Here is a 109,224-nt window from a genome sequence, read left to right as displayed (position 1 = left end):
GTCCCGAAGTGCTGCCCCAGGTCACCGAGTCCGGCGGCCGAGAACAGGGCGTTGCAGGCGGCGTGCGCCACCACGTCGGCGTCGGAGTGGCCGGCGAGGCCGGGTCCCTCGCCCTCCCACAGCAGGCCCGCGCACCAGAGTTCGCGGCCCTCCTCGAAGGCGTGGATGTCGGTCCCGATACCGACGCGCGGGATCAGGGGAGCCGGCTGCGTCGTTGCCTCAGAATCCATCGTTCGCCCTCCGGCGTGCGAGAACGGCCTCCGCCAGGACCAGGTCCAGGGGGCGGGTCACCTTGAACGCCTCCTCGTGCCCGGGTACGACGACGACCGGCGAGCCCAGCCGCTCGACCATGCCCGCGTCGTCGGTCGCACCCTCGCCGTCGACGGCCACGCTCCTGTGCGCCTCGACGAGCGTGGACCGGTCGAAGCCCTGGGGCGTCTGCACGGCCCGCAACCGCGCCCGTACGGGGGTCGAGAGGACCGGCTCCGGCACACCCGGCACCCCCGGCTCGACCTCCTTGACGGTGTCGGCGAGGGGAAGCGCGGGAACGACGGCCGGAGCCCCGTCCCGTACGGCCTCGATGACGGCGTCCACGGTGTCGACCGGCACGAGAGGCCTCGCCGCGTCATGGACGAGGACGACGGTGACGTCGTCCGGCAGGGCGTCGAGGCCGAGTTTCACCGATTCCTGGCGTGTCGCGCCGCCGGGAACGACGACGTAGTCGGTGCGCTCGGGCAGCGCGTGCCCGTCGATGAGGTTCTTGACCTCGGGCGCCCCGTCCGGGGGCGCGACCACGACGACGAGGCTGACGGCCCGGGAGGCGGCCATGGCCCGTACGGCGTGGATCAGCATGGGGGTGCCGCCGAGCGCGCGCAGCGCCTTCGGGGCGCCGGGGCCGAGCCGGACTCCGCGGCCCGCCGCGGGGATCACGGCCGCGGTGCGGGAAGGGCTCGGTTCAGCGGGCATCGGTGACATCGGTGACATCGGTTGCACTCCGAAGCTTCGGCAGGTTTGTTTCCACGGCCGACATGGGTATGGCCTGGGCGTGCCCCGACCGTAGGCCGGGGGACGAGCCGGGCGCGACGCCTTGACTTGACCGGGACCCCTTCCGTGACCCCCGGTCGGACGAGCCGCAGCAGGGCCCGGTGGAGGTTGCCGAGGGGACGGCGGCACCGGGTGCGTCGGCAGCTTTCCGGATGGATCTTCTTCATCGGGTCCGAACATGCCGCTGGGGACATGCCACTCGGGTCCGAACATGCCGCAGCGCCCGACGACTGCCGTGAAAACGGCTGGTCAGCGGGCACCGCTGCATATTCCTCGACACCGGATCCGGCTGGTCGGCGTCATCCGGACACCGGCGAGGTCCGGTTACCGGTCTCCGGTCGCCTTGGTCACCGGTGTCGTCCGGTTCAGGACGCGAGGACCTCGTCGAGCAGGGCCTCGGCCTTGTCCTCGTTCGTGTTCTCCGCGAGAGCAAGCTCGCTCACCAGAATCTGGCGGGCCTTGGCGAGCATGCGCTTCTCACCTGCGGAGAGTCCGCGCTCGCGCTCACGACGCCACAGGTCACGCACCACTTCTGCGACCTTGATGACATCGCCTGAGGCGAGCTTCTCGAGATTTGCCTTGTAGCGTCGGGACCAGTTCGTCGGCTCTTCGGCGTACGGCGCGCGCAGCACCTCGAAGACCCGGTCCAGCCCCTCCTGCCCGACTACGTCACGCACACCGACGAACTCCGCATTGTCCGCCGGTACACGAACCGTCAAGTCGCCCTGGGCGACCTTGAGCACCAAGTAGGTCTTGTCCACGCCTTTGATCTGGCGAGTTTCGATAGCCTCGATCAGCGCGGCCCCGTGATGGGGATAGACCACGGTGTCGCCAACCTTGAACGTCATGTGACAGGTACCCCTTCCGTGGCTATCCAGAGTAACACGAGAACGGCTTCTCCTGAATGGCGTTTTCGCAGGTCAGGGCATATCTCGGGGCTTGACAACTGAGACACGAACGTGCTGCGACAGCCTTCCGGAAGGCGATATTCGCAGGTCGGAGCGGGCGTACGACCGAGGCGAAACACGCGCGTCACAGGTGTCGGAAGCCTTCAAGAAGGGGCCGAAAGTCCCGTTTTGCCGGATTCCGGATGGTGAACTTTCTGTACTCCGTTCGGCCCTCGATCACCCGTACGGCTCTTAGCGTCCATGGTCATTGAAATTGATCAACGACCTGGGGCCGGGTGGATTATGCGCGGGAAATGCGCCACCGCCGGAAATGGATCATCGGCGCGTCAACGCGCCGCTCCCCCGGGTTTTGTGAACACCGTGCGAATCGTCGTGCCCGGGGGGACGGCCGGGGGATGTCTGAACCACGGCCGCCGGCGCCGGTCCACAGCTCGGGCGCCCCGAGGGGCGGGTCGGGTGCGGGCCCAGGACGGCGGCTCGGTAACCTGAGCCCGCTGACACACACTTAGGGCGGCTTTACGGCCGCTCGGGCCTTCCTGTCCGCAGAGTCCGAAGTCCGCAGTCCGAACGTTCAAGGAGTTGCCGCCGCCGTGAGCCGCAGCCTTCGACACGGCGCCTTCGCCGCCACTGCCCTCGTGTTCTCGATCGCCGCGCTGTCCGCGTGCAGTGCAGGCAACGACGCGCAGACGCTTCAGGTCAGGCCGGACAACGCAGCCACCGCTGTCGACTCCATCAAGATCCAGAACCTGAACATCGTCACCCAGCCCGAGCCGGACGCCGAGGGCCCCGCGGTCATCGCCGCCACCCTCTTCAACGACGGCCCGAAGCGTGAGGTCGTGGAGACGATCGCCCTGCCGGGCACCAACGCGACGGTGGCGCTGAAGCCCGCCAAGGGCAAGGGGCCGCTCGTGGTCCCGGCCGGCGGACGGCTCATCATCGGCGGGAAGGACAACGCCTCCGCCGTGATCGAGAACGGCCGCCAGGCAGGGGCGAACGGCAACGTGCAGAACGTCGCCTTCACGTTCAGCGAGACCGGCGAGGTCTCGCTCGGCGCCGCCATCGTCCCGGCGACCAGCTTCTTCAAGGACTTCGGCCCGAGCGCACTGCCGTCGGCGAAGCCCACCCCCTCGGACTCCGCCTCCGGGACGCCTGGTGCGTCCGAGACGCCGGGCGAGCAGTCCGGAAGCCCCTCGGGCGAGGCGACCGACACGGCCCCGCCGGCCGACGGCGCAGCCGCCGAGCACTGATCGCGCGCGTGGGGGGTGTCTCCGCCGGAGACACCCCCCACATAGCTCGCAGCCCTCGGTTTACGGCTCGAACTTGTAACCCAGGCCCCGCACCGTCACCAGGTAGCGCGGAGCCCCCGGGTCGGGCTCGATCTTGGCGCGCAGCCGCTTGACGTGGACGTCCAGGGTCTTGGTGTCACCCACGTAGTCCGCGCCCCAGACCCGGTCGATCAGCTGCATGCGCGTCAGCACGCGCCCGGCGTTGCGCAGGAGCATCTCGAGGAGGTCGAACTCCTTCAGCGGGAGGTCGACCTTGCCGCCGGAGACCGTGACGACGTGGCGGTCCACGTCCATCCGGACCGGGCCGGCCTCCAGGGCCGCCGGGGTGACCTCCTCCGGCTCTCCACGGCGGCGCAGGACCGCGCGGATGCGGGCCACGAGCTCCCGCGAGGAGAAGGGCTTGGTCACATAGTCGTCGGCTCCTATTTCGAGGCCCACGACCTTGTCGATCTCGCTGTCCTTTGCGGTGACCATGATCACCGGGACGTTGGACCGGACGCGCAGCTGACGGCAGACCTCCGTGCCGGGCAGACCCGGCAGCATCAGGTCGAGCAGCACGAGATCGGCGCCGTTGCGCTCGAACTCGTCGAGGCCGTCCGGGCCGGTGGCCGCGATGGCCACCTCGAAGCCTTCCTTGCGGAGCATGTAGGACAGGGCGTCGCTGAAGGATTCCTCATCCTCGACGACAAGCACTCGGGTCACGGAAGGGCCTCCGGGGCAGGAAATGGTTCAAAAGAATCGGTCCCGTACGGCCCGTCGTCGTCAACAGCACCGTTGACGACCAGGGATCCGCCGGTGGTACGACCCCGTACGACGCCCGACTCGGGCAGTCGCAGGGTGAACGTGGAGCCCTGTCCCTCCGAGCTCCATACGGTGACCTCCCCGCCGTGCGAGGCGGCCACGTGCTTGACGATGGCGAGGCCGAGACCGGTGCCACCGGTGGCCCGTGAGCGGGCCGGGTCGACGCGGTAGAACCGCTCGAAGACGCGTTCACGGTCCTTCTCGGAGATGCCGATGCCCTGGTCGGTCACGGCTATCTCGATCAGATCCCCGCCGGGCGCGGCCAGCTTCCGGGCGGCGATTCCGACGCGTGTGCGGGCGGGGCTGTAGTTGACGGCATTCTCCACGAGATTGCCGAGGGCGGCCGCGAGCTGGCTCCGGTTGCCCCAGACGAAGAGGTCCGCGGTGCCGCCCGAGGCCATGGTGATCTGCTTCGAACCGGCCTGCTGACGGCACCGGTCGATCGCCTCGGCGACCAGATCCTCCACCCGTACGGGTTCGGCGTCCTCCAGCGGGTCGTCGTTCTGCACCCGGGAGAGGTCGATCAGCTCCTGCACCAGGTTGGTCAGCCGGGTCGCCTCGATCTGCATGCGGCCGGCGAACCGCTCCACCGCCTCCGGGTCGTCGGAGGCGTCCATGACCGCCTCGGAGAGCAGGGAGAGCGCTCCGACCGGCGTCTTGAGCTCATGGCTGACATTGGCGACGAAGTCACGCCGCACCGCTTCTATGCGCCGGGCCTCCGTGAGGTCCTCGACCAGCAGGAGGACCAGGCGTGAGCCCAGCGGGGCGACCCGGGCCGACACGGCGAGCGCCTCGCCCCTGCCCGTACCGCGACGCGGCAGGTCCAGCTCGCCCTGCCGTATCTCACCGTCGCGCCGGGTGTCCCTGGCCATGTGGAGCATCGGCTCGACCGCCAGTCGTCCGCCCCTGACCAGGCCCAGCGCATAAGCGGCGGAGCTGGCCTTGACGACGCTGTCGCTCTCGTCGAGCACGACGGCCGACGAGCTGAGCACGGAGAGGACCGTGTCCACCCCCGGGGGCAGCGCGGCGTTGCCGTCGGGCCGCAGGGACGTACGCGTGGGCCGCTTCTGCTCGCGCTCGCTCCAGCGGAACGCCAGCATCGCGATCACACCGGTACAGAGCCCGGCGATCGCGGCAGCTGCGGCGACCGCCGCGTTCACGTCCATGCCTCAAGGTTATGCGGGCGCGCCGACACTCTCCCAGCCATCCGGGTGCCATCTCGAACACTCGTCGCCCAGAGTTCACCAAGGGGATAGTGCCGGTTCACTTCGGGGGCCGGATCCCGACGCGTTGGCCCCGCACCGTGGCAACGTGGGGGTCGGCCCCAAGACCCCGGCCTCAGGATCTGGAGAGGGACTTCCATGCGCGACGCTTATCACGAGGAACTCGATTCGATCGGCGAGGACCTGGTCGAGATGGCCAGGCTCGTCGGCTCGGCGATCGGCCGGGCCACGACGTCCATGCTCGACGCCGATCTCAAGCTCGCCGAGAGCGTGATCGCCGCGGACCAGAAGGTCGACGACCTCCAGCACGACCTGGAGGCCCGTGCCATCGCGCTGCTGGCCCGCCAGCAGCCGGTCGCCACCGATCTGCGGATAGTGGTCACCTCGCTGCGGATGAGCGCCGACCTGGAGCGCTCGGGCGACCTCGCCCAGCACGTCGCCAAGCTGGCGCGGCTGCGCTTCCCCGCGTCGGCGGTGCCGCACGACCTGCACGCCACCATCCTGGAGATGGGGCAGCTCGCCCAGCGGCTGATGGCGAAGGCCGCCGAGGTGATCATCACGAAGGACGTCGACCTGGCGCTCCAGCTGGAGCAGGACGACGACGAGATGGACCTGCTGCACCGCACGCTGTTCCAGCACCTGATGGACGACCGCTGGAAGCACGGCATCGAGACCGCTGTCGACGTCACCCTGCTCGGCCGCTACTACGAGCGCTTCGCCGACCACGCCGTGTCGGTCGCCAAGCGGGTCGTCTACCTGGTCACGGGTGAGCACGCCGACGAGATCCAGGCGGCGACGTCGGTCGAGGGGGCGTAGGGGGCGCGGCCGTCACGGCAGCCGCACGTCTGTTCCCGCGCTTGTGCGCCGTTGATGCGCCCTCCGGGCTGGGCATGCAATGGGTGCGGGGGCGGCGCGGCATGCCTGCGGCCCCCGCCGTCGGCATGTGTGCCCCATACATGTGCCGTACGCCGTCGAGTCGTACGCCCTGAGGAGGGACCATGGCCGATTCCCCCATGACCGAACCCCAGCAGCAGGAGACCCCGACCGAAGTGGTGCATCTGCCGTTGCTGGGAGCCTGCGGCTGCGGCTCGGGCTGCGGGTGCGGCTGCCAGGCCGGCGCGCCGTGCCAGTGCGGCGGCTGAGTCCGGCCGGATCCAGCGGCGGTGCCCCGCGACGGACACACGTCCGTCGCGGGGCAGCGGCGCCGGGCCCGCCTGCTCCTCAGACCGCGGGCTCCTGCTTCTCAGACCGCCGCTCCTGCTCCTCGGACCGCGGGCTCGGAGCGACCGCCCGGTCCTCGGGGGCCGGCGAGGCGGCGACCACGGGCTCCGGCAGGTCCAGGTTCCGCATCAGCAGCCAGTAGCCGAACGCCGCCACCGTGCCCAGGACCGCGCAGGTCCCCCACAGCCAGGCGGCGCCGTAGTGGTCGATCACGAAGCCGGACATCAGCGGGGCGACGAGCGCCGCCACCGACCAGGACATCGTGTACATGCCCTGGTAGCGGCCCCGGCCGTGGGCCGGTGACAACTGCACGACGATGCCCGTCTGCGTCGGCGCGTTGACGATCTCGGCCAGGGTCCAGACGCACACCGTCAGGGCGTACACCCCGACCGATCCCGCGAAGGCGGTCAGCCCGAAGCCGTAGCCCGCGATCAGGGACGAGAGGATCAGCAGCCGGCGCGGGTCGCGGTGCTGGATGAACCGGGTGACGGGGATCTGCAGGGCCACGATCAGCACGCCGTTGACGGCGATGGCCGTGCCGAAGTCGGAGCTGGACAGCCCGTCCGTGCCCATGGCCACCGGCAGGCCCACGTACCCCTGCTGGAAGATCAGCGCGACCAGGAACGACAGCCCGACGACACCCATGTAGCGCCCGTCACGCAGGACCGTCATCAGCCTCACGTCGTCCGGCGCGGGGACCCCCGCGGCCCGGGGCGCCGGCTCGGGCCGGGATTCCGGCACCTTGAGGAAGACGAGGACGGCACACAGCAGCGTCAGGGCGGCCTCGCCCATGAAGCCGGCCAGATAGCTGTACTCGGCGATGAACCCCGCCCCGGCCGACGAGACGGCGAAACCCAGGTTGATGGCCCAGTAGTTGAGCGAGAAGGCCCGCACCCGGTCCTCGGGCCGGACGATGTCGGCCATCATCGCCTGCACGGCCGGCCGGGACGCGTTGCTGGCCATACCCACGACGAAGGCCACCCCGGCGATCGCCACCGGATGAACCATGAAGCCGAGCACGGCCACGGACACGGCGGTCGAGAGCTGCGCGATCAGCATGGTCGGGCGGCGCCCCAGCCGGTCCGTCATCACCCCGGCCCCCAGGGACGACACGACCCCGCCGAGCCCGTGGAGGGAGGCGACGAGGCCGGCGTACGAGGCCGAGTAGCCCCGGTCCAGGGTCAGGTAGAGCGCCATGAACGTGGCGACGAACGCCCCGAGGCGGTTGACCAGCGTGCTGGTCCACAGCCACCAGAACTCCCTGGGGAGGCCGGCGACCGTCTCGTGTGCCGCCTTTCTGAGACCAGCGACAGACATAGGGCTACTCCCCCGGGACGTGCGCGAACGGATGAACCGCCGGCCTGTGTAAGCGGCCCGGCGGCTATCCGAACATTACGAAAGCGGAGTCCCCGGCTGCCACTCGATTGACGCCACCCGTCAACAGTCGCGCCCCGGCACCGCTCCCCGTTCCGCCCCCGGCCCTCCCCCCGGTCCGCCCTTTGACCGCGCGCGCGTAGGGCGCGCGGGTTCGATTACGCTCGGACCCATGGCCGACGCACCGTACAAGCTGATCCTCCTCCGCCACGGCGAGAGCGAATGGAACGCGAAGAACCTGTTCACCGGTTGGGTGGACGTAGACCTCACCGACAAGGGCGAGAAGGAGGCGGTCCGCGGCGGTGAGCTGCTCAAGGACGCCGGCCTGCTCCCCGACGTCGTGCACACCTCCCTCCAGAAGCGCGCGATCCGCACCGCCCAGCTCGGGCTGGAGGCCGCGGACCGCCACTGGATCCCCGTGCACCGCTCCTGGCGCCTGAACGAGCGCCACTACGGCGCCCTCCAGGGCAAGGACAAGGCCCAGACGCTCGCCGAGTTCGGCGAGGAGCAGTTCATGCTCTGGCGCCGTTCGTACGACACCCCGCCGCCCGCCCTGGAGGACGGCACCGAGTTCTCGCAGAGCGACGACGCCCGCTACGCGACGATCCCGCCGGAGCTGCGCCCCCGCACGGAGTGCCTCAAGGACGTCGTCACCCGCATGCTGCCGTACTGGTACGACGGCATCGTCCCGGACCTCCTCGACGGCAAGACCGTCCTGGTCGCCGCCCACGGCAACAGCCTCCGCGGCCTGGTCAAGCACCTGGACGGCATCTCCGACGACGCCATCTCGGGCCTCAACATCCCGACCGGCATCCCGCTCGCCTACGAGCTGGACGCCGACTTCCGCCCCCTGAAGCCGGGCGGCACCTACCTCGACCCGGACGCGGCGAAGGCCGCGATCGAGGCCGTGAAGAACCAGGGCAAGAAGAAGTAAGCAGAGCCGAGAAGGCCCTCAACCCGCAGGTTGGCGCCTTCCAGGGATCGTTGCGACACGTGGTCGGCTGGTCGGACCGCGAGCAGTTCATGCAGGCGCCCGGTCGGGGTTCACCGGCCGGGCGCTTTTGCGTGGGTGGCCGTCATTCCTTGCTGCGCAGGAGCGTGATCTGCTGCCGGGAGAGTTCGACAGTGCGCTGCATGTGGCGGTACAGCAGCGCGCGCTCTTCCTCGGTGTAGTCGGCGAACATCGCGCGCCAGCCCTCGCCCAGCTCGGACCACAGTTCCGTGAGCTCCCGCATCGCCTCCGGGACAGGTTCCACCCGGACCCGGCGGCGGTCGGTCTCGTCGCGGTGCCGGACCACGTAACCGGCCCTCTCCAGGCGGTCGACCAGCCGGGTCGCCGAGCCGCTGGTCAGGCCCGTGAGTTCGGCGATCCGGCCGGTGGTGAACGGGCCTGGCTCGGTGGTCAGCAGGTTGAGGCACTGGACGTCGGTGGGGTGCAGCTTGAGGTGGTCCGCGACTGCCTGGTTGAACATGACGTACGAGGCCAGGTAGCGGCGGGACTCCTGCTGGAGATCGTCGGTCTGCATGCACACCACTCCTAAATACCTGCGCGACGCAGCAACTGCGTCGTACAGTGACCGCATGACAGAGGAACCTTACCGGCCCGTGGTGGCCGTCGCCGGAGCGACCGGCGCCCAAGGCGGCGCGGCCGCCCGCTCCCTGCTCGATCAGGGCTTCCGGGTCCGGGCCCTGACCCGCAATCCCGAGTCGGCCGCCATCCACACGCTGAGGGTTCTCGGCGCCGAGGTGCGCGCGGCCGACTTCGACGACGGCACGTCGCTGGAGGCCGCCCTGAAGGGCGCCGACGGATTGTTTGCGATGTCCACGCCATTCGGATCCGACCCGGACACCGAAGTCCGGCAAGGCATCCGCCTGCTGGAGGCCGCCCGTGGTGTGGGGCACATCGTGTTCACCTCCGCCGCGCACGCCGACCGCGACACGGGCATCCCGCACTTCGACAGCAAGTACCGCATCGAGCGGCACCTGCGAGGGCTGGGTGTGCCGTGGACGATCCTCGGGCCGGCCGCCTTCATGGACAACTACACGGTCGAGTGGTCGCTCGAGGGGCTGCGCGAAGGCCGGTTCGTGCTACCGATGCCGGCAGACCAGCCGCTTACGCTGATTCCCGCGCAGGACATCGGGACCTTCGCGGCCCATGTCCTCGCGCACCCGGAGGAATTCGCCGGCCGGCGCATCGACATCGCCTCCGACAAGCTGACCTGCCCGGAGATCGCGAAAGCGTTGACCGGCGCGTGCGGCCGGCAGATCGTCTTCGAGCGGCTGCCGATCGCCCACGTCGAGGCGTTCTCGGCCGATCTCGCCGCGATGTTCCGTTATTTCACCGAGGTCGGCCTCGAAGTGGACACGGACGCACTGCGGCGCGAGTTTCCGGAGATCGGCTGGCAGCGCTTCGGCGCCTGGGCGGCCAGGCGCACATGGCCTCTCAGCTGAGTGGCCCTCACCCCGGAACCTCACTGCGGCCTGGCGGACCGTGGCCGTCGAACTCGGCGGACAGTCGGGCACCCCCGCGGCGTGGCAACCGCTAACGTGACCCCTACACCTGCCCGTTATCCAGGCGCACGCCCTCGGCGGCAGAGGCAGGCGGGGCGCGGAGAGCAAGGAGATCGGGGAGAGCGATCATGGGCGAGTCTCTGAAGACCTTCGTCGGCGGCACCGAGGTAGAGGTGCCCAACAGCATTCCGGCGATCCGTGCCGCGCTGCCCGAGGAGAGACGCGAGGAGTTCGACCACGCGATCAACGAGGCCGGGGTGCACGAGATCCAGGCCGTCATGCGGCACTGGATGCTCGAGTCCGTACCCGATCCCGAGGCCGAACAGATCCTGGACCGGCTGGCGCAGGACGAGGCCGAGAGGCGGAACGTCGCTTGAGCTTCCGCATCTCCTACGCACCGCCCGCCGACGACACCCTGGCCAAGATGCGCGACGGCGACTCGTTCCGGGACGAGATGGCGCGCACCCTGGCCCTGGATCCGTACGGACACGCCTCGTCCGCCGTGAAGCGAGAACGCGACCGCCGCGAGGCGACGGTGTACGGCGCCATCGTCCTCTACTACGTCTCCGGGTCCGTGCTGACGGTCACCGTGGTCAGGCTCGTGCCGCTGCCGTGACCCGGAGAGACGGCCGAAGGCTCAGCCGAGCTTCTTGACCTGTGCGTCGATGACCGCGGTCGGCTGTTCGAAGTCGGCGTCCGCGCCCGTCTTGCCGAGGTTGAAGGAGAAGAAGGTGGCGACCGTACCTTCCTGACGCAGGGTCACGAGCTTGAAGGGCGCCACCTCGTCGCCCTCTCCCATCTGCACCCGCCAGGCGAGGGCCTCCTCGCCGCCCGTCACCTTCTCCTCGGTCAGCTTGGTGACCTTCTGCTTCGAGCCCTTCATGGAGAGGGTGAAGCCGCCGGTGCACTTGGCGGCGGAGTCGCGGAGCTCGGCGAGGCTCTTCGCCGCGCCGTCGCCGTCGTACGAGGCCAGGGTGACCAGCGACGACGTCATGTCGAGCAGCCCGGCGAGCGCGTCCTCGGGGTCGGCGGACTCGTCCTTCTTGGGCTCCTGGACGACCTTGCGCCCCGCGTTCCCGACGGGGGTCCCCCGCTTCACGCCGTAGAAGGCGAAGCCGATCGGCTCGCACTCCTTCTTGTCGACGGTGACCTCTCCGGGCTGCGCGATGTCCTCGGGGCCCGTCTTCGAGACCTTGTGGCCCGCGACGTCACCCTGCTCCAGCGACACCTTCTCCAGCTCGGCCGACGTCAGCGCCTTGACCGCAGCGGGCTTGGAGGAGGCGTCGTCCTTGCCCCACGAGGTACCGCCGTCGCCCTTGGCGTCGGAGTCCGAGCCGCTGCAGGCGGTCGCGAGCAGGGTCAGGGACGCCGCGGCGGCGACGAGGGCGGTACGGCGTACGGCGGTGGCGCGCATGGTTCGTTCATCTCTCCGTCTGAAGGAGCAACAGCCCGTCCCCGGGCAGTAATTCATGGCCGGTACGGGGGGCTGTGGCAGTGCAGGACACTCTACGATCGGACACCTGTCCGATGATCGCCCCGAACGGTCACGGGATGTGATCGTGACTACGCTGTGATCACTCTGTGAAGCTCCTATGGGGTGGCCGATTCCGCAGGTGAGCCACAGAGAGGACCCGCCCGTGTCCGTCGACGCGACAGCAGCCGTACTGGAAGCCGTGGGAGCCCCCGATCCCGCGTCCGTCGAGCCGCTCGCCGGGGGCACGTACAACACCGTCACCCGCGTGACCTTCGGCGACGGCAGGGACTGGGTGGTGAAGGTCCCTCCGGCGCACGCCACCGGGCTGAGCTACGAACAGCGCCTGCTCGTCAACGAGGTCACCTTCTACGGCGCCGCCGCCGGGACCGGTGGCACGATCCCGCAGGTCGTGCACAGCGAGCTCGACCCCGGGGCGCCGGCTGGAGCGTACGTCGTCATGACCGCACGCCCCGGACTGCCCTGGAGCGCCGTCGCCGGTGACCTGACGGCCGACGAGACTCGTGACCTGCGTACCGAGTTCGGGAGCATCGTCGGCCGGCTGCACGGCATCACGGGCCCCGGCGGCTTCGGGTATCCCGCCGAGCCCATGGGGCCGCTCTCCCCCACCTGGCGCGAGGCGTTCACGGCGATGACGGACGCCGTGCTCGCCGACGCCGAGAGGTACGGCGCGAGGCTGCCGTACCCCGTGCGACTGATCCGCGAGGTGCTCGCCGGGGCGTCGGACGTGCTGGACGAGGTCACCCGGCCCGCCCTGGTCCACTTCGACCTCTGGCAGGGGAACGTCCTGGTGACCGGGGATCCCGGCGCCCGGCGCATCGGCGGGATCATCGACGGTGAGCGGATGTTCTGGGGTGATCCGGTCGCCGATCTCGTCTCCACGTCGCTCTTCGGAGACCCGGAGACGGACCTGGACTTCCTCGGTGGATACGCGGCCGCGACGGGCGCGCCGCTCGAGTTCACCCCGTCCGTACGCCGCCGGATCGACCTCTGCCGCAGCTACCTCTACCTGATCATGCTCGCCGAGACGGTGCCCCGGAGCGCGGGACCCGACGCGGTGGAGATGACGTGGAACGAGGTGGCGCCGAGGCTCGTCACGGCGCTCGAGAAGCTCATGTAGCGCCGAGACCCGCCTCAGGAGGGCCGCTGCGTCAGATGCGTGAAGGCGTCCAGGTTGCGCGTCGGTTCGCCGCGCTCCACCCGCCAGGCGTACTCCTTGCGGATCGCGCTCGCGAAGCCCAGCTCCAGCAGCGGGTTGAACGCGCCGTCCGCCGCCTCCAGCACCGCGCCGAGCAGCCGGTCGAGCTCGTCGCGCGTGACGACCGAGAGCGGGAGCTTGCCGACGAGATAGATGTCGCCGAGCTGGTCGATGGCGTAACTCACCCCGAAGAGGCGGAGATTGTGCTCCAGGAGCCAGCGGTGCACGGCCGCGTCGTTCTCGTCGGGGTGACGGATGACGAACGCGTTGAGGGAGAGGGAGTGCTGCCCGACGATCAGGGAACAGGTCGTGGACAGCTTGCGCGTGCCGGGCAGCTTCACCACGTAGTTCCCGGGCCCGGGACTCTCCCATTCGAGCTCCGCGTCGTTCAGCGTCGCCTCGATGACCTGCGCCGCTGCTGCCTCGTCGGATACGTCAGCCATGGTGCGAGCGTACGACAACGCGTCCGCGCGCTCAGCCGGACGCCTCCGCTCAGCCGTGGTGCGCGCGGGCGCGGCGCCGGTGGTCGTGCATCGCCGCAGTGTACACGTCGGCGGTGGCCGAGGCCGCCGTGTCCCAGCCGAACGACTGGGCGTGCGCGGCCGCGGCCTCGCCCATCCGGCCGGCCAGCTCCGCGCTGTCCGCGAAGCGGCCCAGCGCCTGTGCGTACGCCTCCGGGTCGTGGCCGGGGATCAGGAAGCCGCTGACCCCGTCCCGCACGGCGACCGGGAGACCGCCCACCGCCGCCGCGACGACGGGCGTGCCGGCTGCCTGGGCCTCTATGGCGACCAGCCCGAAGGACTCGTTGTACGAGGGCATGACCAGGACGGATGCCGCCCGGAACCAGTCGGCGAGCTGGTCCTGGCCGACCGGCGGGTGGAACCGTACGACGTCGGCGATGCCGAGGCGCGCGGCGAGCTTCTGGAGGCCCTCCGGCTTGGCGAGCCCGCTGCCGCTGGGCCCTCCGACGACGGGTACGAGGATGCGCGAACGCAGCGAGGGGTCCCGGTCCAGGAGCACGGCGACGGCACGCAGCAGCACGTCCGGGGCCTTCAGCGGCTGGATGCGCCCCGCGAACAGCGGGATCAGCGCGTCCTGCGGCAGCCCGAGGCGGGCGCGCGCGGCGGCGCGGCCGTCGCCGGGGCGGAAGCGCTCCAGGTTCACCCCGGGGTGCACGACGGCGACGGACGCCGGGTCCGCGTCGTAGAAGCGGACGAGTTCGTCGGCCTCGCCCGCGGTGTTCGCGATGAGCCGGTCGGATGCGTGCACGATCTGGGTCTCGCCGATGACGCGGGCGGGCGGCTCGGGGGTGTCGCCCTCGGCGAGCGCGGCGTTCTTGACCTTCGCCATGGTGTGCATGGCGTGGACGAGCGGCACGCCCCAGCGCTGCGCGGCGAGCCAGCCGACCTGGCCGGAGAGCCAGTAGTGGGAGTGGACCAGATCGTAGTAACCGGGGCGCTGGCCCGCCCACGCCTGCATCACGCCGTGGGTGAAGGCGCAGAGCTGTGCGGGCAGCTCTTCCTTGGCGAGGCCCTCGTAGGGCCCCGCGTCGACGTGCCGGACCAGGACTCCGGGAGCCAGTTCGACCGTCGGGGGCAGCCCACCGGTGGTGGCCCGGGTGAAGATCTCGACCTCGATGCCGATCGCGGCGAGGCGCCTGGCCAGCTCCACGATGTAGACGTTCATACCGCCGGCGTCGCCCGTACCGGGCTGGTGCAGCGGAGAGGTGTGCACGGAGAGCATCGCGACACGGCGCGGCTTACGGTGTCCGGCGAACGTGCCCGGGAAGCGGATACGGGGTGCCGCACGGCTGCTGCCGAGCCGGGAGACGTACTGACTCACGGGTCCGCTCCTCCTCGCTCAGGGCATGACACGTACAGGGCACACAGCCCCTTCGAAGTGCCAGAACAGCGGAACCCCGTCTTTCATTTCCACTTTGCCGAAACATTGCGATCCCTACGGCGCGCCGGACGGCGGTTCCCGCGCCCCGCCGCTCCCGCGTCTGCCCGCCGGGCCTTCGCATACGCTCCTCTCCATGCACCAGCGCCCCATCGGCACCGCGACCCGCGGGACCACCAACCCCAACCGGCTGCGCCGCATGGACCGCTGGATCGCCGCCACCCACGGCCCCGCACTGCGCCGCGGCGACGCGCCCGTCGCGGTCGACCTCGGCTACGGCGCCGCCCCCTGGACCGCCGTCGAGCTGCTGGAGCGGCTGCGCACCGCCGAGCCGCGCACGGCCGTCGTGGGCGTCGAGATCGATCCCGCCCGGGTCGCGGCGGCGCAGCCGTACGAACGCGAGGGCCTCACCTTCGTGCACGGCGGCTTCGAGATCCCCACCGCCGGCCGGCCGCTCCTCATCCGGGCCGCGAACGTGCTGCGTCAGTACGACGAGGGTGAGGTCGCCGCGGTCTGGCAGCGGCTGTGCGCCCGGCTCGCCCCGGACGGGCTGCTGGTCGAGGGCACCTGCGACGAGATCGGCCGCCGGCACGTGTGGGTCGCGCTCGGCCCGGAAGGCCCGCGCACGATCACCTTCGCGACCCGGCTCGGCTCGCTGGACCGCCCCTCCGACCTGGCCGAACGCCTCCCGAAGGCCCTGATCCACCGCAATGTGCCGGGCGAACCCGTCCACGCCTTCCTGCGGGACCTCGACCGCGCCTGGGCCACGGCCTCCCCTTACGCGTCCCTGGGCGCGCGGCAGCGCTGGATCGCGGCGGTCCGCGCGGTCTCCGCCGACTGGCCTCTGACGGACGACGTACGGCGGTGGCGGCAGGGCGAGATCACGGTGCGCTGGTCCGCACTGCGGCCGGCCACGGGGTGAACAGCACCGGACCGGAACAGGTCGACACGGGACGGCACCCGATCCGGGAACACCGGCGGATCACCGTTCGTCCCCCTGTGTGACGGGGAGGGTGACGCGGACCTCTGTTGCTTTACGGGACTACATGGCACGATCGCGTCGTCACGGAATTGTTACTGACGGTAAGTCAGATGTACGCGATACGGCTTTCGTTGCCTTTCGCCCGGAGGGGGAGCTTGTGAACCGACGCCACTGTGCCGCTGCCGCGATCACCCTGGTCTGCGCACTGGCCCTGCTGACCGCGCCGGTCCAGGCCATGGCTGCCCCGGTACCCGAGCCCAGCCCGACAGCCGCCTCCTCCGCGTCCCCGAAGAAGAGCCTCGCTGAGGTCCGCGAGGAGATCGACACCCTCTACCGCAAGGCCGGGGCGGCGACGGACGCGTACAACCTCGCCGAGGAGCAGTCGAAGAAGCAGTCAGGCGAGATCGTCCGGCTGACCAAGTCGATCGCCGACGGCCAGGCGAAGATCGCCGAACTGAAGAACAGGGCAGGCGCGCAGGCCCGCGAGCAGTACCGCAACGGCGGACTGCCCCCGGGTGCGCAGCTGATGCTGAGCGGCGACCCGGACCTCTTCATGGACGGCATCAACAAGGCCAGGCAGGGCCAGCAGGCGACCAAGGGCATGCTGACCGAACTGGAGCAGGCTCAGGAGGACTTGGAGACCTACACCAAGGACGCCGGCCTCAACCTGGAGAAGATCGAGGCCGGCCGCGTCAAGCAGGCCAAGGCCAAGAAGAGCATCGACGCGCAGATCGCGGCTGCGGAGAAGCTCGAGTCGCAGCTGGCGAAGGAGGAGCGGGCCAGGCTCCTCCAGCTGGAGAAGGACACCGCTTCCACGGCGCAGGCCGCCTGGCTCTCCTCCGGCGCCCTCAAGGACATCAACCGCGAGGCGAGCGCCGCCGGCAAGCAGGCGGTGGCCTTCGCGACCGCCCAGATCGGCAAGCCGTACGTATGGGGGGCCGAGGGCCCCGGTTCGTACGACTGCTCGGGGCTGACCTCACAGGCCTGGGCTGCGGCGAAGCAGCCGATCCCCCGGACGTCGCAGGAGCAGTGGCGGCAACTGCCCCACATCGACATCGAGGACATGCGCCCCGGCGACCTGATCATCTACCACGGCGACGCCAGCCACGTCGGGATGTACGTCGGCGACGGCTCGATCGTGCACGCCCCCCGGCCCGGCCGGGATGTCACGCTGACGGGCGCGGGCTCCATGCAGATCCTGGGCGTTGTCCGGCCGGACAAGTAGGTCTTCCGGGGGCGGCCCGGAGAATTGTGCGCAGCGCGTGTCGAGCGCGTGATGTTTGTCATGGCCACATGTCCGTTTCGTGCGCGCCCATCACGTCGGATCCGTGGCGGGAAGCGGCTTATGGCCGCGCATATGACAAAGGATGATCGGCTGACGCCATTCCGTTCCCCTGCCGCGGACCGCTATCGTCCCCGTCGGCGGGTCGTCGATCGTCGTCCCGCCGCGCCCTCGGGGGGAGGGAAGGAAACCCGAACCGATGCCCGTACCCGTACCGCAGCAACGTGCCGTTCCCGCTGCGGAGACCACTCATGGCGCCGACCTCACACTCCTGGTGATCGAGGACGACCCTGCGGGCACCTTCGCCGTCCCCGAGCTGTCGTCCACGACCGGGGCGCGGGTCCGCGTCCGTACCGCCCGTAACCTCACCGAGGCCGGACGGCTGCTCACCGACGATGTCGACTGCATCCTGCTCGACCTCGACCTGGAGGCGGCCGCGCTGCCCGCCGGCGCACGCGCCGACGGCCGGGACGACGAGCCCGGCCGGCCGGACGAGCTCGCCGCCCTCAAGCACGTCCTGCGCATCGCGCCGCGCCACGCCGTCCTCGCCCTCACCGCGGAGGGCGACGCCGAGCGGGCCGCCGAGGCCGTACGCGTCGGGGCACAGGACTATCTCTTCCGCGACGAGCTCGACGGGCGCCTCCTCAGCCGCGCCATCCGTTACGCCGTGGAGCGCAAGCGCGCGGACACCGCCCAGCACCAGCTGACCGAGTCCCGGCTGCGCGCCCAGGAGAACGCCCGGCTGGAACGCGGGCTGCTGCCCACCCCGCTCCTCGACGGCTCCGATCTCGCCTTCGCCGCCCACTACCGGCCCGGCCGCAGCCGTGCCCTGCTCGGCGGGGACTTCTACGACACGGTCCGCACCCCGGACGGCACGGTCCACGCGATGATCGGCGACGTCTGCGGACACGGCCCGGACGAGGCGGCGCTCGGCGTCGAGCTGCGTATCGCCTGGCGGGCGCTCACGCTGGCCGGGCTCTGCGGCGACGCCCTGCTCTCCACGCTGCAGCAGGTCCTGGAGCACGAGCGGCAGAGCGAGGAGATCTTCGCGACGCTCTGCACCATCGACATCGCACCCGACGGCCGCCGCGCGGGCCTGTGCATCGCGGGCCACCCCGCACCGCTGATCGCCCGCCAGGGACGGGCGGCGCACCTGCTCCCGTACGAGGACGGCGGCCCGGCCCTCGGCCTGCTGCCGCACGCCCGGTGGCCGCGCCGGCAGGTCGAGCTCGGGGGCTCCTGGAGCCTGATGATGTACACCGACGGGCTCATCGAGGGGCGCGTCGGGCAGGCAGGCACCCAGAGGCTGGGCCAGGACGGCATGGTCGCGATGATCAACGGCCGGCTGGACCAGGGGCTCGGCGGCGAGGCCCTGCTGGAGGCCGCGGTCACCCAGGTGCAGGAGCTGAACGGCGGCGAGCTGACCGACGACGTGGCGGTCCTCCTGCTGGAACGCGACGAGGCCCGGATACGACGGAGGGGCAGGAGCGCGTCGCGCTCCCGCCCCGGTGCCGCCTCGTCGGCGAGCGCTCAGCGCCCGCCGTTGTAGGGGCCGTACGGTCCGTCGCTGCTGGAGCCTCCGCGACGGCCGCCGCCACCCGATACGGCCTTGATCGCCGGCCGGACGTCCACCATGAAGACGATGGACGCGATCACGCCCGCGATCTGCAGGAACAGGATCGGGATGACGAGGTTCACGAAGACCGTGACGCCGAGGATGATCAGCCAGAAGGACTTCTTCTGCTTGTCCGCGGCCCGGTAGGCGTCCTCCCGCGCCGTCACGGCGAAGACCAGCGCGACCACGGCCAGGACGAGCATGGCCAGGTACAGCAGCTGGAGGAACGAGCCGAATGCTTCGAGCAACACGGTGAGCACCGCCTAGTCAGTGGATGAGCGCCTCGCGGCCAAGGTACCGGGACAACGACCCGGGCACCCCCAAAGGTGCCCGGCCCGCTCTTCCGGCAACCCCGGAACCGCTTGCCTCTACTTCGCGGAGGGCGGGGTGGTCTTCTTCGCCGCGGGCTTGCGCACGGGCGCCGTCTTCTTCGGCGTCGCGGCGGGCGCCGCCTTGGACTCGGCGGCCTTCGGCGCGGGCTTCTTCGCGGCAGGCGCCACCGGCTTCGCGGCTACCGGCTTCGCGGGGGTCACCGGCTTGGCGGAGGTCACCGGCTTGGCGGGGGTCACCGGCTTGGTCGCCGCCTCGGACTTCTGCTTCGGCACGGACTTCGGCTCCGCCTCGACGACGGCGGCGATCTCGACGATCTCGTCGGCCGTCTCGCCGCGCCACGTCCGCACGCTCTGCTCGCCGCGCTCGGCGACCTTCTCGTACGTCTCCCGGGCGCGGACCGCGTACTCCGCGGCCACACCCACGCTCCGCAGCGCCAGGTCCTGGGCGGTCTCGCCCCACTTCTTCAGGTCGGTGTCCAGCGCCCCGAAGACCTCGGTCACCTTCGCCTGCACGGTGGCCTGAGCCTCCTTGGCCTGCGTGGTGACCCGCTCCTGGACGGCCTTCGGGTCGGTGTTGCGCACGGCCTCGATCCGCTCGGGCGCCTCGGCCCTGAGCTGGTCGAGCAGAGCGGGGACCTTGCGCGCCTGCTCCACGGCGAGCTCGGCGGTGCCGGCGGCGAAGTAGAAGGGGGTGGGGTCGGTGAGGGTCTTGCGCAGGTCATCGGTGATGGCCATGACTGTGGTCCTCCCGGATCATCAGAAGTCGGTTAGCTGGTAGCTGGTGGGTCTGCGTCACTGCCGCCGGCCGTGCGGGGGCCGCGGGCATCCGGACCGGCACCGTCCGCGTCGGCACCGCTTTCCGCGTCGGCATCGATTCTGCTCTTCGCGTCGGCGGCACCGTGGAACTCGGCGCCGGTGTCGGGCGCGACATCGAAACCGTTCTCCCGGCGGAAGGAGTCGTAGATCTGCAGCAGTACGTTCTTCTGCCGCTCGTTGATCGACGGATCGGCCAATATGACCGCCCGCGTCTCCAGCTCCTCCCGCTCCCGCTCATCGAGGATCCCGGCGCGCACGTAGAGCGTCTCGGCCGAGATCCGCAGGGCCTTGGCGACCTGCTGCAGCACCTCGGCGCTCGGCTTGCGCAGACCGCGCTCGATCTGGCTGAGATACGGATTGGACACCCCGGCGGCGTCGGCGAGCTGCCGCAGGGAGAGCTGCGCGGTACGCCGCTGCTCACGCAGGTACTCGCCGAGATTGCCGACGTTGAGTGATGCCATGGGTCGATACTGCATCACTCTTGCTAACTTTTGCAAGCGCCTGCTTGCAAAAGTGTTCCGCGTCATGTCACAGCGCCGTACCGAACCCCCGCCGCGCCCGCCTCCCTGGGCCGCCCCGGCGCTAGCGTCGGCCCATGATCGTATGGCTCAACGGCACCCACGGCGCCGGCAAGACGACGACCAGCGCGCTCGTGCAGCAGCTGATCCCGGATTCGCGGGTGTTCGACGCCGAGAAGGTCGGCGAGACGCTCATGGACATCACGCCGGGGCTGCCCTGGACGGGCAACTTCCAGGACTGGCCGCCGTGGCGGCCCCTCGTGGTCGAGACCGCCCGCCACGTGCTCGACTACGCCGGCGGCACCCTGGTGATGCCCATGACCGTCCTGGTCGAGCAGTACTGGCGCGAGATCAGCGCGGGCCTCGCCCGGCACAGGATCCCGGTGCGGCACTTCGTCCTCCACGCCGACCAGGAGACCCTCCGCGGCCGCATCGAGGGGGACTTCGACCTCGGCCCCTCCACGTTCCGCCTCCAGTACCTCGAGCCCTACGCCGAGGCGGCGCGCACCTGGCTGCACGACGAGGCCGAGGTGATCGACACGACGACCCTCACCCCCACCCAAGCCGCACAACGAATCGCAAGCTCCACCACCACCTGAACCCCCACCCCACCCCCTCCCCCCACCCCCGCCGGTCGTTGGGAGGTTACGGACGTCCAAACCAGGCAAAAGCCACCACCAGTCGTCCGCAACTTCCCAACGACCGGCGGCAGATCCGGGGGGCGGGCCCCCGTGACGGGCTTCCGTGGGGCGGCACCGGCGGGGCAGGCTGGGCGGCATGACCGCACCTGACGCCAAGGCCGACCTCCACTTCTATCTGCAGTCGGCCCGCGACGCACTGCTCTGGAAGCTCGAAGGGCTGTCCGAGTACGACGCACGACGCCCCCTGACGCCGACCGGCACCAACATCCTGGGCCTGGTCAAGCACGTGGCGAGTGTGGAACTGGGTTACCTCGGCGACACGTTCGGACGGCCGTCCGGCGAGGCGTTGCCGTGGGTCGAGGAAGGGGCCGAGCCCAACGCGGACATGTGGGCGACCGCCGACGAGTCACGTGAGCGGATCGTGGGGCTGTACCACCGGGCCTGGGCCCACGCGGACGCGACGCTCGACGCGCTGCCGTTGGACACGGTCGGCACCGTCCCGTGGTGGCCGAGCCACCGGGCCGAGGTGACTCTGCACCATGCCGTGGTCCGCGTGATCGGCGATACGCACCGGCACGCCGGGCACGCCGACATCGTCCGGGAACTCATCGACGGCGCCGTGGGGATGAGCAAGGGCAACGACAGCATCCCGCCGGGTGACGCCGCGTGGTGGGCGGACCACCGGAACCGGCTGGAGCGCGCGGCCCGTGAAGCCGACCGGGATGCGTGACACCGCGGGACGGAGGCCTGGCGGGGCCGCCGGTCCCGTAGCGTCGGCCCCATGAGCGACCTCCTGCCACTGCTCGTACTCGCGGGCGCGCTCGCCGCCGTCATGGGCCTCTTCCGGTGGCTGGCGTCCCACGTCCGGCGGCGAGGCACCGCCGGGACGGCCATCAGCGCGGCGCTGGCGTCCTACGACGAGGCGTTCCGGGTGACCGCCCACGACGCCCACCACGAGATCCGGGCACAGGCCGAGCGCAAGGCCCCGCTGCTCTCGCCCGACCGCCCGTGGGAGACCGCCCGCGGGGTCGGCCCGTCGCCGGGCGGACGCCCGCGGAGCCGACGGCCGCTGCGGCGCCGGGCCGGCCGCCTGTGGCACAGGTGCGGACGCCGGGCCGGGGGCGCGTAAACCGGTCGAACGGCGGGGGCACGCGCCCTACCCTGGCCGCATGCCTCCGTCCAGGACCTCGTACGTCTGCCTGCCGTGCCGGGCCTCGTACAAGCAGCCCTGCGACAGGGAGCGGGCGGACCGCGTCTGCCCCCGGTGCGCCGGGGCGCTGGTCCATCTCGGCTCCGCCTTCGCGGCACCGAGGCGGCGGGACACCGCGGGGTGGCGCACCCTCTCGGTGCTGCTGAACGCCGGTGTCCGCTTCCACGCGGGCTGCAGCGACGGGCCGGGCTACCGCCCGCGCAGGCTGAGCGAGGTGAAGGAGCGCATGGCGTACGCGCAGAGAACCGGGGAGCCGTTCGCGAAGTCCCTGCTCCGGCGGGAGCTGCCGCGGTAAGGGCGCCCGGCCACCCTAACGTCCCCTTGTGGACGATCTGCCACGGTACGAATTGTTACGCTGGGCGGCATGACCGCCCTCACCCCCACCGCCCGCACATCACCCGACCTGTCCTTCCTCCTCGACCACACCAGCCACGTCCTGCGGACCCGGATGGCGGCCGCGCTGGACGGGATCGGGCTGACCGCGCGCATGCACTGCGTCCTCGTCCACGCCCTGGAGGAGGAGCGCACCCAGATCCAGCTCGCCGAGATCGGCGACATGGACAAGACCACGATGGTGGTGACCGTGGACGCCCTGGAGAGCGCGGGGCTGGCCGAGCGGCGCCCCTCCAGCCGCGACCGGCGGGCCCGGATCATCGCCGTCACCGAGGAAGGCGCCCGGGTCGCCGTGCAGAGCCAGGAAATCGTCGACCGGGTGCATCGGGAGGCTCTGGAGGCGCTCCCCGGCGGTGACCGCGAGGCACTGCTGCGCGCACTGAACCAGCTGGCCACGGGCCACCTGGCCACCCCCTCCGAGAACCCCCGGCCGGTCCGGCGGGCGCGCCAGGGGCAGGGGTAATCACTCCGGACGAGACCGTAAAAGATAGTCCGCAACAGAACCATCTGTTACGGTCTCTCTTGTCGACCCGTCCGACAGGAGAAGACCGATGGCCGTTGATGCCTCGCACCGCCGCCCCAGCTCCAGCACTCATGAACCGACCGCTTCTGGACCCACTGCCGCCGACGCTTCTGGACCCACCGCGTCCGGGGCGACCGCCCGCCGCCGCGGGCTCGCCCTCGCGGTGATCGCCGCGGGGATGCTCACGCTCACCCTCGACGGCTCGATCGTCACCGTGGCCATGCCCACCATCCAGCGTGACCTGGGGTTCACCTCCGCCGGCCTCAGCTGGGTGGTCAACGCCTACCTGATCGCCTTCGGCAGCCTGCTCCTGCTCGCGGGCCGGATCGGCGACCTGATCGGCCGCACCCGGGTGTTCCTGGCCGGCACCGCCGTCTTCACCCTCGCCTCCCTGCTGGCCGGTGCGGCCACGACCCCCGCGATGCTCATCGCCGCCCGCTTCCTCCAGGGAGTCGGCAGCGCGATGGCCTCCGCCGTCGGGCTGGGCATCCTCATCACCCTGTTCGGCGAACCCCGCGAACGGGCCAGGGCCATCGCCGTGTTCTCGTTCACCGGCGCCGCGGGCGCGTCCATCGGGCAGGTGCTCGGCGGGGTTCTCACCGATGCCCTCAGCTGGCACTGGATCTTCTTCATCAACCTGCCGATCGGTGTGGCGACCCTCCTGGTCGCCCGCCGGGTCCTGCCCGCCGACCGTGGCCCCGGGCTCGCCGCCGGCGCCGACGTCATCGGGGCCGCTCTCGTGACGGCGGGCCTGATGCTGGGGATCTACACGGTGGTCAAGGTCGAGGAGTACGGCTGGATCTCCGTGCCCACGCTCGGACTCGGGGCGGTCGCGCTCGCGCTGCTCGGAGCGTTCGTCGTACGCCAGGCCACCGCCCGGACCCCGCTCATGCCCCTGAGGATCCTGCGTTCCCGCAGCGTCGCCGGGGCCAATCTGGTCCTGGTCCTCATCGTCGCCGCGCTGTTCTCGTTCCAGATCATCCTCGCGCAGCATCTGCAGAACGTCCTCGGATACGGGGCCGCCGGGACGGGGCTCGCCATGCTCCCGGCCGCCACCGTCATCGGGGGCGTCTCCCTGGGGATATCGGCCCGGCTGAACGCCCGGTTCGGCGAGCGCGCCGTGCTGCTGACCGGCATCGTCCTGCTGATCGGCGCCCTCGGGTTCCTCACCCGGATCCCCATGGACGCGCGGTACGTCACCGACGTGCTCCCCGTTCTACTCCTCGCGGCCGGCTTCGGCCTGGCACTGCCCGCGCTGACCTCCCTCGGGATGTCCGGTGCGGGCAAGGACGACGCCGGGCTCGTGTCCGGGGTCTTCAACACCGCCCAGCAGGTCGGCATGGCCGTCGGTGTCGCGGTGCTGACCACCCTGGCGGCGTCCCGGACCGACCGGCTGCTCGGCGAGGGTCACCGCCGGGCCGAGGCGCTGACCGGCGGCTACCAGCTCGCGTTCACCGTCGGCACCGGACTGCTCGTCGCCGCCTTCGCCGTGGCGTTCCTCGTCCTGCGACCCGCCCGCTCCGCGACGACCCGCCCCTGAAGCACCGGACTCCGAACCCCGAACTCCGAAAGGTACGCACCGTGAACACCACCGACGAGACGAAGAGCGGGCCCGCGCCCCGCACCCTCCCAGACCGGGCGCTCTCCCGGATCCTCCAGGAACAGCAGTTCGGAGTGCTCGCAGCGGTCCGTTCCACCGGCCATCCGCACCTGTCGACCGTGCTGTACCGCTGGGACGCCGGCGAGCGCGTCCTGCGCGTCTCCTCCACCGAGGGCCGCCTCAAGACCCGCGTCCTGCGACGGAACCCGCACGCCTCCCTGCATGTCGACGGCGGCGACGTCTGGTCGTTCGCCGTGGCCGAGGGACTGGCGGAGGTGTCGGAGCCGACCCTGGCCGCCGGGGACGCCGTCGGACGGGAACTCCTCTCCCTGGCACCGGATTTCGACGACCCGGCGGACGAACGGGCCTTCCTGGAGCAGGCGGTGGCGGAACACCGCGTGGTGATCAGGCTCCGGGTGTCGAGGCTGTACGGAGCGGCCCTGGACGTGACGGAGAAGGCCGAGCGGTGACGCACGACCTGGCCTACGACGCCGTGCTGTGCGACCTCGACAACGTGGTCCGCTTCTACGACGTGACGCACCTGGCCGCTCTGGAGCGGGCGGCCGGCCTGCCGGAGGGCACCACGGAGGACATCGCGTACGCCCCCGAGGTCGATCTCCCGCTCCTCCTGGGCCGGATCACCCTGGAGGAGTGGGCCGGGACCATCGCACTCGCCCTCGCCCGCCGGGTCGGCGAGGCCGAGGCCCGGGAGCTGGGCAGGGCGCTCGCGGAGGCGCCGTTCCGGGCGGACGGGACGGTCGTCGCCCTGCTGCGCCGGATCCGGGCCCGCGTACCGCTGGTGCTCGTCACCAACGCCACACCCCGGCTGGCCGAGGACCTCGCCGCCCTGGGGCTCACGGACCTGGCCCACCATGTGGTCAGCAGCGCCGTCGAGGGGGTCGCCAAGCCGGACCCCGCGATCTACCGGATCGCCGCCGCACGGGCCGGGGTGCCGATGGACCGTTGTCTCTTCGTGGACGACAGCCGGGAGAACGTCGACGCGGCCGTCGCGCTCGGCATGACCGGCGTACATTTCCGTGAACCGGCCGATCTGCACGGGCCGTTCGGCATCACTCCGGGAGAGGCATGAGCGAGGACGAGGGAGAGGTACTGCACGGCGGCATGACCCACCCGGGCGCCGTCGTCCGCCGGGGGGACACGGTCGAGCGACCGGCCCAGCCGCACGCCCCCGCACTCCACGCCCACCTGAGGGCGCTGGCCGTCGCGGGCTTCGACGGCGCCCCGACACCGATGGGGATGAGCGGTGACGGCCTCCGCGAGCGGCTCGGCTACGTCCCCGGTGATGTCCCGCTCCCGCCCTTCCCGCCCTGGTCGCTCACCGACGAGGCGCTGCGCTCGGTCGGCGTACTGCTGCGGCGGCTGCACCGGGCGTCCGCCTCCCTGCCCGTGGACCGCACCGTCGCGTGGCCTGCCGAACTGGCCGACCCGGAAGCCGCGTCTTTGCCGGACACCGCCCTGATCCTCTGTCACAACGACGTCTGCCCGGAGAACGTGGTCTTCCGTGAGGGCCGCGCCGCCGCCCTCATCGACTTCGACCTGGCCGCTCCCGGCCGTCCGCTCTGGGACGTCGCGACAGCCGCGCGCTACTGGGTGCCGATGTTCGCGGAGGATCCCGGCACGGCGCGCCGGCTCCGCGTCCTCGCCGACGGCTACGGCCTGACGGCCGAGGACCGCACCGCTCTCCTCCCGGCGGTCGAACAGGCCGCGGCGGCGGCCCGTGCCTTCTCCGAGCGGCGGGTACGCGGCGGCGACCCCCTCTATGTGCGCGCCCTCGCGGAACGCGGCGGCTGGGAGCGCTGGGACCGCCACCAGGCGTGGCTGGCCGCGCACCGCGCGGTGTTCACCGAGGGGCTTCTCCGGGACGGGTCATGAGCAGCCCTTCCTCCAGCTGGGCGAAGGCCAGACCGGCGGCCTCCACCGCGTCCGCGTACACCTGGCCGGTGCTCTCCCCCGCGTCGATCCGCCGCCAGTTCTCCTCGGCCAGGATCCGCAGTACGGCGATGATCTGGCCCGCCGCGAGCCGCGCCGCCACCGGGATGCCGGGGTCGAGGGCGCGGGCGAGCGCGGCCTCGGAGCGGCCCTGGTAGGCGTACAGGCGGGCGACGAGTGACGGGGTCCCGTAGAGCAGCCGGTGGAAGGCCAGCACGTCCGGGTGGTCGCAGAGCCCGGTCACCGGGTCGCGGTGTTCCAGGCCGTCGAGGAAGTGGCGTCGCAGCGCGTCCAGCGGGGTGGTGCCGTCCGGCCGGCCGTCGACGACGCGGGCGGCCTCGTCCTCGTGGTCGGCGAACCGGTGCAGGACCAGGTCCTCCTTGGCGGGGAAGTAGCGGAACAGCGTCGGCTTCGAGATGTCGGCCGCCGCCGCCACCTCGGCCACCGAGACCTTGTCGAAGCCCCGTTCGAGGAACATCGAGATCGCGGCCTCGGAGACGGCCTCGTAGGTCAGCTGCTTCTTCCGCTCGCGCAGGCTGATCCTCTCGGCGCTCATGAGGGTGTGCCCTTCTCGATGAGCGCCTCGACCCCGTCGAGGATCCGTTCGAGACCGAACACGAACTCGTAGTCCGGTTCGTCCGGCTCGCTCATGATCCCCGTCTCCAGCAGATTCGCCAGCTCCGGATTGCGTACCGGGTCGACGAGCCTGCGCACCGTCCGCTCCCACCGCGCCATGAATTCCTCCGGGGAGACGCCCTTGTCCTCGACCGCAGCGGAGATGTCGCTCATGAGCGTGGCCTCGTTCCGCACGAAGCCCGAGACGAGGAGGATGACCGAGATCTTGTCGCCCGGGGACAGGCCGCTGCCCGCCAGCGCCTGGAGCCCCTGTTCCCACCACAGCACCATGTGCGGGCTGGCCGGCGGACCCCCGATCGGGATGCGCAGGGACCACAGGTGGCGCCCGAACATCCGGCGCTGGGCCCATGCCCACTGGGCGATCGCCTCGCGCCAGCCCGCCCCCTCCTCCAGCGCGGGCAGCGGCTCGGGGACGCCCATGACCGCCTCCTGCATGAGGACGTAGAGCTCCTCCTTGGCGGAGACGTAGCGGTAGAGCGACATCGTGGAGGCGCCCAGCTCCTTGGCGACCCGGCCCATGGAGACGGCCGAGAGCCCCTCCGCCGCCGCCACCTCCACGGCCGCGGCGACGATGCGGTCCAGCGTCAGGCCGGGCTTCGGGCCCTTGACCGGCCGGTCGCGCAGGCCCCACGCGGCCTCGATGCTGGCCGGCAGGCCCGTGCCGCCCGACGCGCTGCTGTTCTCCGTCACCCGAAAGCCGCCTTCCCCAGTACTGGCTTGCCACCATCCTAGGTTTGCGTAATGCTTACGCAGTAACGCGTATGCCATACGCAGAAGGGGGATCATCATGTCCACGGCCATGAACGACGTCATGATCGAGGCGCAAGGCCTGACCAAGTCCTACGGAAAACCGGGAGCCCGGGTCCGCGTCCTGGACGGCGTCGGCCTCCGGGTCGCGCGCGCCGGGATCCACGCACTGCTCGGCCCCAACGGCGCGGGCAAGACCACGACCGTGCGGATCCTCGCCACCCTCACCACCGCCGACTCCGGCACGGCGCGCGTCGCCGGGTACGACGTCGTCACCGACCGGCGCCGGGTCCGCCGCGCCATCAGCCTGACCGGACAGTTCGCCGCCGTGGACGAGACGCTGACCGGCGAGGAGAACCTGCGGATGATGGCGCGGCTGTCCGGTCTGCCCCGCAGCCAGGCCCGGCGCCGCGCCGAGGAACTCCTCGGGCGCTTCGACCTCACCGACGCGGCCCGCAGGCAGGCCCGTACGTACTCCGGGGGCATGCGGCGCCGCCTGGACCTGGCCGCGGGACTGGTGGGCTCGCCCGAGCCCGGCGTCTTCTTCCTCGACGAGCCCACCACCGGCCTCGACCCGCGCAGCCGCCGCGAGCTCTGGCAGGTCGTCCGCGACCTCGCCGGCCGGGGCGCCGCGGTGCTGCTCACCACCCAGTACCTGGAGGAGGCGGACCAGCTCGCCGACCGCATCACCGTGCTCCACCAGGGCGGCAGCGTCGCCGAGGGCACCCCGGAGGCGCTGAAGTCACGCGTCGCCGGACACCGTCTGGACCTCGTCCTCAGCAGCCGTGAGGCCTATCTCCGGCTCGCGACCCGCGCCGTCCACCACTCCCCCGAGACCCTCACGCTGGGCATCCCCACGGACGGCACCGCCGCCCACGCCCGCGCCCTGCTCGACGAGATCGACCCGCACCGCACCGACGTCGACCGCTTCTCCGTGCACAGCGCGACCCTCGACGACGTGTTCCTCGCCCTCACCGCCGAGAAGACGGAGGCACCCGCCCATGTCTGACGCACCCGGAGCCCTGACCCACGCCACGGTCATGACCGGCCGCAGCCTGCTCATCAGCCGCCGCAACATCGACGCCGTCATCACGTCGATGATGCTGCCGATCATGCTGATGCTGATCTTCGTCTACTTCTTCGGCGGGGCGATCGACACGGGGGCGGGCTACGACACGTACGTCATGTACGTCGTCCCCGGCGTCCTCTTCCTCTGCGCCGGCTTCGGCTCGGCCACCACCGCCGTGGCGGTGAGCGAGGACATGAAGGGCGGCATCATCGACCGCTTCCGCTCCATGGACATCGGCGGGACTCCGGTGCTGGCCGGGCATGTCGTGGCGAGCACGGTGCGCAACCTGGTCTCCACCACGCTGGTGTTCGCCGTGGCCCTGCTCATCGGCTTCCGCCCCGCAGCCACCGCCGCGGGCTGGCTCACCGTCGCCGCAGTGCTCCTCGCCTACATCGTGGCGCTGTCCTGGATCTCGGCGGCGATCGGCCTGCTCGCCCGCACACCGGAGGCGGCCGGCGGATTCACCTTCTTCATGTCGTTCCTCCCGTACCCGAGCAGCGCCTTCGTCCCGGTCGACAGCATGCCGGGCTGGCTCCACGGCTTCGCCGACCACCAGCCGGTCACCCCGGCCATCGAATCCCTCCGCGGTCTCCTCCTGGATCAGCCGGTGGGCAACGCCCCCTGGACCGCGCTCTCGTGGGCGGCCGGGATCCTGCTGGTGGCCGTGGCCCTGTCGGGGGTGCTCTTCAAAACGCGGACGCGGTGACGCCCCAGGGCCAGCGGTCGTAGGCGCCCAGGACCTCGCGCGGGGTCCCGGCTGCTCCATCGCCCGTGGTGAAGCCTCAGAACACGTCCGGACACCACGCCCGCCGTGGCGTCCGGAACACCGCGTCCGCCGTCTCCGCCGCGCCCGCCCGGTGCTCGTCGAGCCGGCCCAGCGCCGCCAGCCGTACCGGGGACTCGTCGCCCAGACAGAGGGTCGCCAGCTCCGCCACGTCCAGCGTGAGGTCGGCGTCCCGTGTCGTGGGGGCGCACGAGGCGCCGGACGGTGACGCCTCCAGCAGGAAACGGCCGCCCGCCAGGCCCGCTCCGTCCCGGACGTCCAGGACCAGGGAGCCCTCGGTCGCGTACGTGCGTGCCTCCAGCGCCCGGGGGACGTCCAGGACGCGCAGCCACAGCCAGTCCGCCTGGGTCACGACGCGGGCGGCGCGCGGGTCCGGGAGGAGCAGCGGGAGCAGGTCGTCGGGCGCGCGGTAGCCCGAGCGGACCGTGGTGATCCAGTCGATGGAGCAGACGAAGTGCCACAGGGCGCGTTCCGCCGCGGGGGTCGTCGCGATCATGCCGGCCACCGTCGCCGTGTTGAGCGGCTGCTTCCGGTCTCCCCACTTGTCGTCGGCGCGGTAGGCGATCAGCCCGTCCGTCTCCCCGTCCGCCGACCGGTACACCGCGTAGAACGGCTCCGTCCACTTGTCGGACGCCGGGACGTCCACGCCCGTGCTGCGCTGCCACCAGCGCTCGTCCCGGGACACCACCCCGTGCTGCCGCGCGGCGAGGCGGCCGTGGAGCTCGGGGCCCAGCTTGCGTACGTCCGCGCCGTCCACCAGCTCGATCCGGCCGCCGTCCGCCTCGGAGGGGACCCGGGCGCGCGGGTCCAGACCCGCGCGGGGGACGTCGATCTCCCACTCGGTGGTCCAGGAGGCCGGCCCGAATCCGTACCGCCCGTAGATCGGGTACTCGGCGGCGATCAGCGAGGCGACCACGTCACCGCGTTCCTTCGCCGCCGCCAGGTCCGTGGCCATCATCCGGCTGAGCAGCCCGCGCCGGCGGTGCGTCGGGGTCACCGTCACGCCCGTGACCGCGTCGGCCCGCACCTTCGCGCCGCCCACGACGGTCAGCTCCTGTGCGAACGAGGCGAAGGTGGCGACGCAGCGTCCGGCGTCGAACACCCCCTGGACACGGGAGAGATCGGTATGGGCCAGGCGCACCGCGACCTCCTCCTCCGCCGGCACCGAGGCCGACCGGAGGAACCCGGTCCCCACGGCCCGCAGCCAGTGAGGGTATTCGGCTTCGGAGACGGTACGCGGATCAAGGCTCATGCGGCCCACGCTAGGCACAGCGCGTTCGCGATGTCGCCCGCTTTTCCCGCCGCCCCCACCGTTGGAACCCCCGCTCAGAACGCCGCCCGGATCTCGCCGACCTCGGCGCCACCGCCCAGCAGCGGGGCCCGCCCGATGCGGGACACCACCGGGGCGTCGACACCCAGCATCCCGAGGGCGCGGGCCAGCACCGGGCCCAGGGCGCGGGTGGAGCCGTCGTCGATCTTGAAGGCCAGGGCCCTGCCGTCCGGGAGGGCCACCGCCTGGACCGCCTCCGCGCCCATCTTGGAGAGCGTGCCCGGCACCTCCCGCATCAGCCAGGTGTCCGGCCGCCGCGTGCCCGCGACGTACTCGGGGTGCGCCCGCATCGCGTCCGCGACCCGGCGCTCCGCCGTGCCCGGCTCCGCCAGCACGAACGTCCGGAACGCACGGGCCAGGCCCACCAGCCCGATCGCCATCAGCGGGGCCCCGCAGCCGTCCGTGCCGATCGACGCGACGGGTTCGCCCGCCGCCTCCGCGACGACCTCGCCGACCAGCCGCTGCAGCGGGTGGGCCGGGTCGAGATACGTCGCGGTGTCCCATCCGTTGCGTACGCAGACGGCGAGCATCGCCGCGTGCTTGCCGGAGCAGTTCATCGTGAGCGGCTCCCGCACACCCCCGGCGGCGAGGTACGCCTCCGCCTCGACGGGATCCAGGGGCAGATCGGGCGGCGTCTGCAGATCGTCCGGCTTCAGCCCGTGCTCGGCGAGCATCGTGCGCACCAGGTCGAGGTGGAAGGCCTCGCCCGAGTGGCTCGCGGCCGCCAGCGCCAGCCGCTCCCCGGAGAGGTCGAGACCGGCCCGGAGGATCGCGGCGGCCTGCATCGGCTTGTTGGACGAGCGCGGGAAGACCGGGGCCGCCGGGTCGCCGAGCGCGAGCTCCACGCTCCCGTCCGCGGCCAGGACGACGAGCGACCCCCTGTGGTGGCCCTCGGTGAAGCCGGACCGCACGACCTCGGCCAGGACCGGGGGCACGGGCGAGGAGGACGCGTACGAGGCTATGGAGGAGCTCATGGGGGTGATGGCCTTCCGGGGACGGGCGTGACCCGCCCCCCGAAGGGTCACCTCAGGCGAGCAGGTCCTCTACTTGTGCTTCCCCGTCACGGTACCTGCGGGCGATCTCCGCGCTGCAATCGTCGACGGTCCGCTGGAGCCGGTGACGGCGCCGGGACACCTGCTGCTCGTAGCGGACGAGCCGTCCCATGGCGGTGAGGAGTTCTTCGTCCGTCCGGGCGTCGAGGTCGGAGAGCTCGACCTCCGCGAGCGTGTCCGCCGCCAGTTGGCGGTACTCGTCGCTGCGCGGCGTGGTGAGGGTGACGTGCCGGGCCGAGGAGCGGTGGACGGACGGGGTGTCGGCGAGGATCTCCGAGAGCCGGTCCACGACGGGCGACTCGGGGTCCACCCGGCGGGCGAGCTCGGCGCGCAGGATGTCGATCCGGCCCTGGACCAGACGGCGTACGTAGCTGAGGTCCGCCTCGTCGCGCTGGGCGTCACGGCGCAGGGAGCGCAGGTCCGGCAGCCGCAGCCCCCCGAATTCGGGCTGCGGGCGTACGGAGGCCAGTCCTTCGACCGCACCGCCCCCGGACTGCCCGGGCACGGACACCGCTCCCGGCAGATGTACGAGCGGTGGGGCGGGCAGCTGGCCGGGCGGCGCGGTACCGGTCCGCTGCACCGGCGGCCGCAGGCCGGCAGCTGTACGTGTCCCTGGTACGGCACCGGGTGATGGCCCGGTTCCATGTGTCGTCATGATGTTCCGTCCCCTCGACCGGTGCGTCGGCACACCGACACCGTGCATGGTGCCACTACGCACGGTGTTCACGCAGGTGCTCTGTACCCGTTCAGCCCAAGATAGGTTGGTCTGTATGCGTGCAGTGATACAGAGAGTGGACGGCGCGAGCGTCACCGTGGCGGGCGCCGCGGACGATCCGTCGGGGACCGGAACGGTCGGCGAGATCGTCGGCGAGGGCCTGTGTGTGCTGGTGGGGGTCGCTCACGGCGACACCGCGGAGAAGGCGGCGCAGCTCGCCCGCAAGCTGTGGACCCTGCGGATCCTGGAGGGCGAGAAGTCCTGCTCGGACGTGAATGCACCGCTTATGGTCATTTCGCAGTTCACTCTCTACGGGGACGCCAGGAAGGGCCGCAGGCCCACGTGGAACGCCGCCGCGCCGGGCGATGTCGCCGAGCCGCTGGTCGACGAAGTGGTGGCGCGGCTGCGCGCCCTCGGGGCGCGGGTGGAGACGGGCCGGTTCGGGGCGGACATGCGCGTCTCGCTCACGAACCACGGCCCGTTCACCGTGCTCGTCGAGGTGTAGCGGGCCCTCCGGCACCGCCTACGGCTCGACGACCGGCTCCTGGGCCGCCGCGGTGTCCCCTGCGATCAGCTCCGCGTCCACCGCGACGTTCCGCTTCACCAGCGCCAGGGCGATCGGCCCCAGCTCGTGGTGGCGGGCCGAGGTGGTGATGAAGCCGAGCTGGCGGCCCTCCTGGCCGTCGGCGGCGAGCCTGACCGGCGTCCCGTGGCCCGGCAGATGGACCTCGCTGCCGTCGAGGTGCAGGAAGACGAGGCGGCGGGGCGGCTTCCCCAGGTTGTGGACACGGGCGACCGTCTCCTGGCCCCGGTAGCAGCCCTTCTGCAGATGCACGGCACTGCCGATCCAGCCCAGCTCGTGCGGGATGGTGCGGTGGTCGGTCTCGAAGTTCAGGCGGGGGCGGTGCGCCTCGACGCGAAGCGCCTCGTACGCCAGGATCCCGGCCACCGGGCCGTGCTCGGCGGCGTACGCCTCCAGGTCGGCCCGGGGCAGGAAGAGGTCGCGGCCGTGCGCCGTCTCCCGCACGGCGGCACCCTCCGGGACCTCGGCGATGGAGCCGGCCGGAAGGTGCACGACGGCGATGTCCTCGGTGCGGTCGGCGACCTCGACCCGGTAGAAGAACTTCATCGACTCCAGGTACGCGATCAGCTCGCCCTGGGTCTCCGGCTCGGCGTGCATCCACACCGTCGTACCGTCGTCGACCAGATAGACGGCGTGCTCGATGTGCCCGTTGGCGGAGAGGATCAGCGCCTCGGTCGCCTGGTTCGGCGCGAGGTCGCTGACGTGCTGGGTGAGCAGCAGGTGCAGCCAGGCCAGCCGGTCGTCGCCGGTGACCGTGACGACCCCGCGGTGCGAGAGGTCGACGAGGCCGCTGCCGTCGGCGAGTGCGCGTTGCTCACGGAACAGGTCGCCGTAGTGCGCGGCGACGCCTTCGTCGCGCCCCTCGGCGGGGACGGCGCCGGGCAGGGACAGCAAGGGGCTCTTCATGCGACCAGCGTACGACCCGCGCGGCCCCGGCTACCGGGCGCTGCCGGGTTCCTCCGGCGCACCGGCCTTCGCCGCGCAGTCGGCACAGCGTCCGAAGATCGCGAAGTGCTTCATGTCGGTCTCGAAACCGAACGTCTCCCGCAGCTTCGCCGTGAAGTCGGCGACCACGTCCACATCGGCCTCGATGACGTCCGTGCAGTCCCGGCAGACCAGGTGGATGTGGTGGTGGCGGTCCGCGAGGTGGTAGGTCGGGGAGCCGTGCCCGAGGTGGGCATGGCTGACCAGCCCGAGCTCCTCGAGGAGCTCCAGGGTCCGGTAGACGGTGGAGATGTTCACACCCGACGCCGTCCTGCGCACCTCGCAGAGGATGTCGTCGGGCGTCGCGTGCTCCAGCTTGTCCACGGCCTCCAGGACGAGCTGACGCTGAGGCGTCAGCCGGTAGCCACGCTGCCGAAGATCGGTCTTCCAGTCGGTGCTCACCACGTGCCCAGTGTAGGGCGGAGCGAGCCCCGGCCCGTCGGACCGGCGCTCCACACCCCCGGCAGGGCCTACTTGAAGAACGCGATGCCGTCGTCCGGCATGTCCCCGAGGCTCTTCGCCATGGCGGCGACCTCTTCCGGGGTGACGACCTTCTTCAGGTGCGCCGACATGTACGGCCGCAGCTCCACGTCGGGGGTGGACTTCTCGCCGACCCACATCAGGTCGCTGTTCACATAGCCGTAGAGACGCTTGCCGCCGCTGTACGGCCCGGAGGCCGCAGTGCGGGCCACCGCGTCGGTGACGATGTCGATCTGCGGCTTCTGCTTCGCCAGCTCGCCGTACCAGACCTCGACGATGCCCTGGTCGCGGACCATGACGATCTCGACCTTGCGGTCCTTGTCGATGCGCCAGTAGCCGGACTCGGACTCGAGCGGCTTGACCTGCTTGCCCTCGGCGTCCAGCACCCAGGAGTGCGAGACGTACTCGAGGAAGTCACGGCCGTCGTGGCTGAAGGTGACTTCCTGGCCGAAGTTGCACTTCTCGGCACCGGGGAAGTCGGAGACGCCCGCACCCGCCCAGTTACCGAGGAGGAAGGCCAGCGGCACGAGGTCCGGGTGAAGGTCGGACGGAATCTCGATCATGAGCGGCTCAGACGATCTGTGAGGGTGTACGGAAAGTGTTCGGCGAGGGTCAGCGCTGGCCCTGGTACAGCTTCTTCACGGTCACGGCGGCGAAGGCGAGCACGCCGACGCAGACCAGGACCAGCAGGGCGGAGAAGAAAGCCTCAAGCACGGGAGCTCCTCGGAACGAACGACATGACGGCAGCAGACGGCCGGGCCCCCAGCCTAATGGGTGGGGGCCCGGCGCGGCGGCCCGGGGTTTCCCGGGCGCGGCCGCTCAGCCCAGCAGCTGGTCCTGGAGGACGACGGTCTGGTGGAACGGAACGGCCTCCGTGCCGGCCTCGCCCTTGCGGGTGTGGACGACCAGGGCGAGGGTGTCCCCGGCCAGCACATACGAGTGACGGACCTGCTCGGCGCCGTGGGGCTCGGGCTCCGTGTACGCGTGCGCCGCGGTGAATTCCGCTCCGGCGGTGGCGCTCCACCCCTCGTCGAAGTCGGGCTCGTCCATCCCGGCGAGGGGAAGGGGCAGGGAGCCGTTGTCGAAGAGGTTGTCCTGGAACTCGGTGGAGTAGGCCACCGAGTTGAACTGGAGCAGATAGACCCGGGACGAGGTGCCGTCCGGCATGGTCCAGCCACGGGCCGCGATGTGCCGCGGGGCGGAGTTCTCGAGCTGCTCGGTCAGAGCGGCCCGGTCGTCCTTGCCGTACTCGGCGACGTAACGAGCGATGTCCACCCAGCCGCCGTCGAGCTCCTTGTCCACGGTGGCCCCGGCGGGCGCGGGCAGCAGCAGACGCCGCAGGTCCGCGTGGTGGACCTCCGCCGTGTTGAAGTCGGTGAAGGGCCGGGGCGCACCGGCGGGCAGGGCCGGCAGGCTCAGCGCCGGGTAGTCCCAGCGCCCGTCGTCCCGGGTCGCGAGACCCGGCACATCGGTGCGGTCCATGGTCGTGATGCCGGCGGCCGTGCCCGTGCCGAGCCCGCCGAGGACCAGCACGGCGGCCGTCCACCGGAGGGCCGCCCGCAGGGCGCGGCGCGGCGGGCGGGGCGCCGCGGGCGCGGGGCCCTCCGCGGGGATCCGCGGCGGGTCCTGCGGGACCGGGGGCAGGGTGGCCTCGGGAAGGGTGGACGGTGCGGGAGCGACCGCGTCGGTGGGTGCGGCCGTCTGCTCGGTCATACGTACTCCCCCGGGGACGTGATGTGGTCCAGCTGGTCCTTCAGAAGCTCGGCGACGGCAGCCTCGTCGACGGGCTTGATGCCGGTCGCCGAGTAGCTGATGCTCAGCTCACCGTCGTAGGCCGCGCACACCATTTCCTCGATGTCGCTGTCGCTGTCCTTGGGCTGCAGGTAGCAGGCCGCGTTCCGGGTGTGGCCCTTGATCTTCGGGCCCTCGCGGAAGATCCCGAGTGCGTCGAACAGTCCCGTCTGGAAGGCATGGAAGCCCCGTACGGACTTCTTGTCCTTCATCCGCACGATCGCGGCGTGCACCTCCAGGTCGTCCTCCTGGGTGACGTACGAGCGGAAGGCGACCCCCTGCACACGGAGCTTGTCGATCCGCTTGTCGTACTCCCGGCGCTCCTTGCCCGCCAGCCCCCGGTTGGACTCCTTCATCGCGGCGACGGCCCGCTCGCCGTCCACCTCGTCGTCGTTGCCGTGCTCCCCGTCGTCCGGGCCGAGCCGGTAGCCCTCGGGCACGGGCAGCATCAGCTTGCTGAGCGCGGTGTCCGCCCTTCCCCGGCTCGTGTCGCGGGCGGGATCCTTGCCGGGCTTGCGGGCGGACACCTTCCAGACGGTGGTCTCCACGCTGCGGTCGGCGCCGTCGACCGTGATCTTCGTGTACGTCGCCGCGCCGCCGACCGCTCCGAGCACCAGCACGAAGGGCAGCGCGGTGAGCAGGATCCGCCGGGCCCGCCCGGGGCGTGCGGCGGGGTCCGGGGCGCCGGTCGGTTCATGGGCACCTGTGGCTTCTGGAGCCTCGGCGGGCTCGGGCCGGTCCATGTCGTTCACAGGCGCTCCAGCTGCTGCTCGGCCAACGTCCGGATGTCCTTCTTGCTGATCGGCCGGCTGTCGTACAGATCGATCTCGATCATGATGTCGCCGCGGTTCATGACGGCTCTGGCCCGGTAGAAGGGCTCGTAGCCGGGCTCCCGGTCCACCTCGTAGAGGTAATAGCGGCCCTCGCCGCTCCCCTTGACCGGGTCGCCCTCGTTGCCCGCGCCGTCCTCCGGGTCGGCCATGTAGGCGCGCTGGCCGTTGGCGAACTCCGCGGCGGACGTGCCCACCCCGGAGGAGAACTGGACGAGCTGGATCGCGGCCTCGCGGTCCGCGCCCTTCACCCAGGAGGCGCCGGCGATGCGGCGGATGTCGGACTCCAGGAAGTACTCGAACATCGAGTCCTCCTCGTCGAAGTCGCGCGCGAGTTCGCCCACGGTCATCCAGCCGTCCTGCAGCCAGTCCGCGTCCTTGTTCTCGCTCCAGCCCGCCGGGCGGTCGATGAGCAGCTTGCGCAGGTCGCCGTCCGTCTTGACCTGCCGGTCCTGCGAGGCGGGCAGCGGGGCCGGGGCCTTGTCCGCGGGGAGCGCCTTCGCCGGGTAGGCCAGCTCCGCCTGCGACAGCGCGGGCAGCGGCGTCGGAGGCCGCTCGGCCTGGATGCCGTAGCCGACCGCCGTGCCGCCGGAGATGCCGAGCAGGGCTGCGGCGGCGATCAGCAAGGTCGTACGGCCCCGTGGACGCTGCCGTCCGGGGGCGACGGGCGGCTCGTCCGGCGCGCCGGAAATGGTGTCGTTCGGTTCCAAAAGGGTCCCCCCCAAGAGACCTGAGGCGCGGGTTCCATTACCTGCGCACACAACTGACCCACAGGTCACAGGAGAGGTTGCCCGGCCGAGGATTACAGTTCGGTACATGCCGAAGAAGCTCGTGATCAAGGTGACCGCCGGAGCCGATGGAGCCGAGCGCTGCTCCCAGGCCTTCACCGTGGCGGCCGTGGCCGTCGCCAGTGGGGTCGAGGTCTCGCTGTGGTTGACCGGCGAGTCCGCCTGGTTCGCTCTGCCGGGGCGCGCCGCCGAATTCGAACTGCCGCACTCCGCGCCGTTGCCCGATCTGATCGACTCGATCCTGGCGGGCGGCGGGATCACGCTCTGCACGCAGTGCGCGGCACGGCGCGACATCACGGAGAAGGACGTCCTGGAGGGCGTACGGATCGCAGGCGCGCAGGTCTTCGTGCAGGAGGCCATGGCGGACGGCACCCAGGCCCTCGTCTACTGATCGCCGGTCGCGGGGCCGGACGGCACTTCGCGGACTCGGCCTAGCGGCGGTGGTCCCTGCCGTCGAGCTCGTCCCACCACTCGTCCGAGATCCGGTCGCCCGTGCGCTGCACCCGTGGCGGACGGGGCCGCTCGTCACGCGGACGAGGCCGCTCGGCCCGGGGACGGCGATCAGCAGGCCGGGAGGCGCGGGCGGGGTCGTCCCACCAACGGTCCTCGGGTCCCCTGCGGTTGGCGACGATCGCCGCGACGGGCGGTATGACCATGGCGACCACACACATCGCCACGGCGGCCGGGACGGACCACAGACGCACGAAGGCCCAGGCGGAGACGAAGAGGAAGAGGCATCCGCCCATCATCAGAAAATAGACGCGCCTACGCCGGGCGTACATGTCTCCAGCGTAGAGCTCTTCGGCGCGGAAGCGAACGCGGACGGCACGAAGGGCCGCACCCCTGTTCAGGTGGCGTCCAACCCCCTGGGGTGCGGCCCTCCGGCCGTATGTGCGCGTGAACTACACGGCGATGGCGACCTCGGCGAGGCCACCGGTCTGCGCCACGACCGTACGGTCGGCGGTGCCGCCCGGAACCAGGGCGCGGAGCGTCCAGGTGCCCTCGGCCGCGTAGAAGCGGAACTGTCCGGTCGCCGAGGTCGGGACCTCGGCGGTGAACTCACCGGTCGAGTCCAGCAGACGGACGTAGCCGGTGACGGGCTCGCCGTCGCGGGTCACGCTGCCCTGGATGGTCGTCTCGCCGGGCTTGATCGTCGAAGCGTCGGGGCCGCCGGCCTGTGCTCCACACATGGTGTTCTGTCCTTCTGGTCGGGGTCCTGCTGATCGGGTCATGCGGAATTAGAGGGTCCGGCAATTGGGGGTGGGAGAAGGAGCGGGGTTGGGTGGTGCAGCTGCGAGGCGGGGGAGAAAGGCACCGCGGAGCGATCGGGGTCTCCCCTGGTCGAGCGAAGCCGAGACCTTGGGGAAGACTGACGACGACGCCGGTGGGGGCCCCTCCCTGCTCGAGCGAAGCCGAGAGCTTGGGGGAGTGCGTGCCCAACCCCGCGACGCCGCCCCCAATTGCCGGACGCTCTTACTTGTTGGCGCCGAGCTCGATCGGCACGCCCACGAGGGAGCCGTACTCGGTCCACGAACCGTCGTAGTTCTTGACGTTCTCCTGGCCGAGCAGCTCGTGCAGGACGAACCAGGTGAGCGCGGAGCGCTCACCGATGCGGCAGTACGCGATGGTGTCCTTGGCCAGGTCCACCTGCTCGTCCTCGTAGAGGGCCTTGAGCTCGTCGTCCGACTTGAACGTGCCGTCGTCGTTGGCGTTCTTCGACCACGGGATGTTGCGGGCGCTCGGCACGTGGCCGGGACGCTGCGACTGCTCCTGCGGGAGGTGCGCCGGGGCGAGCAGCTTGCCGCTGAACTCGTCGGGCGAACGCACGTCGACGAGGTTCTGGCTGCCGATGGCCTTCACGACGTCGTCGCGGTAGGCGCGGATCGACTCGTCCTGGGCCTTGGCCTTGTACTGGGTGGCCGGGCGCGCCGGGACGGCGTCGGTCAGGTCGCGGGAGTCGAGCTCCCACTTCTTGCGGCCGCCGTCGAGCAGCTTGACGTTCTCGTGGCCGTACAGCTTGAAGTACCAGTACGCGTACGAGGCGAACCAGTTGTTGTTGCCGCCGTAGAGGACGACCAGCGTGTCGTTGCCGATGCCCTTCTCGGACAGGAGCTTCTCGAAGCCGGCCTGGTCGACGAAGTCACGGCGGACCGGGTCCTGGAGGTCCTTGGTCCAGTCGATCCGGATCGCGTTCTTGATGTGGTTCTTCTCGTACGCCGAGGTGTCCTCGTCGACCTCGACGATGGCGACCTGCGGGTCGTCGATGTGGGCCTCGACCCAGTCGGCGTCGACCAGAACGTCTGCGCGGCTCATGTGTTTCTCCTCCGGGGCAGTCTGCGGCGGGGTGGTGCGGTGTGCGGAGTGCGAGGTGTACGCGCAGGTGCTTGGAGCGGAACGCGTACGGAAGGCACGGGTTCGGCCCTGACGTGGTCGAAGGGCCGGGGGAAACGGGAGAGGGTCCCGCTCAGAAGGTGCGACAGAGCATGGCGGCGACGCGGCACAGGTCTACTGCCCGCCGCTTCGTGAGGTCCGCCTGTCGCTTCATGCGTCCGATCGTAGGGAGGTACGGCCGGAGATGTCACCGTCGTGTCGGATGATGAGACACGATCGTCCGCGATGCGAGACGAGAGTCGAGTCGATGCCCTCGACGGCCCGGGAACGGGCGGCCGCCGGGCAGCGGTCATCTGCGGAACGGACGAGCTCGTCTCACTATCTGGATCGGCCGTCCGGGACGTCCTCGCGAACCCCTACCCCGGCCACCCGGGAGTTAGGCGTGGCCGGGGTCCACCCGTGGTGGCGCCCGTGGAGCGTCGTCATCCGGCGAGCCGGACGTCGGCACCGGTCATCGATATCTCCAGGCCGCCCGGAGCGACCTCGATCTTCTCCATCTTCAGGCCGTCGGGCAGCCCCGCGATCTTGCGCTCGAAGTCGGTCTTCTTCCTGACCAGGCCCTCAAGGCCGGGGATGCCCTCACCCGGGACCTCGTCGGCGTGCACCTTGACGGTGCCCCCGTCGACCAGGGTGACCGTGGACAGCACGCTGCGCGTGACCGTCTGGCCCAGCAGCGGGATCTGTACCGACCCGGTGACCTTGACCTTGCCGTCGCCGCCGTAGGCGACCGTGACGCCGTCGTCGGCCGCCTCGGTGAGAGCCGCGTACGAGATGACGGCCGTCCCGGTGGCCCGGGAGGCCGTCGCGCTGGTGTAACCGGCGCCCAGCGTCACCTGACTCAGCCGGGCCCGGATCTCACCGATCCGTATCTCCCGGCCCGCCGCGCCCGCGCGGACGTCCTTGACCGTGACGTCGACGCGGTCGAGCTCCGACCCGGCCACCTGGGTCAGGAAGGGGAAACCCTTGATCGAGACCTCGGTCGAACCGGTCTCGGCGCCGGCGAAGGAGACCCGCCCCTCGGCTTCCGACTCCGCGAAATACACGGCGGCGCGGTCCACGGCGACGAAGACGCCACCCAGCACCACGGCGATGATCAGCAGTATTCGCAGTGCTCGCATGCCTGTTGTTCCCCCACTCGGACCGGCCTGACCCCTGTGGGCGTGAGCCTACTGCCGCCGTGCGGCACGCCCGCAGTGATCGACGAGCGGGCGGCCCCGCCGGTTCCCCGGGCGCGGGAGTGTGAGTGAGGGAACGTCAGGAACGTCGGTCGTCAGGCGATCGCACGGCCGATCAGATAGACGGCGGGAGCCGCGGCCGTGAGCGGCAGCGCCACCCCGGCCGTCATGTGCACGAAGCGCGACGGGTAGTCGTAGCTCGCGACCCGCAGGCCGATCAGCGCGCAGCCACCCGCCGCGAACCCGAGGAACGCGGCCTGTGCGCCGAAGTCCGTGAACGCTCCGACGCCCAGGCCGGCACCCGCCGCGGCGAGCAGCGCCACGACGACCGAAACCGGTCCGGGCAGCGGCAGGGCCCTGACGAGCACCGCCACGGCGACCGCGATGCCGCCCACCGTCACCGCGTCCGGGACGGCGGCCAGGTGCCCGGCGGCCAGCACGGCGAGCGCGGCCGACGCGACGGTGGCCGTCAGGCCGTACATCCGCTCGTCCGCCCCGGCCCTGCTGCGCAGCTGGAGGACGAGGGTGAGCAGCACCCAGACACCGAGCGTGCCGAGGATGGCCGCCGGGGCGTTGCTCCGGCCCGCGGCGAGCAGCACGACGTCGGCCACCACACCTCCGGCGAACGCGAGCGCGATGCCCTGCCTGGCCGGCCACATGCCGTTGAGCCGGAACCACCCCGCCGCGGTCACGGCCTGGAGCAGGACCAGGGGCACGAGCAGGGCGTACGGACCGATCGCGGCGCCGAGAGCGAGGAGCAGGCCGAGGCCCGCGGTGATCGCGGCGGGCTGGATCCCCGGCGCGATGATCGGCGAACGCCCCTCGGCCCGGGCCCGCTGGGCGTCGGTGACCCGGCTGTTGCCCAGGGTGGTGGGCGCGCTGTAACCGGCGTCGGCGGGCGCGGCTGCCGGAGCCTCCGGAGCCGACGGGGCGGGCGGGGCCACCGGGGTCTCGGGGGGCAGCGGGTAGCCGCCCGGGGCGCCCTGCGCGGGGGCGGGGGCGGGGGCGGGCGCGGCCTGGTGCTGCGGCTGGATCGTCGGCTGGTACTGGGTGTCCCAGGTCTGCCCCTGCCACGTCTGGGTCGCGCCCTGGTCGGCGGTCCCCTCGGGCACGCCCTGCTCCGGGTACGCGGAGTGCTGCTGCTGCGCGTAGGGCTGCTGCGAGCCGTACGCGGGCGGCACGGGCTCCTGTCCGTAGGCGGGCTGCGCCGGCTCCTGGCCGTACACGGGCTGCTGCTGCCCGTACGCCGGCTGCTCGCCCTGCTGCCCGAACGCCGGCTGCTGAGCCTGCTGCCCGTACGCCGCCGGGTCGTACGGCTGCTGCGCGTACTCCGGGTCGTAGGGCTGCTGTCCCTGGTGCTGCTGCCCGTGTCCCGGGTCGTACGGATACTGCTGATCGCTGTTGCTCATGGTCTGCGGTTCACCCTCCTGCGAACGGCGGGAGCACCTCGACCGTGCCGCCCTCGGCAAGCCGTACGGTCTCATGACCGCGGGTCCCCACAGGATTCCCGTCGATCAGGAACGAACATCGGAGCAGCACGCGCGTCAGCTCACCGGGGTGCCGCTCGCGCACACCTTCGAGCGCCTCGGCGAGCGTCTCCGCCGTGTACGGCTCCTCCGCGGTTCCTGCGGCGGCCTTGGCCGCGGCCCAGTAGCGGATCGTTCCCGCCGCCATGGCGGCACCCCTTTCGTCGTACGTCGGCTGTCCATCATGGATCACGCCGAGTCGGTCCAGTCGGCGATACGGGTCAGCAGTTTCTCGTCCGCGGCGTTCTCCGCGTGGCCCATGCCGTGCTCCAGCCAGAACTCCGCCCTGTCGCCGGCGGCACCTGCCAGCATCCTCGGGTGGTCGACGGGGAAGTACGGGTCCCGGTCGCCGTGCACGATCAGCAGGGGCGCGGTGATCAGCGGGACGGCCTCCACCGGCGAGAGCGGCACGGGGTCCCAGTCCTCCCGGTGGATCCGCGTGCGGAAGCCGTAGCGGCCGACGAGCCGGCCCGTGGGGCGGGTGACGACCCAGTGCAGGCGGCGCATCGGGGCCGTACCCCGGTAGTACCAGCGAGCGGGCGCGCTCACCGAGACGACCACATCCGTATGCGCGCCCGTATGCGCCTCTGCGCGCTCCCCGTGCGCCTTGTGCGCCCCAGTGCGCCGGTCCACCCGTTCGGCCCCCACGGTTTCCGATTCCTCATCCACGGATTCACCGGCTTCCGGCGCCGTATACAGAGCGGCATGGCGGAGCACCACGGAACCGCCCATCGAGAAGCCGACCGTAACGACGCGTCGGTGCCCCAGCGACCGTGCCCAGGCGACCGCGGCCGCCAGGTCCAGCACCTCGCGGTCACCCACCGTGGACCGCCCGCCGGACTTTCCGTGACCCCGGAAGGAGAACGTGATCACGGCCGCACGCTGGGCGAACACCTCCGCCGCGCGCAGTACGGCCGGCCGGTCGACGGAGCCGGTGAAACCGTGCGCGAGGACGATGGCGGTCCCTGCGGACCCATCGCCGTCGGCGGCCCCGGAACCCGCCGTACACGGGGTGTACACCGCCTCGATACGGACCCCGTCACCGGTCAGCAACGTGGTGCGCCGGGGGGCCCGCGTGATCGAGGGAACAGAAGAACTCGTGAAACGACCCTCGGACGCAGAACTCATGTGGGCTATTCTGCTGCGAAGAGGATCCGGGCAAAGCAGCCCCCGGGTCCTTTTGTGCTTTCCGAGCGTTGTTACGGCAGCGTTTCCACAAGCTCAGCGTTCCCCGGGCGCGGGACCGCACAGTAAAAACCGTATGACGGCCGTCGAGAGAAATGGTCGTACGGGAGTACGAAGCAGTGCCGCATACTCCCCCGGGTCCGACCCGGGAGTGCCCCTCTCGCAGGGAACGAGGAGGACCGACGTAATGGGCGAGCTGAACGTGCACGATCGACCGACGACCCAGGCAGGTGGGCGGCGATGAGTTCACTGCTGCTTCTGACGAATGCCCTTCAACCGTCGACGGAGGTGCTCCCCGCCCTCGGCCTTCTGCTGCACAGCGTGCGGGTCGCCCCCGCCGAGGGACCAGCTCTCGTCGACACCCCTGGTGCCGACGTCATCCTCATCGACGGCCGGCGCGACCTCCCGCAGGTCCGCTCGCTCTGTCAGCTGCTGCGGTCCACCGGGCCCGGCTGTCCGCTGATCCTCGTCGTGACGGAGGGCGGCCTGGCGGCCGTCACCGCCGACTGGGGCATCGACGACGTCCTGCTGGACACCGCGGGTCCGGCAGAGGTCGAGGCCCGGCTGCGGCTGGCCACCGGCCGCCAGCAGATCACCGCCGACGACTCCCCCATGGAGATCCGCAACGGCGATCTGTCGGTCGACGAGGCGACGTACAGCGCCAAGCTCAAGGGCCGGGTCCTCGACCTGACCTTCAAGGAATTCGAACTGCTCAAGTACCTCGCGCAGCACCCGGGCCGGGTCTTCACCCGCGCCCAGCTGCTCCAGGAGGTCTGGGGCTACGACTACTTCGGCGGTACGCGCACGGTCGACGTCCACGTGCGGCGGCTGCGGGCCAAGCTCGGCCCGGAGCACGAGTCGCTGATCGGCACCGTCCGCAACGTCGGCTACCGCTTCGTCACCCCCGAGAAGGGTGACAGGGGAGCCGAGAAGAGCGACCGCGGAGCCGAGGAGGCCAGGGCCAAGGCGGCGTCGGGGCCCGTGGACCAGGTGGTCACCCGTTCGGAGCAGTCCGCGGAGGCTGAGATCACGGAGGAAGCGCCGGTCCGGCCTGCCAAGCGGTAGGTCGATCCGCGTAGACTGCCGCGCGTGGCCAAGGTGACGCGGGACGATGTGGCGAGACTGGCGGGGACCTCGACAGCGGTCGTCAGCTACGTCATCAACAACGGACCCAGGCCGGTCGCCCCGGCCACGCGCGAGCGGGTGCTCGCCGCGATCAAGGAGTTGGGGTACCGGCCCGACCGGGTCGCCCAGGCCATGGCCTCGCGGCGCACCGACCTCATAGGGATGATCGTGCCGGACGCCCGGCAGCCCTTCTTCGCCGAGATGGCGCACGCGGTCGAACAGGCGGCGGCAGAGCGCGGGAAAATGGTGCTCGTCGGCAATTCGGACTACCGCGACGAGCGCGAGGTCCACTATCTGCGGGCCTTCCTCGGCATGCGGGTCTCCGGTCTGATCCTGGTCAGCCAGGGACCCAGTGAGCGTGCCGCGGCCGAGATAGAGGCCTGGGACGCCCGCGTGGTCCTGCTGCACGAACGCCCCGAGGCGATCGACGACGTCGCGGTCGTCACCGACGACGTCGGCGGCGCCCAGCTCGCCACCCGCCACCTCCTGGAGCACGGCAACGCCTACGTGGCGTGCCTCGGCGGCATGGAGTCGACCCCGGTGGTCGGTGACCCGGTCGCCGACCACATCGAGGGCTGGCGCCGGGCGATGCAGGAGGCCGGACGGCCGACCGAGGGCCGGCTCTTCCATGCCCCGTACAACCGCTACGACGCCTACCAGGTGGCACTGAAGCTGCTCTCCGGGCCCGACAGGCCCCCGGCGATCTTCTGCTCCACGGACGACCAGGCCATCGGGGTGCTGCGGGCCGCTCGCGAGCTGCGGATCGACGTGCCGGGTGAGCTGGCGGTCGCGGGCTTCGACGACGTGAAGGAAGCGGGCCTGACCGATCCGCCGCTCACGACCGTCTTCTCGGACCGTCCGGCGATGGCCCGGGCTGCCGTGGACCTGGTCCTCGACGACTCCCTGCGCGTCTCGGGGTCGCGGCGCGAGCGGCTGAAGCAGTTCCCGTCGGCGCTCGTGGTGCGCCGGTCGTGCGGCTGCGGCGAACCGACGGTCACCGCGCTGTAGCGAGGCGCTTCCTTATATCGGGCATACGAGGTTCTGCCGGGCTTCTCAGGGCGTACTCAGGCTGCTCTCATGTTCGCTGGCCACTCTCGTAGACATGACCGACAGCCACCGCCCGAGCGGCGAGTACCCGATGTCCCCCTCGCACGACAACGGTTCGTACGGCAGCGGTACGTACGGCAGCGGCTCGTACGGCAGCGCTCCGCACGGCAGCGCCTCGCACGGCGATGGCCAGGCGGCCTATCCGCCGCCGCCGGCCTACGAGCCCGAGCGGCAGACCGCCGAGGTGCCCGCCGCCGCCTACGCCTGGCCCGCCCCGGCGCCCGAGCCCGTCCCGGCCGCGGCCCCCGCGTCCGAGCGCCGGGTCAAGCGGCCCCTCGCCCTGCTGGCGGCCGTGGCGATCGCCGCCGCGGCGATCGGCGGCGGCACCGCCACCCTCATCGGCGAGCTCGCGGGCGGCGGCTCCGGCAGCTCCGGCTCCGGCGGCGTAGTCAGCGGCACCACCGTCTCGCAGAGCAGCGCCGGCACCGTCTCCGGCGTGGCGGCCGCCGTGTCCCCGGCCATCGTCGAGATCGGCGCGACGTCCTCCGCGGGCGAGGCCACCGGTTCCGGCGTCGTCATCACGGCGGACGGCGAGATCGTCACCAACAACCACGTCGTCTCCGGCGCCTCCGAGATCAAGGTGACCCTCAGCACCGGTAAGTCGTACACCGCCGATGTCGTCGGCACGGACCCCGACAAGGACCTGGCCCTCATCAAGCTCCAGGGCGCGAGCGGGCTGAAGACGGCCTCGCTCGGTGACTCCTCCTCGGTGAAGGTCGGCGACGAGGTCGTGGCGATCGGCTCGCCCGAGGGCCTCACCGGCACGGTCACCAGCGGCATCGTCTCGGCCCTCGACCGCGACGTCACGGTCGCCAAGGAGGACGAGCAGAACCAGCAGCAGCAACAGCAACAGGGCGGACAGAACTGGCCGTTCGAGTTCGGCGGCCAGCAGTTCAACGGCGACACCGGCTCGTCCCAGACGACGTACAAGGCCATTCAGACCGACGCCTCGCTCAACCCCGGCAACTCCGGCGGCGCCCTGATCAACATGAACGGCGAGATCATCGGCATCAACTCCGCTATGTACGCGCCTAGTTCGTCCAGCACCTCGGGCAGCTCGGCGGCGGGCAGCGTGGGCCTCGGCTTCGCCATCCCGGTCAACACGGTCAAGGCCGACCTGGACGCTCTGCGCGCCGGCGACGGCTCCTGACGAGGAGGTCCCATGAACCCCGACACCCCCGTGGCCGCCGGCCCCTCCGGCCTGGCCCTCCCGCTCGCCCTGGCCGCCGAACTGGCCGCCTCGGCGCACGCCGCGCCCGCACCCCGCCCGGCCGAGATCCGCAGCGGCTCCGGCCGTGGGCCCCGTGCCGCACGACGACGCGCGGCGGCCGTGCGAGGCTGAGAGCCCCGCACGCAGCACCCGGCACGACGGAAGAGGACGAAGAAGCGATGAGCCCCGCCGAAGACGATCCCCAGCGCGTCCTGATCGTCGACGACGAGCCCGCCGTGCGCGAGGCCCTGCAGCGCAGCCTCGCCTTCGAGGGTTACGGCACCGAGGTGGCCGTGGACGGCTACGACGCCCTCGCCAAGGCCGAGTCGTACGCCCCCGACCTGATCGTCCTGGACATCCAGATGCCCCGCATGGACGGCCTCACCGCCGCCCGGCGCATCCGGTCCACCGGATCGACCACACCCATTCTGATGCTCACCGCCCGTGACACCGTCGGCGACCGTGTCACCGGACTCGACGCGGGCGCCGACGACTACCTCGTCAAGCCCTTCGAACTGGACGAGCTCTTCGCCCGCATCCGCGCCCTGCTGCGCCGCAGCTCCTACGCGGTCGCGGCGGGCGGGCCCCTCCCCGACGACGACGTGCTGTCCTTCGCGGACCTCCGCATGGACCTGAACACCCGCGAGGTCACCCGGGGGACGCGCCGGGTCGAGCTCACCCGGACCGAGTTCACGCTCCTGGAGATGTTCCTGGCCCACCCCCGGCAGGTGCTGACCCGTGAGCAGATCCTCAAGGCGGTCTGGGGATTCGACTTCGAGCCCAGCTCCAACTCCCTGGACGTGTACGTGATGTACCTCCGCCGCAAGACCGAGGCGGGCGGCGAACCGCGCCTCGTGCACACGGTCCGGGGCGTCGGTTACGCCCTGCGCTCCGGCGGCGGTGACGGGTGACCGGCCTGCCCCGCCGGCTCCGCGCCCTGCCGCTGCGCTCACGGCTCGCCCTGCTGGTCGCCATGGCCGTCGCGGTGGCCGTCGCGGCGGTGGCGGCGGCGTGCTGGTTCGTGACGCGGGAGCAGCTGGAGCACCAGCTGGACCAGTCGCTTCGCAACTCGACGGCGATCGACGAGACGTACGTCCAGAACCTGCTCAACGCCTGTGCGGGCACCGCGGCCCGCCAGCGCCCGGCGCCCGGCTCGTACAGCGTGCAGATCATCGCCACCACCGGTGACCCCTGCGCCGCGCCACCGCGCCCCCAGCCCTTCCCCACGACGGACGAGGACATCGCCGTGGCGGGCGGTGACAGGGACAACGTCCTGCACACCGTCACGGACACCGACGGCGCCAAGCTGCGCGTCTACACCTACCAGATCAGGCTGGACCGCCCCGGCCCCGGAGCGATCACCACCCTCGCGGTATCCGTGGCCCGCCCGATGGACGATGTCACCGACCCCCTCTCGACCCTCGCCTGGGTGCTGTTCCTCGTCGCCGGCATCGGCGTCGTCGGAGCCGGCGCGGCCGGTCTGTGGATCGCCCGTACCGGTCTGCGCCCCGTCGACGACCTCGCCCACGCGGTCGAGCACGTGGCCGAGACCGAGGACCTGACCGTCCGGATCCCCGCCGAGGGCGAGGACGAGATCGCACGCCTCTCCCGCTCCTTCAACGTCATGACCAGCTCCCTGGCCACCTCCCGCGACCGTCAGTCCCAGCTCATCGCGGACGCCGGGCACGAACTGCGCACCCCGCTCACCTCGCTCCGTACGAACGTCGAGCTGCTCGTCCGCAGCGACGAGACGGGCCGCGCCATCCCGCCCGACGACCGCAAGGCGCTGATGACCTCGGTCAAGGCCCAGATGACGGAACTCGCCGCGCTCATCGGCGACCTCCAGGAGCTCTCCCGCCCCGACGCCGCCCAGCCCGGCCCCCTCCAGGTGGTCGCGCTGCACGAGATCACCCGTAACGCCCTGCAGCGCGCCCGCCTGCGCGGACCGGAGCTCACCATCACCGCCGAGCTCGCCCCCTGGTACGTACGCGCCGAGCCCGCCGCCCTGGAGCGTGCGGTCGTCAACGTCCTGGACAACGCGGTGAAGTTCAGCCCGGCGCGTGGCACGGTCGACGTCGTCCTCCACCGCGGCGAGCTGACCGTACGGGACCACGGCCCCGGCATCCCCGCCGAGGATCTCCCGCACGTCTTCGACCGCTTCTGGCGCTCCCCCTCGGCCCGCCAGCTCCCCGGCTCCGGCCTCGGCCTGTCCATCGTGGCCCGGACGGTCCAGCACGCCGGCGGCCAGATCGCCCTGAGCCCTGCGGAAGGCGGCGGCACGGTGGCATCGATCCGCCTCCCCGGGGCACCTCAGCCGCCGCCGGGGGCGTGAGAACCGGCTGAGGGGCTGCCCCGGTGGGGGCCTGGTGTTTCCGGGCTCCGGGCAGTACAACTAGGCCCCATGTCAGACCAGCAGCCGGGCCGGGCGCCCGGTGCGCACATGGTGTACGCGCCACCGCAGGCCCCGGCGGTCAGCGACGCCTACCGGCGGTGGGCCGGCATCCTCGTCCGGCTCGCCGCCGTCATCGCGTTCCTCATGGCGGCGGCGTTCGTCGCGAGCATCGTCCTTCTCGTACGGGCGGACGAGGACACGCGGAACGCCGCCTACGGTTACCTCGCTATCGTCCTCTGGGCCGGGATCGCCCTCGCGATCCCGGTCCTGCTCGCGGTCGGCATCCCCGGCATGGTCATGAGGCGGCGTGTCCGGCAGCATCGGACGTGGCCTTCGTAGGCGGCGCCGGCGTGCGGCTCAGCCCGTCGGGTTGTGCCGGATCAGCGACTCGACCAGGCCGGAACGGGTCGCCGGGTAGTCCAGGGGGACGATGCCGAGACCGGTCCAGCCCGCCGCCTCCGATCCGTCGAGGAACGAGTGCACCTGCGGGTTGAGACGGTCGGAGTTCCAGCGCGGCGGCATCAGGGCGGCGGTGCTCACGTAGTTCATGAAGAGCTTGCCGGGCTGCTGCGCGGCCTTGCGGAACTGCGCCTCGATCTTGGGGTACTTGCCGAACGGCTCCGCCATGTAGTCGTCCTGGATGTCGAAGACCGCCGGGTCGGCGTACCGGACACCGGGCAGGCCGCCGTTGTCCGCGAGCAGCACGACCTTGCCGCGGGCGCCCCCGAGGTCCGGCAGCACGGGATCGAGGTGGAGGAGCGGGCGCCAGCCCTTGCCGTCGAGGTAGAGGTCGAAGATCCGCCGGAACGCGGCGTCGCTCTCCTCGGAGTACTCCTGCTTGACCCGCATCAGCACGGTCTCCGACGGCTGACGGGCCAGGAAGTCCCGGCAGGCGCCCAGCACATCGTCGAAGTTCAGGTTCTGGTACGACGCCCCGTGATGGATGGCGTACGCGTCGCCGCTGATCCGGCAGCGTATGTCGAGGAAGCGGATGCCGCTGTCGAGCTGCTCGGCGATCGTGGTGTTCTGGCACTCCGTCCACGGACCGCCGTACCGCGCACCCGAGTTGTGCGTCCCCGGGATCGTGAGGCGCCGCAGCGCGGTGGCGTCGGGAACGGCGCTCATCCAGTCCTGGACGCCGGTCGCCTTCCGGGCGGCGGCAAGGGCAGGCGTCGCGCCGACGGCGACTCCGGCGGTGGCGCCCAGGACGCCGGCGAGGAAGGTCCGGCGTGTAGTGGTGTACGGACTCATGCGGATGCGTCTCCGGTCAGCCGTGGGGGGAGCGGGGCCTGAATTATGACGGGTTCACTTCAATCACGGAACAGGACCGGACCACCCCCACCCGCCACCGCCTGGCTCCTGGATTGCGGATTTCGTGAAATCGCAATCTGCGAGATTCGTGATGGATTGGCTGGGATGGCGACAGAGGTAGGAGGTCATCACCTGACTACGGCCACGGCCACATTGCGCACGAACGGGCAGGTCACGCTGCCCAAGGCCATCCGGGCCGCCCTCGGGGTGGACCAGGGCGACGAGCTCGAGTTCGAGATCACCAGCGCCGGTGAAGTGACAGTGCACGGACTCACCAAGATCCGCTCCGACCAGGCCCGGTTCTGGACCCCGGAGTGGCAGGAGGGTGAGCGCAGGGCCAGCGAGGACATCGCTGCCGGGCGCACCACCGTCCACGAGGACACGGACAGCATGTTCGCGCACCTCGACGAAGACTGACCCCTGACACCGGGAGGCCCGATGGCCGACATTCGAGACGACTGCCCACTTCAAGCGCGACTTCAAGGCCCTGAAGCCTGAGGAGCAGAAGCGCTTCGAAGACGTCATCCGAAGAAGTTCGTTCCGGATGTGGAGCGAGGGCAGTTCCGACCCGGGCTCCGGGTCAAGCCGGTTCAGGGCATCTCCCTACCGCAGGGTGCACGCCCTGTCATGGAGATGACATGGGCTCCCGACGGGCGTGCCACCTGGCAGTACGGAGACGAATTCCGTCCAGGGGAAACGCACATCCTGTGGCGCCGCGTGGGGGGACACGAAAGCTTCGTCCCCGGACCGGCCTGAACAAGCCGACGGCCCGCCACTTCCCGTGGTGGGCCGTCGGTGCCCCTGAGCCCGGGACCGGGCCGTGCAGGGCTACTGCACGACCGTGATCCGGTCCGTGGCCGGCGGGTCCAGCGGCGCGGCGGCCGTGGAGTGCGCCGCCAGGTAGGTGTTGAACAGGTCCAGGTCGGACGGGCCGACCAGCTTGTTCGTGCCGGCGCCGAGGGCCGCGAAGCCGTCGCCGCCACCCGCGAGGAACTCGTTCATCGCGACGCGGTACGTCTTCGCCGGGTCGATCGCCTCACCGTTCAGACGGATCGTTTCCGCGACCACCCGCTCGGCGCCCGCCTTCGTCATGTCCAGCGTGTAGGTGAGGCCCTTCGAGACCTGGAGGATCTTCGGCGACGCCTCGTTGGAGCCGCTGACCTGCTGCTGGAGTGCGGCGACGAGTTGCGCACCGGTCAGATCGACGACGTTCATCATGTTGGTGAACGGCTGGACGGTGAACGCCTCGCCGTACGTCACCACCCCGTCGCCCTCACTGCCCGACGCCGTGTACACGAGGTCCGAGCGGATACCGCCCGGGTTCATGAACGCGACAACCGCGCCGCCCTTGTCCTCGGGGGCCAGGCCCTCCAGCTGGGCGTCCGCGATCAGGTTGCCCAGCGGCTTCTCGGGCGAGGTCGAACCGCGGCCGTTGATGTCGGCGGAGATGAAGCCCTGCGGCCGGCCGGCGATCGGGGCGGCGAGCGTGTTCCAGCGGCTGATCAGCGCGGTCATGTCGGAGGCCTTGGCCTGGTCACGGCTGACGACGTGGTTGGCCGACTCCACCGACGTACGCACGATGTCCTTTGTGCGACGGTCATAGGTGAGGGTCGTGTCGGTGTAGAGCTTGCCGAACGACGACGCCGAGGTGACCATGCGCGGCTTGCCCGAGGGGTCCGGGACCGTGCAGACGTACGCCTGGTGGGTGTGGCCCGTGACCAGGGCGTCGACCTTCGGCGTGATGCCCTTGGCGATGTCGGTGATCGGCCCGGAGATGCCGTCACCGGCGCCCGGACTGTCGCAGTCGTAGTTGTACGAGGACGAGGCCGGCGCCCCGCCCTCGTGGATCAGCGCGACGATGGACTTGACGCCCTGCCGGTCGAGCTCCTTGGCGTACTTGTTGACCGTCTCGATCTCGTCGTGGAACTTCAGGCCCTTGACGCCGTTGGCCGTGACGATGTTCGGCGTGCCCTCCAGGGTCACCCCGATGAAGCCGATCTTGACGCCGTTCTTCTTCCAGACCGTGTACGGCTTGAGGACCGGCTTCCCGGTCTTCTCGGCCGTCACATTGGCCGCGAGGTACGGGAAGTCCGCGCCCTCGAACGTCTTGCCCTTCTCGTAGCAGCCCTCGACGGGGTGGCAGCCGCCGTTCTGCAGACGGGCGAGCTCCGTGGCCCCCTCGTCGAACTCGTGGTTGCCCACGGCCGTCACATCGAGGTCGAGCCCGTTGAGCGCCTCGATGGTGGGCTCGTCGTGGAAGAGCCCCGAGAGCAGCGGGCTCGCTCCCACCATGTCGCCGCCGGCCGCCGTGACGGAGTACGGGTTGCCCTTGCGCGCGTTGCGCAGCGAGGTGGCGAGGTACTCGACGCCGCCGGCCGGGACCGACTTCACCGTGCCGTCCGCCTGCGTCTCGCTGACCGTCCCGGCGGAGCCGGCCGGCGGCTCCAGGTTGCCGTGCAGGTCGTTGAAGGAGAGCAGTTGCACGTCGACGGTGCGGGACGGGTGGCCGTGGTCGTGCCCCCGGTCGTGGGCGCCGGCCGGCATCGCGGCGACGAGCGCGCCGACGGTGGCCAGTCCGGCCGCGGCGGCGAGCACCCGCCGGGGCGCACGGTTCTTCTGCGGATGCGGTGTCGCTGACATCGGTCCCCTTCGAGTCTCTGGATCCTGCGTGCGGCAGCCTAGAGTCAACGCGCGTAGCGCGACAGATGTACGGGGTTACGAACTGGTTGCCGCACGCTCAGAAAGGGGTCGATCACCCGTAGGGCGTACATATGCGAGCAGAAACGTCACCGGACGCGTACATGCCGGAAGCATGTGCCCCATGGAGAACGAACTCATGGCCGAGGCGACGGTGCCGGCCCAGCAACGGGGCGAACTTCCCCCCGGCTTCCACGAGATGGTCGACGACCTGAAGTCGATCGTGCGCGGCGCGCACATGCGGGCGCAGCTCAAGGTGAACACGGAGATGCTCCTGATGTACTGGGAGATCGGGCGGACGATCCTGGAGCGGCAGGGCGAGGAGAGGTGGGGGACGAAGGTCGTCGGACGGATCGCCACGGAGCTGCGGACCGAATTCCCGAACCAGCGGGGGTTCAGCGCGCGCAACCTTCAGTACATGCAGCAGATGGCTCGAACGTGGGCCGAACAGTTTGCGCAGCAAGCTGCTGCGCAATTGCCCTGGGGCCATCTCCAGGTCCTCATGGACAAGTGCAAAACCCGCTTCGAGCTGGACTTCTACGCCCAGCACGCCGTCCACCACGGCTGGTCCCGCGACCGTCTCAGCACACACATCCGCAGCGGCCTCCACCTGGCTCAGGGCGCCGCCGCGAACAACTTCGGTGTCACGCTCCCCCAGGCGTCCGATGCGGCCGAGCAGGTGTTCAAGGATCCGTACCGCCTGGACTTCACCCAACTGTCGGACACCGCCGCGGAACGCGACCTCGAGGACGCGCTCGTCACGAGGATCGTGCAGTTCCTCACCGAGCTCGGCTTCGGGTTCGCCTTCGTCGGCCGGCAGTATCCCCTCACCGTGGGCGACACGGAGTTCCGCATCGACCTGCTCTTCTACCACTTCAGGTTGCACCGTTTCGTGGTGATCGAGCTGAAGACCACCAAGGCTCATCCCTCACACCTCGGTCAGCTCAGCTTCTACGTCACCGCGGTGGACCGTCTCCTCCGCGACCCGGAGCGTGACGACCGGACACTCGGGATCCTCATCGCGGAGAGCAAGGACGAGACCGTCGTCGAATTCGCCCTCCAGTCGCAGAACGAGCCCCTCGCGGTCTGTACGTATGCGGCCCTCCCCTCACGCGTACGAGAGCTGATGCCCAGCTCGGACGACCTCTCCCGCATCGCCCAGGAAGTCCTGCACCGCGAGGGGTGACAGGGGGCGGGCGGCGCCCGGTCGGACCGCGCTACCACGTGCCCCGGCCTCCCGCCCCCGCGCCGTAGGCTCGTACCCATGACGACTGACGCACCCCTCCCCTCCCCCGGGCGCGAGATCGAGACCCTCGACGCGCTCACCCCCGAGCAGGCCGACGCCGTCCTCGCCCTCCTCGGCGAGGCCGCCGGGACCGACGGCCGGCAGGCCGTCTCCGAGCAGGGGCGGCTGCAACTGAGGGGCGGGCACCGTGAGGGCGTCCGGCATTTCCTGCTGAACGTCGACGGCACCCTGGCCGGCTACGCGCAGCTGGAGGACACGGACCCCGTCGAGGCCCCCGCCGCCGAACTCGTCGTCCACCCCTCCCACCGCGGACGCGGACACGGGCGCGCCCTGGGTGCCGCGCTCCTCGCCGCGACCGGGAAGCGGCTGCGGGTCTGGGCGCACGGCGGCAAGTCGGCCGCCCGGCACCTCGCACAGGTCCTGGGCCTCTCCCTCTTCCGCGAACTGCGCCAGCTGCGCCGCTCCTTGACCGATCTCGACATCGCCGAGCCGGTGCTCCCGCCGGGCGTCACCGTCCGCACCTTCGTCCCGGGACAGGACGACACGGCCTGGCTCGCCGTCAACAGGGCCGCCTTCGCCCACCACCCCGAGCAGGGCTCCCTCAGCCAGCGCGACCTGGACGACCGCAAGGCCGAGCCTTGGTTCGACCCGGAGGGCTTCTTCCTGGCCGAGCGCGACGGCGGGATCGTCGGCTTCCACTGGACGAAGGTGCACGCCGAGGACGAGCTCGGCGAGGTGTACGTCGTCGGCATCCTCCCCGACGCCCAGGGCGGCGGGCTCGGCAAGGCGCTCACCGCGATCGGACTGCGGCACCTGGCCTCCCGGGGGCTGCCGACGGCGATGCTCTACGTGGACGCCGACAACCCGGCCGCCCTGTCGGTGTACGAGCGGATGGGCTTCGCCACGCACGAGGTCGACCTGATGTACCGCACGGAGTCCTGACCGAGCACAACCCAGGCGGGGGCGGCGTCACTTGACGTCGCCCCTTCTTTCCGACACCCTTTCACTACTCAATTAGTGAAAGGGTGGTGCAGATGGCAGGATCCGCAGCGGTCGAGTTCCGCATCGACCGGCGCAGCGGCGTCGCCACCTATCTGCAGATCGTGCAGCAGACCAAGCAGGCGCTCCGCCTGGGTGTGCTGGAGCCGGGCGACCGGCTGCCGACGGCCCGTGAGGTTGTCGAGGCCACGGCGATCAATCCCAACACCGTGCTCAAGGCCTACCGCGAGCTGGAACGCGAAGGCCTCGTCGAGGCCCGCCGCGGCCTCGGCACATTCGTCCGCCGCACCCTCGGCAGCGCGGCCGTCACCGCCGACGCGACCCTGCGCGCCGAACTCACCGGATGGACCCGCAGGGCCCGCGCCGCGGGACTGGACAAGGACGACGTGAGCGCGCTCTTCACCGACGTACTGGACAGCACATTCAAGGGGGACCAGGACTCATGACAGGCGCCGCGATCGAGGCGAACGGCCTCGGTATGACGTACGGACGGAAGCGGGGGTGGGCCCTGCGCGACTGCTCGTTCCGGCTGCCCGCAGGACGGGTCTGCGCCCTCGTCGGGCCCAACGGAGCCGGGAAGTCCACCCTGCTCGCCCTCACCGCCGGCCTGCTCCGGCCCACCGAGGGCTCGGTGCGCGTGCTCGGCACCGGTCCCGGGGAGGCGCGGCCCCGCATCGCGTACGTCTCCCAGGACAAGCCGCTGTATCCCCAGCTCACCGTGGCCGACACCCTGTGGGCGGGCCAGGAGCTCAACCCCGCCACCTGGGACCGCGCGGCCGCCGACCGGGTCGCAGGACCGCTCCCGCAGGACGCGAAGGTCCGGGCGCTCTCCGGCGGGCAGCGGACCCGGCTCGCCCTCGCGCTCGCGCTGGGCAAGCGGCCCGAACTGATGCTGCTGGACGAGCCGATGGCCGATCTCGACCCGCTCGCCCGGCACCAGCTGATGGGCACCCTGATGGCCGAGGCGGCCGAGAACGCCACCACCATCGTGATGTCCTCTCACATCCTCACCGAGCTCGAAGGCTCCTGCGACTACCTCCTGTTCGTCGACGGCGGCCGGGTCCGGCTCGGCGGCGAGAGCGAGGACATCGTCGCCGCGCACGCCCTGGTCACCGGCCAGGCCCGCGATCTCACCCCGCACACCGTCGTCGAATCGCGCACGACGGGACGTCAGCTCACCGCACTCGTACGCAAGGAGGGCCCGGTGGACCCCGCCGCCTGGGACGTCACGCAGCCCTCCCTGGAGGAGCTGCTGCTCGCCCACCTCCGCTCCCCGGAGGCACCGCCGCTGCTCACCCCCAGCGCGTCCAACGAACCGGCCCGGACGGTGGCGGCCGCATGAGCACTCTCACCACCCTCCGCGGCCCCGCCCGCGTCGTCGTACGCCAGCACCGCGGCACCCTGCGCGCCGCGGGAATTCTCGCCCTGGCCGGACTCGTCGTCGTCATCGGCTTCGCCCTGTGGACGTCCCACCTGATCGACGAGTTCGAGGCCGGCTCCTGCAAGGCCTCGGGTGTCTCCGGACCCGCGTGCGACCAGCGGATCGTGGACTTCAACGGGTCGATGTCCCTGTTCAGCTCCGTGCTCATGTACGCGGGCCTGGTCGTGACGGTCCTGCCGGGGATCATCAGCGCCTTCGTCGCCGGCCCCCTGATCGCCCGGGAGCTGGAGAGCGGCACCTACCGCGTGGCCTGGACCCAGTCCGTGACGCCTGCCCGCTGGCTGGCTGCCAAGCTCGCCGTGCCCACCGTGCTGCTCGTCGCCGGTGTGACCGTGCTGTCCGCCGTCCTCGCCTGGGCACACACGCGGACGGCCGCGGACTTCACGGTCGACTGGTTCGACGCCCCGGTCTTCGGTGCGACCGCCCCCGTGGTCGTCGGCTACACCCTGCTCGGCATCGCCGTGGGCGCGCTCACGGGCCTGCTGGTGCACCGCACCGTGGCCGCGATGGCGGTGGCCGTCGTCGTCACCGGCACGGTGATGGTGACCCTCGGCGCCTTCCGGAGCGCCCTCTGGCCCCTGCGGACCGCGATCAGCACGACCGACGGACACCTGGATGTCCCCCTCGACTCCTGGGTGCTCGACATCGGCCGCATCACCGCGAGCGGCGACCGGCTGCCCACGGATGTGTGCTGGCGCGGCGCGAGCGAGGCACAGGAGGCCCGGTGCCTCGCCGAGCGCGACATCACGGGCATGTTCGTCGATCACCACCCGCCTTCCCACCTCTGGCCACTCCAGCTCGTCGAGACGGGCATCGTGCTCGTCCTCGCCGCCCTGGCCGTCGCCGTCGCGTTCCGCGTCCTGCGCCGCCGCACCGTCTGAGAGCCGCCTCCTGCCCGGGCCCCGGGGGGAGCCCGGGCAGGAGGTTCACCTACGGTGAGGAGGGGGCGGCACCCGCAGCCACACCGCTTCCTGTATGTCATGTCACCGTTACCGGCCATTCAGACGGGCTTGCGACCCTCACGGGATGCAGCCAGCTGTGCCCACCCCCCGCAACGGGAGCGGCCCCGGTCCAGGGGCCACTTCCGCTCCTTCCGCGATCTTTCCGGGCTCCGACGCGCCTGAGGAGCCGAACGCGCGGAAGAATAGGTCCATGAGCCAGCAGCCCAGCTCCGAGGTCCCGGTCCAGCCCGCCCAGCCGTCGGTCGGCTCCCTCGCCGCCCACCGGCCCCACGCCGTCGCGGGCGCGGTACCCGCAGGTCTGTCCACAGCCGCCGACCTGGACCCCGATCTGGACAACGACCCGGACGCGTACGAGCCCGAGGGCGACGGCGACGAGCTGCCGCAGGGACGGTTCCTCGACCGGGAGCGCAGTTGGCTCGCGTTCAACGAACGTGTTCTGGAACTGGCCGAGGACCCCGCCACACCGCTACTCGAACGGGCTAACTTCCTCGCGATCTTCGCCTCGAACCTGGACGAGTTCTTCATGGTCCGGGTCGCCGGTCTGAAGCGCCGTATCGCGACCGGTGTCGCCACCCGCTCCGCGTCCGGACTTCAGCCCCGCGAGGTCCTCGACCTGATCTGGACCCGTTCCCGCGAGCTCATGGCCCGCCACGCCGCCTGCTACCAGCAGGACATCGCGCCGGCCCTGTCCGACGAGGGCATCCAGCTGGTCCGCTGGCCCGAGCTGACCGAGAAGGAGCAGGCCCGCCTGTTCACCTTCTTCCGGCAGCGGGTCTTCCCCGTGCTGACCCCGCTGGCCGTCGACCCCGCGCACCCGTTCCCGTACATCTCCGGGCTCTCGCTGAACCTCGCCGTCGTCGTGCGCAACCCCGTCAGCGGCCACCGGCACTTCGCCCGCGTCAAGGTGCCGCCGCTGCTCACCCGCTTCCTGGAGGCGTCCCCGCAGCGTTACGTCCCGATAGAGGACATCATCGCGGCCCACCTCGAGGAGCTCTTCCCGGGCATGGAGGTCCTCGCCCACCACATGTTCCGGGTCACCAGGAACGAGGACCTGGAGGTCGAGGAGGACGACGCCGAGAATCTGCTCCAGGCCCTGGAGAAGGAGCTCATGCGGCGCCGCTTCGGCCCGCCGGTCCGCCTGGAGGTCGAGGAGTCCATCGACCCGTACGTCCTGGACCTGCTCGTGCGCGAGCTGAAGATCTCCGAGACCGAGCTCTACCCGCTGCCGGGCCCCCTCGACCTCACCGGACTGTTCGGCATCGCGTCGCTGGACCGGCCCGAGCTGAAGTACCCCAAGTTCGTCGCCGGCACCCACCGCGACCTCGCCGAGGTGGAGTCCGCTTCCGCGCCCGACATATTCGCCGCCCTGCGCGAACGCGACGTGCTGCTGCACCACCCGTACGACTCCTTCTCCACCTCCGTACAGGCCTTCCTGGAGCAGGCGGCGGGCGACCCGGACGTCCTCGCGATCAAGCAGACGCTGTACCGGACCTCCGGTGACTCGCCGATAGTCGACGCCCTGATCGACGCGGCCGAGTCCGGCAAGCAGGTCCTCGTCCTCGTCGAGATCAAGGCACGCTTCGACGAGCAGGCCAACATCAAGTGGGCCCGCAAGCTGGAGGAGTCCGGCTGCCACGTCGTCTACGGCCTCGTCGGCCTCAAGACCCACTGCAAGCTGTCGCTCGTCGTCCGCCAGGAGGGCGACACGCTGCGCCGCTACTCCCACGTCGGCACCGGCAACTACCACCCCAAGACGGCCCGGCTCTACGAGGACCTCGGTCTGCTGACCGCCGACCCGCAGGTCGGGGCGGACCTCTCCGACCTCTTCAACCGGCTCTCCGGCTACTCCCGCCGCGAGACCTACCGGCGGCTGCTGGTCGCCCCGAAGTCGCTGCGCGACGGCCTGATCGCCCGTATCAACAAGGAGATCACCCACCAGCGCGCCGGACGCTCCGCCTACGTACGCATCAAGGTCAACTCGATGGTCGACGAAGCGGTCATCGACGCCTGCTACCGGGCGGGACAGGCCGGTGTGCCGGTCGACATCTGGGTGCGCGGCATCTGCGCGATCCGCCCCGGCGTCAACGGGCTCTCGGAGAACATCCGGGTCCGCTCGATACTCGGCCGCTTCCTCGAACACTCCCGGCTCTTCGCCTTCGGCAACGGCGGCGAACCCGAAGTGTGGTTCGGCAGCGCCGACATGATGCACCGCAACCTCGACCGCCGGATCGAAGCACTGGTCCGCGTCACCGACCCCGCGCATCGCGCCGCCCTCAGCAGGCTCCTGGAAACAGGGATGTCCGACACCACCTCCTCCTGGCACCTGGGCCCGGACGGAAACTGGACCCGGCACTCCACGGACGCGGACGGGCAGCCGCTGCGGCACGTGCAAGAGATGCTCATTGACGCCCGGAGGCGCCGGCGTGCGACGCCCTGACCACCAGACGACGACCCTCTCCGCGGAAGCGGTCCTCGCGCCCTACCTGCGCGAACAGGCCGCCTGCTTCCTGCGGGGCCTGCGGCTGCACCGCGAGCACAGCGCACCCGCGGACGCCGGCGCGCAGAGCGCCGACGACGCCGCCCGCGCGCTGCGCCACGCGGCGCGCCGGATCAGCGGCACGCTGCACACCTTCCGGGGTGCGCTCGACCCGGCCTGGGCCGACCAGCTCCGCGCCGAACTGGCCTGGCTCTCCGGAATCCTGGCCCGCGAGCACGCGTACGCCACCCGGCTCGGCCGGCTCCTGGAGGCGCTGCACCAGCTCTCCGGCGCCTCGCTCCCGGCGGCCCGGCCCGCTTCGGGCGAGAGCCCGGACGGGAGCGACAAGGAGCGGGCGGCGCTCGGTGTCGGCGCGGCCCGGGCCGGGGCGCTGCTGGAGCGCCGGCTGACCCTCGCCCGGACCCGCGCCCACTCGGCGGCGCTCCAGGCCATGGGCTCCTCCCGCTTCCACGCCGTCGCCGACGCCGTCGCGCTGCTCGCCTCGGAGGTCCCCCTGTCGGCCTCGGCGGCACAACCGGCGGAGGAGGTGCTGCACGCACCGGCCGGGCTGGCCGAACAGCTGATGCTGGACGCGGTGGCCGCGCTCCCGCCCGACGAGGCCGTGGAGCCGTACAACGAGGCCCACGACGCCCTCTATCACCAGGCCCGCCTGCTGCTGCGGCTCCACCGGTACGCGCACGAGATGCTGCGGGGGGCCCCCGATCCGGCCCTGGCCGGGCCGGGACACGCGCTGGACCTGCACCGGGACGCGGCAGAGGCCGCGGCGGCCGCGGCGGCGGCGGCGCGCACCCCGCGCATCGCGCCCGCGACGGCGTACGCCCTGGGGGTGCTCCACGCCGACCAGCGGCACGAGGTGGAGGCGGCGCGTGCCGTGTTCCGGGAGACCTGGCCGTACGCGGCGGCCGTGACCGCGCCATGAGCGACACGCCGGTACTGGCCGCGGGGTGCGTGCTGTGGCGCCGCGCCCCGGACGGCGGCCTGGAGATCTGCCTGGTCCACCGGCCCCGCTACGACGACTGGTCGTTCCCCAAGGGCAAGCTGAAGCGCGGCGAGACCACGCTGGAAGCCGCCCTGCGCGAGGTTCTGGAGGAGACGGGCCACCACTGCGCGCCGGGCGCCGCTCTGCCCACCGCCCGTTACATGGCGAACGGGCGCCCCAAAGAGGTCAGCTACTGGGCGGCGGAGGCGGCGGACGGCGATTTCGAGCCCAACGACGAGGTCGACCGGCTGGCGTGGCTCCCGCCCGGCACGGCCCGTGCCCGCCTGAGCCGCCCCGGCGACCGCGTCCAGCTGGACGCCTTCCTGGAGAGCGGCCCGCAGGTCTGAGGTCCCCACCGGTCGGCGCCCCTGTCCTTTCCCCGGGGGCCCGCCCGGCACATGACGTCCCTGTCGGGCCCGCCGGCCACTCCCGCCGCGCGACGGAACCAGCCCGCCCGACACGGTTCACCTGCCGTTCACTCTCCCCCGCAGGCCGCTTCACCTGTTCTGCCTAATTTCGGACGTACAAGGTGCACGGCGCCAAGCCGCCGCACCGATCCACATCGCACGCCGCCTCGTCCCCACCAGCCGCGGCGGCTCCTGGAAGGAACACCCCGAAAGTGAAGCTTCAGCGCAAGAACCGGCTTCGTGCCACCGCGCTCGGTGCCCTCGCCGTCTCCGGCGCCCTGGTCCTCACGGCGTGCGGTTCGGACGACAACACCGGGGCCGACGCCGGCGGCAAGACGAGTGCCGCCGCGTCGAACATCAAGTGCGACGGGGCCGACGGCCAGCTGCGCGCTTCCGGGTCCAGTGCCCAGAAGAACGCGATGGACCTCTGGGTCAAGAACTACATGGCCGCCTGCTCCGGCGTGGAGATCAACTACAGCTCCTCCTCGTCCGGCGAGGGCATCGTCGCGTTCAACCAGGGCACCGTCGGCTTCGCCGGCTCGGACTCCGCCCTGAAGCCCGAAGAGGTCGCCGAGTCGAAGAAGATCTGCAAGAGCGGCCAGGGGATCAACCTCCCGATGGTCGGCGGCCCGATCGCGATCGGCTTCAACGTGGAGGGTGTCGACAGCCTCACGCTGGACGCCTCCACACTCGCCAAGATCTTCGACAACAAGATCAAGAAGTGGAACGACCCGGCGATCGCCAAGCTCAACGACGGCGTCAAGCTGCCGGCCACGGACATCCAGGCCTTCCACCGCTCCGAGGACTCCGGCACCACGCAGAACCTCGGCAAGTACCTGAACGCCGCGGCGCCGAGCGACTGGAAGTACGAGGCCGAGAAGAAGTGGCCCGCCCCCGGCGGCCAGGCAGCCTCCGGCTCGTCCGGCGTCGCCAGCCAGGTGAAGGCCGTCAACGGCTCCATCGGCTACTTCGAGCTGTCGTACGCCAAGTCGCAGGACATCACCACCGTCGACATCAACACCGGCGGTGCCGCCCCGGTCGAGGCCACCTCGGAGAACGCCTCCAAGGCCATCGCCGCCGCCAAGGTCAAGGGCACCGGCAAGGACCTGGCGCTCGACCTCGACTACACCACCAAGGCCGAGGGCGCGTACCCGATCGTCCTGGTGACCTACGAGGTCGTCTGCGACACGGGCAACAAGGCCGACACCCTCGGCACCGTCAAGTCCTTCCTGACCTACGCCGCCTCCGCGGACGGCCAGAAGGTCCTCACCGACGCCAGCTACGCCCCGATCCCCGAGGCGATCAACACCAAGGTCCGCGAGACGGTCGCCGGCCTCAAGTAGCCCGGCCCCGCACGACACGCACGCACAGGCGGGCCGGTCCGGCGCACCCCTCCGGACCGGCCCCCACCGCCCGAACATCCGGTGCACCGCCGCCAGGGGAGCAGCCGCTCCCCCACACAGACCGGAAAGACCATGGCTTCCACCACACCGCTCGACATCCCACCGGCTCCGCCGGAAACACGATCGCGTCCCAAGTCCAGCGGACGCGCCGGCGACAAGATCTTCCTGGGCCTCTCACGCGGCTCGGGCATTCTGCTGCTCGTGATCATGGCGTCGATCGCCGTGTTCCTCAGCTACCGCGCCGCCATAGCCATCTCGAAGGACGAGGGGAACTTCCTCACCACCTTCGACTGGAACCCTGCCGGTGACCCGCCGGTCTTCGGCATCGCGGTCCTCCTCTTCGGCACCGTCGTCAGCTCGATCATCGCGATGGTCATCGCGGTTCCGATCGCTGTCGGCATCGCCCTCTTCATCTCGCACTACGCGCCGCGCAAGCTGGCGGCCCCCGTCGCCTACGTGGTCGACCTCCTCGCCGCGGTGCCCAGCATCGTCTACGGCATCTGGGGCGCGCTGGTCCTCGTCCCGTATCTGGAGGGCCTGAACCTCTGGCTCGACCAGTTCTTCGGCTGGACCTACCTCTTCGAGAAGACCGAGATCGGCGTCGCCCGCTCGCTCTTCACCGTCGGCATCCTGCTCGCGATCATGATCCTGCCGATCGTGACCAGCGTCAGCCGCGAGGTCTTCCTCCAGGTCCCGAAGATGAACGAGGAAGCGGCGCTCGCCCTCGGTGCCACCCGCTGGGAGGTCATCCGCCTCTCGGTGCTGCCCTTCGGCCGCTCCGGGATCATCTCGGCTTCGATGCTGGGCCTGGGCCGCGCGCTCGGCGAGACGATGGCCGTCGCCACCGTGCTGTCGCCGAACTTCCTCATCTCGCTGCACGTGCTCAATCCGGGCGGCGGGACCTTCGCCCAGAACATCGCGGCCAAGTTCGGCGAGGCCGACGAATTCGGGCGTGACGCCCTGATCGCCTCGGGCCTCGTCCTCTTCGTCCTCACCCTGCTGGTCAACGGCGCGGCCCGGCTCATCATCGCCCGCCGCAAGGAGTACTCGGGGGCCAACGCATGACCCACGCCACCACCACCGACATCCAGGACGACCGTCCCCGGATCTCGCCGGAACCCGGCAAGGGCGGCCTCAGCAGCCGCAGCCTTCCCCGCTGGTCCCCGGTCGGCTTCGCCGTCCTGGCCATCGCGCTCGGTGTGGGGATCTCCCTGGCGGCCGGCTGGCACAGCCGCGTCCAGTGGGGCCTGATCTCCGCCCTGCTCTTCCTGGCCATCTCGTACGTCGCGACGACCCTCGTCGAGAACCAGCGCCAGGCCAAGGACCGCCTCGCCACCAGCATCGTCTGGGTCTGCTTCCTCATCGCCGTCGTCCCGCTCGCCTCGCTGCTCTGGACCACGATCAGCCGCGGCTCCGAGCGCCTCGACGGCTACTTCCTCAGCCACTCGATGGCCGGAGTCCTCGGCTCCGACGACAGCGGCGGTGTCTACCACGCGCTGATCGGGACCCTGGAGCAGGTCGGGATCGCCACCGTGATCTCCGCCCCCCTCGGACTGCTGACCGCGGTCTACCTGGTCGAGTACGGCAAGGGCGCGCTCGCCAAGGCCGTCACCTTCTTCGTCGACGTCATGACGGGCATCCCGTCCATCGTGGCCGGTCTCTTCATCCTGTCGATCATGCTGATCGCCGACCTCGAGCCCTCCGGGCTGATGGGCGCCCTGGCCCTGACGATCCTGATGATCCCGGTCGTCGTCCGCTCCACCGAGGAGATGCTCAAGCTCGTCCCCAACGAGCTCCGCGAGGCCTCCCTCGCACTCGGCATCCCCAAGTGGCGCACCATCCTGAAGGTGGTCCTTCCCACCGCGATCGGCGGCATCACCACCGGCGTCATGCTCGCCATCGCCCGCATCGCGGGGGAGACGGCACCGATCATCCTGCTGGTCTTCGGCAGCCAGCTGATCAACACGAACCCCTTCGAAGGCGCCCAGAACTCGCTGCCCTTCTACATCTACGAGCAGTACAAGGTCGGCGAGGCCGCGTCCTACGACCGCGCCTGGGCCGCCGCACTGGTGCTGATCGCCTTCGTCATGATCCTCAATCTGGTGGCCCGCGGCATCGCCCGCTGGAAGGCCCCGAAGACCGGCCGCTGAGGCCACGCAGAAAGCAGTTGATTCCACATGGCCAAGCGCATCGACATCGGCGGCCTCACCGCCTACTACAGCTCCCACAAGGCCATCGAGGACATCTCGATGACGGTGGAGCCCCGCTCCGTGACCGCCTTCATCGGCCCGTCCGGCTGCGGTAAGTCCACCTTCCTGCGCACCCTGAACCGCATGCACGAGGTCACCCCCGGTGGCCGCGTCGAGGGCAAGGTGCTGCTGGACGACGAGAACCTGTACGGTCCCGGCGTCGACCCCGTCACCGTGCGCCGCACGGTCGGCATGGTCTTCCAGCGCCCGAACCCCTTCCCGACCATGTCGATCTTCGACAACGTCGCGGCGGGCCTGCGGCTGAACGGCTCGTACCGCAAGAGCGAGCTGTCGGACATCGTCGAGAAGTCCCTCAAGGGCGCCAACCTCTGGAACGAGGTCAAGGACCGCCTGAACAAGCCGGGCTCGGGCCTCTCCGGCGGCCAGCAGCAGCGCCTGTGCATCGCCCGCGCCATCGCGGTCGAGCCGGACGTGCTGCTGATGGACGAGCCGTGCTCGGCGCTCGACCCGATCTCGACCCTCGCCATCGAGGACCTGATCGGCGAGCTGAAGGAGCGCTTCACGATCGTCATCGTGACGCACAACATGCAGCAGGCGGCACGCGTCTCGGACCGTACGGCCTTCTTCAACCTCTCGGCGGTGGGCAAGCCCGGCCGGCTGATCGAGATCGACGAGACGGAGCGGATCTTCTCCAACCCGTCGGTCCAGGCGACCGAGGACTACATCTCGGGCCGCTTCGGATAACCACAGACGGCCTTGGGGTGCTGCATGGCGGTGCCACCACAAGGCGAAGGGCCCGCCCCCGCTCTCCACCGGAGAGCAGGGGCGGACCCATGAGCAGAACCAGGCCGGCCGGAACCGCTCAGCCGAAGAGCAGCACGACGATCCCGTAACTGAGCGCGGCCACCAGCGCGGCGGCCGGCATGGTGATGAACCACCCCAGGATGATGTTCTTGGCCACCCCCCACCGCACGGCGTTCACCCGCTTCGTGGCGCCGACGCCCATGATCGCCGAGGTGATCACATGAGTCGTGGAGATCGGGGCGTGGAAGAGGAACGCCGAGCCGAACATGATCGACGCGCCGGTCGTCTCAGCGGCGAAGCCCTGCGGCGGGTCCAACTCGATGATCTTGCGGCCGAGCGTACGCATGATGCGCCAGCCGCCCGCGTACGTCCCGAGGGACAGCATCGCCGCACAGGCGATCTTCACCCAGACCGGGATCTCGTCGTTCGGGCCCTCGACATCGGCGATGACCAGGGCCATCACCACGATGCCCATCGTCTTCTGGGCGTCCTGCAGACCGTGTCCGAGCGCCATCCCCGCCGCCGAGACCGTCTGCGCGATACGGAAGCCGCGCTTGGCCTTGTGAGGGTTGGACTTCCGGAATATCCACATGATCACGACCATCACCAGATAGCCGACGACCAGGCCGATGACCGGGGAGAGGAACATCGGGATGACGATCTTCGACAGCACGCCGTCCCAGTGCACCATCGTCCCGCCGGCCAGCGCCGCGCCGACCATGCCGCCGAACAGGGCGTGCGAGGACGACGACGGCAGACCGTAGTACCAGGTGACGAGGTTCCATATGATCGCGCCGACCAGCGCCGCGAAGAGGATGCCCATCCCCTTCTGGCCCTCGGGGGTGGCGATCAGGCCTTCGCTGACGGTCTTGGCGACCCCCTGGCCCAGGAAGGCGCCTGCGAGGTTCATCACAGCGGCCATCGCCAGAGCCGCACGCGGGGTCAGCGCCCGGGTGGAGACCGAGGTGGCGATGGCGTTCGCCGAGTCGTGGAAGCCGTTCGTATACGTGAAGCCGAGCGCGACACCGATGGTCACGATCAGCGCAAAGGTGTCCACGAGGTTCAGGACTCCTTGACCGCGATGGTCTCCACGGTGTTGGCGACGTGCTCGAACGCGTCAGCCGCCTCTTCCAGCACATCCACGATCTGCTTGAGCTTCAGCACGTCCATGGCGTCGTACTTGCCGTTGAACAGCTGGGCGAGCAGCTTGCGGTGGATCTGGTCGGCCTGGTTCTCCAGCCGGTTGATCTCGATCCAGTACTCGGTGAGGTTGTCCATGGTCCGCAGGCTCGGCATGGCCTCGGCGGTCAGCTCCGCCGCTCTGGCCAGGACCTCGATCTGCTGCTCGACACCCTTCGGGAGCTCCTCGACCTGGTACAGCACGACCAGGTCGACGGCCTCCTCCATGAAGTCCATGATGTCGTCGAGCGACGACGCGAGGTTGTAGATGTCCTCGCGGTCGAACGGCGTGATGAAGGAGGAGTTCAGCTGGTGGAAGATCGCGTGGGTGGCATCGTCCCCCGCGTGCTCCGCCGCCCGCATACGCTCCGCGATCTCGACTCGGGAGGCAGAATCCGCCCCGAGCAGTTCCATCAGGAGCTTCGAGCCCGTGACGATGTTGTCCGCAGACGCGGAAAACATGTCGTAGAAGCTCGTCTCCCTGGGGGTCAGACGAAAGCGCACGTGGGGTCCTCGGGGTGCTTTGGATTCGGTCAGGCTGATGCTAGGCGCATCATCCGGCCACGGCTAACCGGCGTTCTTCAGTGTCGCGCATCGGGCACAGTGATCAGCACGGCCCCCCGGTCACGTTTCGGCTGGATTCGGTACGCTATACCCGGCAGGGGTATACAGAGGGTACGGAACGGCACGCTCACCGCAGGCCACGAGGACAACGGGAGGACCCCATGACCACCACCGAGGCCACCGGAGCAGGCGGTACGGAAGCAGTCGTCACCGACCACGACCGCGGCATCCACGGGTATCACCACCAGAAGGACGAGCACCTCAAGCGGCTGCGCCGCATCGAGGGCCAGATCCGCGGCCTCCAGCGGATGGTGGACGAGGACGTCTACTGCATCGACATACTCACCCAGGTCTCGGCCTCCACCAAGGCCCTTCAGTCCTTCGCGCTCCAGCTGCTGGAGGAGCATTTGCGCCACTGCGTCGCGGACGCCGCTCTCAAGGGCGGCGAGGAGATCGACGCGAAGGTCGAGGAGGCCACCAAGGCGATCGCCCGCCTCCTGCGGACATGACCGCGGCCCGGAGTGGGAAGGGTCATCCCCGGTGGCGGGCCTGCCGGGGGATCGACGGCACCGGCTCGGAGAGAACATCCCTGACGTTGAGCACCTCGTCGATACGGTCGGGACTCAGCCGGTCCTCGAGCGCGTCCGCCGCGGCGATCATCAGCTCGCCGCAGAGTTCGATCTCGGCGAGGGCCACACAGTCCTGAGCGTTCGGAGCGCTGAGCGTCACCACCTGCGTCACCTCTCTCTGCTGTCGCCGACTCCTGGCGCACCGACTCCCTGGGTCCGGTAGGAGTTGTCCCGTGGCGTCGCGGGGCTGGGCACGCGGGACGACTCCACACCGGACCTAGCGTAGGGAGCGAGGCACGCACCGCGCATGGCACGGACGGACCATTTCGGCCCCCTCCCTACGGCGTTTCCGGGCCACTCCCGCCCTGCTGGACCCGTCCCGTGTAGATGTCCGCCTCGGGCGGTAGCTTCACGGAGACCGGCGCCCCGAAGCCGTACAGCAGCATCGTCGAGACCACCGCGACGGCCGGGCCCTCGGTCGCGAAGGTGAAGTGGTGACGCACCTTCCGCAGCAGGCCCTCGTCGTCCAGATAGGCGTCGAAGGGCACCGTGTCCGTGCTGAACCCCTTCGCCGCGGCGGCCAGCGCCCCGCGCGAGGACGGCGACGCCTCCCGCGCCGCCCGCCCGAGATCCGCCGTCCCCCGGTAGTGCCGGACCGCCACCCCGGCCAGCTCCGTCCGCCCGACGTACGTCACATCGCCCGCGCCGCGCAGCAGCTCGGCGGAGGCGGTCGGATCGGTCACACCTCCGGTGACCAGATTCCCGTCCTCCAGGGTCGTCGTGTCGATCCGTACCCATTTGTCGTCGGGCACCCCGGCGCCGCGGTTCTTCATGTACAGCGCGCCGGGTGCAAGCAGCTCCGTGATCGGCCGGTGCTCGTCGGCCCCGGCGGCGTCCTTGGGCAGGACGACCTTGATCCGGCCCAGCTGTCTGCGGAAGTCGTACGCACCCTGACCCCTGATCGTCACCCGGGTCCCGCCGGCCGCGGTCTCCATCGACGTACGCGTCTCGGCGCTGCCCGCACCGGCGAGCGCCTCGGCCGCCCCGCGCACCACGGCCGCCGGGGCGCCGGCCGGGCCGGCCCGGGCGACGCGCCCACCGGCCACGTCGCCGCCGTCACCGCCCGTGGCGGAGCATCCGCTCCCCACCGTCACCACGCCCGCGACAGCCAGGGCCAACACAACCAGTGGCCCGCCTCCGCACCTGCGCTGCTGCACCACCATCGCCTGCCAGCCCCCAACGACGCACACCTGACCGAGTTCCCGCCCACATCGCCTAACGACGGCCGGGGCGCCCCGTCACGCCACCGGGCCCCTTCCGGAAGTCGATCGGCCCACTCGGTGACGGCACGAGCCGGCCCGCAGTACCGTGGATCCCGTGCTTGAGGACCCCCCAGCCCACGCCCCGGCCCCGTCGCTCGCTCCGGGCTCCGCACCCACCACCGCCCTTGCCCCGCCGCACAGCGTCACCACGGTCGAACGAGGCTCGTTCTGCATCGCCCGCTGCGGCTGCGGCTGGTCGGGACCGGCCCGGCGCTCGCGCGACCGGGCCCGCGCGGACGCGGAGGAACACCGCTCGTCATCGGGCGAACTCCGCTAGAGCGTCTCTCGCAGCCGCCGCACGACCGGCTCGATGACGGGCCCCGCCGCCGGGAAGACCTCTTGAAGAAACGAGAGGTCGTCGATCGTCTCCCCGACCGGGCTGTCCCCGGGGGCGAGCGCGATCAACTGCTCGCCCCGGGCGGCTGCACCGTCACCGTCGAGCACGGCGCAGGAGTGCACGAGCAGGCCCTGGCAGGCGTCCAGCACCTCGGCAGGGTCGCCCTCGCCGCCCTCGCCGCCTGCGGCGGTGAAGACGCGCTGGGCATGCGCGAAACGCGCCTCCGCCCCCCGTACGTCTCCCGCCGCGCGCAGCACGAGGGCGTGCAGCATCTGGTTCCAGCCGTCCACCGGGTCGATCTCCACGGCTCGGACGCAGTCATCGAGAGCCTCCTGGTGCCTGCCCAGGCGCAGATACATCCGGGCACGGGCGCACAAGGTCCAGTCGGAGGTCGGATCGGCACTGATGGCCCTGGTGAGATCGGCGACCGCGTCCTCGTACCGGCCGAGCCGTTCGTACAGCTCGGCACGGCGCCCGGCCGGCCAGCCGTAGTCGGGGTGGATGTCGATGGCCCGCGTGTAGTCGGCGACGGCCTCCTCGTACCGGCCCATGGCCTCGTACACCCGCGCCCGGCTGCCGTGGGCCCAGGCGTACTCCGGATCGATCCCGATGGCACGGCCGAAACCGCTCAGAGCCTCCTCGTGGCGGCCCAGCCCGGCGTGGACCTGGGCACGTCCGGCGAGGGCCCATGCGTACTCGGGCACGATCTCGATGGCCCGCGTGTAGTCGGCGAGAGCCTCCTCGTGCCGGCCCATCGCCTCATGGACCCGCGCCCTGCTGCCGTACGCCCAGGCGTATTCCGGATCGATCTCGACGGCACGGCCGTAGTCGGCGAGAGCCTCCTCGTACCGGCCCATCCGCTCGAAGAGCTGCGCCCGGCTCCCGATCGCCCACTCGTACAGCGGGTCGATCCCGATGGCCCGGTCGTAATCGGCCTGGGCCTCCTCGTACCGGCCCATCGCCTCGTACACCTGCGCCCGGCTGCCGATGGCCCAGTCGTAGAGCGGGTTGATCCCGATGGCCCGGTCGTAGCCGGCCAAGGCCTCCTCGTACCGGCCCATCGCCTCGTACACCTGCGCCCGGCTGCCGTGGGCCCAGGCGTACTCCGGATCCATCTCGACGGCCCGGTCGAAATCGGCGAAGGCCTCGTCGTGGCGCCCCAGATTCCGGTAGGCGTCACCGCGGGTGCCGTAGGCCAGGACGTACAGCGGGTCAATCTCCACCGCACGGGTGCAGGAAGCGACCGCTTCCTCGTGCCGGCCCAGGGTCCGGTAGGTCTCCCCGAACTCAGCATGGGGCCGGGCCGCGTCCGGCGTAAGGGCGACGGCCGCCGCACAGTCCGCCAGCGCGCTCTCGGCGTCGCCCGCACCCCGGCCCTCCGCGGCCCGGATCGCGTACACCAACCCCCTTCCGGAGGAGTCGAGTTCGGGTGCAGCCAACAACAGCGTCAGTGCGGCCCGGCCCGGCCTGTCCTGCTCCGCGGCCTCTTCGAGACGACGGCCCCACGAGGTGAGGGCCGCCGAGTCGGTGTCGGATCCCGCGCGGCCGAGGGTCTGGGCCCAGCGGCGCAGCGTGGCGACATCGAGGTCGATGGCGTGGGCGCTCTGGCACAGCGCGTCGGGCAGGGCGGTACGAGGATTCGCGCACAGCCGGTGATACGTCTCGTTCAGCAGGTGCTCCCGCCAGGCGGCGTCCCTCCAGTGGTCGTGGGGGTCGGCACCGACCTCCGCCTCCACCGCCGACCGCACCTGCTGGAACAGGTCGGCCAGGCGGGTGTGCGCCTGCTGCCACCGGGCGGGCGACCGGGTCCGCTGCAGGCGCAGCATCGCGGCGCGTACGACGTCGTGGTAGCGGCAGCGGCCCGCCTGGGGAGAGACGAAGGCCAGGCCGCGCAGCCACGTGTAGCTCTGGGCGGCGACCTCCGGGACGACCGCGCGGTAGATGTCCTCGTCGATCTGCAGAGGAAGCGCGCAGGCCAGCGCGGCCTCGCGCCGCTCGGCGTCCGGCTCCCACTTCAGGAAACGCTCGACCGCCGTCTCCGACGGATCCCCGAAGCTGTCACCGCTGCTGGCGTCGCTGCGGGCGAGCATGTCGACCAGCAGCGGCAGCCGCCCCGACAGGCGCAGGACCAGATCGACGTTGGGCGCGTCGGTGACGCCGTGGGTGGCGAGCAGCGTGCGCGCCTCCTCCTCGGTGAACACCCCGAGGCGCACCTCGGTGACCTGGCCCAGCCGGTCACCCCAGACCCGGGTGTCCAGGCGCGGCCGGCCGGAGAGCACGACCTGGACGTTGACCGGCAGGCCGCCGTACTCCTCGCCGAAGACGATGTCGTGCAGCCAGGCGTCGAGCACGGGCCCGGTCCGCTCGTACACGTCGAAGAACAGCACCACCCGCTCGCACCGTTCCGCGACCTCGGCCAGGTCCTCCAGGAAGACCGGGGCGAGGACCGCGACCGGATCCATCACCAGCCGCACATCGTCATGACTGCGCAGCCGCATGTTGAGGGCCGCCCGCACCCGGTCCGCGCCCAGCGCGACCTGCTGCGGATCCACCGCGCCGACGAAGGCCCCGACCCCGGGCACCATGCCGAGACCCACCAGCCCCACCTGCGCCGCCACCGTGCTGGACGGCGACGCGGCCGGCACGGCCTGACCGCCCGGGGGGTCGGGCTGCGGTGCGGGAACAGCGCTCTCGGCCTGGTGCCGGCGCTGCCGGTAGGTCGCCAGCTGCTTGTCGAACCGCTTCAGCGGGTGCCCCTGCCGGCCCAGCCGGGCGCTGACGGCCTCCATCGCCTCGACGGCGTCGTGCACCTCGTCGTCCACGAAAGCCGTGACGACGGTGGACTGCTCGCGGGCGGTGGACTCCCACTGCCGTACGAGGGTGGACTTGCCCACACCCCCGTCGCCCCGCACATGGAACAGGAACGGGAAGTCGGCCTCCTCCGGATCACGCGCGAACGTCTCCCGGAACACCGCGAGCTCACCGCGGCGCCCCACGAACCCCGTACGCTCGTGCCGCCGATTGACTTCCTGCCGCGTCGGCCGCCGACCGGCCACATGCACCACCCCCCGGATCTCCGGCCATGATGCCCCGACGTCGGAGGCGCGGGATCGGAACCACCGAAGTGGGCCCCCTCCGGTTCCCGGCCCATGCGTAAGGGGCGCCCCTTCGCGGGACGCCCCTCATGAACCGCCGGTTCTCTCCGCCTACGCGGCGAGGTCCCCATGCCTACGCGGCGAGGTCCCTCTCGCCCGGCGCACCGCCACGGCCGGAGCCCGTGCTGGGCTCGGGGATCCCCTGCGCCTCGCCCCGCCCGTCGGCAGCGGCGCCCGCCCTGCCCGAGCGGACGAGCCGGCCGACCGCTCCGGCGCGGGCCACGGCCCCCACCAGAGGAGTCAGCAGCATCATCGCGAGCGGGGCGAGCAGCAGCGCCACAGCGGTGCCGAGAGCGAAGCCGCCGATCACGTCGGTCGGGTAGTGCACGCCCATGTAGACGCGGCAGAAGCCCTCGAGGAGCGCCAGCGCGATCGCCACCAGGCCGAACTTCCTGTTGGCCACGAAGAGCCCCACGGCGATCGCCATCGCCATCGTCGCGTGGTCGCTCACGAAGGAGAAGTCCGTCTTCCCCTTCACCAGGACTTCGAGCCCCTTGTGGTCGAAGAACGGACGGGGCCGCTCCACGAAGCCCCTGATCGGGATGTTGACGAGCAACGCGATCCCGGCGGCGAGCGGTGCCCACACGAGCCCGGCAACCGCCGTCACCGAGTCTTCGGTCGTCCCGCGTCGGCGCACGCTCCACCAGCACCACAGGACCGCCAGGACCATGGCGAACATGATCCCGAATTCACCGACGAACTCCATGACCCGGTCGAACCAGGGCGGAGCGGCCTTCGCCAGCCCGTTGATGTCGTAGAGCAGGCTGACATCGGGGTTCGACCCATCGAGTGCGAGTCCAGCCATCTGCCGCGGCCCCTTGCCTTGTCTGCTGCTGCGACGCACAACGGCGTGCGTCGCCTTGGTCTGACCCCCGTGGTCGGTGCGGATTCAGTGCCGCGCCACGCCATGATGCCGTCACGCTTGACCGGTCTGGACAGCCGCGCATGGTCATGTGCGCATGCTGTCCCAGTCCAGGGAACGGCCTGTCAGCTCTCTACGTTCCGCTCTCCACCGAATGATCACCATGACGTTATCGAAGAGTGACTCATCGTCGCAGCTCAGGGCCTGGACTTCACGGAGAGTTCCGGCCATGACCGACTGCTGTCAGCTTTCCGGGAGCGCGGTGGGAAGCGCCGCGGCCCCGTCTTTCGTGACCCTTGTCGCACCGAAGTAATCGGGGGTGTCGATCTTGTCGAACCGGATCACCGCGCCGGTGTACGGCGCGTTGATCATGTAGCCGCCACCGACGTAGAGCCCCACGTGCCGGATGGCCCGCGAGTTGTTCAGATCGTCCGAAAAGAACACCAGGTCTCCGGGGAGGAGCTCCTCCCGGGAGGGGTGCGGACCGGCGTTGTACTGATCGTTGGCCACCCGGGGCAGCTCGATGTCGACCGTCCGGTACGCGGCCTGAGTCAGCCCGGAGCAGTCGAACCGGCCCCCCTGGTCGGCGGTCCCGTTCCCGCCCCACAGATAGGGGGTACCCAGCTTCTTCTGCGCGAAGTAGATGGCCCCGGCGGCCTGCTGCGAAGGCTGCACCCGGCCGACCGGCTTGGCGAAGCTCTTCTCCAGGGACCGGATGATCTTTACGTAGTTCTGTGTCTCGCTGATCGCGGGCACCCCGCCTGACCGGATCACGCGGTACGCACCCGCGTTGTAGGCGGCGAGCATGTTGTCGGTCGCGTCGCCCGGCACCTTCTTGACGTACCCGGCGAGCTCGCAGTCGTAGGACGCGGCGGACGGGATCGCGTCGGCGGGGTCCCACACGTCCCGGTCCCCGTCCTTGTCCCCGTCGATGCCGTGCGAGGCCCAGGTCCCGGGGATGAACTGCGCGATGCCCTGCGCGGCGGCGTGACTCTGGGCGCGCGGATTCCAGCCACTTTCCTGATACAACTGCGCGGCCAGGAGCGCGGGGTTGATGGCGGGGCAGAGGTTGCCCCACTTCTCGACGAGCGGCTGGTACCGAGCGGGCACGGCCCCCTTGGCCAGCCCGACGGCTCCGCTCGCCCCGGAGATCCCGGCGGCGGCGGAGTACGTACCGACGACGAGCAGGGCGATGAAGCACAGGCCCAGCCCGATCCCACCGCCGACGAACACCCAGTATTTCCGCACGCCTCAACCATCCCCCATTCGGGCGCGGTTCACGACGCGATTCGCTGGTGTGTACGGGTGGATGGGGGCATGAGGGGGCGTCAGGGGCGGTCGAGGGGGATCAGGGGGCGCCGGCGGACCAGAAGGGCGAGCGGATGTTGGGGCGGGGGATGTGCTCCATGCCCTCGTAGGTGGGCGCGGTCGCCTGGGTGGTGGATTCGGCGACCTTGGACTCCTCGACGCAGGGGCTGTCGACCTCGAAGAACACTTGCCCTTCACCTCCGACGATCAGGCTTACGCCGAACCCGTCCTTTGTCTGGGCGAAGATTGCCGGCACATCCGGATCATTATTGATGGACTTCATCCGATACCCGCTGCTGCGCCATGAGCGGTCCACCACACCCAAGAAGCTTCCCCTACGGTGCGCAGACACGATGGTCATGACTGCACGCCGCCTGGTTACGTCGCAGCTTCCGGTAGTGGTTGGGCCGTGGGTCCACCGGACCGCCGGGTGGACCTGGTCGAACATGTCGTCCAGAATTCTGTCAGCGCGATTCGCCGCTTCCTGCATATTCATTTCAGAACCCCCAGTTCCTACGAATGGCTCGGCTCGATCCGCGCAACTCGACAAGACGAGTGAAGCGACTACCGCCGCAGTTGCGTAGCAGAAGGCACGACTCATCGATACTCCTGATTACTGATCTTCTCGGAGCGCCCGGCGGCGATTAGCGCAATGTTGGACGATGACGCCGCGTCCCTCTTCGGGTCAAAGTACAGAGAGTGTGCGGCAATTGTCGGCCCACTGGCTCCGGCAAGGCCAGGGCCGTCATCGACACGGAAACGCCTTGCGCCGAACTCTTCACTCGCCGGATCCTTGCCGAACCAGAGGTCATCATCTCCTCGGTCAGCAACGTCACCTGCGAGGAGGGAAAGTGGGCCGAGTACGCTCACCGAAGCACCCAGGACCGCCTGCCTTTTGGACGGCACCATTGTCACCCCATCGTTCTCCGCCGCCCCGACGAACACGTGGGACTTCCCTACACCGAGATCCTCCGCACGATCAACGCCCACCCCTGGGCTACCGACCAAAACGATGTCGTCGACTCCAGGAATACCCTCACCTTGCTGTGTGGCCGCACCCACTGTGCGCGACCCGTACGAGTGCCCAATAGCCGTAAAGTGCGGATCATCGTTAATGTTCGTAGCCGTCAATCCGCTGGCGAATTCGTTCAGCCGTTTCCCGCCCTCAACGGCCCGCTCATCACGAGCCACTGCGAGAGTACCGAGACCGTCAATAGCCTGAGGAGCGTCGTATCCGAGCCATGCAATGGCCGCACTAGATGGGTCGTGGTATCGGGATCCAATCGCCGTGTCGCGAGCGCGCTTGAGGTCACCCTCCGCAAATTCCTTGTCCAAGGAGGTATTCAATCCGGGCACGTAGGTCGACACGTTCTTTGCTGTATCGGGATTTCCATACGAAACGATCGCCCGCCCGTTCCCCTCGTCACTGACCCCCAAGAGGTACATCGGCGGCTCCCCAGGCTTGGCCCCCGCCCCCAACTGCCGGTCAATCTCCCGCAGCCCAGCCAGCCGCGTAACCGACCTCTCGTCGTCCCGCCCCTCCAGCTCCCCGATCAGCAGCCGCAGGTTGTCCCGGTTGGCCGCGTCGCGGATCAGGGCCGGGATTCCGTCCAGGTTCCCGATCTGGTCCGGGTACACCGCGAGGTACTCCTCGCGCTGTTCCTGGGTCAGCCCCGCCCACCAGTCCCGCCGCTGCGCCGGAGACGCATCGTGCGGGATGGCGTCCTTCAGGTACGCCCCCGCCGCCCCCCGCACCGCCTCCGCGTCGCCCGCCGCGTCCTTCCAGGTGGAGTCCGGGACCTTCAGCCCTTCCTCCGCCTTCAGCCGGCGCAGGATTCCGGCGTACCGCCAGTCGATCTCGGCCGCCGCCCGTACCGCCCCGACCACCCGGTCCGCGATGTCCTGCGCCGTGGCGGCGTTGGGGTTCGGTGCGACCAGGCCCGAGGGCGGCACCAGCCCCGGCAGCCCGTTCGAGGACGCCGTGGAGCCCCGGACGGCCGCGCCGTCGATAAGCCCCACACCCGCAGCCGGGTACGTCACCGAACCGTCCGCGTGCACCGCGAATTTCCGCGCGGCCGCATCGTCCAGCGCCTCGTTCAGTGCCCGCTGCTGGGCCTTCATCTCGTGGGCAAGGGAGTTCAGGGTCGTACGGAGCAACCCGCACTCGGTGTACACGTACTGGAAGTTCCGCCCCAGCTGCCGCAGCCGCGCGACCGCCGCCCGCGCCGCCTCCCCCTCCTGCGTGTCGCGGAGCCCGGTGAGCAGCTGCTGCTCGATGCGGTCCCGTGCCGCGTCGGCACGGTTGCTCGACTTGCCCCACCCGTCGGCCGCGCCCTCCAGCTCGGCGCACTTCAGGTCCCGTAACTGCGCCCACGTCAGCGCCGGCGCCGGCGTCACCGCTCGTCACCGCCGCACGGTGTCACTGCGGCGAAGGACGCCTTGACGGCCTCGTTCGTGGCGCCCTGCGTACGCGCGACGTCCCGCAGCTTGGCCGCCAGGCTTCCGCACTCGCCCTGCGCCGCCTGGAACCGCCGCTCCCAGGACTCCCGTACGGCCGCCAGCTCCGCGAGCGCGGTCAGCCGGCCTGCCCCCGCCATGAGCCCCTGGTGCGCCAGCCCCAACTCTCCCCGTACAGGTGCCAGATGGGTCGCCAGCTCCGCCGCGCCCCCTGCCGCCCGCAGCCACGGCCCGTCGCTGTGATCCAGCCTCGGGCCGCAGTCACCCCCGCTCGGCGGGCCGGCCGGCTCACTCGGTCCCTGCGCCACAGCCATCACGCTCACCCCGTTCCTCGATCACGGAGCGGCACTGTGCCAAACGCGGCGTACCCGACACGCCGGGCGTACCGGCGGTATGAGCCGGACCCCCACCCCCGCAAGGAAGGGCCCGCACCGACATCACCCGAACGCGCGACCCGGAACCGGCCGGAGGGAGACGCCGTCCATCCCTGCATCACCCGGACCGGCCGAAAGGGCCCCATGGCCACCGCGAACGCGACCCGCTTCCTCTACCTCGCCCGGCACGGCGAGGCGTCCACGGACGAGACCGAACTGACGGAACGGGGCCGCCGCCAAGCGGCTCTCCTCGGCGAGCGGCTCCGGGGCATACCGTTCTCCGCCGTCCACCACGGCCCGCTCCCCCGGGCCGCGGAGACCGCCCGGCTGGTCCACGAGCGGCTGGGCGAGGGCATCCCCCTCCATGCCTCGGAGCCGGCCGGGGACTACGTGCCGTACGTCCCGCGACGGGAGGAGCTGCCCGAGGAGTCGGCGGACCGGCTCCTCGGGTTCGTCGAGCAGTTCCCGGAGGCCGAACGCAGCCGGGGCCCGGAGCTGGCCGACTCCGCGACGGCGCGGTTCACCGGCCCGGCGGACGGCGACGACCCCCGTCACGAACTGGTCGTCACCCACGCGTTTCTGGCTGCCTGGCTGGTACGGGACGCCCTCGACGCCCCCGCCTGGCGCTGGCTGGGCCTCAACCACGCCAACGCGGCCCTGACCGTCATCCGGTACACCCCCGGCAGGCCCGCCGCCCTGGTCATGGTCAACGACATGGGGCACCTCCCTGAGGACCTCCGCTGGACAGGATTTCCGCCGGAGCTCCGCGCGTAAGCCGTGCCGGGCAACTCGTGCGTCCCCCGGGGTCCCTCGGATGTCCCCCGGACGGATGGTTTACGGGCCACCGCCCTCGCGTCCGGGGTGACGCGAGCCGCACTTCGTGATCATGCAAGGCGTGATCTTCGTACACCGCAACTCATCGCGCGCCCGCCGGTTGTTGACGGCCGCAGGCCTCGCCGCGGCAGCCCTGGCCGCGTCGCTGCCCGCCGGACCGCCGGCGCAGGCCGCCGCCTCCGCGCCCGTACCTCCGCCCCGGACGGCCACCCCCGCCGAGGCGCGCACCGCCGCCTGGCTGAACACCCACCCGAAGGAGGCCGGCCCTTTCTTCCGGGACCTGCCCAAGGGCGGTGACCTGCACAACCATCTGTCCGGTGCGGTACGGACCGAGTACCTCATCCAGCTCGCGGCCGACGACGGCCTCTGCATCGATTCCACGATGACCGCCGTCGCACCACCGTGCGGTGCCGGCACCCGGCCGGCCGCCGACGCCCTCACCGACAGCCGGTTCCGGCAGGAGATCGTCCGGGCCTGGTCCATGCAGGACTTCCCGCAGGGCGAGTCGGGCCACGACCACTTCTTCGCCACGTTCGGGAAGTTCGGTGCCGCGACGTCGCGCCGGGGGAAGATGCTGGCCGACGTGGCGGGCACCGCCGCCGCCCAGAACCAGACGTATCTGGAGACCATGGTCAGCCCCGCCTCGGCGGGCGCCAAGCAGCTGGCGACGGACGTCGGCTGGGACGCCGACCTGGCCGCCCTGCACCGCAAGCTGCTCGCCGGTGGCCGGCTCGACCAGCTCGTGACGACGGCGAAGCAGGAAGCCGACACGGCCGACGCCGAGTTCCGCGAGACCGCGAGGTGCGCGAGCGCCGCCCCAGGCCCCGCATGCCGGATCACGGTGCGCTGGATCTCCCAGGTGTCACGCAACAGCGCCCCGGAGCGCGTCTTCACCCAGATCGCCCTGGGGCTCCGCCTGGCCGAACGCGACCAGCGGTTCGTCGCCGTCAACCTGGTCCAGCCGGAGGACGGTGAGATCTCCCTGCGGGACTACCGCCTGCACATGCGCATGCTGAACTACCTGCACGGCGTCTACCCCCGCGCCCACATCACCCTGCACGCCGGCGAGCTCGTCCCCGGACTGGTGAAGCCGGAGGACCTCACCTTCCACATCGACGACGCCGTACGCACCGGACAGGCCGAACGCATCGGCCACGGCGTCGACCTCGTCCAGGAGGACGACTGGCAGCGGCTGGCCCGCGACATGGCGCGCCGCCAGATCGCTGTCGAAGTCCCGCTCACCAGCAACGCGCAGATCCTCCAGGTCGAGGGCGACGAGCACCCGTTCCCCGTCTACCGGAAGTACGGGGTCCCCGTGGTGCTGTCCACCGACGACCCCGGGGTCTCACGCGGTGACATCGGCCAGGAGTACCGCCGCGCGGCCCGGACGTACGCACTCGGCTACCCGGAACTGAAGGACCTGGCCCGGGCCTCCCTGGAGTACAGCTTCCTGCCGGGCCGCAGCCTGTGGCGTCCCGACCCCGTGCGCCAGGGCTTCCGCCCGGTCGAGGAGTGCCGGGCCCTGGAGTCGACGCGCTGCGCCCGCTTCACCGACCGGAACCCGAAGGCCGGCCTGGAACTGCGCCAGGAGCGGTCCTTCCGCGCCTTCGAGGCCCGGTACGCCGGCTGATCCTCCCCGGTCGGGTCAGGGGCGGGTCGGTGCACGCGACGCAGCACTGGCCCGCCCCACACCGCTCCTCACCGGCGCCGAGGAGGTTCGCCGTACAGGGGAAACGAGTCCGTCGCCGCCGTCAGAGCAAGGGGCGGCGGGAGAGCGACAGCTGCTCCGTACCTGCCACGCCACGACTCCTGATACCTGCCGTCGCCAGGCTGTGTGTGCATCGCCCACGTGCCGTGCCGGGGATCCATGACGAGCAACACCGGCACCCCTGCGACCGCGTACCAGTCGCTCTTCTGCGCGATGTCTCTGGACTTCTCCGACTGGGAGATGACTTCCACAGCCAGCTCCACGTCCGCAGGGTCGGCCAGCCAGTTGTCGTCGTCGTCCCACGCCTCGGGCAGCACGATGAGATCCGGTGTGGCGTAGTCGTCGAGGTCGCCGGGCATCGCGACCGAGGTCACCTCGTATGCCGCGAGTCCTGCCGGGAGCCCCGGGTCCAGCTGCAGACGCAGCCGCCTGATCGTCCCCGCGTGCTTGCCACGCAGCGTCGGTGACATCACGAGACTTCCCCCCAGCACCTGCACGCGCAGGCCCGTTTCTTCCTCGATCTTCGCGGCGATCTCGCGCAGGTTGCCCGGGCGCGGGCGCAAGGAGGGATCAGCAGACATGGCTCTCGGCCTCCGTCCCTGCGACGCGGATGCGGTGCCCCCTGGCATGGATCCGGGGGGAGGGCCCGTCTCCCGTGCTGCGGCGATTCCACCGTACTGCCAGTCGAATCCGTAAGCCTCCGACATGCAAGCCTCCCCCGTCGATCCTCGATGACTACACACCGTAACGATACAGCGACCCGCTGACACTCCGATTTCCCAGCGCCTGCCTACACTGACCGGCATGGCATGCCGCATCAGTGAGCTGGTCATCGACGCCGCCGACCCCGAGCGGCTCGCCGCGTTCTGGAGCGAGGTCCTCGGTTACGTCGAGCTCGGCCGGGAGGACGACGGAAGCATCGAGATCGGGCCGCCCGACGTCGGCTTCGGCGGCCCGCAGCCCACCCTCGTCCTCAGCCCCAGCAGCGACCCACGAGCCGGGAAGCTCCCGCTGCACCTCGACGTCAACGCAACCGACCGCGACCAGGAAGCCGAGCTGGAGCGGCTCCTCGCCCTCGGCGCCAGGCCCGCCGACGTCGGCCAGACCGGCACCGAGAGCTGGCATGTCCTGGCGGACCCGGAAGGCAACGAGTTCTGCCTTCTGCGCACCCGGCTCCAGCCCCTCTGACCGTTCCTACCCAGAGTGCATCAGTGAGTCCTGGACCCACTGATGTGTTCTGGGCGCATCCCGAACGGTGTTGGATGCGCTGGGTTGCCGCTTTCGCGTCCTGTTCGGCGGCATGCCTCTGGGGGCGTGGTCCGTTGCGGGTGGGCGGTTTCCCTCACGCTCTCGTACGCCTGGTGAGGCCTGGGCGGTCCGATGCCCCACACGATCACGCTGGTCGTGTGGGGGCGGTGCCGTCCGACGCCGAACCGGGTGTCCGAGAGCGCGTCGCCCGGCAGCGATACCAGCGGCATCATGACGGGACATTCTGCGACGGGGTGTGACCAGCGGCTTCCGCCAGTACTCACCACCCCACATCGACGTATAGGCCGGATCGACCGCGACAACGGCCAAACCCTGTTCGGCGGCCATGGAGACCAGGCGGGCCCTGAGCTTCCCGGTCGGGATCCGGGAGATCACCTGCCGGAACCTCTTGCGGCGGCCGTGCTTCTCGCGGGTCTTCTCGGCCGTGAAGCCGAGGTCCTCGATACCGATCGCCGCCACACCGCACTGGGTGGCCCAGTGCAGAAGCCGGGTCAGGGCGTGGCGGATCTGTGCGTTGCGGTGAGTGGCGGTGCCGGACAGGTCATAGCCGAAGCGGTGGGGTTCGCCGACCGGGTTGCCGTGCTTGTCGGGCCGGTAGGCGGCGAAGTGGTCGGCGTTGGTGTCGACGCCGATTGTCACGTCAGGCCACCTCACCGACACTCCGGTTTCCACGCGCACTCGACCCACAACACCTTGCCGCCCTGCCCCGGCAGGCCGCCCCGGATCAGATACGCGCCCCAGCTGTCCGCGTACTCCCGCACGAGGTGCAGACCCCGCCCGCGCTCCGCGAGGACCGCAGGCGGGGACGGAGTCCCGCCCCGGCCGAACGGATCCGGGATCTCCGGGCTGGAGTCCCACACTCCGACCCGCACCCGATTCCGCCCCGCCCCGCACAGCCGGAGCGAGTAGGAGCCCGAGGAGTGCCGGTAGGCGTTGGTGACCAGTTCGCTCGCCAGCAGCTCGGCGGTGTCGATGAGATCCCGCATCCCGTGCACCGTCAGCACGGTCCGAAGAGTTGCCCGGGCGATCCCGGGCCCGCGGGGATCCTGCGGAAGTTGCAAGGTGTACGCCCAGGGCGGCGTTACGGTGGCCAGAGCCATGGAAGTCTCCGTTCACGGAGGAGCGTTGGGATGTGCGTGTCGCATGGCCCGGTGACGAGGCCGCTCCGTCGAGCGGGGTACTTCCGGGCGGGTGGCCTGGGCTCCAAGGTAGCCAGCTACGGCTAATGTATTAACCGAAAGCCGAGTAATGAGTGAACTACCACCCTTGCGGGTGACGAGGCGTTCAAGGAGGCGAACCGACCGGTGAGAAGCAACCCGACGGGCCGCCAGCTACGCCTCGGCAGTGAACTGCGGAAGCTCCGTGAGCGCGCCGGCCTCACCGCCACACAGGCCGGCCAGCTTCTGGGCGTGAAACAGAACCAGATCAGCAACATGGAAGCCGGCCGCGTAGGCGTGAGCCCGGAAAGGGTTCGCACGCTGGCCGGTCACTACCGCTGCGCGGACCAGGGGGTCATCGAGGCGCTCTGCGACATGACCTCCGACCGCACACGCGGCTGGTGGGAGGAATACCGCGAGATCCTGCCCGCGCCTCTGCTGGATCTGGCCGAGATCGAGCACCACGCAGGGCGACTGCGCACCGCTGTCACCGTCCACATCCCCGGGCTTCTCCAGACCCCGGAGCATGCCCGTGAGATCTTCCGCCAGGACGCGCCCGAACTGTCGCCGCCTGATATCGAGCACCGCATCTCATTCCGCATCAAGCGGCAGGCCGTACTCTTCCGCGATCGGCCGGCCCCCCAGCACGTGGTCATCCATGAGGCTGCCCTGCGCATGCAGTTCGGCGGACCAAAGGTGGCCCGCCAACAGCTGGACCACCTCACGGAGATGAGCGACCACGCTCACGTCATGCTTCAGGTCATCCCGTTCTCCGCAGGAGCTTTTGCCGGCTCAGGACAGTCGATCTACTACTTCCACGGCTCTGTACCGCAGCTCGACAGCGTCAACCTGGACCAGTCGCACGGCCCTGTTTTCCTGGACACGGAGGCGCAGTTGCAGAAGTACCGCGTACTGCTGAGCCGGATCGAGGCCATCGCACTCGCACCCGCGAAGTCACGCGACTTCATACACACCATCGCCCGGAATCTGTGAGGGATCCAAGATGTCCACACTCGCTTGGCAGAAGTCGTCCTACTGCGCTCAAGGCAACTCGTGCGTACACATCGCCGCCGACCAGGGATCCGTCGCCCTCACCGAGAGCGGCGACCCCACCGGCGCGATACTCCGGACCAGCCCGTCCGCCTGGGCCGCCCTCATCCGCACCGTCAAGGAAACCCACCCCCGTGACTGACCTCCCCCCGGACCTCACATGGACCCGCGCCGCCCCCGAGAACGCGGAGGGCCCCGGCCCCTGGATCGAGATCGCGTTCGGCCCCGGGGGACTCGTACACCTGCGTGAGACCGGCGACCCCTCCACGGTGGTGACCACCACCGTGGAGAAGTGGGAGGCGTTCGCCAAAGGTGTCGTGGCCGGCGAATTCGACCACTTCGCCGAGATCGGCTCAGACCGCCGGCCCCACTGACCTCACCCCACCGGCTCGACCGCAGGGCACCTCGCGCCGCGCGGCGGGACCGTCAGCGAGATCAGGTAGGCGTCGACCGTCTCCTCCGCGCAGGGACTGCTGCTGTACGTGCCGTGGCCCCAGCCCTCGTAGGTGTGCAGAACCGCGTCACTGCCGAGCTGCTTCGCCACATTGGTGGCCCAGTTGTAGCCGGACGCCGGGTCGTGGATCGAGTTGGTGAGCAGGATGGGCCTGCTGCCCCTCACCTTCAGCCGGTGCTGGGGGTTGTCCGGCTCGGGTGCACCGAGGCAGGCGGACACGGACATCAGGGAGCGGGGGTACTTCATGTCCGGGGCGATCCTGCCGACGCGGCGCAGTTCCCGTGCGTACCCCTGGTAGCCGCTGACCGGCAGGCTCCAGTCCTGGCAGAAGATCTCGAACGCGTTCTCCCCGAGCGCGGGTGCGGGGCCGTCCCCGGTCGTTCCGGCCGCCTGCGTCGCGCCCGGCTCGCTCTCCGCCAGCCCGCGCAGGAGCGTGCCCAGTCTCCTCCATTCGGGGTCGTACAGCCGCTTCATCACCTCGACGTTGAGGTCGAACGGGGTCAGCGTCCTGCCGTCGTCCGACAGCTCCCCCCGCTCCGCGCGTTCCAGCAGATCCGCCCAGAGGGCCCGCACGTCCGAGCCGTGCAGGGCGCAGCTCTCGGTCCGTTCGCACCACGCCACGAACTCGTCGAAGGAGTCCTGGAGCGTGGCGGCCTGTGTGGTGAGGAACTCCCGGGTGCCCAGGCTGTGGTCCACCACGGCCTCCAGGGCCACGGCGCGGACCCGCTTCGGGTACTCCTCCGCGTACTGTTCGCCGAGCAGCGTGCCGTACGAACTGCCGTGGAACGTGAGGGACTTCTCGCCGAGGGCCGCGCGGACCGCGTCGAGGTCCTTCACCATGCTGAGGGTGTCGACGTGGTCGAAGAGTCCGTTCTCGGTGTTCTTCCGGCAGTCCGCCCGCAGTGCACGGTTGTACTTCGCCGTGGCGTCGAACTCGGCCCGGCTCTTCATGACCGGTGACGGACGCCTGTCCAGGAGCTTCTGCGAGCAGAGAATCGGGTTGCTGAGCCCCACACCGCGTGGATCGAAGCTGACGATGTCGAACCGGCTGCGGAGATTGTCGCTGAAGCGGCCCATGTTGACCGCGTTCGTGATCCGGTTCACGCCCGAATCCCCGGGCCCGCCGGGCCCGAACACCATGGAGCCGACCCGCGCGCCCGGGTCCGTGGCCTTGCGCCGGGCGAGCTGGAGGTCGAAGTGCGCCCCGCCCGGATCGCTCCAGTCCACCGGCACCGAGAGGGGGCCGCACTCCGCCGAGGCATCCTCCTGGCACGGCTTCCACTCGATGTGCGGACTCGCCCCGGGCGGCCCGGGCACCCGCCCCTCACCCGCCGCTGCGGCCTCCCCTGGGCCTGGCGCACCGCTCGCGATCTCCACCGCCGTGAAACTGACCGCTAAGGCCAACACCGACCCCAGGGCGAGGTGCGACCGCCCTCGCCTGCGTCGGCGCGACGGTTCACCCGATACATGACTGTCCATCACAGCTGGTGCCCCTCACCTTGTCCAAGGCACCGAGCATCGTCCGCGTACGCGCCGCCCGGTATCCGGGAGGACCCTGGAGTTTGCCCCCTAAGGGCCCGGGCACAGCGGCGGCGGTGCGCCCCTTACGGGCGGCGGGCCAGCACGTGGGTGTCGAGGTAGCCCCGCTCGGAGGCAGGGTCGAAGAGCAGCCGGGCGAAGGGGGTGAGGCCGGCCCCGGCGAGCAGCTCGGCGAACCGTTCCACCGGCCAGCTGTAGGCGGGTGCCACCTTGTGGTCGAAGCGGACCGGCTCGGGCCCGTCGGTCCCGAAGAACGAGGCCATGAGCAGCCCGCCAGGGGCCAGGACGCGGACCTGCTCGGCGAGCAGCGCGGGCAGTTCACCGGGCGGGGTGTGAATCATCGAGTAGTGCGCCAGCACACCGCCGAGCGCGCCGTCCTCGACCGGCAGGGCTTCCATGCGCGCCTCGTCGAACCGCAGCGCGGGATGGGTCTGCCGGGCGTGGTCGATCATGCCCGGGGAGAGATCGAGCCCGAAGGCGTCCAGCCCCAGGTCGCTGAGCATGGCCGTCAGATGCCCCGGACCGCAGCCGACGTCGGCCGTCCGCAGGTTCCCCGTCCCGCGCACCAACTCGGCGAATGTGCCGATCATGGACCGCGCGAACGGCTGTGTCTCCAGCCGGTCGGCGAACAGCGACGCGTAGAGGTCGACGACCCCGTCGTAGGCCGTCCTGGTTCTGTCCTGGTGTCCCGCCACGGGGAGGAAGCTAACAAAGATCGAAGAGGGCGGGGGCCTGCCTTCCCACATCCGCTGGGAGGCCTGCTCCGGGTACGGCACGGTTCTCGATCCGGCCGCCAGTACGCGAGTGAGCTGCCCGCGCACTGTCAACGGGTCCGGGCCGTTGACATCGGTCGGAAGCCGTTGCTTGGCTGGGCGGCAGGGGGAACAAGCGCTTACGGCCGGACTTTGGAGCGTACTGGTGGAGTTCTCGCGTCGTTCCGCACTGTCCATGATCCCCGCCGCCACCCTCTGGGCACTGTCCCAGACACTGCGGGCGGAGGCCGCTCCCGCCGCCTCACAGGGTTCGCCCGGCTCCTCGGACAGGGTCCCGGCCGCCCTGCTCACCAACACCGTCGCGGTCTTCGCCGGCACCGCCGAATCCAACGCCCGCCCCGAGGTCGCACCCAAACTCGCCTCCGTGCGGGCGACGGCGCAGGCCAGGCTCGCCGCGATGGACGGCGCCGGGCCGGACGAGCTCTTCGAGGGCGTACCGCTCGGCACCAGCGATCCCAACCTGAGCACGTCGTACCAGTACCTCTACGAGATCGCTCTCGCCACCTGCCTCCCCGGCGCCGACGCCTCCGGCCCGCGCGACGCGCCCGCAGTCCGGCGCCGGGTCGTCGACGGCCTCGCGCGGCTTCACGACGACTGGTTCGGCGACCAGTCGAAGGGCTACTACGGCAACTGGTTCCACTGGGAGATCGGCATCCCGGCCTATGTGACCAAGACCCTGGTCCTGCTCAGGGAGGAGCTCGCGGCATACCGGCCGGAGCTCACGGCGACGTACATCGCCTCCATGGACGCGTACCTCCGCAACGGCAAGGACGGCGACGTCGATCTCGACTCCCGCTTCCACACCGGCGCCAATCTCGCCGACATCACGACGAACCGGATCCTTCAAGGCGCCCTGCTCGGTGACGAGGCCCGCATCACCAAGGCCCTCGCCGACCAGCTGACCGTCTACTCGACGGTCGACCCGTACCAGCCGCGCCACGGGGTCACCGACGGTTTCTACGCCGACGGCTCGTTCGTCCAGCACTCCTCCGTCGCGTACACCGGCTCCTACGGCAAGGGGCTGCTCACCCGGATCGTCCAGACCGTCAAGATCCTCGACGGCACCGGCTACCTCCCCGACGAGAGCCTCGTCGGCGTCGTCCAGGGCTGGGTCGCCGACGGCTTCGCCCCGCTGATCTTCGAGGGCTGGATGATGGAGATCGTCAAGGGGCGGGCGGTCTCCCGGACCGGCACGGGATACGCGGACGTCACCGCCGTCGTGGAGGCGGTCGTCGACCTCTCCGCACACACCGCCGGCAGCGACGCCGAAGCTCTTGAGGGATACGTCAAACACGTGCGGGAGACCTCGAAGGTGGCCCTCGACACCACGTCCTTCGTCTCCCCCGTCAGCATCGCCCGCTACGCCGACATCCTCGCCTCACCCGCGCCCGCCCGGGACCTCGGCCCCGCCGCCACCCACGGCGCGTTCAACGCGATGGACCGCACCGTCCACCGCCGGCCCGGTTACGCCTTCGCCCTCGCCCGCAGTTCGGAACGCGTCAGCAAGTACGAGTACATGAGCGGCGAGAACCTGATGCCCTGGTTCCAGGGTGACGGCGCCCACTACCTCTACCTCTCCGGCGCCGACCAGCGGCAGGCGTTCGGCATCGACTACTTCACCGCCGTCCCGCCCCACCGCCTCGCGGGCGTCACCGCCCCCGTCGAGACGCGGCGCACCGTCCCCGAGCTCTACGGCACCCTCTGGTACGACAATCCGGAGCGCGGCTTCACCTCGTCCTCCGAGTCCCAGAACACGTACGTCTACTTCCCCCGCGGCACCCAGGCGTTCTCCGGCGGCGCCCGCCTCGGCGCGTACGGGGTGGCCGGTCTCGTGCAGTCCGACGACGCCGCGTACGCCGCCCAGCAGGCGGGCACACTGCCCGGGAACTTCGTCGCCTACCGGGCCGCGGGTGCCACCAGGTCGTGGCTCATGTTCGACGACGAGATCCTCGTCCTCTCCGCGGGCGTGACCGGCCTGGCGGGCCGCGCGGCGACCACGACGGTCGACAGCCGCATCGCCGACCCGTCCTCCCCCGTCGCCCTCACGGGCGGCCTCCGCGACGGATCCCCCTGGGAGGCCGCCGGGACCGCACCGCCGGCCTGGCTGCGGTACGCCGACGAAGGGCAGGGAACCGCGGTCGGCTACGTCTTCCTGTCCGGCCCTGCCCCGGTCGTCGCACTCGGCACGGTCACGCGCAGCCGGCGTCTCGTACGGCTCACCAACGCGGACACGGCGGTAACCAAGCAGCTCTTCACACTGTCCTACGAGCAGGCTGCCGGAGGGCGCCCCATCGCGACGGCGCACGCCCTCGTCCCGAACGCCTCGGCTCAGCAGTTGTCGTCGTACGCCCACGGCCCGCTCTCCGTGCTGTCCAACACGGTCCGCCTGCAGGCCGCCGTACACGCCCATCTCGGCATCACCGCCGCCAACGCCTTCACCCCGGGGACGCACCACGCGGGACGCCTCTCGATCGACGGCCCGGCGTCGGTCCTGCTGCGCCGGACCGGAGGCGGCACGTACGCCATCGCGGTGTCGGACCCCACGACGGAGCGACGCACCGTCTCGCTCACCCTCCACGGCCGGCCCCTGCGACGCGTCTCGGCCGACCCCGGGGTCCGCGTCCGGCACGTCCCCGGCGGCACCCGCCTCGACATCACGACGCACCAGGCCTACGGGCGGAGCTTCACGGCGACTCTGACCGAGAGGCCCTGACAGGAACCAGGGCGAGAGGGGGCGCCCGGCACCCGGCCGGTGGAAGAATCCGATGATGCCCTCATCATCGGAAACGATCAACGCATCGGCCTCCGGCACCTGGAAGCTCGGCGACCTGACGGTCAACCGCCTCGGCTTCGGCTCGATGCGCCTCCCCCAGAACGGCGCGGCGTTCGGCGACGGAACCCCCAGCGACCGGGCCCGGGCACTGGAGGTCCTGCGCCGCGCCGCCGAGCTCGGCGTGAACCACATCGACACCGCCGCCTTCTACTTCTCACCGCTGCGGTCCGCCAACGAGCTCATCAACAGCGCGCTCGCCCCGTACGCCGACGACCTGGTCATCACCACCAAGGTCGGCCCCGGCCGGGACCCCTCCGGCGCATGGGTCTGGGCCACTCCTGAGCAGCTCCGCGGCCAGGTCGAGGAGAATCTGCGCCAGCTCGGCCGTGACCACCTGGACGTGGTCAACCTGCGCCTCGCGCGCAGCCAGGACACCGCGTCCGTCGCCGATCACTTCGGCGCCCTGGCCGAACTCCGCACGGCGGGACTCATCCGCCACCTGGGCATCTCCAACACCACACCGGAACAGCTCGCCGAGGCTCAGGGCATCGCGCCCGTGGTCTGCGTGCAGAACGCGTACGGAATCGGCTCCCCCGCCGAGGACCACGCCTTCCTCCGCGCCTGCGGCGAGCAGGGCATCGCCTTCGTACCGTTCTTCGCCATCGCAGGAGCGGGGCGCGAGGAGGGCTCTAGCGACGACCGGAGCGAGGCGGTGCTGACCGTCGCCGGCCGCCACGGGGCGACACCCGCGCAAGTACGCCTGGCCTGGACGCTCCACCAGGGGCCGCACGTGCTCGCCATCCCCGGCACCGGCAACCCGGACCACCTCGCCGAGAACGTGGCCGCCGGGGCGCTGAGGCTCACGCCGGAAGACCTGAGCCTCCTCGCGTCATGAGCGGCACCGGGAGCGGGGGCGAGGCAAGGGCGGAAACCGGCCAGGTCCTGCGCTGGAACCTCTTCATCGGCGGACATCTGAGCTCCTCCGTACCCGTACGCCTGGTCGAACACACGGACGAGGGCCAGTTGGTGTGGCTGGAGACCGGCACCCCGATGTGGCGTACACACCTGCCCCGTGGGGCCCACCTCCGGGACATCGCGCCCGAGCACCGGCCGGCCCAGGGCTATCCGACGAGGGCCGGCCGGTGGCCCATGGGCAGCGCGCTCATCCACCAGCCGGCCGGGGCCGGCCACGCGGTGTTCTGGTTCTTCGGGCGGAGGCAGAAGTTCGCCGGCTGGTACGTGAATCTGGAGCACCGGACCCATCACGGCGAGGACATCGACGTGGCCGACCACGAGCTGGACATCACCGTGGCGGCGGACCGCAGCTGGCGATGGAAGGACGAGCGGTCGTTCGCCGAGAAGACCGGGCACCCCGCGTACTGGTCGGCGGAGGAGGCGGCAGCGATCCGCGCCGAGGGGGCACGCGTGGCCCGTCTCGCCGCGTCGGGGGCGTTCCCGTTCGACGGCTCCTGGTGCGACTTCAAGCCACCGTCCCACTGGAAGACCCCGGCCCGGGGGCCGGAGCCCGTACGCACCGTGCTCTGAGAGGGAAGGCCGCGAGGCCTTCCCCGTACGGCACCTGATGACCCGTCGGCCGGAAGCCACCGGCGCACACACGGCTCTCGAACAGCGCGTACGAATGCTCGCCGACCCGTGAACGCATCGACCGCATCCGGAACCATGGCCACCGTCGTTGCTAGCCGTCACACCGCGTGATACACAGAGTAACCATGCATATGCAGGCAGATCCCTACGCGAGCCGCAGGTCAGGGCGGCTTCTCCGGTCAAACGTGCGAGATCCGGGTAAAGAGACCCGGGAAGGCGTCGTGCGATGCCGGTTTCATCAGCGAAGATAGAGGCCGACCCGTGTCGCACGGCGCGGGCTGCGAACTACCCAACAGGGGCGGTGACTTACATGATCCTGGCAGCTGAAAAGGGCGATATCACCACCATCATCGGCGGAATCGCCCCGAACTGGGGGCCGTTCGGGACCCTGGGCAACGAGGCGCGCATCATGATCGAGGTGGTGATGGCGGTAGCCATCCTGCTCTGTCTCGGCATCGCGATCTGGGGTGCGGCGAAACAGCGCATCGGCGCGACGGCGCTGCGCGACACCTTCAGCGCGGAACAGGGCAAGGGCCTGATCGTGGCGGGGCTGACCGGCGTCTTCATCATCGGATCGCTGGGCACGCTGTTCACCATTGTGTACGGCATGGCTGTCTGACCGCCTGTCAGGCCGCCGCCCGCCCCCGGGCCGCCCGTAACCCGTCCACCCCACACCACCCGTCCGTCGTGCCCACCGGCAGAGGTTGCGTCCCCTGATGTCGAGTCACCACACCGCGCCCACGCGGAAACCAGCACCGCTACGGTCGTACTACGCGGAACTGCACACGGCTGAGGGGGCGTACGCGGCATGAGCCAGGGCGACGAGCGCGGCTACGGCGGCACCGAGCCGGGGGGCCACCCGGACGACGCGTACAGCACCCTCGGCGGGACGCGCCAGACACGCACGCGCCTGCCCGGCGGCGACGAGGGCGACGGCTACGGCCGCCGGCCCGCACGGAACTCCCGCTCGCTGATCATGGTGGTGGGCGTGGTGGTCCTGCTGGTCGCGGCGATCGCGTTCGCGAACCAGGGCGGGGGCGGCGGGTCGGAGGGCGGTGGCGGCAACGAGAAGAAGTCCGAAGCCGCAGGAGCGGGCCCCACGGCCGCGACGGGCACGAAGCCGGTCCAGGGCAAGAATGGCACGATCGCCTCGGGCTTCGCGCACGACGAGCAGGGGGCGCAGAGCGCGGCGGCGAATTACGCGGTGGCGCTGGGGTCTGCGGAGATGTTCGACAAGACGAAGCGGGACGGCATTCTGCAGGCCACCCACGACCCCGTCGTGGTTGCGACCCTCCAGGCGGACATGGAGAAGGCGTACTCCCCCAGTTTCCTCGCGAACGTCGGACTGAATGACGACGGCAGCACACCGAGCGGACTGACGTTTGTCTCCAGAACCATTCCGGTGGGAACGAAGGTGACGGCCCAGGGCACGGACGACGCGACCGTGGAGGTCTGGTGCACGGGCCTCGTCGGCATGGCAGGTCAGGGCTCCACCAAGCCTGTCACCGCCACCTGGTTCACCATCACCGAGAAGCTCAAGTGGGTCGGGGACGATTGGAAGATCGAGTCCTCGACCCAGGCGGAGGGCCCGACACCCGTCAACGGCGACAACCGGGCCTCGACTGCGGACGACATCGCCGGTGCGGTTGACGGATACGGAGGCTTCACCTATGCCCGATAGCCGCCGGTTCCGAGCCCTCTCTCTTGCCGGAATCCTGGGAAGCCTTCCGGCCGCGATGATCGTCCTGGCATCTCGTGCCTACGCGGCGCCCACCCCGACGCCGTCGCCGAGTACCAGCGATAACCCCTGCGACCTCATCGTCGGGCTGGCCAAGGATTACTGCGAGGACGGCGAAGCCGGAGCAACCGACCGCAGCACTCCCCCCATCACCGACGAAGCCCTCGACCCCCTCACCTCCCTCGCCCGCGGCTGCGCCGACGCCGCCGCCTACCTCGTGGGCAAGCTGAGCGAGGCCGTGGAGAGCACCGCGACCGTCGACTTCACCAACTCCACCTTCCGCACCCAGTACGCCGTCGTCTTCGCCGCATCCACCATCCTCACCCTGGTCCTCTGGCTCTTCGCCGTGGCCAAGCGCGCCATCAGGGGCGTGCCGTTCACCACCGCGATCTCCGAGGCCATCGGATTCCTCTGGCTCACGGTCCTGGCCTCGGCCTTCACCCCCCTGATCCTGTACGTGGTCGTCTCGGCCACCGACGGCGTCACCGAAGTCATCTCCGCCGCGACAGGCGGGCAGACCGATGTGTTCTTCGGCTCGTTCGCCGAGGCGCTCAAGAAGGGCACCGACATCGGTGGCGGCCCGATCATGCTGATCGTCGTATCGCTCGTGTCGATCCTCGCCGCCGGCATCCTGTGGCTGGAGCTCGTGATCCGGGCCGCCCTGCTCTACGTGGGCGCCCTGCTGGGTGTCGTCGTGTACTCCGGGCTCGTGGACAAGAACATGTGGGGCCACGTGCGCCGCTGGGCGGGCATCATGATCGCCGTGATCATGGTGAAGCCCGTCATCGTCATCGTGCTGGGGCTCGCAGGGGCGCTCTCCGCCGACGACGGGCCCAACGCCTTCTCGGCCGTCGTGTCCGGCCTCGCCATCATCCTGCTGGCCATCTTCGCCTCCGCCATGATCTACCGCTTCGTCCCCGGCTTCGGCGACGAGATCCAGGGCGCCCGCACCAACCGCAAGCAGGCCACCGACGGCTCCCAGGCCGCCGCGATGATCAGCTCGCCCGCCGCTCTCGTCTCCCAGGGCATCAAGACGCACAGCGGCCGCGGCGGCGGAGGTGAGGGAGGTGGCGGAGGCGGAGGCGCGCGGCCCGCCAATCCGGCCAGCGGCGGAGTCGCCGCCCACAGCTCCCGCACCCCGGGCGGAGGCGGCTCCGCGCCCTCACCCCGGAGCGGGTCCGGACCCACCTCCGGCACCCCTCACAGCAGCCGCTCCCCCCGAGGCGGTTCAGGCAGCACAGGTAACACGAGCACAGGAGGTGGAGGGCGTTGACGACCCAGTCCCACACGATCGCGCCCCGCCGTACGTATCTCATCGGCCGAGCCCGGCCGAACGCGATCGTCGGCAAGAACCGTGAGACGGGCGAGATCGCGCTGATCATCGCCGGAGCGTTCCTCGGCATGATGAGCGGACTCCTCGTCCCGGTCCTCTCCCTCCGGATCGTGGCGCTCGTGGGCTTCCCCATGCTGGCCCTGGCCGTCGTGTACTTCCCGTACAAGGGCCGCACCTTCTACAAATGGTTTGAAATCAACCGCAGCTTCAAGCGCACCCTGCGCCGCGGCACGGCCTACCGTTCCTCCGCCATGGAGGCCGGGGTCAGCGCCGACGGGCGTGAGGTGGAGATCGGGCCGCCGCCGGGCATCGGCCGGATCAGCTGGCTCGCCGCACCGTTCGGCCCCGACGAGATCGCCGTACTGCTGCACGCCGACCGGCGTACGGTCACCGCCGCCATCGAGATCGAGGGCCCCGGGGTCGGCCTGCGTGACAGCGAGGACCAGGAGGCCCTCGTCGACCGCTTCGGCACCCTGCTCAAGCACGTGGCCAACGGCGACGGCTTCGTGACCCGCCTCCAGATGCTGGCCCGTACGCTCCCCGCCGACCCCGACGCGCACGCCAAGGACGTCGCCCAGCGTGGTGACAGGTCGGCGCCCGGCTGGCTCCAGGAGTCCTACGACCAGCTCCAGTCGATGGTGTCGACCTCCAGCGAGCAGCACCGCGCCTACCTCGTGGCCTGCATGCACTACAGCCGCGACCTGGCGGCCGAGGCCAACGCCATGGCCCGCGCCGTACGCCCCAAGGGGGGCCGCAGGATCGACCGCGACGCGGGGCTCGCCGTCGTCATGGCACGCGAGCTGACCGACATCTGCGCCCGCCTCGCCGAGGCCGACATCCGGGTCCGCCAGCCGCTCGGCCAGAGCCGGCTGGCCTCCCTCGTGCACTCGATGTACGACCCGGACCACCCCATCGACCACATCCAGGCGATGACGAAGCGCAACGCCTGGCCGGCCGAACTCGACGCGGTCGAGCCGACCTTCCTCCAGGCCAAGACCCGCGAGTCGAGGACGCGCGCCCCCTGGTGCCACTCGACGGCCTGGGTGAAGGAATGGCCGATGACTCCCGTCGGCGTCAACTTCCTGGCCCCTCTCCTCGTCCACACGCCCGACGTGATCCGTACGGTCGCGGTCACCATGGACCTGGAACCCACCGAGGTCGCCATCGAGCGCATGCTCACGGAGAAGACCAACGACGACGCCGAAGCCAGCCGCCAGGCCAAGATGAACCGCACGGTCGACCCGCGCGACATCGCCGCCCACGGCAGGCTCGACCAGCGGGGTGAAGATCTGGCGAGCGGCGCGGCCGGGGTGAATCTGGTGGGGTACATCACCGTGTCGTCCCGGTCCCCCGAGGCACTCGCCCGCGACAAGCGGACGATCCGGGCCTCCGCCGGCAAGTCGTATCTCAAGCTGGAGTGGTGCGACCGGGAGCACCATCGCGCGTTTGTGAACACCTTGCCGTTCGCCACCGGCATCCGTCGCTAACGAGAGGGCAGTCACGCCATGCGAGATCCGCTGTCCGCGTTGTCGGATGCCTTCACCGCCTTCCTCTTCGGGAACGTGGAGACGACCCGGCTGCCGGTGCGTACGTCGACGGGCCAGGCCCAGGCCGTCTACCTGCCGACCGCCGCGCCCGGCCTCGGCGACTCCGGCGTGATCATCGGGCGTGAGGTGTATTCGGGCAAGGGCTACATCTACGACCCGTTCCAGCTGTACGGGCAGCAGCTGCCGGCCCCGCACTGGCTGGTGCTCGGCGAGTCCGGCAACGGCAAGTCGGCGCTGGAGAAGACGTATGTGCTCCGCCAGCTCCGCTTCCGCGACCGCCAGGTCGTCGTCCTCGACGCCCAGGGCGAGGACGGCGTCGGCGAGTGGAACCTCATCGCCGAGGAGCTGGGCATCACGCCCATCCGCCTCGACCCGACCGCCGCGCTGAACGACGGGATCCGGCTCAACCCGCTCGACCCCTCGATCACCACGACGGGCCAGCTCGCCCTGCTCCGCACGATCATCGAGGTCGCCATGGGCCATGGCCTCGACGAGCGGTCCGGCTTCGCGCTCAAGGTCGCACACGCGTACGTCACCGACACCATCGTCGACCGCCAGCCGGTCCTGATGGACATCGTGGAGCAGCTGCGCCACCCGAAGCCCGAGTCCGCCGCGGCGATGAACGTGGACATAGACGACGTACGGGCCTGGGGCCTGGACGTCGCCCTCGTCCTGGACCGGCTCGTCGACGGTGACCTCCGCGGCATGTTCGACGGCCCGACCACGATCGGCATCGACCTCGACGCACCGCTGATCGTCTTCGACCTCTCGCACATCGACCGGAACTCCATCGCGATGCCGATCCTCATGGCGATCGTCGGCGTCTGGCTGGAGCACACCTGGATCAGGCCCGACCGGAAGAAGCGCATCTTCCTCGTCGAGGAGGCCTGGCACATCATCAACTCGCCCTTCGTGGCGCAGCTCTTCCAGCGCCTGCTGAAGTTCGGCCGGCGCCTCGGGCTCTCCTTCGTCGCCGTCGTCCACCACCTCAGCGACGTCGTCGACGGAGCCGCGGCGAAGGAAGCGGCGGCCATCCTGAAGATGGCCTCCACCCGCACGATCTACGCGCAGAAGGCGGACGAGGCGAGAGCGACGGGGAAGGTCATCGGCCTGCCCCGGTGGGCGGTCGAGATCATCCCGACGCTGACCCCGGGCATCGCCGTATGGGACGTCAACGGCAACGTACAGGTCGTCAAGCACCTGATCACCGAGGCGGAACGCCCCCTGGTCTTCACCGACCGCGCGATGACCGAGGGTTCCGCGGCGGACCTGCTCCCCGAGGACGTACGGGCCGCGGAGCTGGAGGCGGAGCAACGGGCGGCGCGGATCGAGCACCAGCAACGGCTGAACGAGTCGTCCGAGTCAACGGTGGCATGACATGGCACGCCAGGCACCATCCGGTTCGGGGCGCGGCGGCGAGGGCCAGGGCGGTGTCCCGGACGGACTGCTGATCGGCCTCCTGGCCTTCCTCTTCGGGCTGACGGTCCTGGCCTGGACGGCCACGGGCCTAGCCGGACTGTTCGCCCACGGTGGCTGGCCGGACGGCGTCACGTTCCCGCGGACGCCACTCGCGCTGCGCGCCCTGGCCGGCGCGCCGACGGACCTGCCGGGCGCCTGGCCGGACACCCCGCCGGGCGAGCTCTCCGGGTACGGGCTGTTCTGGGGCCTGTTCATCGGCGAGGTGATGGTGCTGCTGGTCCTGACCGTGTTCTCGGTGGGTGTGGTGGCCCGCTGGCGGCTGGTCCGGAAGCAGAGGCGTGCCACCCCGGCACCGTCCGGACGCGACCGGGACCCCGTGCGCACAGGCCCGGCGGTCCAGGAGCCCCCACGGGAAGCGACGGCCACCGAGGCAGCACCTTGGGCGACCGCTCCGGCGCCTGTGGAAACCGCTCCGGCCCCCGTACCGGACCCCGGGAAGGCCGCCGTGGCGGCAGCCCCGTACGCACAGGAGCCCGCCCTCGCCGCGTACGCGCGAGAGCCCTCCCCGCTGGTGCCCACGCCCCGTGCCCCGCGCATCCTCTACGGCGCCTCCGCCGCCCGCCGCCCCGCCGTCGTCCAGGCCATCCAGGACGCCGAAGGCCCCGCACTCGTCGTGACCTCGGACCCCACCGTCTGGGCCGAGACGAAGGACGCCCGCAGCAAGCTCGGGCCGGTCCTCGTCTACGACCCGGGCCACCTCTGCGACACCCCGGACCGCCTCCACTGGTCCCCCGTCGCGGGCTGCGAGGACCCCGCCACCGCCGGCTCCCGGGCGGCCGCCCTCCTCACCCCGGTCCGCCCCCTCGCCAGGGCCGACGCGGCCGTCGCCGACACCGCCCAGACCCTCCTCCGGTGCTGGCTGCACGCCGCCGCCGTGGACGGCCGCCCCTTCCGCCAGGTCCACCGCTGGGCCTCCGGCTCCGGCGGCCACGAACCGGTCCGCGTGCTCCGTACGCACCCCAGGGCGGCGTCCGGGCTCGCCGGGCTCCTGGAGTCCGAGCTCACCGCCTATCCCGAACGCCGGGAAATGGCCCAGGAACTGACCGTGCGGGCCTTCGAGGCGCTCTCCTCGGTCCACATCCGGGAAGCGTGCACACCCAACCGAGCCGATGCGCTCGTGCTGGATTCTTTTGCACACGAAGGGGGAACGCTCTATGTGGTCGGTGAACCCATCGAGGATCCTCACCACCACCCCGGTGCGATGCCCCTGCTCACCGCACTCGCCTCGCACGTGGTCGAGCACGGCCGCCGCATGGCCGCACGGTCAACCGACGGTCGGCTCGACCCACCAATGACGCTCGTCCTCGACGACGTCGCCGCCGTGGCTCCGCTCCCCCAGCTGCCGGAACTGCTTCTCACCGGCCAGGACCAGGGGATGCCCGCCCTCGTCCTGCTCCGCTCCGAGGAACAGGCCCGTGCCCGCTGGCGGGAACGCCTTCCGGCACCAGGCCCGAGCTGACCGCGAGGACCGACGGGCGGTCCTACTTCGGCCGACGGATCTCGAACTCCAGTTCCAGGGAAGTCGGATCACCCTGCATCGGCAGCGTCCGCCCCGTGGGGACGAAGCCGATCCGGCGGTAGGAGGCCTCGGCACGCGCGTTGGCCTCGTGGACGTAGAGCCGCACCCGTTCCAGCGGCGGCCCGGCCAGCGACCAGGCCCAGTCGACGGCCTCGCGGAACAGCGCGTCCACCACCCCGCTCCCCCGGTGCTCCGGCCGGACGAACACCCCCACCAGGTGGGCCTGGTCGACCTCCGCGGCCTCCCCGAACCCCGGCTCGCCCGCCGGCCGCTCGACGAGCACCGACACCGTCCCCGCCCACTGCCCGTCCGGAGCCTCGGCGACGAACTGACGGACGTGCGCCCCCTCGGCACCACTCGCCGTCCGCTCCTGCCAGAACACATCGGGCCTGGCCAGGGCCTGCTCCGACGTCTCCAGGAAGGCGATCGGGGCGACCGGGTCCCGCAGCGCCGCCAGCCGGATCTCCCTGGCCCGCTCCCACTCCTCCGCCCGCACCGCACGCACTACGTAGTCCATCCGCCGATCGTGCCCTGCCGCCCCCACCACGGCAAACGAGATACACCGGGCCCTCAGCCGTCCAGCGACAGGGCGTTCTTGGCGTGCTCGACGGACGCCTCGGATGCGGGCCCGCCGGGGTTCTCCGTCGCCAGCGCCTGGTTCAGAGCGACGAAGTCGCGCATCCGCTCCTCGTAACGGGCGAAGGCGGCCGTGTGATCGCCGGATGCCTGCGCCAGGGAGTCGGCCAGCACATGGGCACCCACGAGCGCCAGGCTGGTGCCCTGCCCCGAGAGGGGAGAAGGGCAGTAGCCGGCATCACCGAGCAGGGCCACCCGGCCGCGCGACCAGCGGTCCATCCGGATCTGCGCCATGGCATCGCAGTAGAAGTCGGGGGCTCGGCGCGCGGCCTCAGCCAGACGCGGCCCCTCCCACCGCAGCGACGCGAGCCTCTCCGTGATGATGCGGCGCAGTGCGTCGGCGTCACGGGCGAGCGGCCCCGACTCGAACCCGAACGCGACCCGCAACTCCGTGTTCCCGCGTACGGGCATGATGCCGAAGCCGACGTCACCGTCGCTCAGCCATACCTGCCAGTCCTCCAGCCCGAGGAAATTGTCCGCGCCGAACACCGACAGGTAGCTGCCGAGGTGGTGCGAGAAGCCCTCCTCGGGCCCGAACGCCAGCCGCCGTACCGTCGAATGCAGGCCGTCGGCCCCGATGACGAGGTCGAAGGAACGGGACGCCGCACGGGCGAAGTCCACCCGCACCCCGGCCCCGTCCTCGTCCAGCGCCGTAACGGTGTCCCCGAAGAGATACTCCACGTCTCCGCGCGTGCACTCGTACACCAGCCGCACCAGGTCCTCGCGGAGCAGCTCGATGTCGTCGCTGTCCAGCCGACCACTGCTGAAGGTGGCCTCGGTGGAACGGTCGACCTCCTTGCCGTCGGGGTCGAGGATCGACATGCCCCGCATGCGGGTACGGACCCGACGCGCCGGTTCCAGCAGGCCCATCCGCTCGATCACGTCGAGCGCGACGCCCCGGACGTCCACGGCCTGCCCTCCGGGCCGCAATCCCGGCCCCCGTTCGACGACGGTGACCTCGAACCCGTGGCGACGCAGCCCATAGGCGAGCGCGGGACCGGCGATGCCTCCGCCGGAGATGAGAACAGTGCGCATCAGAAGCTCCTCTCGTACGCTGTATCCATCTGAACGTACGGCGTACGCGCACCGCCCACCACCAGGCATTTCTCCGTGCTGCACTAGGACAGATGCCGGTCAGGGATCATCGCCGCCGCTACCACCTGCACTAGTACAGAACCGAAAGGCCACTCCACGTGACGAACGCCACAGGACACACGGACGAGGCGCCGTATCTACGCATCGTCACCGAGATCCGCCGACGCATCGGAGAGGGCGAACTGGCCCCAGGAGAACGCGTTCCGTCGACCCGCCAGATCGCGAGGGACTGGGGCGTCGCGCTCGCAACCGCAACCAAGGCCCTGACCCACCTCCGCATGGAAGGCATCGTCGAGACGCAGCCACGTGCGGGCACGGTCGTCGCCGCACCCGTCACCCGGCCCCGCGGGCGCGCGCCCGTCCCGTCCTCCGGCGCACTCCCGGCCCCGCCCCCCGAGCAGGACCTGACCCTGGACCGGATCGTGCGCACCGCCATCGACATCGCGGACACCGAGGGACTCTCCGCTCTCTCCATGCGCGGGGTCGCCGCCCGGCTCGGCGTCGGCGCCATGTCCCCCTACCGGTACGTGACCGGCAAGGACGACCTCATCCTGCTCATGGCGGACGCCGCCTTCGGCGAGAAGTTCTACCCCGCCGTGGTTCCGGACGGCTGGCGTGCCCGCCTGGAACTCGGTGCACGGACGCTGTGGACCCTGCACCGGCGGCACCCCTGGCTCGCACAGCTCTCGTCACTCACCCGCCCCCTGCTCCTCCCCAACCTGATGGTCCACGGCGAGTGGTCGCTCAGCGCCCTCGACGGGCACGGTCCGGCGACCACCGAGCTGTTCGACATCCACGTACTCCTCTTCAGCCATGTCCAGGGACTGGCGATCCATCTCGAACGGGAGGCACAGGCCGAGGCGGCCACAGGCCAGTCCGACGAACAGTGGATGGACAGCCGCGCCCACGCTCTCCGGGCACTGGTCGACTCCGGCCGCTTCCCGACGTTCACGAAGGTGGTCGGCTCCTTCGAGGACGGTTACGACCTCCGCCTCGACGCCCTCTTCGAGCTCGGCCTCAAGGCCCTCCTCGACGGCCTGGCTCCGGTCATCGACGGCGGGAGCGGATCGCACGGATAGCTTGCCCGGGGCCACCGTTCTCCGCGTCGTACCCCGGTACTACGGCAGCCTCCACATCCCACCCGCGGTCGGACGACCGCCACGCGCCCGCTCCGTAGCGTCGACCACATGATCAGGGCATACGAACTCACCAAGCGGTACGGGGGCACAACCGTCGTCCACGGCCTGGACTTCACCGTCCACCCGGGCACCGTCACCGGCTTCCTCGGCCCCAACGGCGCCGGGAAGTCGACCACCATGCGCATGCTGCTCGGACTGGACGCCCCCACCGGCGGCCGGTCCACCATCGGCGGCCGCGCCTACACCACCCACCCCGCACCGCTCACCGAGGTCGGGGCCCTCCTGGAAGCCCGGTCGGTCCATCCGGGGCGCACCGCCTTCAACCACCTCATGGCCCTCGCCCACACCCACGGCATCCCCCGCAGCCGCGTCGAACACGTCCTGGACCTGGCCGGCCTCACCGGAGCCGCCCACAAGAGGATCAAGGGCTTCTCGCTCGGCATGGGACAGCGTCTCGGCATCGCCGCCGCGCTCCTCGGCGACCCGGCGACCCTCATCCTCGACGAACCGGTCAACGGGCTGGACCCCGAAGGCGTCCTCTGGATCCGCACCCTGCTCACCTCCCTCGCCGCGGAGGGCCGGACCGTCCTCGTCTCCTCACACCTCATGAGCGAGATGGCGCTCACCGCCGACCACCTCGTCATCATCGGACGCGGCCGGCTCCTCGCCGACACCACCGTCGGCGAACTGGTCCGCGCGGCGGGCGGCACGTCCGTCAAGGTCGTCACCCCGCAGGCCGACACCCTGCGCACCCTGCTCACCGGCCCCGGGGTGCAGATCACCACCGGCGCCGCCGACGAGCTCACCGTCCACGGCGCCGACGCCGCCCACATCGGCCGTACCGCCGCCGGCCACGCCATCCCGCTCCACGAACTCACCCCGCAGACCGTCTCCCTGGAACAGGCCTTCATGGACCTCACCCAGGAATCCGTCGAGTACCGGACCACCGCACCCATGACCGGAGTCCCCGCATGACCACCGCGACCGCGCCCTCCCCGTACCGCGTCACCCCACGCCACGTCCTGCGCTCCGAGTGGCACAAACTCTGGTCCCTGCGCTCGACCTGGATCACGCTCCTGTCGGCGGCGGTGCTGACCCTCGGCGTGGGGCTCGTCATGGGCGCCACCTACACCTCGGACGGCGGCGACTCCGACGTGGACGCCGTCGTCCTCGTCCTCTACGGCACCCTGCTCGGCCAGCTGTGCGTCACTGTCCTCGGCATCCTCGTCACGGCCGGCGAGTACTCCACCGGCATGATCCGTGCCTCCCTCACCGTCGTACCGCGCCGGCTGCCCGTCCTGTGGGCCAAGGCCGCTGTGTTCACCGTCGTCGCGTTCGCCTCGATGTTCGCCACGGCTCTCATCACCTTCCTCGCCGCACAACTGCTCCTGCGGGACACCGACCAGGCCGCCGCACTCACCGACCCGGGCGTCCTCGGCGCGATCGCCGGCAACTCGGCCGGCATCACCCTGCTCAGCCTGATCGCCCTCGGCCTCGGCGCCACCCTCCGCTCCGTACCCGGCAGCATCGGGGCGTACATCGGCTGCGTCCTGATCCTTCCCGAGGTCCTCGGCATGCTTCCGTACGATGCCGTGGACAGCGTCCTGCGGTACTTCCCGACCCAGGCCGCCGGAGCGCTCGGCTCGGCCACCCCGATCCCGGGCACCGCGAGCACCGGCCCGGCGCTCCTGGCCCTCTGCCTGTGGGCGGGCGCGTCCCTCGCCGCGGGCGCGATGCTCCTGCGCCGCAGGGACGCGTAACGGGACAGCACGGTGAAGCACGGACGGAGGACCGACAGGGTGAGCGACGACAAGAACCCGCACCCGGGGCACCTGGCCCCGGGCGGCGCCCCGCTGACCCCGTACATCCAGGACCTCGTGCAACGGCTCCGCGCCCTCGACCGCCGCCGGCCGAGGCTGTGGGACATCACGGTCACCGGCTTCTGGGTCGTCGTCGCGGTGCTCGACTACAGCACCGGCGGCTGGCGCACGGTCGCCCACAACATGGAGGCGCCGGAGCCTCTCGTCCTCCTGATGAGCCTGTGCTTCTCCGTCCCGCTGCTGTGGCGCCGCCGCAGACCGGTGACGGTGCTCCTCCTGATGGCACCCGTCTCGCTGGTCAACATCTGGACGGGCGCCGTCGTCCAGGCCGCCTTCCTCCAGCTGATCCCCGTCTACACGATCGCTCTGCGGCTGCCCCTCAGGACCCTCGCCTGGTCAGGTCTGGTGATGTGCCTCCCCGCCGCGGCGGGCGCGATCCTGATCCCCGGCACCGCGGACCGGCAACTCGTCTCCTACCTCTGGGGATTCGTCTTCGTCACGCTGCTCGCCATAGTCGTGCGTACCCGCCGTGAGTACACCGAGGCCCTCGTCGAACGCGCCCACCGGCTCGAACGCGAACGTGACCAGCAGGCCCAGCTCGCGGCGGCCGCCGAACGCGCCCGCATCGCCCGCGAGATGCATGACATCATCGGCCACAACCTCTCCGTCATCACGGGCCTGGCCGACGGCGGGGCGTACGCCGCGGCCAAGAACCCGGAACGCGCGGGCCAGGCCCTCGAAGCCATCGGCACCACGAGCCGGCAGGCCCTCGCGGAACTACGGCGCGTACTCGGCGTCCTGCGCGAACCGGCCCCGGCCGCCGACCTGGCACCCCAGCCCTCACTCGCCGACCTGGACAACCTGCTGACCGGCGTACGGGAAGCGGGACTGCCCGTACGCCTGACGGTCCACGGCACCCCGCCGCCCGAACCCGCCTCGCCCGGGCACCAACTCGCCGTCTACCGCGTGGTCCAGGAATCCCTCACCAACACCCTCAAGCACGCGGGCCCCGAGGCCACCGCCGAAATCTCCCTCACGTACACGCCTACAGGCCTGGAGGTACGGGCCACGGATTCCGGCGGTGGCCCGCAGCCCCCGGAGAGCGGGAGCGCCCCCCACGGACGGGGCATCGGCGGAATGCGTGAGCGCGCGTCGCTCTACAACGGCACACTCGAATCGGGCCGGCTCCCCGCCGGCGGCTGGCAGACACGACTCCGCCTTCCCCTGGAGGACACACCGCCGTGACCACGGTACTCATCGCCGACGACCAGGCCATGCAGCGCTTCGGCTTCCGCATGCTGCTGGAGAGCCAGGACGACATGACCGTCGTCGGTGAGGCGGCCAACGGCGCGGAGGCGGTTGGCCTGGTCGCCCGCCACCACCCGGACGTCGCTCTGATGGACATCCGGATGCCGGGACTCGACGGCATCGAGGCCACGCGCCGCATCGTCACCTCCGGAGCCCGCACCAGGGTCCTCATCGTGACGACCTTCGACCTGGACGAGTACGCCTACGACGGCCTGCGGGCCGGCGCGAGCGGCTTCCTCGTCAAGGACGCGCTGCCCGAGGAGCTGCTCTCCGGCATCCGCGCTGTCGCGAGCGGGGACGCGGTCGTCGCCCCGAGCCTCACCCGCCGGCTCCTGGACGCCTATGTGCACCACCTGCCGGCAGCACCCGGCGACAGCCCCGCCGGCGGGGACCCGCGCATCGCGTCGCTGACGGAGCGGGAGAGGGAGATCCTCACGGTCATCGGACAGGGCTGGACGAACAGCGAGATCGCCGAACGCCTCCACCTCGCCGAATCGACGGTGAAGACGCACGTCACCCGCATCCTGGCCAAGACGGGGTCCCGGGACCGCGTCCAGGCGGTCATCCTGGCGTACGACACCCGCATGGTGAACCCGCGGTGATCACGCCGTTCACGCCGTTCACAGCCTTCACAGTCGAGCACGGTTGAGCCGGGCGGCCTGGCGAGTCAGATGGTCACGCTCGGCCAGATTGGACGCCTTACGGGCCGCCTCCGCGTACAGCCGTGCCGCCGTGGCCAGATCGCCGTCCCGCTCGTGGAGGTACGCCGCCACCGCCGTGTGGCGGGGCAGTGAAGGGTCCAGCCCGTCGAGCGCCGCCAGCCCGGCGCGCGGTCCGTCGGCCTCGCCGACGGCAACCGCACGGTTCAGCAGGACCACCGGGCTGTCCGTCAGGCGCGCGAGTTCGTCGTACCACTCGACGATCTGCACCCAGTCGGTCTCCTCCGCAGCAGGAGCATCGGCGTGAAGCGCCGCGACGGCGGCCTGCGCCTGGTACTCGCCCAGCCGGTCACGGGCCAGCGCCGCCTGCAGGATCTCCACCCCTGAGGCGATCAACCCGGTGTCCCAGAGCCCCCGGTCCTGCTCGGCGAGCGGCACCAGGCTGCCGTCGGGCGCGGTCCGGGCCGCACGCCGGGCATGGTGGAGCAGCATGAGTGCGAGCAGCCCCGCGACCTCGGGGTGGTCGATCGCGTCCGCGAGCTGCCGGGTGAGCCGGATCGCCTCGGCGGCAAGGTCGACATCACCGGAGTAACCCTCGTTGAAGACCAGGTACAGCACGCGCAGCACCGTGGCCACGTTGCCGGGCTGCTCGAACTGCACCCCCGAGACGGTGCGCTTGGCCCGGCTGATGCGCTGCGCCATGGTCGCCTCGGGCACCAGATAGGCCTGGGCGATCTGGCGGGTGGTCAGCCCACCGACGGCGCGCAGCGTGAGCGCGACCGCCGATGCCGGGGTCAACGACGGGTGGGCACACAGGAAGTAGAGCTGGAGCGTGTCGTCCACCGCCGGCGCCGGCCCGGGCGCCGGCTCCACCTCTACGCGGTCCTCACGCCGGCGGCGGGCGGTGTCCGCGCGGGCCGCGTCGAGGAACTTGCGCCAGGCCACGGTGACCAGCCAGCCCTTGGGGTCGCGCGGCCGACAGGCCGACCAGACCCGGAGCGCCTCGACCAGAGCGTCCTGCACGGCGTCCTCGGCCGCCGCGAAATCAGCGCCGCGGCGGACGAGGACGGTGAGCACGCTCGGGGTGAGGCTCCTGAGCAGAACCTCGTCCATCGGTGACGTCACTCCGTGATGGTGGGGTGCGCGGTCAGGAACGGACGCACCTCCAGCCACTCATGGATCGCCTCGCCGCCCGCCCCCGGCGCGGCAGACAGCTCGCCGGCCAGCTCGACGGCACGGTCGTAGCCGTCCACATCGATGATCATCCAGCCGGCGATGAGGTCCTTGGTCTCCGCGAACGGACCGTCGGTGACCGGCGGCCGGCCCTCACCGTCGTAGCGGACCCACGCACCCTCGGGGGCGAGCGCCTGACCGTCGACGAACTCACCCGTCTTCTCCAGCCGGGCCGCGAAGTCGTTCATGTACTGCACGTGAGCCGAGATCTCCTCCGGCGTCCATCGATCCATCGGCACGTTGTTGACCGGTGCCGGGGCGCCGCGGTAGTGCTTGAGCAGCAGGTACTTGGCCATTGCGTCTCCCTCGATGCTGGGGTGCGACCTCATTGTGGTCGCCTTCACTACGGGGACGAAGCCAGGCACGGGTTCTCGACATCGCCGGCCAAACTTTCTCGAACCGTTCCGAGTCGTGACGCTCTGTGACGGACCGTGAACGCAGAAAAGCCCCGTGCCACAAGGGCACGGGGCTAGTCCGTAATATTTGTTCGGCGGCGTCCTACTCTCCCACAGGGTCCCCCCTGCAGTACCATCGGCGCTGAAAGGCTTAGCTTCCGGGTTCGGAATGTAACCGGGCGTTTCCCTAACGCAATGACCACCGAAACACTATGAAATTAACCAACACCGGAACACAACACGGCCGTTCGTTATTTCAGAACTAACACAGTGGACGCGAGCAACTGAGGACAAGCCCTCGGCCTATTAGTACCAGTCAGCTCCACCCGTTACCGGGCTTCCACATCTGGCCTATCAAC

118 protein-coding genes, 2 rRNA genes and 1 pseudogene (1 of these 121 only partly in view) are annotated in these 109,224 nt (G+C 70.7%); 66 read left to right on the top strand and 55 right to left on the bottom strand.

What is annotated here, in order from left to right; genetic code table 11:
* The 3 genes from ispF to ACIQM3_RS00595 form a co-directional block, all read right to left on the bottom strand.
* Positions 1-230, bottom strand: the 5' end (the start) of a protein-coding gene (gene ispF / locus ACIQM3_RS00605; protein WP_401616890.1) for a 2-C-methyl-D-erythritol 2,4-cyclodiphosphate synthase. It extends 283 nt beyond the left edge of the window; only the first 230 of its 513 coding nucleotides appear in the window; it begins with the start codon at positions 228-230; the stop codon falls past the left edge of the window.
* On the bottom strand, positions 220-984 hold the full coding sequence (gene ispD, locus ACIQM3_RS00600; protein ID WP_401616887.1) for a 2-C-methyl-D-erythritol 4-phosphate cytidylyltransferase: 765 nt from the start codon (positions 982-984) through the stop codon (positions 220-222). Before ispD ends, ispF begins: the two co-directional genes overlap by 11 nt.
* 425 nt (positions 985-1,409) lie before the next feature.
* Positions 1,410-1,892 carry a CarD family transcriptional regulator gene (locus tag ACIQM3_RS00595; protein ID WP_006380568.1) on the bottom strand — a complete coding sequence of 161 codons (483 nt, stop codon included), beginning with the start codon at positions 1,890-1,892 and terminating at the stop codon, positions 1,410-1,412.
* 650 nt (positions 1,893-2,542) lie between these two features.
* Between ACIQM3_RS00595 and ACIQM3_RS00590 the strand changes: the two genes are divergently transcribed.
* A complete protein-coding gene (locus ACIQM3_RS00590) occupies positions 2,543-3,199 on the top strand; it encodes a DUF461 domain-containing protein (RefSeq protein ID WP_401616884.1) in 657 nt (218 codons plus the stop codon).
* A gap of 60 nt (positions 3,200-3,259) precedes the next feature.
* Here ACIQM3_RS00590 and ACIQM3_RS00585 read toward each other — a convergent pair whose 3' ends face one another.
* The gene (locus ACIQM3_RS00585; RefSeq protein WP_014047499.1) at positions 3,260-3,940 is read right to left on the bottom strand and encodes a response regulator transcription factor; all 681 of its coding nucleotides are present in this window, start codon (positions 3,938-3,940) and stop codon (positions 3,260-3,262) included.
* On the bottom strand, positions 3,937-5,205 hold the full coding sequence (locus ACIQM3_RS00580) for a sensor histidine kinase (protein ID WP_401616880.1): 1,269 nt from the start codon (positions 5,203-5,205) through the stop codon (positions 3,937-3,939). Before ACIQM3_RS00580 ends, ACIQM3_RS00585 begins: the two co-directional genes overlap by 4 nt.
* Before the next feature lie 195 nt (positions 5,206-5,400).
* Here ACIQM3_RS00580 and phoU point away from each other — a divergent pair, with 195 nt between their 5' ends.
* Entirely contained in the window at positions 5,401-6,078 is a 678-nt protein-coding gene (gene phoU / locus ACIQM3_RS00575; protein ID WP_401616877.1) for a phosphate signaling complex protein PhoU, read from the top strand.
* Positions 6,079-6,260: 182 nt separating this feature from the next.
* The gene (locus tag ACIQM3_RS00570; RefSeq protein WP_164493608.1) at positions 6,261-6,404 is read left to right on the top strand and encodes a hypothetical protein; all 144 of its coding nucleotides are present in this window, start codon (positions 6,261-6,263) and stop codon (positions 6,402-6,404) included.
* A gap of 79 nt (positions 6,405-6,483) precedes the next feature.
* Here ACIQM3_RS00570 and ACIQM3_RS00565 read toward each other — a convergent pair whose 3' ends face one another.
* The gene (locus ACIQM3_RS00565) at positions 6,484-7,800 is read right to left on the bottom strand and encodes an MDR family MFS transporter (RefSeq protein WP_401616874.1); all 1,317 of its coding nucleotides are present in this window, start codon (positions 7,798-7,800) and stop codon (positions 6,484-6,486) included.
* Between the two features lie 229 nt (positions 7,801-8,029).
* On the opposite strand from ACIQM3_RS00565, the gene ACIQM3_RS00560 reads away from it, so the two are divergent.
* Positions 8,030-8,791 (top strand): phosphoglyceromutase, encoded by a 762-nt coding sequence (locus tag ACIQM3_RS00560; protein ID WP_104787811.1) that lies wholly within the window; start codon positions 8,030-8,032, stop codon positions 8,789-8,791.
* Positions 8,792-8,933: 142 nt separating this feature from the next.
* Here ACIQM3_RS00560 and ACIQM3_RS00555 read toward each other — a convergent pair whose 3' ends face one another.
* Positions 8,934-9,383, bottom strand: a complete 450-nt coding sequence (locus tag ACIQM3_RS00555; RefSeq protein WP_401616871.1) for a MarR family winged helix-turn-helix transcriptional regulator — start codon at positions 9,381-9,383, stop codon at positions 8,934-8,936.
* On the opposite strand from ACIQM3_RS00555, the gene ACIQM3_RS00550 reads away from it, so the two are divergent.
* The 3 genes from ACIQM3_RS00550 (at position 9,382) to ACIQM3_RS00540 (ending at position 10,984) form a co-directional block, all read left to right on the top strand.
* Entirely contained in the window at positions 9,382-10,308 is a 927-nt protein-coding gene (locus ACIQM3_RS00550; protein ID WP_401616867.1) for an NmrA/HSCARG family protein, read from the top strand. The two genes, ACIQM3_RS00555 and ACIQM3_RS00550, sit on opposite strands and share 2 nt — an antisense overlap.
* Before the next feature lie 188 nt (positions 10,309-10,496).
* Positions 10,497-10,745 (top strand): hypothetical protein, encoded by a 249-nt coding sequence (locus ACIQM3_RS00545; protein ID WP_031093484.1) that lies wholly within the window; start codon positions 10,497-10,499, stop codon positions 10,743-10,745.
* Positions 10,742-10,984: a hypothetical protein gene (locus tag ACIQM3_RS00540; protein ID WP_104787806.1), complete on the top strand. Its 243-nt coding sequence runs from the start codon at positions 10,742-10,744 to the stop codon at positions 10,982-10,984. Before ACIQM3_RS00545 ends, ACIQM3_RS00540 begins: the two co-directional genes overlap by 4 nt.
* Positions 10,985-11,005: 21 nt before the next feature.
* On the opposite strand, the gene ACIQM3_RS00535 is transcribed toward ACIQM3_RS00540, so the two are convergent.
* Positions 11,006-11,782 carry a hypothetical protein gene (locus ACIQM3_RS00535; protein WP_401616863.1) on the bottom strand — a complete coding sequence of 259 codons (777 nt, stop codon included), beginning with the start codon at positions 11,780-11,782 and terminating at the stop codon, positions 11,006-11,008.
* Between the two features lie 223 nt (positions 11,783-12,005).
* Between ACIQM3_RS00535 and ACIQM3_RS00530 the strand changes: the two genes are divergently transcribed.
* Positions 12,006-12,980, top strand: a complete 975-nt coding sequence (locus tag ACIQM3_RS00530; protein WP_401616860.1) for a phosphotransferase family protein — start codon at positions 12,006-12,008, stop codon at positions 12,978-12,980.
* A 14-nt stretch (positions 12,981-12,994) separates the two neighbouring features.
* Here ACIQM3_RS00530 and ACIQM3_RS00525 read toward each other — a convergent pair whose 3' ends face one another.
* Both ACIQM3_RS00525 and mshA read right to left on the bottom strand, forming a co-directional pair.
* Complete coding sequence (locus ACIQM3_RS00525) at positions 12,995-13,501, bottom strand: YbjN domain-containing protein (protein WP_401616857.1); 507 nt, start codon at positions 13,499-13,501, stop codon at positions 12,995-12,997.
* A gap of 49 nt (positions 13,502-13,550) precedes the next feature.
* Entirely contained in the window at positions 13,551-14,900 is a 1,350-nt protein-coding gene (gene mshA / locus ACIQM3_RS00520) for a D-inositol-3-phosphate glycosyltransferase (protein ID WP_401616855.1), read from the bottom strand.
* A gap of 193 nt (positions 14,901-15,093) precedes the next feature.
* Here mshA and ACIQM3_RS00515 point away from each other — a divergent pair, with 193 nt between their 5' ends.
* The 3 genes from ACIQM3_RS00515 (at position 15,094) to ACIQM3_RS00505 (ending at position 18,770) form a co-directional block, all read left to right on the top strand.
* Complete coding sequence (locus ACIQM3_RS00515; protein ID WP_401616852.1) at positions 15,094-15,879, top strand: class I SAM-dependent methyltransferase; 786 nt, start codon at positions 15,094-15,096, stop codon at positions 15,877-15,879.
* Between the two features lie 217 nt (positions 15,880-16,096).
* Positions 16,097-17,164, top strand: coding sequence for an NlpC/P60 family protein (locus ACIQM3_RS00510; protein ID WP_401616849.1), 1,068 nt, complete (start codon positions 16,097-16,099; stop codon positions 17,162-17,164).
* Between the two features lie 256 nt (positions 17,165-17,420).
* On the top strand, positions 17,421-18,770 hold the full coding sequence (locus ACIQM3_RS00505; RefSeq protein WP_401616846.1) for a PP2C family protein-serine/threonine phosphatase: 1,350 nt from the start codon (positions 17,421-17,423) through the stop codon (positions 18,768-18,770).
* Here ACIQM3_RS00505 and ACIQM3_RS00500 read toward each other — a convergent pair.
* From ACIQM3_RS00500 to ACIQM3_RS00490, 3 genes are all read right to left on the bottom strand, one after another.
* Positions 18,752-19,087 (bottom strand): DUF2516 family protein, encoded by a 336-nt coding sequence (locus ACIQM3_RS00500; protein WP_033298647.1) that lies wholly within the window; start codon positions 19,085-19,087, stop codon positions 18,752-18,754. The two genes, ACIQM3_RS00505 and ACIQM3_RS00500, sit on opposite strands and share 19 nt — an antisense overlap.
* 117 nt (positions 19,088-19,204) lie before the next feature.
* On the bottom strand, positions 19,205-19,903 hold the full coding sequence (locus ACIQM3_RS00495; protein WP_401616843.1) for a hypothetical protein: 699 nt from the start codon (positions 19,901-19,903) through the stop codon (positions 19,205-19,207).
* Between the two features lie 32 nt (positions 19,904-19,935).
* Positions 19,936-20,445: a helix-turn-helix domain-containing protein gene (locus tag ACIQM3_RS00490; protein WP_401616839.1), complete on the bottom strand. Its 510-nt coding sequence runs from the start codon at positions 20,443-20,445 to the stop codon at positions 19,936-19,938.
* A gap of 134 nt (positions 20,446-20,579) precedes the next feature.
* Between ACIQM3_RS00490 and ACIQM3_RS00485 the strand changes: the two genes are divergently transcribed.
* The 9 genes from ACIQM3_RS00485 (at position 20,580) to ACIQM3_RS00445 (ending at position 26,762) form a co-directional block, all read left to right on the top strand.
* Positions 20,580-21,101 carry an ATP-binding protein gene (locus ACIQM3_RS00485; RefSeq protein ID WP_401616836.1) on the top strand — a complete coding sequence of 174 codons (522 nt, stop codon included), beginning with the start codon at positions 20,580-20,582 and terminating at the stop codon, positions 21,099-21,101.
* A gap of 178 nt (positions 21,102-21,279) precedes the next feature.
* A complete protein-coding gene (locus ACIQM3_RS00480) occupies positions 21,280-21,873 on the top strand; it encodes a DinB family protein (RefSeq protein WP_401616834.1) in 594 nt (197 codons plus the stop codon).
* Between the two features lie 51 nt (positions 21,874-21,924).
* Positions 21,925-22,272, top strand: a complete 348-nt coding sequence (locus ACIQM3_RS00475) for a hypothetical protein (protein WP_401616831.1) — start codon at positions 21,925-21,927, stop codon at positions 22,270-22,272.
* 40 nt (positions 22,273-22,312) lie between these two features.
* Positions 22,313-22,648: a deoxyxylulose-5-phosphate synthase gene (locus ACIQM3_RS00470; RefSeq protein ID WP_401616828.1), complete on the top strand. Its 336-nt coding sequence runs from the start codon at positions 22,313-22,315 to the stop codon at positions 22,646-22,648.
* Positions 22,649-22,717: 69 nt separating this feature from the next.
* Positions 22,718-23,209 (top strand): MarR family winged helix-turn-helix transcriptional regulator, encoded by a 492-nt coding sequence (locus tag ACIQM3_RS00465; RefSeq protein WP_401616825.1) that lies wholly within the window; start codon positions 22,718-22,720, stop codon positions 23,207-23,209.
* 238 nt (positions 23,210-23,447) lie between these two features.
* The gene (locus tag ACIQM3_RS00460) at positions 23,448-24,809 is read left to right on the top strand and encodes an MFS transporter (protein ID WP_401619899.1); all 1,362 of its coding nucleotides are present in this window, start codon (positions 23,448-23,450) and stop codon (positions 24,807-24,809) included.
* 41 nt (positions 24,810-24,850) lie between these two features.
* A complete protein-coding gene (locus tag ACIQM3_RS00455; RefSeq protein WP_401616822.1) occupies positions 24,851-25,339 on the top strand; it encodes a TIGR03618 family F420-dependent PPOX class oxidoreductase in 489 nt (162 codons plus the stop codon).
* On the top strand, positions 25,336-25,959 hold the full coding sequence (locus tag ACIQM3_RS00450) for an HAD family hydrolase (protein ID WP_401616819.1): 624 nt from the start codon (positions 25,336-25,338) through the stop codon (positions 25,957-25,959). The genes ACIQM3_RS00455 and ACIQM3_RS00450 overlap by 4 nt, the downstream gene beginning before the upstream one ends.
* The gene (locus ACIQM3_RS00445; RefSeq protein ID WP_401616816.1) at positions 25,956-26,762 is read left to right on the top strand and encodes a phosphotransferase enzyme family protein; all 807 of its coding nucleotides are present in this window, start codon (positions 25,956-25,958) and stop codon (positions 26,760-26,762) included. The genes ACIQM3_RS00450 and ACIQM3_RS00445 overlap by 4 nt, the downstream gene beginning before the upstream one ends.
* On the opposite strand, the gene ACIQM3_RS00440 is transcribed toward ACIQM3_RS00445, so the two are convergent.
* Together ACIQM3_RS00440 and ACIQM3_RS00435 are read right to left on the bottom strand one after the other, a co-directional pair.
* The gene (locus ACIQM3_RS00440; RefSeq protein WP_401616814.1) at positions 26,731-27,375 is read right to left on the bottom strand and encodes a TetR/AcrR family transcriptional regulator; all 645 of its coding nucleotides are present in this window, start codon (positions 27,373-27,375) and stop codon (positions 26,731-26,733) included. The two genes, ACIQM3_RS00445 and ACIQM3_RS00440, sit on opposite strands and share 32 nt — an antisense overlap.
* Entirely contained in the window at positions 27,372-28,145 is a 774-nt protein-coding gene (locus tag ACIQM3_RS00435) for a TetR/AcrR family transcriptional regulator (RefSeq protein WP_401616811.1), read from the bottom strand. The genes ACIQM3_RS00440 and ACIQM3_RS00435 overlap by 4 nt, the downstream gene beginning before the upstream one ends.
* A 97-nt stretch (positions 28,146-28,242) precedes the next feature.
* On the opposite strand from ACIQM3_RS00435, the gene ACIQM3_RS00430 reads away from it, so the two are divergent.
* Both ACIQM3_RS00430 and ACIQM3_RS00425 read left to right on the top strand, forming a co-directional pair.
* A complete protein-coding gene (locus ACIQM3_RS00430) occupies positions 28,243-29,211 on the top strand; it encodes an ATP-binding cassette domain-containing protein (protein WP_401616808.1) in 969 nt (322 codons plus the stop codon).
* Positions 29,204-29,977, top strand: coding sequence for an ABC transporter permease (locus tag ACIQM3_RS00425; RefSeq protein ID WP_401616806.1), 774 nt, complete (start codon positions 29,204-29,206; stop codon positions 29,975-29,977). Before ACIQM3_RS00430 ends, ACIQM3_RS00425 begins: the two co-directional genes overlap by 8 nt.
* 76 nt (positions 29,978-30,053) lie before the next feature.
* Here the strand turns inward: ACIQM3_RS00425 and ACIQM3_RS00420 are convergent, their stop codons facing one another.
* The 3 genes from ACIQM3_RS00420 to ACIQM3_RS00410 form a co-directional block, all read right to left on the bottom strand.
* Positions 30,054-31,307: a GNAT family N-acetyltransferase gene (locus ACIQM3_RS00420; protein ID WP_401616803.1), complete on the bottom strand. Its 1,254-nt coding sequence runs from the start codon at positions 31,305-31,307 to the stop codon at positions 30,054-30,056.
* A 74-nt stretch (positions 31,308-31,381) separates the two neighbouring features.
* The gene (locus ACIQM3_RS00415) at positions 31,382-32,359 is read right to left on the bottom strand and encodes an asparaginase (RefSeq protein ID WP_401616800.1); all 978 of its coding nucleotides are present in this window, start codon (positions 32,357-32,359) and stop codon (positions 31,382-31,384) included.
* Between the two features lie 52 nt (positions 32,360-32,411).
* Positions 32,412-33,092 (bottom strand): ABC transporter substrate-binding protein, encoded by a 681-nt coding sequence (locus ACIQM3_RS00410; protein WP_401616797.1) that lies wholly within the window; start codon positions 33,090-33,092, stop codon positions 32,412-32,414.
* 115 nt (positions 33,093-33,207) lie between these two features.
* Here ACIQM3_RS00410 and dtd point away from each other — a divergent pair, with 115 nt between their 5' ends.
* Positions 33,208-33,657 carry a D-aminoacyl-tRNA deacylase gene (gene dtd, locus ACIQM3_RS00405; protein WP_401616795.1) on the top strand — a complete coding sequence of 150 codons (450 nt, stop codon included), beginning with the start codon at positions 33,208-33,210 and terminating at the stop codon, positions 33,655-33,657.
* A gap of 18 nt (positions 33,658-33,675) precedes the next feature.
* Here the strand turns inward: dtd and ACIQM3_RS00400 are convergent, their stop codons facing one another.
* From ACIQM3_RS00400 to ACIQM3_RS00375, 6 genes are all read right to left on the bottom strand, one after another.
* On the bottom strand, positions 33,676-34,641 hold the full coding sequence (locus tag ACIQM3_RS00400) for a YgfZ/GcvT domain-containing protein (RefSeq protein WP_401616792.1): 966 nt from the start codon (positions 34,639-34,641) through the stop codon (positions 33,676-33,678).
* A 30-nt stretch (positions 34,642-34,671) separates the two neighbouring features.
* Positions 34,672-35,124: a Fur family transcriptional regulator gene (locus ACIQM3_RS00395; RefSeq protein ID WP_401616789.1), complete on the bottom strand. Its 453-nt coding sequence runs from the start codon at positions 35,122-35,124 to the stop codon at positions 34,672-34,674.
* Positions 35,125-35,189: 65 nt separating this feature from the next.
* Positions 35,190-35,762 carry an FABP family protein gene (locus ACIQM3_RS00390; protein WP_362932633.1) on the bottom strand — a complete coding sequence of 191 codons (573 nt, stop codon included), beginning with the start codon at positions 35,760-35,762 and terminating at the stop codon, positions 35,190-35,192.
* Positions 35,763-36,018: 256 nt separating this feature from the next.
* Positions 36,019-36,912, bottom strand: a complete 894-nt coding sequence (locus tag ACIQM3_RS00385; RefSeq protein ID WP_401616786.1) for a hypothetical protein — start codon at positions 36,910-36,912, stop codon at positions 36,019-36,021.
* Positions 36,909-37,742, bottom strand: a complete 834-nt coding sequence (locus ACIQM3_RS00380) for a hypothetical protein (protein WP_401616783.1) — start codon at positions 37,740-37,742, stop codon at positions 36,909-36,911. The genes ACIQM3_RS00385 and ACIQM3_RS00380 overlap by 4 nt, the downstream gene beginning before the upstream one ends.
* Entirely contained in the window at positions 37,739-38,530 is a 792-nt protein-coding gene (locus ACIQM3_RS00375) for a hypothetical protein (RefSeq protein WP_401616780.1), read from the bottom strand. The genes ACIQM3_RS00380 and ACIQM3_RS00375 overlap by 4 nt, the downstream gene beginning before the upstream one ends.
* 106 nt (positions 38,531-38,636) lie before the next feature.
* On the opposite strand from ACIQM3_RS00375, the gene ACIQM3_RS00370 reads away from it, so the two are divergent.
* Complete coding sequence (locus ACIQM3_RS00370) at positions 38,637-38,999, top strand: DsrE family protein (protein WP_393757261.1); 363 nt, start codon at positions 38,637-38,639, stop codon at positions 38,997-38,999.
* A 40-nt stretch (positions 39,000-39,039) separates the two neighbouring features.
* Here ACIQM3_RS00370 and ACIQM3_RS00365 read toward each other — a convergent pair whose 3' ends face one another.
* From ACIQM3_RS00365 to ACIQM3_RS00330, 8 genes are all read right to left on the bottom strand, one after another.
* On the bottom strand, positions 39,040-39,390 hold the full coding sequence (locus tag ACIQM3_RS00365; RefSeq protein ID WP_401616777.1) for a DUF3099 domain-containing protein: 351 nt from the start codon (positions 39,388-39,390) through the stop codon (positions 39,040-39,042).
* A 120-nt stretch (positions 39,391-39,510) separates the two neighbouring features.
* Complete coding sequence (locus tag ACIQM3_RS00360; protein ID WP_014154938.1) at positions 39,511-39,798, bottom strand: DUF1416 domain-containing protein; 288 nt, start codon at positions 39,796-39,798, stop codon at positions 39,511-39,513.
* Positions 39,799-40,081: 283 nt separating this feature from the next.
* Complete coding sequence (locus ACIQM3_RS00355; RefSeq protein ID WP_401616774.1) at positions 40,082-40,921, bottom strand: sulfurtransferase; 840 nt, start codon at positions 40,919-40,921, stop codon at positions 40,082-40,084.
* Between the two features lie 151 nt (positions 40,922-41,072).
* Entirely contained in the window at positions 41,073-41,153 is an 81-nt protein-coding gene (locus tag ACIQM3_RS00350; RefSeq protein WP_350310325.1) for a putative leader peptide, read from the bottom strand.
* A gap of 268 nt (positions 41,154-41,421) precedes the next feature.
* On the bottom strand, positions 41,422-42,117 hold the full coding sequence (locus ACIQM3_RS00345) for a DUF2993 domain-containing protein (protein WP_401616771.1): 696 nt from the start codon (positions 42,115-42,117) through the stop codon (positions 41,422-41,424).
* 152 nt (positions 42,118-42,269) lie between these two features.
* Positions 42,270-43,583 (bottom strand): hypothetical protein, encoded by a 1,314-nt coding sequence (locus tag ACIQM3_RS00340; protein ID WP_401616768.1) that lies wholly within the window; start codon positions 43,581-43,583, stop codon positions 42,270-42,272.
* A gap of 10 nt (positions 43,584-43,593) precedes the next feature.
* Entirely contained in the window at positions 43,594-43,848 is a 255-nt protein-coding gene (locus ACIQM3_RS00335) for a MoaD/ThiS family protein (protein WP_401616765.1), read from the bottom strand.
* 41 nt (positions 43,849-43,889) lie between these two features.
* Entirely contained in the window at positions 43,890-44,828 is a 939-nt protein-coding gene (locus ACIQM3_RS00330) for an alpha/beta hydrolase (protein ID WP_401616762.1), read from the bottom strand.
* Between the two features lie 297 nt (positions 44,829-45,125).
* On the opposite strand from ACIQM3_RS00330, the gene ACIQM3_RS00325 reads away from it, so the two are divergent.
* From ACIQM3_RS00325 to ACIQM3_RS00295, 7 genes are all read left to right on the top strand, one after another.
* A complete protein-coding gene (locus ACIQM3_RS00325) occupies positions 45,126-45,950 on the top strand; it encodes a winged helix-turn-helix domain-containing protein (RefSeq protein WP_401616758.1) in 825 nt (274 codons plus the stop codon).
* Between the two features lie 24 nt (positions 45,951-45,974).
* On the top strand, positions 45,975-47,018 hold the full coding sequence (locus ACIQM3_RS00320) for a LacI family DNA-binding transcriptional regulator (RefSeq protein ID WP_104787752.1): 1,044 nt from the start codon (positions 45,975-45,977) through the stop codon (positions 47,016-47,018).
* Positions 47,019-47,112: 94 nt separating this feature from the next.
* Complete coding sequence (locus tag ACIQM3_RS00315; RefSeq protein ID WP_401616754.1) at positions 47,113-48,267, top strand: S1C family serine protease; 1,155 nt, start codon at positions 47,113-47,115, stop codon at positions 48,265-48,267.
* A gap of 12 nt (positions 48,268-48,279) precedes the next feature.
* Positions 48,280-48,459: a hypothetical protein gene (locus tag ACIQM3_RS00310; RefSeq protein ID WP_401616752.1), complete on the top strand. Its 180-nt coding sequence runs from the start codon at positions 48,280-48,282 to the stop codon at positions 48,457-48,459.
* Positions 48,460-48,506: 47 nt separating this feature from the next.
* The gene (locus tag ACIQM3_RS00305; protein WP_033297079.1) at positions 48,507-49,238 is read left to right on the top strand and encodes a response regulator transcription factor; all 732 of its coding nucleotides are present in this window, start codon (positions 48,507-48,509) and stop codon (positions 49,236-49,238) included.
* Complete coding sequence (locus ACIQM3_RS00300) at positions 49,235-50,659, top strand: sensor histidine kinase (RefSeq protein WP_401616749.1); 1,425 nt, start codon at positions 49,235-49,237, stop codon at positions 50,657-50,659. Before ACIQM3_RS00305 ends, ACIQM3_RS00300 begins: the two co-directional genes overlap by 4 nt.
* Before the next feature lie 69 nt (positions 50,660-50,728).
* Entirely contained in the window at positions 50,729-51,058 is a 330-nt protein-coding gene (locus ACIQM3_RS00295; RefSeq protein WP_401616746.1) for a hypothetical protein, read from the top strand.
* Positions 51,059-51,076: 18 nt separating this feature from the next.
* Here the strand turns inward: ACIQM3_RS00295 and ACIQM3_RS00290 are convergent, their stop codons facing one another.
* Positions 51,077-51,970, bottom strand: a complete 894-nt coding sequence (locus ACIQM3_RS00290; RefSeq protein ID WP_401616743.1) for a phosphatidylinositol-specific phospholipase C — start codon at positions 51,968-51,970, stop codon at positions 51,077-51,079.
* Between the two features lie 165 nt (positions 51,971-52,135).
* On the opposite strand from ACIQM3_RS00290, the gene ACIQM3_RS00285 reads away from it, so the two are divergent.
* Complete coding sequence (locus tag ACIQM3_RS00285; RefSeq protein WP_401616740.1) at positions 52,136-52,447, top strand: AbrB/MazE/SpoVT family DNA-binding domain-containing protein; 312 nt, start codon at positions 52,136-52,138, stop codon at positions 52,445-52,447.
* Between the two features lie 411 nt (positions 52,448-52,858).
* Here the strand turns inward: ACIQM3_RS00285 and ACIQM3_RS00280 are convergent, their stop codons facing one another.
* Positions 52,859-54,670, bottom strand: a complete 1,812-nt coding sequence (locus ACIQM3_RS00280) for a bifunctional metallophosphatase/5'-nucleotidase (RefSeq protein ID WP_401616737.1) — start codon at positions 54,668-54,670, stop codon at positions 52,859-52,861.
* 181 nt (positions 54,671-54,851) lie between these two features.
* On the opposite strand from ACIQM3_RS00280, the gene ACIQM3_RS00275 reads away from it, so the two are divergent.
* From ACIQM3_RS00275 to pstB, 12 genes are all read left to right on the top strand, one after another.
* The gene (locus ACIQM3_RS00275; protein ID WP_401616735.1) at positions 54,852-55,913 is read left to right on the top strand and encodes a YhcG family protein; all 1,062 of its coding nucleotides are present in this window, start codon (positions 54,852-54,854) and stop codon (positions 55,911-55,913) included.
* A gap of 78 nt (positions 55,914-55,991) precedes the next feature.
* A complete protein-coding gene (mshD, locus tag ACIQM3_RS00270; RefSeq protein ID WP_401616733.1) occupies positions 55,992-56,915 on the top strand; it encodes a mycothiol synthase in 924 nt (307 codons plus the stop codon).
* Between the two features lie 92 nt (positions 56,916-57,007).
* Positions 57,008-57,418, top strand: coding sequence for a GntR family transcriptional regulator (locus ACIQM3_RS00265; RefSeq protein ID WP_401616730.1), 411 nt, complete (start codon positions 57,008-57,010; stop codon positions 57,416-57,418).
* Positions 57,415-58,314, top strand: a complete 900-nt coding sequence (locus ACIQM3_RS00260) for an ABC transporter ATP-binding protein (RefSeq protein ID WP_401616728.1) — start codon at positions 57,415-57,417, stop codon at positions 58,312-58,314. The genes ACIQM3_RS00265 and ACIQM3_RS00260 overlap by 4 nt, the downstream gene beginning before the upstream one ends.
* Positions 58,311-59,294 carry a hypothetical protein gene (locus tag ACIQM3_RS00255; protein ID WP_401616726.1) on the top strand — a complete coding sequence of 328 codons (984 nt, stop codon included), beginning with the start codon at positions 58,311-58,313 and terminating at the stop codon, positions 59,292-59,294. The genes ACIQM3_RS00260 and ACIQM3_RS00255 overlap by 4 nt, the downstream gene beginning before the upstream one ends.
* Before the next feature lie 271 nt (positions 59,295-59,565).
* Positions 59,566-61,812 carry an RNA degradosome polyphosphate kinase gene (locus ACIQM3_RS00250; protein ID WP_401616723.1) on the top strand — a complete coding sequence of 749 codons (2,247 nt, stop codon included), beginning with the start codon at positions 59,566-59,568 and terminating at the stop codon, positions 61,810-61,812.
* Positions 61,799-62,791, top strand: a complete 993-nt coding sequence (locus tag ACIQM3_RS00245; RefSeq protein ID WP_401616720.1) for a CHAD domain-containing protein — start codon at positions 61,799-61,801, stop codon at positions 62,789-62,791. Before ACIQM3_RS00250 ends, ACIQM3_RS00245 begins: the two co-directional genes overlap by 14 nt.
* On the top strand, positions 62,788-63,198 hold the full coding sequence (locus tag ACIQM3_RS00240; protein WP_401616717.1) for an NUDIX hydrolase: 411 nt from the start codon (positions 62,788-62,790) through the stop codon (positions 63,196-63,198). Before ACIQM3_RS00245 ends, ACIQM3_RS00240 begins: the two co-directional genes overlap by 4 nt.
* A gap of 272 nt (positions 63,199-63,470) precedes the next feature.
* Positions 63,471-64,601, top strand: a complete 1,131-nt coding sequence (pstS, locus tag ACIQM3_RS00235; protein ID WP_401616714.1) for a phosphate ABC transporter substrate-binding protein PstS — start codon at positions 63,471-63,473, stop codon at positions 64,599-64,601.
* Positions 64,602-64,733: 132 nt separating this feature from the next.
* The gene (pstC, locus tag ACIQM3_RS00230) at positions 64,734-65,726 is read left to right on the top strand and encodes a phosphate ABC transporter permease subunit PstC (RefSeq protein WP_401616711.1); all 993 of its coding nucleotides are present in this window, start codon (positions 64,734-64,736) and stop codon (positions 65,724-65,726) included.
* Entirely contained in the window at positions 65,723-66,811 is a 1,089-nt protein-coding gene (gene pstA / locus ACIQM3_RS00225; protein ID WP_401616708.1) for a phosphate ABC transporter permease PstA, read from the top strand. Before pstC ends, pstA begins: the two co-directional genes overlap by 4 nt.
* Positions 66,812-66,838: 27 nt before the next feature.
* Complete coding sequence (pstB, locus tag ACIQM3_RS00220; protein WP_401512364.1) at positions 66,839-67,615, top strand: phosphate ABC transporter ATP-binding protein PstB; 777 nt, start codon at positions 66,839-66,841, stop codon at positions 67,613-67,615.
* Positions 67,616-67,733: 118 nt separating this feature from the next.
* On the opposite strand, the gene ACIQM3_RS00215 is transcribed toward pstB, so the two are convergent.
* The gene (locus ACIQM3_RS00215; protein WP_401616705.1) at positions 67,734-68,732 is read right to left on the bottom strand and encodes an anion permease; all 999 of its coding nucleotides are present in this window, start codon (positions 68,730-68,732) and stop codon (positions 67,734-67,736) included.
* A gap of 5 nt (positions 68,733-68,737) precedes the next feature.
* Positions 68,738-69,358 carry a DUF47 domain-containing protein gene (locus ACIQM3_RS00210; protein ID WP_401616702.1) on the bottom strand — a complete coding sequence of 207 codons (621 nt, stop codon included), beginning with the start codon at positions 69,356-69,358 and terminating at the stop codon, positions 68,738-68,740.
* 221 nt (positions 69,359-69,579) lie between these two features.
* On the opposite strand from ACIQM3_RS00210, the gene ACIQM3_RS00205 reads away from it, so the two are divergent.
* Complete coding sequence (locus ACIQM3_RS00205) at positions 69,580-69,927, top strand: metal-sensitive transcriptional regulator (protein ID WP_322984270.1); 348 nt, start codon at positions 69,580-69,582, stop codon at positions 69,925-69,927.
* A gap of 22 nt (positions 69,928-69,949) precedes the next feature.
* Here ACIQM3_RS00205 and ACIQM3_RS00200 read toward each other — a convergent pair whose 3' ends face one another.
* Together ACIQM3_RS00200 and ACIQM3_RS00195 are read right to left on the bottom strand one after the other, a co-directional pair.
* A complete protein-coding gene (locus tag ACIQM3_RS00200; protein ID WP_401616699.1) occupies positions 69,950-70,159 on the bottom strand; it encodes a hypothetical protein in 210 nt (69 codons plus the stop codon).
* A gap of 166 nt (positions 70,160-70,325) precedes the next feature.
* Positions 70,326-71,210 carry a hypothetical protein gene (locus tag ACIQM3_RS00195; protein ID WP_401619896.1) on the bottom strand — a complete coding sequence of 295 codons (885 nt, stop codon included), beginning with the start codon at positions 71,208-71,210 and terminating at the stop codon, positions 70,326-70,328.
* A gap of 154 nt (positions 71,211-71,364) precedes the next feature.
* Between ACIQM3_RS00195 and ACIQM3_RS00190 the strand changes: the two genes are divergently transcribed.
* The gene (locus tag ACIQM3_RS00190) at positions 71,365-71,586 is read left to right on the top strand and encodes a hypothetical protein (protein ID WP_401616696.1); all 222 of its coding nucleotides are present in this window, start codon (positions 71,365-71,367) and stop codon (positions 71,584-71,586) included.
* Here ACIQM3_RS00190 and ACIQM3_RS00185 read toward each other — a convergent pair.
* The 6 genes from ACIQM3_RS00185 to ACIQM3_RS00160 all read right to left on the bottom strand — a co-directional run bounded on the left by ACIQM3_RS00185 (position 71,583) and on the right by ACIQM3_RS00160 (position 79,742).
* Positions 71,583-74,642 carry a tetratricopeptide repeat protein gene (locus tag ACIQM3_RS00185; protein ID WP_401616693.1) on the bottom strand — a complete coding sequence of 1,020 codons (3,060 nt, stop codon included), beginning with the start codon at positions 74,640-74,642 and terminating at the stop codon, positions 71,583-71,585. The genes ACIQM3_RS00190 and ACIQM3_RS00185 overlap by 4 nt on opposite strands.
* A gap of 232 nt (positions 74,643-74,874) precedes the next feature.
* Positions 74,875-75,606 (bottom strand): phosphatase PAP2 family protein, encoded by a 732-nt coding sequence (locus tag ACIQM3_RS00180; protein ID WP_401616690.1) that lies wholly within the window; start codon positions 75,604-75,606, stop codon positions 74,875-74,877.
* 300 nt (positions 75,607-75,906) lie between these two features.
* Positions 75,907-76,896 carry an NlpC/P60 family protein gene (locus ACIQM3_RS00175; protein WP_401619893.1) on the bottom strand — a complete coding sequence of 330 codons (990 nt, stop codon included), beginning with the start codon at positions 76,894-76,896 and terminating at the stop codon, positions 75,907-75,909.
* A 115-nt stretch (positions 76,897-77,011) separates the two neighbouring features.
* Entirely contained in the window at positions 77,012-77,158 is a 147-nt protein-coding gene (locus tag ACIQM3_RS00170) for a hypothetical protein (protein WP_401616687.1), read from the bottom strand.
* Between the two features lie 410 nt (positions 77,159-77,568).
* Positions 77,569-79,368 (bottom strand): alpha/beta hydrolase, encoded by a 1,800-nt coding sequence (locus tag ACIQM3_RS00165; RefSeq protein WP_401616684.1) that lies wholly within the window; start codon positions 79,366-79,368, stop codon positions 77,569-77,571.
* Entirely contained in the window at positions 79,365-79,742 is a 378-nt protein-coding gene (locus ACIQM3_RS00160) for a hypothetical protein (protein ID WP_401616681.1), read from the bottom strand. The genes ACIQM3_RS00165 and ACIQM3_RS00160 overlap by 4 nt, the downstream gene beginning before the upstream one ends.
* A gap of 204 nt (positions 79,743-79,946) precedes the next feature.
* Here ACIQM3_RS00160 and ACIQM3_RS00155 point away from each other — a divergent pair, with 204 nt between their 5' ends.
* The gene (locus ACIQM3_RS00155) at positions 79,947-80,576 is read left to right on the top strand and encodes a histidine phosphatase family protein (protein ID WP_401616678.1); all 630 of its coding nucleotides are present in this window, start codon (positions 79,947-79,949) and stop codon (positions 80,574-80,576) included.
* Positions 80,577-80,688: 112 nt separating this feature from the next.
* Complete coding sequence (locus tag ACIQM3_RS00150) at positions 80,689-82,266, top strand: adenosine deaminase (RefSeq protein WP_401619890.1); 1,578 nt, start codon at positions 80,689-80,691, stop codon at positions 82,264-82,266.
* A 68-nt stretch (positions 82,267-82,334) separates the two neighbouring features.
* On the opposite strand, the gene ACIQM3_RS00145 is transcribed toward ACIQM3_RS00150, so the two are convergent.
* Positions 82,335-82,925, bottom strand: a complete 591-nt coding sequence (locus tag ACIQM3_RS00145; protein ID WP_401616675.1) for a Uma2 family endonuclease — start codon at positions 82,923-82,925, stop codon at positions 82,335-82,337.
* Positions 82,926-83,148: 223 nt separating this feature from the next.
* On the opposite strand from ACIQM3_RS00145, the gene ACIQM3_RS00140 reads away from it, so the two are divergent.
* Positions 83,149-83,532, top strand: a complete 384-nt coding sequence (locus ACIQM3_RS00140) for a VOC family protein (RefSeq protein WP_401616672.1) — start codon at positions 83,149-83,151, stop codon at positions 83,530-83,532.
* A 6-nt stretch (positions 83,533-83,538) separates the two neighbouring features.
* Here ACIQM3_RS00140 and ACIQM3_RS00135 read toward each other — a convergent pair.
* Positions 83,539-84,246: pseudogene (locus ACIQM3_RS00135) on the bottom strand (IS200/IS605 family accessory protein TnpB-related protein); the annotation flags it as partial.
* A 17-nt stretch (positions 84,247-84,263) separates the two neighbouring features.
* Positions 84,264-84,713: an ATP-binding protein gene (locus tag ACIQM3_RS00130; RefSeq protein WP_401616669.1), complete on the bottom strand. Its 450-nt coding sequence runs from the start codon at positions 84,711-84,713 to the stop codon at positions 84,264-84,266.
* Positions 84,714-84,917: 204 nt separating this feature from the next.
* Between ACIQM3_RS00130 and ACIQM3_RS00125 the strand changes: the two genes are divergently transcribed.
* The 3 genes from ACIQM3_RS00125 to ACIQM3_RS00115 are packed head-to-tail and all read left to right on the top strand — an operon-like array spanning position 84,918 to position 86,194.
* Positions 84,918-85,763 (top strand): helix-turn-helix domain-containing protein, encoded by an 846-nt coding sequence (locus tag ACIQM3_RS00125; RefSeq protein WP_401616666.1) that lies wholly within the window; start codon positions 84,918-84,920, stop codon positions 85,761-85,763.
* A 10-nt stretch (positions 85,764-85,773) separates the two neighbouring features.
* The gene (locus ACIQM3_RS00120; protein ID WP_401616663.1) at positions 85,774-85,962 is read left to right on the top strand and encodes a DUF397 domain-containing protein; all 189 of its coding nucleotides are present in this window, start codon (positions 85,774-85,776) and stop codon (positions 85,960-85,962) included.
* Complete coding sequence (locus ACIQM3_RS00115) at positions 85,955-86,194, top strand: DUF397 domain-containing protein (protein WP_401616661.1); 240 nt, start codon at positions 85,955-85,957, stop codon at positions 86,192-86,194. Before ACIQM3_RS00120 ends, ACIQM3_RS00115 begins: the two co-directional genes overlap by 8 nt.
* A 2-nt stretch (positions 86,195-86,196) precedes the next feature.
* Here the strand turns inward: ACIQM3_RS00115 and ACIQM3_RS00110 are convergent, their stop codons facing one another.
* Positions 86,197-87,651, bottom strand: a complete 1,455-nt coding sequence (locus ACIQM3_RS00110; RefSeq protein ID WP_401616658.1) for an alpha/beta hydrolase — start codon at positions 87,649-87,651, stop codon at positions 86,197-86,199.
* A 227-nt stretch (positions 87,652-87,878) separates the two neighbouring features.
* The gene (locus tag ACIQM3_RS00105; RefSeq protein WP_401616655.1) at positions 87,879-88,508 is read right to left on the bottom strand and encodes a class I SAM-dependent methyltransferase; all 630 of its coding nucleotides are present in this window, start codon (positions 88,506-88,508) and stop codon (positions 87,879-87,881) included.
* A gap of 223 nt (positions 88,509-88,731) precedes the next feature.
* Here ACIQM3_RS00105 and ACIQM3_RS00100 point away from each other — a divergent pair, with 223 nt between their 5' ends.
* The 9 genes from ACIQM3_RS00100 (at position 88,732) to ACIQM3_RS00060 (ending at position 100,520) form a co-directional block, all read left to right on the top strand.
* Entirely contained in the window at positions 88,732-91,299 is a 2,568-nt protein-coding gene (locus ACIQM3_RS00100; RefSeq protein WP_401616652.1) for a polysaccharide lyase family 8 super-sandwich domain-containing protein, read from the top strand.
* A 52-nt stretch (positions 91,300-91,351) separates the two neighbouring features.
* The gene (locus ACIQM3_RS00095) at positions 91,352-92,254 is read left to right on the top strand and encodes an oxidoreductase (RefSeq protein ID WP_401616649.1); all 903 of its coding nucleotides are present in this window, start codon (positions 91,352-91,354) and stop codon (positions 92,252-92,254) included.
* Positions 92,251-92,904, top strand: coding sequence for a DUF402 domain-containing protein (locus ACIQM3_RS00090; protein WP_401616646.1), 654 nt, complete (start codon positions 92,251-92,253; stop codon positions 92,902-92,904). The genes ACIQM3_RS00095 and ACIQM3_RS00090 overlap by 4 nt, the downstream gene beginning before the upstream one ends.
* Positions 92,905-93,274: 370 nt before the next feature.
* Complete coding sequence (locus tag ACIQM3_RS00085; RefSeq protein ID WP_014047394.1) at positions 93,275-93,583, top strand: hypothetical protein; 309 nt, start codon at positions 93,275-93,277, stop codon at positions 93,581-93,583.
* 189 nt (positions 93,584-93,772) lie between these two features.
* Positions 93,773-94,645 carry a hypothetical protein gene (locus tag ACIQM3_RS00080; protein ID WP_401616643.1) on the top strand — a complete coding sequence of 291 codons (873 nt, stop codon included), beginning with the start codon at positions 93,773-93,775 and terminating at the stop codon, positions 94,643-94,645.
* On the top strand, positions 94,635-95,975 hold the full coding sequence (locus tag ACIQM3_RS00075) for a hypothetical protein (protein WP_401616640.1): 1,341 nt from the start codon (positions 94,635-94,637) through the stop codon (positions 95,973-95,975). The genes ACIQM3_RS00080 and ACIQM3_RS00075 overlap by 11 nt, the downstream gene beginning before the upstream one ends.
* Entirely contained in the window at positions 95,972-97,522 is a 1,551-nt protein-coding gene (locus ACIQM3_RS00070; protein WP_401616638.1) for an SCO6880 family protein, read from the top strand. The genes ACIQM3_RS00075 and ACIQM3_RS00070 overlap by 4 nt, the downstream gene beginning before the upstream one ends.
* Positions 97,523-97,540: 18 nt before the next feature.
* On the top strand, positions 97,541-98,959 hold the full coding sequence (locus ACIQM3_RS00065) for an ATP-binding protein (protein ID WP_401616635.1): 1,419 nt from the start codon (positions 97,541-97,543) through the stop codon (positions 98,957-98,959).
* A 1-nt stretch (position 98,960) separates the two neighbouring features.
* Positions 98,961-100,520 (top strand): type VI secretion protein, encoded by a 1,560-nt coding sequence (locus ACIQM3_RS00060; protein WP_401616632.1) that lies wholly within the window; start codon positions 98,961-98,963, stop codon positions 100,518-100,520.
* Between the two features lie 22 nt (positions 100,521-100,542).
* Here ACIQM3_RS00060 and ACIQM3_RS00055 read toward each other — a convergent pair whose 3' ends face one another.
* Positions 100,543-101,097 (bottom strand): GNAT family N-acetyltransferase, encoded by a 555-nt coding sequence (locus tag ACIQM3_RS00055; RefSeq protein ID WP_401616629.1) that lies wholly within the window; start codon positions 101,095-101,097, stop codon positions 100,543-100,545.
* Between the two features lie 53 nt (positions 101,098-101,150).
* Positions 101,151-102,251, bottom strand: coding sequence for an FAD-dependent monooxygenase (locus tag ACIQM3_RS00050; RefSeq protein ID WP_401616627.1), 1,101 nt, complete (start codon positions 102,249-102,251; stop codon positions 101,151-101,153).
* Between the two features lie 158 nt (positions 102,252-102,409).
* Between ACIQM3_RS00050 and ACIQM3_RS00045 the strand changes: the two genes are divergently transcribed.
* The 5 genes from ACIQM3_RS00045 to ACIQM3_RS00025 all read left to right on the top strand — a co-directional run bounded on the left by ACIQM3_RS00045 (position 102,410) and on the right by ACIQM3_RS00025 (position 107,180).
* Positions 102,410-103,390 (top strand): GntR family transcriptional regulator, encoded by a 981-nt coding sequence (locus ACIQM3_RS00045; RefSeq protein WP_401616624.1) that lies wholly within the window; start codon positions 102,410-102,412, stop codon positions 103,388-103,390.
* Positions 103,391-103,498: 108 nt separating this feature from the next.
* Positions 103,499-104,425, top strand: a complete 927-nt coding sequence (locus ACIQM3_RS00040; RefSeq protein ID WP_401616621.1) for an ATP-binding cassette domain-containing protein — start codon at positions 103,499-103,501, stop codon at positions 104,423-104,425.
* Entirely contained in the window at positions 104,422-105,210 is a 789-nt protein-coding gene (locus ACIQM3_RS00035) for an ABC transporter permease (protein WP_401616618.1), read from the top strand. Before ACIQM3_RS00040 ends, ACIQM3_RS00035 begins: the two co-directional genes overlap by 4 nt.
* 39 nt (positions 105,211-105,249) lie before the next feature.
* The gene (locus tag ACIQM3_RS00030) at positions 105,250-106,515 is read left to right on the top strand and encodes a sensor histidine kinase (protein WP_401616616.1); all 1,266 of its coding nucleotides are present in this window, start codon (positions 105,250-105,252) and stop codon (positions 106,513-106,515) included.
* Positions 106,512-107,180: a response regulator gene (locus ACIQM3_RS00025; RefSeq protein WP_401616613.1), complete on the top strand. Its 669-nt coding sequence runs from the start codon at positions 106,512-106,514 to the stop codon at positions 107,178-107,180. Before ACIQM3_RS00030 ends, ACIQM3_RS00025 begins: the two co-directional genes overlap by 4 nt.
* A gap of 27 nt (positions 107,181-107,207) precedes the next feature.
* On the opposite strand, the gene ACIQM3_RS00020 is transcribed toward ACIQM3_RS00025, so the two are convergent.
* From ACIQM3_RS00020 to ACIQM3_RS00005, 4 genes are all read right to left on the bottom strand, one after another.
* Positions 107,208-108,350, bottom strand: a complete 1,143-nt coding sequence (locus ACIQM3_RS00020; protein ID WP_401619887.1) for an RNA polymerase sigma factor — start codon at positions 108,348-108,350, stop codon at positions 107,208-107,210.
* An 8-nt stretch (positions 108,351-108,358) separates the two neighbouring features.
* Positions 108,359-108,766, bottom strand: a complete 408-nt coding sequence (locus tag ACIQM3_RS00015) for a YciI family protein (protein ID WP_401616611.1) — start codon at positions 108,764-108,766, stop codon at positions 108,359-108,361.
* Positions 108,767-108,955: 189 nt separating this feature from the next.
* Positions 108,956-109,072, bottom strand: a 5S ribosomal RNA gene (gene rrf, locus ACIQM3_RS00010).
* Positions 109,073-109,151: 79 nt separating this feature from the next.
* Positions 109,152-109,224: ribosomal RNA gene (locus tag ACIQM3_RS00005) — 23S ribosomal RNA — on the bottom strand; the annotation flags it as partial.

The organism is Streptomyces sp. NPDC091271 (genome assembly GCF_044757505.1).
Taxonomy (GTDB): domain Bacteria; phylum Actinomycetota; class Actinomycetes; order Streptomycetales; family Streptomycetaceae; genus Streptomyces.
The sequence above is the reverse complement of the archived record's forward strand: the minus strand, read 5'-3'. Positions and strand labels throughout refer to the sequence as shown.

Bases quoted from the DNA above. Each gene is read 5' to 3' on its own strand.
- ACIQM3_RS00460 (WP_401619899.1), top strand. From the start codon at position 23,448: ATGCTCACGCTCACCCTCGACGGCTCGATCGTCACCGTGGCCATGCCC.
- ACIQM3_RS00040 (WP_401616621.1), top strand. From the start codon at position 103,499: ATGATCAGGGCATACGAACTCACCAAGCGGTACGGGGGCACAACCGTC.
- ACIQM3_RS00335 (WP_401616765.1), bottom strand. From the start codon at position 43,848: ATGGCGGCGGGAACGATCCGCTACTGGGCCGCGGCCAAGGCCGCCGCA.
- dtd (WP_401616795.1), top strand. From the start codon at position 33,208: ATGCGTGCAGTGATACAGAGAGTGGACGGCGCGAGCGTCACCGTGGCG.
- ACIQM3_RS00315 (WP_401616754.1), top strand. From the start codon at position 47,113: ATGACCGACAGCCACCGCCCGAGCGGCGAGTACCCGATGTCCCCCTCG.
- ACIQM3_RS00385 (WP_401616786.1), bottom strand. From the start codon at position 36,912: ATGACCGAGCAGACGGCCGCACCCACCGACGCGGTCGCTCCCGCACCG.
- ACIQM3_RS00545 (WP_031093484.1), top strand. From the start codon at position 10,497: ATGGGCGAGTCTCTGAAGACCTTCGTCGGCGGCACCGAGGTAGAGGTG.
- ACIQM3_RS00345 (WP_401616771.1), bottom strand. From the start codon at position 42,117: ATGCGAGCACTGCGAATACTGCTGATCATCGCCGTGGTGCTGGGTGGC.
- ACIQM3_RS00400 (WP_401616792.1), bottom strand. From the start codon at position 34,641: ATGAAGAGCCCCTTGCTGTCCCTGCCCGGCGCCGTCCCCGCCGAGGGG.
- ACIQM3_RS00205 (WP_322984270.1), top strand. From the start codon at position 69,580: ATGACCACCACCGAGGCCACCGGAGCAGGCGGTACGGAAGCAGTCGTC.
- ACIQM3_RS00325 (WP_401616758.1), top strand. From the start codon at position 45,126: ATGAGTTCACTGCTGCTTCTGACGAATGCCCTTCAACCGTCGACGGAG.
- ACIQM3_RS00305 (WP_033297079.1), top strand. From the start codon at position 48,507: ATGAGCCCCGCCGAAGACGATCCCCAGCGCGTCCTGATCGTCGACGAC.
- ACIQM3_RS00290 (WP_401616743.1), bottom strand. From the start codon at position 51,970: ATGAGTCCGTACACCACTACACGCCGGACCTTCCTCGCCGGCGTCCTG.
- ACIQM3_RS00350 (WP_350310325.1), bottom strand. From the start codon at position 41,153: ATGAAGCGACAGGCGGACCTCACGAAGCGGCGGGCAGTAGACCTGTGC.
- ACIQM3_RS00505 (WP_401616846.1), top strand. From the start codon at position 17,421: ATGCCCGTACCCGTACCGCAGCAACGTGCCGTTCCCGCTGCGGAGACC.
- ACIQM3_RS00565 (WP_401616874.1), bottom strand. From the start codon at position 7,800: ATGTCTGTCGCTGGTCTCAGAAAGGCGGCACACGAGACGGTCGCCGGC.
- ACIQM3_RS00360 (WP_014154938.1), bottom strand. From the start codon at position 39,798: ATGTGTGGAGCACAGGCCGGCGGCCCCGACGCTTCGACGATCAAGCCC.
- ACIQM3_RS00580 (WP_401616880.1), bottom strand. From the start codon at position 5,205: ATGGACGTGAACGCGGCGGTCGCCGCAGCTGCCGCGATCGCCGGGCTC.
- ACIQM3_RS00440 (WP_401616814.1), bottom strand. From the start codon at position 27,375: ATGAGCGCCGAGAGGATCAGCCTGCGCGAGCGGAAGAAGCAGCTGACC.
- ACIQM3_RS00050 (WP_401616627.1), bottom strand. From the start codon at position 102,251: ATGCGCACTGTTCTCATCTCCGGCGGAGGCATCGCCGGTCCCGCGCTC.
- ACIQM3_RS00080 (WP_401616643.1), top strand. From the start codon at position 93,773: ATGAGCCAGGGCGACGAGCGCGGCTACGGCGGCACCGAGCCGGGGGGC.
- ACIQM3_RS00445 (WP_401616816.1), top strand. From the start codon at position 25,956: ATGAGCGAGGACGAGGGAGAGGTACTGCACGGCGGCATGACCCACCCG.
- ACIQM3_RS00085 (WP_014047394.1), top strand. From the start codon at position 93,275: ATGATCCTGGCAGCTGAAAAGGGCGATATCACCACCATCATCGGCGGA.
- pstA (WP_401616708.1), top strand. From the start codon at position 65,723: ATGACCCACGCCACCACCACCGACATCCAGGACGACCGTCCCCGGATC.
- ACIQM3_RS00340 (WP_401616768.1), bottom strand. From the start codon at position 43,583: ATGAGCAACAGCGATCAGCAGTATCCGTACGACCCGGGACACGGGCAG.
- ACIQM3_RS00365 (WP_401616777.1), bottom strand. From the start codon at position 39,390: ATGTACGCCCGGCGTAGGCGCGTCTATTTTCTGATGATGGGCGGATGC.
- ACIQM3_RS00535 (WP_401616863.1), bottom strand. From the start codon at position 11,782: ATGCGCGCCACCGCCGTACGCCGTACCGCCCTCGTCGCCGCCGCGGCG.
- ACIQM3_RS00140 (WP_401616672.1), top strand. From the start codon at position 83,149: ATGGCATGCCGCATCAGTGAGCTGGTCATCGACGCCGCCGACCCCGAG.
- ACIQM3_RS00285 (WP_401616740.1), top strand. From the start codon at position 52,136: ATGGCGACAGAGGTAGGAGGTCATCACCTGACTACGGCCACGGCCACA.
- ispD (WP_401616887.1), bottom strand. From the start codon at position 984: ATGTCACCGATGTCACCGATGCCCGCTGAACCGAGCCCTTCCCGCACC.
- ACIQM3_RS00525 (WP_401616857.1), bottom strand. From the start codon at position 13,501: ATGGCTGACGTATCCGACGAGGCAGCAGCGGCGCAGGTCATCGAGGCG.
- ACIQM3_RS00330 (WP_401616762.1), bottom strand. From the start codon at position 44,828: ATGAGTTCTGCGTCCGAGGGTCGTTTCACGAGTTCTTCTGTTCCCTCG.
- ACIQM3_RS00180 (WP_401616690.1), bottom strand. From the start codon at position 75,606: ATGGCTGGACTCGCACTCGATGGGTCGAACCCCGATGTCAGCCTGCTC.
- ACIQM3_RS00420 (WP_401616803.1), bottom strand. From the start codon at position 31,307: ATGAGCCTTGATCCGCGTACCGTCTCCGAAGCCGAATACCCTCACTGG.
- ACIQM3_RS00370 (WP_393757261.1), top strand. From the start codon at position 38,637: ATGCCGAAGAAGCTCGTGATCAAGGTGACCGCCGGAGCCGATGGAGCC.
- ACIQM3_RS00120 (WP_401616663.1), top strand. From the start codon at position 85,774: ATGTCCACACTCGCTTGGCAGAAGTCGTCCTACTGCGCTCAAGGCAAC.
- ACIQM3_RS00550 (WP_401616867.1), top strand. From the start codon at position 9,382: ATGCACACCACTCCTAAATACCTGCGCGACGCAGCAACTGCGTCGTAC.
- ACIQM3_RS00570 (WP_164493608.1), top strand. From the start codon at position 6,261: ATGGCCGATTCCCCCATGACCGAACCCCAGCAGCAGGAGACCCCGACC.
- phoU (WP_401616877.1), top strand. From the start codon at position 5,401: ATGCGCGACGCTTATCACGAGGAACTCGATTCGATCGGCGAGGACCTG.
- ACIQM3_RS00075 (WP_401616640.1), top strand. From the start codon at position 94,635: ATGCCCGATAGCCGCCGGTTCCGAGCCCTCTCTCTTGCCGGAATCCTG.
- ACIQM3_RS00430 (WP_401616808.1), top strand. From the start codon at position 28,243: ATGTCCACGGCCATGAACGACGTCATGATCGAGGCGCAAGGCCTGACC.
- ACIQM3_RS00415 (WP_401616800.1), bottom strand. From the start codon at position 32,359: ATGAGCTCCTCCATAGCCTCGTACGCGTCCTCCTCGCCCGTGCCCCCG.
- ACIQM3_RS00275 (WP_401616735.1), top strand. From the start codon at position 54,852: ATGGAGAACGAACTCATGGCCGAGGCGACGGTGCCGGCCCAGCAACGG.
- ACIQM3_RS00465 (WP_401616825.1), top strand. From the start codon at position 22,718: ATGACCGCCCTCACCCCCACCGCCCGCACATCACCCGACCTGTCCTTC.
- ACIQM3_RS00495 (WP_401616843.1), bottom strand. From the start codon at position 19,903: ATGGCCATCACCGATGACCTGCGCAAGACCCTCACCGACCCCACCCCC.
- ACIQM3_RS00355 (WP_401616774.1), bottom strand. From the start codon at position 40,921: ATGAGCCGCGCAGACGTTCTGGTCGACGCCGACTGGGTCGAGGCCCAC.
- ACIQM3_RS00555 (WP_401616871.1), bottom strand. From the start codon at position 9,383: ATGCAGACCGACGATCTCCAGCAGGAGTCCCGCCGCTACCTGGCCTCG.
- ACIQM3_RS00150 (WP_401619890.1), top strand. From the start codon at position 80,689: ATGCAAGGCGTGATCTTCGTACACCGCAACTCATCGCGCGCCCGCCGG.
- ACIQM3_RS00470 (WP_401616828.1), top strand. From the start codon at position 22,313: ATGCCTCCGTCCAGGACCTCGTACGTCTGCCTGCCGTGCCGGGCCTCG.
- ACIQM3_RS00055 (WP_401616629.1), bottom strand. From the start codon at position 101,097: ATGGACTACGTAGTGCGTGCGGTGCGGGCGGAGGAGTGGGAGCGGGCC.
- pstB (WP_401512364.1), top strand. From the start codon at position 66,839: ATGGCCAAGCGCATCGACATCGGCGGCCTCACCGCCTACTACAGCTCC.
- ACIQM3_RS00035 (WP_401616618.1), top strand. From the start codon at position 104,422: ATGACCACCGCGACCGCGCCCTCCCCGTACCGCGTCACCCCACGCCAC.
- ACIQM3_RS00425 (WP_401616806.1), top strand. From the start codon at position 29,204: ATGTCTGACGCACCCGGAGCCCTGACCCACGCCACGGTCATGACCGGC.
- ACIQM3_RS00015 (WP_401616611.1), bottom strand. From the start codon at position 108,766: ATGGCCAAGTACCTGCTGCTCAAGCACTACCGCGGCGCCCCGGCACCG.
- ACIQM3_RS00280 (WP_401616737.1), bottom strand. From the start codon at position 54,670: ATGTCAGCGACACCGCATCCGCAGAAGAACCGTGCGCCCCGGCGGGTG.
- ACIQM3_RS00485 (WP_401616836.1), top strand. From the start codon at position 20,580: ATGATCGTATGGCTCAACGGCACCCACGGCGCCGGCAAGACGACGACC.
- ACIQM3_RS00490 (WP_401616839.1), bottom strand. From the start codon at position 20,445: ATGGCATCACTCAACGTCGGCAATCTCGGCGAGTACCTGCGTGAGCAG.
- mshD (WP_401616733.1), top strand. From the start codon at position 55,992: ATGACGACTGACGCACCCCTCCCCTCCCCCGGGCGCGAGATCGAGACC.
- ACIQM3_RS00410 (WP_401616797.1), bottom strand. From the start codon at position 33,092: ATGACGACACATGGAACCGGGCCATCACCCGGTGCCGTACCAGGGACA.
- ACIQM3_RS00310 (WP_401616752.1), top strand. From the start codon at position 48,280: ATGAACCCCGACACCCCCGTGGCCGCCGGCCCCTCCGGCCTGGCCCTC.
- ACIQM3_RS00295 (WP_401616746.1), top strand. From the start codon at position 50,729: ATGTCAGACCAGCAGCCGGGCCGGGCGCCCGGTGCGCACATGGTGTAC.
- ACIQM3_RS00240 (WP_401616717.1), top strand. From the start codon at position 62,788: ATGAGCGACACGCCGGTACTGGCCGCGGGGTGCGTGCTGTGGCGCCGC.
- ACIQM3_RS00060 (WP_401616632.1), top strand. From the start codon at position 98,961: ATGGCACGCCAGGCACCATCCGGTTCGGGGCGCGGCGGCGAGGGCCAG.
- ACIQM3_RS00480 (WP_401616834.1), top strand. From the start codon at position 21,280: ATGACCGCACCTGACGCCAAGGCCGACCTCCACTTCTATCTGCAGTCG.
- ACIQM3_RS00145 (WP_401616675.1), bottom strand. From the start codon at position 82,925: ATGTCTGCTGATCCCTCCTTGCGCCCGCGCCCGGGCAACCTGCGCGAG.
- pstC (WP_401616711.1), top strand. From the start codon at position 64,734: ATGGCTTCCACCACACCGCTCGACATCCCACCGGCTCCGCCGGAAACA.
- ACIQM3_RS00195 (WP_401619896.1), bottom strand. From the start codon at position 71,210: ATGGTGGTGCAGCAGCGCAGGTGCGGAGGCGGGCCACTGGTTGTGTTG.
- ACIQM3_RS00260 (WP_401616728.1), top strand. From the start codon at position 57,415: ATGACAGGCGCCGCGATCGAGGCGAACGGCCTCGGTATGACGTACGGA.
- ACIQM3_RS00475 (WP_401616831.1), top strand. From the start codon at position 21,925: ATGAGCGACCTCCTGCCACTGCTCGTACTCGCGGGCGCGCTCGCCGCC.
- ACIQM3_RS00255 (WP_401616726.1), top strand. From the start codon at position 58,311: ATGAGCACTCTCACCACCCTCCGCGGCCCCGCCCGCGTCGTCGTACGC.
- ACIQM3_RS00155 (WP_401616678.1), top strand. From the start codon at position 79,947: ATGGCCACCGCGAACGCGACCCGCTTCCTCTACCTCGCCCGGCACGGC.
- ACIQM3_RS00595 (WP_006380568.1), bottom strand. From the start codon at position 1,892: ATGACGTTCAAGGTTGGCGACACCGTGGTCTATCCCCATCACGGGGCC.
- ACIQM3_RS00515 (WP_401616852.1), top strand. From the start codon at position 15,094: ATGCACCAGCGCCCCATCGGCACCGCGACCCGCGGGACCACCAACCCC.
- ACIQM3_RS00020 (WP_401619887.1), bottom strand. From the start codon at position 108,350: ATGGACGAGGTTCTGCTCAGGAGCCTCACCCCGAGCGTGCTCACCGTC.
- ACIQM3_RS00390 (WP_362932633.1), bottom strand. From the start codon at position 35,762: ATGATCGAGATTCCGTCCGACCTTCACCCGGACCTCGTGCCGCTGGCC.
- ACIQM3_RS00560 (WP_104787811.1), top strand. From the start codon at position 8,030: ATGGCCGACGCACCGTACAAGCTGATCCTCCTCCGCCACGGCGAGAGC.
- ACIQM3_RS00090 (WP_401616646.1), top strand. From the start codon at position 92,251: ATGAGCGGCACCGGGAGCGGGGGCGAGGCAAGGGCGGAAACCGGCCAG.
- ACIQM3_RS00065 (WP_401616635.1), top strand. From the start codon at position 97,541: ATGCGAGATCCGCTGTCCGCGTTGTCGGATGCCTTCACCGCCTTCCTC.
- ACIQM3_RS00095 (WP_401616649.1), top strand. From the start codon at position 91,352: ATGATGCCCTCATCATCGGAAACGATCAACGCATCGGCCTCCGGCACC.
- ACIQM3_RS00130 (WP_401616669.1), bottom strand. From the start codon at position 84,713: ATGGCTCTGGCCACCGTAACGCCGCCCTGGGCGTACACCTTGCAACTT.
- ACIQM3_RS00250 (WP_401616723.1), top strand. From the start codon at position 59,566: ATGAGCCAGCAGCCCAGCTCCGAGGTCCCGGTCCAGCCCGCCCAGCCG.
- ACIQM3_RS00160 (WP_401616681.1), bottom strand. From the start codon at position 79,742: ATGGCTGTGGCGCAGGGACCGAGTGAGCCGGCCGGCCCGCCGAGCGGG.
- ACIQM3_RS00265 (WP_401616730.1), top strand. From the start codon at position 57,008: ATGGCAGGATCCGCAGCGGTCGAGTTCCGCATCGACCGGCGCAGCGGC.